General features: G+C 41.4%; 119 protein-coding genes, 7 tRNA genes, 1 other RNA gene, 3 pseudogenes and 1 riboswitch (1 of these 131 running past the window's edge). Of the genes and pseudogenes, 61 read left to right on the forward strand and 69 right to left on the reverse strand.

From position 1 onward, the window contains the following. Positions 1-406 precede the first annotated feature (406 nt). The 8 genes from DPV92_RS04040 (at position 407) to DPV92_RS04075 (ending at position 8727) form a co-directional block, all read left to right on the forward strand. Entirely contained in the window at positions 407-1243 is an 837-nt protein-coding gene (locus DPV92_RS04040) for a DUF5718 family protein (protein ID WP_111353796.1), read from the forward strand. Between the two features lie 114 nt (positions 1244-1357). Further along, entirely contained in the window at positions 1358-2203 is an 846-nt protein-coding gene (locus tag DPV92_RS04045; RefSeq protein ID WP_111353797.1) for a DNA ligase, read from the forward strand. Positions 2204-2338: 135 nt separating this feature from the next. Next, on the forward strand, positions 2339-3613 hold the full coding sequence (locus DPV92_RS04050) for an SLC13 family permease (RefSeq protein WP_111353798.1): 1275 nt from the start codon (positions 2339-2341) through the stop codon (positions 3611-3613). A 187-nt stretch (positions 3614-3800) separates the two neighbouring features. Continuing rightward, complete coding sequence (locus DPV92_RS04055) at positions 3801-4058, forward strand: oxaloacetate decarboxylase subunit gamma (RefSeq protein ID WP_111353799.1); 258 nt, start codon at positions 3801-3803, stop codon at positions 4056-4058. 21 nt (positions 4059-4079) lie between these two features. After that, entirely contained in the window at positions 4080-5897 is a 1818-nt protein-coding gene (gene oadA, locus DPV92_RS04060) for a sodium-extruding oxaloacetate decarboxylase subunit alpha (RefSeq protein WP_111353800.1), read from the forward strand. Positions 5898-6010: 113 nt separating this feature from the next. After that, the gene (locus DPV92_RS04065) at positions 6011-7318 is read left to right on the forward strand and encodes a sodium ion-translocating decarboxylase subunit beta (RefSeq protein WP_111353801.1); all 1308 of its coding nucleotides are present in this window, start codon (positions 6011-6013) and stop codon (positions 7316-7318) included. 149 nt (positions 7319-7467) lie between these two features. Then, entirely contained in the window at positions 7468-7791 is a 324-nt protein-coding gene (locus DPV92_RS04070; RefSeq protein WP_111353802.1) for a zinc ribbon domain-containing protein YjdM, read from the forward strand. A gap of 93 nt (positions 7792-7884) precedes the next feature. Beyond that, entirely contained in the window at positions 7885-8727 is an 843-nt protein-coding gene (locus tag DPV92_RS04075; RefSeq protein WP_111353803.1) for a patatin-like phospholipase family protein, read from the forward strand. A 259-nt stretch (positions 8728-8986) separates the two neighbouring features. Here DPV92_RS04075 and DPV92_RS04085 read toward each other — a convergent pair. The 4 genes from DPV92_RS04085 to DPV92_RS04100 form a co-directional block, all read right to left on the reverse strand. After that, a tRNA-Val gene (locus DPV92_RS04085) sits at positions 8987-9062 on the reverse strand. Between the two features lie 38 nt (positions 9063-9100). Beyond that, a tRNA-Val gene (locus DPV92_RS04090) sits at positions 9101-9176 on the reverse strand. A gap of 54 nt (positions 9177-9230) precedes the next feature. Next, positions 9231-9306, reverse strand: a tRNA-Val gene (locus DPV92_RS04095). A 44-nt stretch (positions 9307-9350) separates the two neighbouring features. Then, positions 9351-9426, reverse strand: a tRNA-Val gene (locus DPV92_RS04100). Positions 9427-9613: 187 nt separating this feature from the next. On the opposite strand from DPV92_RS04100, the gene gltX reads away from it, so the two are divergent. Together gltX and DPV92_RS04110 are read left to right on the forward strand one after the other, a co-directional pair. Next, on the forward strand, positions 9614-11053 hold the full coding sequence (gene gltX, locus DPV92_RS04105; protein ID WP_111353804.1) for a glutamate--tRNA ligase: 1440 nt from the start codon (positions 9614-9616) through the stop codon (positions 11051-11053). Between the two features lie 57 nt (positions 11054-11110). Beyond that, positions 11111-11186, forward strand: a tRNA-Ala gene (locus tag DPV92_RS04110). A gap of 1073 nt (positions 11187-12259) precedes the next feature. Here the strand turns inward: DPV92_RS04110 and DPV92_RS04115 are convergent. The 21 genes and pseudogenes from DPV92_RS04115 to ssrA form a co-directional block, all read right to left on the reverse strand. After that, complete coding sequence (locus DPV92_RS04115) at positions 12260-14011, reverse strand: DNA primase family protein (protein ID WP_111353805.1); 1752 nt, start codon at positions 14009-14011, stop codon at positions 12260-12262. Then, on the reverse strand, positions 14011-14262 hold the full coding sequence (locus DPV92_RS04120) for a hypothetical protein (RefSeq protein WP_111353806.1): 252 nt from the start codon (positions 14260-14262) through the stop codon (positions 14011-14013). Before DPV92_RS04120 ends, DPV92_RS04115 begins: the two co-directional genes overlap by 1 nt. Before the next feature lie 2 nt (positions 14263-14264). After that, positions 14265-14441 (reverse strand): hypothetical protein, encoded by a 177-nt coding sequence (locus tag DPV92_RS09845; RefSeq protein WP_192574179.1) that lies wholly within the window; start codon positions 14439-14441, stop codon positions 14265-14267. Next, positions 14438-14644: a hypothetical protein gene (locus DPV92_RS04125; protein ID WP_111353807.1), complete on the reverse strand. Its 207-nt coding sequence runs from the start codon at positions 14642-14644 to the stop codon at positions 14438-14440. The genes DPV92_RS09845 and DPV92_RS04125 overlap by 4 nt, the downstream gene beginning before the upstream one ends. Then, positions 14637-15434: an ash family protein gene (locus tag DPV92_RS09995; protein WP_318655604.1), complete on the reverse strand. Its 798-nt coding sequence runs from the start codon at positions 15432-15434 to the stop codon at positions 14637-14639. The genes DPV92_RS04125 and DPV92_RS09995 overlap by 8 nt, the downstream gene beginning before the upstream one ends. Next, the gene (locus tag DPV92_RS04135; protein WP_111353808.1) at positions 15428-16312 is read right to left on the reverse strand and encodes a hypothetical protein; all 885 of its coding nucleotides are present in this window, start codon (positions 16310-16312) and stop codon (positions 15428-15430) included. Before DPV92_RS04135 ends, DPV92_RS09995 begins: the two co-directional genes overlap by 7 nt. 469 nt (positions 16313-16781) lie before the next feature. Then, positions 16782-17207, reverse strand: coding sequence for an ArsR family transcriptional regulator (locus DPV92_RS04140; RefSeq protein WP_111353809.1), 426 nt, complete (start codon positions 17205-17207; stop codon positions 16782-16784). Positions 17208-17409: 202 nt separating this feature from the next. Beyond that, positions 17410-17706: a hypothetical protein gene (locus DPV92_RS04145; protein ID WP_111353810.1), complete on the reverse strand. Its 297-nt coding sequence runs from the start codon at positions 17704-17706 to the stop codon at positions 17410-17412. Beyond that, the gene (locus DPV92_RS04150) at positions 17706-17987 is read right to left on the reverse strand and encodes a hypothetical protein (RefSeq protein ID WP_078177633.1); all 282 of its coding nucleotides are present in this window, start codon (positions 17985-17987) and stop codon (positions 17706-17708) included. The genes DPV92_RS04145 and DPV92_RS04150 overlap by 1 nt, the downstream gene beginning before the upstream one ends. Before the next feature lie 3 nt (positions 17988-17990). Continuing rightward, positions 17991-18395 carry a terminase small subunit gene (locus DPV92_RS04155; RefSeq protein ID WP_111353811.1) on the reverse strand — a complete coding sequence of 135 codons (405 nt, stop codon included), beginning with the start codon at positions 18393-18395 and terminating at the stop codon, positions 17991-17993. Between the two features lie 18 nt (positions 18396-18413). After that, positions 18414-18680, reverse strand: a pseudogene (locus DPV92_RS10055) (terminase); the annotation flags it as partial. Between the two features lie 421 nt (positions 18681-19101). Further along, complete coding sequence (locus DPV92_RS04165) at positions 19102-19611, reverse strand: hypothetical protein (protein ID WP_111353812.1); 510 nt, start codon at positions 19609-19611, stop codon at positions 19102-19104. A 128-nt stretch (positions 19612-19739) separates the two neighbouring features. Then, positions 19740-20387 (reverse strand): Rha family transcriptional regulator, encoded by a 648-nt coding sequence (locus DPV92_RS04170; RefSeq protein ID WP_111353813.1) that lies wholly within the window; start codon positions 20385-20387, stop codon positions 19740-19742. Positions 20388-20391: 4 nt separating this feature from the next. Further along, a complete protein-coding gene (locus DPV92_RS04175) occupies positions 20392-20712 on the reverse strand; it encodes a hypothetical protein (protein WP_111353814.1) in 321 nt (106 codons plus the stop codon). 11 nt (positions 20713-20723) lie between these two features. Next, positions 20724-20930 (reverse strand): helix-turn-helix transcriptional regulator, encoded by a 207-nt coding sequence (locus DPV92_RS04180; RefSeq protein WP_111353941.1) that lies wholly within the window; start codon positions 20928-20930, stop codon positions 20724-20726. A 396-nt stretch (positions 20931-21326) separates the two neighbouring features. Further along, positions 21327-21968 carry a hypothetical protein gene (locus tag DPV92_RS04185; RefSeq protein WP_111353815.1) on the reverse strand — a complete coding sequence of 214 codons (642 nt, stop codon included), beginning with the start codon at positions 21966-21968 and terminating at the stop codon, positions 21327-21329. A 624-nt stretch (positions 21969-22592) separates the two neighbouring features. Continuing rightward, entirely contained in the window at positions 22593-23174 is a 582-nt protein-coding gene (locus DPV92_RS04195; RefSeq protein WP_111353817.1) for a Panacea domain-containing protein, read from the reverse strand. A gap of 906 nt (positions 23175-24080) precedes the next feature. Then, on the reverse strand, positions 24081-24473 hold the full coding sequence (locus DPV92_RS04200) for a helix-turn-helix domain-containing protein (protein ID WP_111353818.1): 393 nt from the start codon (positions 24471-24473) through the stop codon (positions 24081-24083). 38 nt (positions 24474-24511) lie between these two features. Then, positions 24512-24775, reverse strand: coding sequence for a type II toxin-antitoxin system RelE family toxin (locus tag DPV92_RS04205; protein WP_111353819.1), 264 nt, complete (start codon positions 24773-24775; stop codon positions 24512-24514). Between the two features lie 332 nt (positions 24776-25107). Next, positions 25108-26358 carry an integrase arm-type DNA-binding domain-containing protein gene (locus tag DPV92_RS04210; RefSeq protein ID WP_111353820.1) on the reverse strand — a complete coding sequence of 417 codons (1251 nt, stop codon included), beginning with the start codon at positions 26356-26358 and terminating at the stop codon, positions 25108-25110. Between the two features lie 237 nt (positions 26359-26595). After that, positions 26596-26962, reverse strand: a transfer-messenger RNA (tmRNA) gene (gene ssrA / locus DPV92_RS04215). A 79-nt stretch (positions 26963-27041) separates the two neighbouring features. Here ssrA and rpoH point away from each other — a divergent pair. Then, positions 27042-28013 carry an RNA polymerase sigma factor RpoH gene (rpoH, locus tag DPV92_RS04220; protein ID WP_111353821.1) on the forward strand — a complete coding sequence of 324 codons (972 nt, stop codon included), beginning with the start codon at positions 27042-27044 and terminating at the stop codon, positions 28011-28013. 51 nt (positions 28014-28064) lie between these two features. Here the strand turns inward: rpoH and crr are convergent, their stop codons facing one another. From crr to DPV92_RS04235, 3 genes are all read right to left on the reverse strand, one after another. Further along, positions 28065-28565, reverse strand: coding sequence for a PTS glucose transporter subunit IIA (crr, locus tag DPV92_RS04225; RefSeq protein ID WP_005707738.1), 501 nt, complete (start codon positions 28563-28565; stop codon positions 28065-28067). Positions 28566-28644: 79 nt separating this feature from the next. After that, positions 28645-30366 carry a phosphoenolpyruvate-protein phosphotransferase PtsI gene (ptsI, locus tag DPV92_RS04230; RefSeq protein ID WP_111353822.1) on the reverse strand — a complete coding sequence of 574 codons (1722 nt, stop codon included), beginning with the start codon at positions 30364-30366 and terminating at the stop codon, positions 28645-28647. 75 nt (positions 30367-30441) lie between these two features. Beyond that, complete coding sequence (locus tag DPV92_RS04235; RefSeq protein WP_005707572.1) at positions 30442-30702, reverse strand: HPr family phosphocarrier protein; 261 nt, start codon at positions 30700-30702, stop codon at positions 30442-30444. 257 nt (positions 30703-30959) lie between these two features. Here DPV92_RS04235 and thiP point away from each other — a divergent pair, with 257 nt between their 5' ends. The 4 genes from thiP to DPV92_RS04255 all read left to right on the forward strand — a co-directional run bounded on the left by thiP (position 30960) and on the right by DPV92_RS04255 (position 36031). Next, the gene (gene thiP, locus DPV92_RS04240; protein WP_111353823.1) at positions 30960-32528 is read left to right on the forward strand and encodes a thiamine/thiamine pyrophosphate ABC transporter permease ThiP; all 1569 of its coding nucleotides are present in this window, start codon (positions 30960-30962) and stop codon (positions 32526-32528) included. 4 nt (positions 32529-32532) lie between these two features. Next, complete coding sequence (gene thiQ, locus DPV92_RS04245) at positions 32533-33165, forward strand: thiamine ABC transporter ATP-binding protein (RefSeq protein ID WP_111353824.1); 633 nt, start codon at positions 32533-32535, stop codon at positions 33163-33165. 120 nt (positions 33166-33285) lie between these two features. Further along, positions 33286-34710: a sucrose-specific PTS transporter subunit IIBC gene (locus DPV92_RS04250; protein WP_111353825.1), complete on the forward strand. Its 1425-nt coding sequence runs from the start codon at positions 33286-33288 to the stop codon at positions 34708-34710. Between the two features lie 64 nt (positions 34711-34774). Continuing rightward, positions 34775-36031, forward strand: a complete 1257-nt coding sequence (locus DPV92_RS04255; protein ID WP_111353826.1) for a paraquat-inducible protein A — start codon at positions 34775-34777, stop codon at positions 36029-36031. Positions 36032-36110: 79 nt separating this feature from the next. On the opposite strand, the gene DPV92_RS04260 is transcribed toward DPV92_RS04255, so the two are convergent. Next, complete coding sequence (locus DPV92_RS04260) at positions 36111-36758, reverse strand: bifunctional 4-hydroxy-2-oxoglutarate aldolase/2-dehydro-3-deoxy-phosphogluconate aldolase (RefSeq protein ID WP_111353827.1); 648 nt, start codon at positions 36756-36758, stop codon at positions 36111-36113. 223 nt (positions 36759-36981) lie between these two features. On the opposite strand from DPV92_RS04260, the gene DPV92_RS04265 reads away from it, so the two are divergent. Continuing rightward, complete coding sequence (locus DPV92_RS04265; protein WP_111353828.1) at positions 36982-38517, forward strand: YifB family Mg chelatase-like AAA ATPase; 1536 nt, start codon at positions 36982-36984, stop codon at positions 38515-38517. Between the two features lie 120 nt (positions 38518-38637). Here DPV92_RS04265 and DPV92_RS04270 read toward each other — a convergent pair whose 3' ends face one another. Continuing rightward, positions 38638-39144 (reverse strand): hypothetical protein, encoded by a 507-nt coding sequence (locus DPV92_RS04270; protein ID WP_111353829.1) that lies wholly within the window; start codon positions 39142-39144, stop codon positions 38638-38640. A 67-nt stretch (positions 39145-39211) separates the two neighbouring features. Beyond that, positions 39212-39529 (reverse strand): DUF2322 family protein, encoded by a 318-nt coding sequence (locus tag DPV92_RS04275; protein WP_111353830.1) that lies wholly within the window; start codon positions 39527-39529, stop codon positions 39212-39214. A gap of 174 nt (positions 39530-39703) precedes the next feature. On the opposite strand from DPV92_RS04275, the gene mqo reads away from it, so the two are divergent. The 11 genes from mqo to DPV92_RS04335 all read left to right on the forward strand — a co-directional run bounded on the left by mqo (position 39704) and on the right by DPV92_RS04335 (position 50838). Continuing rightward, on the forward strand, positions 39704-41164 hold the full coding sequence (mqo, locus tag DPV92_RS04280; RefSeq protein ID WP_111353831.1) for a malate dehydrogenase (quinone): 1461 nt from the start codon (positions 39704-39706) through the stop codon (positions 41162-41164). Positions 41165-41312: 148 nt separating this feature from the next. Then, on the forward strand, positions 41313-43214 hold the full coding sequence (gene gss / locus DPV92_RS04285; protein WP_111353832.1) for a bifunctional glutathionylspermidine amidase/synthase: 1902 nt from the start codon (positions 41313-41315) through the stop codon (positions 43212-43214). A gap of 776 nt (positions 43215-43990) precedes the next feature. Beyond that, on the forward strand, positions 43991-45031 hold the full coding sequence (locus tag DPV92_RS04295; protein WP_111353833.1) for an extracellular solute-binding protein: 1041 nt from the start codon (positions 43991-43993) through the stop codon (positions 45029-45031). 177 nt (positions 45032-45208) lie between these two features. Beyond that, a complete protein-coding gene (locus tag DPV92_RS04300) occupies positions 45209-45778 on the forward strand; it encodes an acetate uptake transporter (RefSeq protein WP_005707679.1) in 570 nt (189 codons plus the stop codon). 264 nt (positions 45779-46042) lie between these two features. Further along, positions 46043-46177, forward strand: coding sequence for a DUF3791 domain-containing protein (locus DPV92_RS10060; RefSeq protein ID WP_225791961.1), 135 nt, complete (start codon positions 46043-46045; stop codon positions 46175-46177). Between the two features lie 8 nt (positions 46178-46185). Then, positions 46186-46497 (forward strand): N(4)-acetylcytidine aminohydrolase, encoded by a 312-nt coding sequence (gene yqfB, locus DPV92_RS04310; protein WP_111353835.1) that lies wholly within the window; start codon positions 46186-46188, stop codon positions 46495-46497. An 11-nt stretch (positions 46498-46508) separates the two neighbouring features. Next, positions 46509-46730 (forward strand): HTH-like domain-containing protein, encoded by a 222-nt coding sequence (locus DPV92_RS04315; protein ID WP_111353836.1) that lies wholly within the window; start codon positions 46509-46511, stop codon positions 46728-46730. A gap of 14 nt (positions 46731-46744) precedes the next feature. Further along, positions 46745-46978 (forward strand): outer membrane protein assembly factor BamE domain-containing protein, encoded by a 234-nt coding sequence (gene bamE / locus DPV92_RS04320; RefSeq protein WP_111353837.1) that lies wholly within the window; start codon positions 46745-46747, stop codon positions 46976-46978. A gap of 2 nt (positions 46979-46980) precedes the next feature. Further along, positions 46981-47304: an outer membrane protein assembly factor BamE domain-containing protein gene (gene bamE, locus DPV92_RS04325; RefSeq protein ID WP_111353838.1), complete on the forward strand. Its 324-nt coding sequence runs from the start codon at positions 46981-46983 to the stop codon at positions 47302-47304. A 9-nt stretch (positions 47305-47313) separates the two neighbouring features. After that, the gene (gene valS, locus DPV92_RS04330; protein WP_111353839.1) at positions 47314-50178 is read left to right on the forward strand and encodes a valine--tRNA ligase; all 2865 of its coding nucleotides are present in this window, start codon (positions 47314-47316) and stop codon (positions 50176-50178) included. 150 nt (positions 50179-50328) lie between these two features. Further along, positions 50329-50838 carry a hypothetical protein gene (locus tag DPV92_RS04335; RefSeq protein ID WP_111353840.1) on the forward strand — a complete coding sequence of 170 codons (510 nt, stop codon included), beginning with the start codon at positions 50329-50331 and terminating at the stop codon, positions 50836-50838. 159 nt (positions 50839-50997) lie between these two features. Here DPV92_RS04335 and rplI read toward each other — a convergent pair whose 3' ends face one another. Genes rplI through rpsF form a run of 4 tightly spaced genes read right to left on the reverse strand, consistent with a single transcriptional unit; the run spans position 50998 to position 52381 of the window. Continuing rightward, positions 50998-51447 (reverse strand): 50S ribosomal protein L9, encoded by a 450-nt coding sequence (gene rplI, locus DPV92_RS04340; RefSeq protein ID WP_005707677.1) that lies wholly within the window; start codon positions 51445-51447, stop codon positions 50998-51000. 16 nt (positions 51448-51463) lie between these two features. Further along, the gene (gene rpsR / locus DPV92_RS04345; protein WP_005705387.1) at positions 51464-51691 is read right to left on the reverse strand and encodes a 30S ribosomal protein S18; all 228 of its coding nucleotides are present in this window, start codon (positions 51689-51691) and stop codon (positions 51464-51466) included. Next, positions 51666-52013: a primosomal replication protein N gene (gene priB, locus DPV92_RS04350; protein ID WP_111353841.1), complete on the reverse strand. Its 348-nt coding sequence runs from the start codon at positions 52011-52013 to the stop codon at positions 51666-51668. The genes rpsR and priB overlap by 26 nt, the downstream gene beginning before the upstream one ends. Positions 52014-52015: 2 nt before the next feature. Beyond that, positions 52016-52381 (reverse strand): 30S ribosomal protein S6, encoded by a 366-nt coding sequence (rpsF, locus tag DPV92_RS04355; protein WP_005707709.1) that lies wholly within the window; start codon positions 52379-52381, stop codon positions 52016-52018. A gap of 243 nt (positions 52382-52624) precedes the next feature. On the opposite strand from rpsF, the gene purD reads away from it, so the two are divergent. The 9 genes and pseudogenes from purD to DPV92_RS04400 all read left to right on the forward strand — a co-directional run bounded on the left by purD (position 52625) and on the right by DPV92_RS04400 (position 58663). Beyond that, the gene (gene purD, locus DPV92_RS04360) at positions 52625-53911 is read left to right on the forward strand and encodes a phosphoribosylamine--glycine ligase (protein WP_111353842.1); all 1287 of its coding nucleotides are present in this window, start codon (positions 52625-52627) and stop codon (positions 53909-53911) included. 112 nt (positions 53912-54023) lie between these two features. Then, positions 54024-54353 carry a YbaB/EbfC family nucleoid-associated protein gene (locus DPV92_RS04365; RefSeq protein ID WP_005705407.1) on the forward strand — a complete coding sequence of 110 codons (330 nt, stop codon included), beginning with the start codon at positions 54024-54026 and terminating at the stop codon, positions 54351-54353. 43 nt (positions 54354-54396) lie between these two features. Beyond that, positions 54397-55002, forward strand: a complete 606-nt coding sequence (gene recR, locus DPV92_RS04370; RefSeq protein ID WP_111353843.1) for a recombination mediator RecR — start codon at positions 54397-54399, stop codon at positions 55000-55002. Between the two features lie 67 nt (positions 55003-55069). After that, positions 55070-55396, forward strand: a complete 327-nt coding sequence (gene grxD, locus DPV92_RS04375) for a Grx4 family monothiol glutaredoxin (RefSeq protein ID WP_111353844.1) — start codon at positions 55070-55072, stop codon at positions 55394-55396. Between the two features lie 125 nt (positions 55397-55521). Further along, the gene (locus tag DPV92_RS04380) at positions 55522-56385 is read left to right on the forward strand and encodes a VirK/YbjX family protein (RefSeq protein ID WP_111353845.1); all 864 of its coding nucleotides are present in this window, start codon (positions 55522-55524) and stop codon (positions 56383-56385) included. Between the two features lie 203 nt (positions 56386-56588). Further along, positions 56589-57224 carry a YkgB family protein gene (locus DPV92_RS04385; protein ID WP_040218117.1) on the forward strand — a complete coding sequence of 212 codons (636 nt, stop codon included), beginning with the start codon at positions 56589-56591 and terminating at the stop codon, positions 57222-57224. Between the two features lie 95 nt (positions 57225-57319). After that, a complete protein-coding gene (locus DPV92_RS04390) occupies positions 57320-57697 on the forward strand; it encodes a hypothetical protein (protein WP_225791959.1) in 378 nt (125 codons plus the stop codon). Positions 57698-57739: 42 nt separating this feature from the next. Then, positions 57740-57868, forward strand: a pseudogene (locus DPV92_RS04395) (WG repeat-containing protein); the annotation flags it as partial. 132 nt (positions 57869-58000) lie between these two features. Continuing rightward, the gene (locus DPV92_RS04400; RefSeq protein WP_111353846.1) at positions 58001-58663 is read left to right on the forward strand and encodes a trimeric intracellular cation channel family protein; all 663 of its coding nucleotides are present in this window, start codon (positions 58001-58003) and stop codon (positions 58661-58663) included. A gap of 64 nt (positions 58664-58727) precedes the next feature. Here the strand turns inward: DPV92_RS04400 and nirK are convergent, their stop codons facing one another. Continuing rightward, the gene (nirK, locus tag DPV92_RS04405) at positions 58728-59813 is read right to left on the reverse strand and encodes a copper-containing nitrite reductase (protein ID WP_111353847.1); all 1086 of its coding nucleotides are present in this window, start codon (positions 59811-59813) and stop codon (positions 58728-58730) included. 136 nt (positions 59814-59949) lie between these two features. Between nirK and DPV92_RS04410 the strand changes: the two genes are divergently transcribed. The 4 genes from DPV92_RS04410 (at position 59950) to DPV92_RS04425 (ending at position 63938) form a co-directional block, all read left to right on the forward strand. Beyond that, the gene (locus DPV92_RS04410) at positions 59950-60873 is read left to right on the forward strand and encodes an aminoimidazole riboside kinase (RefSeq protein ID WP_111353848.1); all 924 of its coding nucleotides are present in this window, start codon (positions 59950-59952) and stop codon (positions 60871-60873) included. Positions 60874-60979: 106 nt separating this feature from the next. Beyond that, on the forward strand, positions 60980-62386 hold the full coding sequence (locus DPV92_RS04415; RefSeq protein ID WP_111353849.1) for a glycoside hydrolase family 32 protein: 1407 nt from the start codon (positions 60980-60982) through the stop codon (positions 62384-62386). 23 nt (positions 62387-62409) lie between these two features. Next, positions 62410-63429 (forward strand): LacI family DNA-binding transcriptional regulator, encoded by a 1020-nt coding sequence (locus tag DPV92_RS04420; RefSeq protein ID WP_111353850.1) that lies wholly within the window; start codon positions 62410-62412, stop codon positions 63427-63429. A 20-nt stretch (positions 63430-63449) separates the two neighbouring features. Then, entirely contained in the window at positions 63450-63938 is a 489-nt protein-coding gene (locus DPV92_RS04425; protein WP_111353851.1) for a thioredoxin family protein, read from the forward strand. A 58-nt stretch (positions 63939-63996) separates the two neighbouring features. Here the strand turns inward: DPV92_RS04425 and DPV92_RS04430 are convergent, their stop codons facing one another. Further along, positions 63997-65238, reverse strand: coding sequence for an O-antigen ligase family protein (locus tag DPV92_RS04430; protein ID WP_111353852.1), 1242 nt, complete (start codon positions 65236-65238; stop codon positions 63997-63999). A gap of 263 nt (positions 65239-65501) precedes the next feature. Between DPV92_RS04430 and rpsU the strand changes: the two genes are divergently transcribed. Further along, entirely contained in the window at positions 65502-65717 is a 216-nt protein-coding gene (gene rpsU / locus DPV92_RS04435) for a 30S ribosomal protein S21 (protein WP_005598703.1), read from the forward strand. 100 nt (positions 65718-65817) lie between these two features. Next, positions 65818-67560 (forward strand): DNA primase, encoded by a 1743-nt coding sequence (gene dnaG / locus DPV92_RS04440; protein ID WP_111353853.1) that lies wholly within the window; start codon positions 65818-65820, stop codon positions 67558-67560. 116 nt (positions 67561-67676) lie between these two features. Here dnaG and gnd read toward each other — a convergent pair whose 3' ends face one another. The 14 genes from gnd to mgsA form a co-directional block, all read right to left on the reverse strand. Further along, positions 67677-69131: a decarboxylating NADP(+)-dependent phosphogluconate dehydrogenase gene (gene gnd / locus DPV92_RS04445; RefSeq protein WP_111353854.1), complete on the reverse strand. Its 1455-nt coding sequence runs from the start codon at positions 69129-69131 to the stop codon at positions 67677-67679. Positions 69132-69313: 182 nt separating this feature from the next. Further along, positions 69314-70621, reverse strand: coding sequence for an MFS transporter (locus DPV92_RS04450; protein ID WP_005707703.1), 1308 nt, complete (start codon positions 70619-70621; stop codon positions 69314-69316). 63 nt (positions 70622-70684) lie between these two features. After that, positions 70685-71017, reverse strand: a complete 333-nt coding sequence (locus DPV92_RS04455) for a hypothetical protein (RefSeq protein ID WP_040218421.1) — start codon at positions 71015-71017, stop codon at positions 70685-70687. 60 nt (positions 71018-71077) lie between these two features. Further along, on the reverse strand, positions 71078-71470 hold the full coding sequence (locus DPV92_RS04460) for a GNAT family N-acetyltransferase (RefSeq protein WP_111353855.1): 393 nt from the start codon (positions 71468-71470) through the stop codon (positions 71078-71080). A gap of 33 nt (positions 71471-71503) precedes the next feature. After that, a complete protein-coding gene (gene pgl / locus DPV92_RS04465) occupies positions 71504-72202 on the reverse strand; it encodes a 6-phosphogluconolactonase (protein WP_111353856.1) in 699 nt (232 codons plus the stop codon). A 163-nt stretch (positions 72203-72365) separates the two neighbouring features. After that, positions 72366-73850 (reverse strand): glucose-6-phosphate dehydrogenase, encoded by a 1485-nt coding sequence (gene zwf / locus DPV92_RS04470; protein ID WP_111353857.1) that lies wholly within the window; start codon positions 73848-73850, stop codon positions 72366-72368. 71 nt (positions 73851-73921) lie between these two features. Further along, on the reverse strand, positions 73922-74752 hold the full coding sequence (gene cysQ, locus DPV92_RS04475) for a 3'(2'),5'-bisphosphate nucleotidase CysQ (protein WP_111353858.1): 831 nt from the start codon (positions 74750-74752) through the stop codon (positions 73922-73924). An 18-nt stretch (positions 74753-74770) separates the two neighbouring features. Continuing rightward, positions 74771-75322: an ADP compounds hydrolase NudE gene (nudE, locus tag DPV92_RS04480; RefSeq protein ID WP_111353859.1), complete on the reverse strand. Its 552-nt coding sequence runs from the start codon at positions 75320-75322 to the stop codon at positions 74771-74773. Positions 75323-75446: 124 nt separating this feature from the next. Next, on the reverse strand, positions 75447-76424 hold the full coding sequence (locus tag DPV92_RS04485; RefSeq protein WP_111353860.1) for a FecCD family ABC transporter permease: 978 nt from the start codon (positions 76422-76424) through the stop codon (positions 75447-75449). A gap of 34 nt (positions 76425-76458) precedes the next feature. Beyond that, positions 76459-77850 (reverse strand): ribosome rescue GTPase HflX, encoded by a 1392-nt coding sequence (hflX, locus tag DPV92_RS04490; RefSeq protein ID WP_455583654.1) that lies wholly within the window; start codon positions 77848-77850, stop codon positions 76459-76461. Between the two features lie 4 nt (positions 77851-77854). Beyond that, positions 77855-78139, reverse strand: coding sequence for an RNA chaperone Hfq (gene hfq / locus DPV92_RS04495; RefSeq protein WP_005707732.1), 285 nt, complete (start codon positions 78137-78139; stop codon positions 77855-77857). A 133-nt stretch (positions 78140-78272) separates the two neighbouring features. Then, positions 78273-78686, reverse strand: a complete 414-nt coding sequence (locus DPV92_RS04500) for a hypothetical protein (protein ID WP_111353862.1) — start codon at positions 78684-78686, stop codon at positions 78273-78275. Between the two features lie 260 nt (positions 78687-78946). Next, on the reverse strand, positions 78947-81187 hold the full coding sequence (yccS, locus tag DPV92_RS04505) for a YccS family putative transporter (protein WP_111353863.1): 2241 nt from the start codon (positions 81185-81187) through the stop codon (positions 78947-78949). A gap of 18 nt (positions 81188-81205) precedes the next feature. Then, positions 81206-81667, reverse strand: a complete 462-nt coding sequence (gene mgsA / locus DPV92_RS04510; RefSeq protein WP_111312857.1) for a methylglyoxal synthase — start codon at positions 81665-81667, stop codon at positions 81206-81208. Positions 81668-81929: 262 nt separating this feature from the next. On the opposite strand from mgsA, the gene thrC reads away from it, so the two are divergent. After that, positions 81930-83204, forward strand: a complete 1275-nt coding sequence (gene thrC, locus DPV92_RS04515; protein WP_111353864.1) for a threonine synthase — start codon at positions 81930-81932, stop codon at positions 83202-83204. Positions 83205-83329: 125 nt separating this feature from the next. Here the strand turns inward: thrC and DPV92_RS04520 are convergent, their stop codons facing one another. Continuing rightward, entirely contained in the window at positions 83330-84316 is a 987-nt protein-coding gene (locus DPV92_RS04520) for an amidohydrolase family protein (RefSeq protein ID WP_111353865.1), read from the reverse strand. 267 nt (positions 84317-84583) lie between these two features. Further along, positions 84584-84692: riboswitch (TPP riboswitch) on the forward strand. Between the two features lie 40 nt (positions 84693-84732). On the opposite strand from DPV92_RS04520, the gene thiB reads away from it, so the two are divergent. The 5 genes from thiB to prlC all read left to right on the forward strand — a co-directional run bounded on the left by thiB (position 84733) and on the right by prlC (position 90505). Further along, on the forward strand, positions 84733-85728 hold the full coding sequence (gene thiB / locus DPV92_RS04525) for a thiamine ABC transporter substrate binding subunit (RefSeq protein WP_111353866.1): 996 nt from the start codon (positions 84733-84735) through the stop codon (positions 85726-85728). A gap of 166 nt (positions 85729-85894) precedes the next feature. Then, positions 85895-86341, forward strand: a complete 447-nt coding sequence (gene dksA, locus DPV92_RS04530) for an RNA polymerase-binding protein DksA (protein ID WP_111353867.1) — start codon at positions 85895-85897, stop codon at positions 86339-86341. 62 nt (positions 86342-86403) lie between these two features. Continuing rightward, positions 86404-87942: a polynucleotide adenylyltransferase PcnB gene (pcnB, locus tag DPV92_RS04535; RefSeq protein WP_404810740.1), complete on the forward strand. Its 1539-nt coding sequence runs from the start codon at positions 86404-86406 to the stop codon at positions 87940-87942. Further along, positions 87942-88415, forward strand: coding sequence for a 2-amino-4-hydroxy-6-hydroxymethyldihydropteridine diphosphokinase (folK, locus tag DPV92_RS04540; RefSeq protein WP_040217060.1), 474 nt, complete (start codon positions 87942-87944; stop codon positions 88413-88415). Before pcnB ends, folK begins: the two co-directional genes overlap by 1 nt. A gap of 59 nt (positions 88416-88474) precedes the next feature. Then, complete coding sequence (gene prlC / locus DPV92_RS04545; RefSeq protein WP_111353869.1) at positions 88475-90505, forward strand: oligopeptidase A; 2031 nt, start codon at positions 88475-88477, stop codon at positions 90503-90505. A gap of 96 nt (positions 90506-90601) precedes the next feature. On the opposite strand, the gene DPV92_RS04550 is transcribed toward prlC, so the two are convergent. Then, positions 90602-90677 (reverse strand) — tRNA-Thr (locus tag DPV92_RS04550). 298 nt (positions 90678-90975) lie between these two features. Here DPV92_RS04550 and DPV92_RS04555 point away from each other — a divergent pair. Next, positions 90976-91065 (forward strand) — tRNA-Ser (locus DPV92_RS04555). A gap of 50 nt (positions 91066-91115) precedes the next feature. Here DPV92_RS04555 and DPV92_RS04560 read toward each other — a convergent pair. The 3 genes from DPV92_RS04560 to DPV92_RS04570 form a co-directional block, all read right to left on the reverse strand. Further along, a complete protein-coding gene (locus DPV92_RS04560; protein ID WP_111353870.1) occupies positions 91116-91655 on the reverse strand; it encodes an RBBP9/YdeN family alpha/beta hydrolase in 540 nt (179 codons plus the stop codon). An 807-nt stretch (positions 91656-92462) separates the two neighbouring features. Then, positions 92463-92789, reverse strand: a complete 327-nt coding sequence (locus DPV92_RS04565) for a DMT family transporter (RefSeq protein WP_111353871.1) — start codon at positions 92787-92789, stop codon at positions 92463-92465. A gap of 107 nt (positions 92790-92896) precedes the next feature. Then, the gene (locus DPV92_RS04570; protein ID WP_111353872.1) at positions 92897-93388 is read right to left on the reverse strand and encodes a hemerythrin domain-containing protein; all 492 of its coding nucleotides are present in this window, start codon (positions 93386-93388) and stop codon (positions 92897-92899) included. A gap of 169 nt (positions 93389-93557) precedes the next feature. Between DPV92_RS04570 and DPV92_RS04575 the strand changes: the two genes are divergently transcribed. From DPV92_RS04575 to DPV92_RS04605, 7 genes are all read left to right on the forward strand, one after another. Beyond that, positions 93558-93896 carry a P-II family nitrogen regulator gene (locus DPV92_RS04575; RefSeq protein WP_111353942.1) on the forward strand — a complete coding sequence of 113 codons (339 nt, stop codon included), beginning with the start codon at positions 93558-93560 and terminating at the stop codon, positions 93894-93896. 3 nt (positions 93897-93899) lie between these two features. Then, positions 93900-94463 (forward strand): signal peptidase II, encoded by a 564-nt coding sequence (gene lspA, locus DPV92_RS04580; RefSeq protein ID WP_111353873.1) that lies wholly within the window; start codon positions 93900-93902, stop codon positions 94461-94463. Then, positions 94464-95408 (forward strand): 4-hydroxy-3-methylbut-2-enyl diphosphate reductase, encoded by a 945-nt coding sequence (gene ispH / locus DPV92_RS04585; RefSeq protein WP_111353874.1) that lies wholly within the window; start codon positions 94464-94466, stop codon positions 95406-95408. A gap of 18 nt (positions 95409-95426) precedes the next feature. Then, a complete protein-coding gene (locus DPV92_RS04590) occupies positions 95427-95675 on the forward strand; it encodes an FAD assembly factor SdhE (protein WP_111353875.1) in 249 nt (82 codons plus the stop codon). Between the two features lie 144 nt (positions 95676-95819). Next, complete coding sequence (gene miaB, locus DPV92_RS04595) at positions 95820-97247, forward strand: tRNA (N6-isopentenyl adenosine(37)-C2)-methylthiotransferase MiaB (protein WP_111353876.1); 1428 nt, start codon at positions 95820-95822, stop codon at positions 97245-97247. A gap of 122 nt (positions 97248-97369) precedes the next feature. Then, on the forward strand, positions 97370-97642 hold the full coding sequence (locus DPV92_RS04600) for an ACT domain-containing protein (protein ID WP_111353877.1): 273 nt from the start codon (positions 97370-97372) through the stop codon (positions 97640-97642). Positions 97643-97650: 8 nt separating this feature from the next. After that, the gene (locus tag DPV92_RS04605; protein WP_111353878.1) at positions 97651-99006 is read left to right on the forward strand and encodes a PFL family protein; all 1356 of its coding nucleotides are present in this window, start codon (positions 97651-97653) and stop codon (positions 99004-99006) included. A gap of 94 nt (positions 99007-99100) precedes the next feature. Here the strand turns inward: DPV92_RS04605 and DPV92_RS04610 are convergent. From DPV92_RS04610 to DPV92_RS04625, 4 genes and pseudogenes are all read right to left on the reverse strand, one after another. Next, positions 99101-99790: pseudogene (locus tag DPV92_RS04610) on the reverse strand (pirin family protein). Positions 99791-100040: 250 nt separating this feature from the next. Then, positions 100041-100952: an N-acetylmuramic acid 6-phosphate etherase gene (murQ, locus tag DPV92_RS04615; RefSeq protein ID WP_111353879.1), complete on the reverse strand. Its 912-nt coding sequence runs from the start codon at positions 100950-100952 to the stop codon at positions 100041-100043. 271 nt (positions 100953-101223) lie between these two features. Further along, complete coding sequence (locus DPV92_RS04620) at positions 101224-102336, reverse strand: anhydro-N-acetylmuramic acid kinase (RefSeq protein ID WP_111353880.1); 1113 nt, start codon at positions 102334-102336, stop codon at positions 101224-101226. Positions 102337-102343: 7 nt separating this feature from the next. Then, entirely contained in the window at positions 102344-103051 is a 708-nt protein-coding gene (locus DPV92_RS04625) for a tRNA1(Val) (adenine(37)-N6)-methyltransferase (protein WP_111353881.1), read from the reverse strand. Between the two features lie 87 nt (positions 103052-103138). Between DPV92_RS04625 and DPV92_RS04630 the strand changes: the two genes are divergently transcribed. The 3 genes from DPV92_RS04630 (at position 103139) to tehA (ending at position 105510) form a co-directional block, all read left to right on the forward strand. Further along, the gene (locus DPV92_RS04630; protein WP_111353882.1) at positions 103139-103885 is read left to right on the forward strand and encodes a M48 family metallopeptidase; all 747 of its coding nucleotides are present in this window, start codon (positions 103139-103141) and stop codon (positions 103883-103885) included. Between the two features lie 44 nt (positions 103886-103929). Then, positions 103930-104499 (forward strand): elongation factor P hydroxylase, encoded by a 570-nt coding sequence (locus DPV92_RS04635; protein WP_111353883.1) that lies wholly within the window; start codon positions 103930-103932, stop codon positions 104497-104499. A 69-nt stretch (positions 104500-104568) separates the two neighbouring features. Next, positions 104569-105510 (forward strand): dicarboxylate transporter/tellurite-resistance protein TehA, encoded by a 942-nt coding sequence (tehA, locus tag DPV92_RS04640; RefSeq protein WP_111353884.1) that lies wholly within the window; start codon positions 104569-104571, stop codon positions 105508-105510. Positions 105511-105565: 55 nt separating this feature from the next. Here tehA and DPV92_RS04645 read toward each other — a convergent pair whose 3' ends face one another. The 9 genes from DPV92_RS04645 to DPV92_RS04685 form a co-directional block, all read right to left on the reverse strand. Then, positions 105566-106060, reverse strand: a complete 495-nt coding sequence (locus tag DPV92_RS04645; RefSeq protein WP_111353885.1) for a transposase — start codon at positions 106058-106060, stop codon at positions 105566-105568. Positions 106061-106325: 265 nt separating this feature from the next. After that, entirely contained in the window at positions 106326-107078 is a 753-nt protein-coding gene (locus DPV92_RS04650; protein WP_111353886.1) for a TOBE domain-containing protein, read from the reverse strand. A gap of 157 nt (positions 107079-107235) precedes the next feature. Continuing rightward, complete coding sequence (gene accC, locus DPV92_RS04655) at positions 107236-108579, reverse strand: acetyl-CoA carboxylase biotin carboxylase subunit (RefSeq protein WP_111353887.1); 1344 nt, start codon at positions 108577-108579, stop codon at positions 107236-107238. A gap of 50 nt (positions 108580-108629) precedes the next feature. Next, complete coding sequence (gene accB / locus DPV92_RS04660) at positions 108630-109097, reverse strand: acetyl-CoA carboxylase biotin carboxyl carrier protein (protein WP_111353888.1); 468 nt, start codon at positions 109095-109097, stop codon at positions 108630-108632. Between the two features lie 235 nt (positions 109098-109332). Beyond that, the gene (gene tuf / locus DPV92_RS04665; RefSeq protein WP_111353889.1) at positions 109333-110517 is read right to left on the reverse strand and encodes an elongation factor Tu; all 1185 of its coding nucleotides are present in this window, start codon (positions 110515-110517) and stop codon (positions 109333-109335) included. A gap of 70 nt (positions 110518-110587) precedes the next feature. Then, positions 110588-112693 carry an elongation factor G gene (gene fusA, locus DPV92_RS04670; RefSeq protein WP_111353890.1) on the reverse strand — a complete coding sequence of 702 codons (2106 nt, stop codon included), beginning with the start codon at positions 112691-112693 and terminating at the stop codon, positions 110588-110590. Positions 112694-112799: 106 nt separating this feature from the next. Then, positions 112800-113270 carry a 30S ribosomal protein S7 gene (gene rpsG / locus DPV92_RS04675; protein WP_005708968.1) on the reverse strand — a complete coding sequence of 157 codons (471 nt, stop codon included), beginning with the start codon at positions 113268-113270 and terminating at the stop codon, positions 112800-112802. A 139-nt stretch (positions 113271-113409) separates the two neighbouring features. Next, the gene (gene rpsL / locus DPV92_RS04680; RefSeq protein ID WP_005543325.1) at positions 113410-113784 is read right to left on the reverse strand and encodes a 30S ribosomal protein S12; all 375 of its coding nucleotides are present in this window, start codon (positions 113782-113784) and stop codon (positions 113410-113412) included. Between the two features lie 122 nt (positions 113785-113906). Then, positions 113907-114287: a helix-turn-helix domain-containing protein gene (locus DPV92_RS04685; RefSeq protein ID WP_111353891.1), complete on the reverse strand. Its 381-nt coding sequence runs from the start codon at positions 114285-114287 to the stop codon at positions 113907-113909. A 128-nt stretch (positions 114288-114415) separates the two neighbouring features. On the opposite strand from DPV92_RS04685, the gene DPV92_RS04690 reads away from it, so the two are divergent. After that, a complete protein-coding gene (locus DPV92_RS04690) occupies positions 114416-114832 on the forward strand; it encodes a hypothetical protein (protein WP_111353892.1) in 417 nt (138 codons plus the stop codon). A 54-nt stretch (positions 114833-114886) separates the two neighbouring features. After that, a protein-coding gene (locus tag DPV92_RS04695) for a hypothetical protein (RefSeq protein WP_111353893.1) crosses the window boundary here: on the forward strand, positions 114887-115052 show its 5' portion. Its footprint extends 149 nt past the window's final position; the window shows 166 of its 315 coding nt (coding positions 1-166); the start codon lies at positions 114887-114889; its stop codon lies beyond the right edge, outside the window.

Here is a 115052-nt window from a genome sequence, read left to right on the forward strand (position 1 = left end):
ATTTAATTTAAAGGTAAAAATGAATTTCTAGTTAGCACTTTTATCAAGACTTCAAAATTAAAATATTTTAACTAAGTCAATCAACAAGTGCCCACACAGATTGTCTGATAAGTTGTTAAAGAACAAAAAGAAACGACGCACTGCATATCAATTTAAATCATTCACAACAGTGCGTCGTTGTGTGGGGTGCATTATAGAGAAAAATAAAACTCGTGCAAGCACTTTTTGCAAAAAATTTTAAAAAATTTACCGCTTGTTGAAGCTTTATGCGAAAAGTATAGATAAATACCATTTTTAGATAATTTTCTATACATTTTAGCAGAAGAATTTTCCAAATAATTGTAATTCGGGGTAAATCTCTTTAAAGTATCTTCACTCTCTAACTCTATTAAGGTACTTTTTATTTATGACATTTAAAGATTTCATCGGCTTTGGTGTAGCCGGCAATTTTGCGGGGCATTTAGAACAAGCGGGCGAAGCAGCGGATTTCATGGCAGTAAAAACCGAAGAGGCAATTCAACCAAAAGCCATTTTCCCATTCTATGTGCCAAGTGAAACGCTTGCACCAACTGAACAATTTCTTTCTACTTATCCTTTAACACACGACACTATCACATTCCCGAACGATGCAGACAATTTGCAAATTGAGCCCGAAGTCGCTTTAATCTGTAACATTGAATATCAAGATGGCAAAGTAGTTGCCTTGATTCCAACCCATTTTGCGGCTTATAACGACTGCTCAATCCGCCGTCCAAACGCACGCAAAATCTGTGAAAAGAAAAACTGGGGTGTAAATTCTAAAGGCATTTCTGCCACCCACATCGCTTTAGATAAATTCGAGCAAGGCGGAAACCTTGACCAATATAACATTGCTTGCTTCCACAAACGCGATGGCAAGCTCAACACTTATGGTGAAGACAGTCCAGCCGTCAGCTACAGCTACTTCCACCAAAAATTGTTGAACTGGATTATCGACAAAATGAACAACCAGCCTAATCAAGGCCCGATGAACCACATTGCGGAATTGATTAAACAAGCAAACTACCCTACTCAAACAATTATCAGCATCGGTGCAACGCGTTACACCCCCTTTGGTGAAACCAACTTCTTACAAGTGGGAGACACCAGCATCGTGGTAGTTTATAACGCCACAAAATATACTCACGAACAAATTGTTGAGATGGCAGAAAAAGAAGAGTTCGTGGAAGAAGGCATTTCCGCTCTTGTTCAAAAAGTGAAATAACCCACTGGCGGTCAAATTTCTGATTATTTTTGCGATCTCGCTCGAAAATTTCATAAAATTTTCTGTTCGCTATTTTCCTTTCTTTTATAGTGCTTCCATTTGGAGGCACTTTTTATGTTCAAACGGCTCATTTGGCAAATTCTTTTCCTTTCCTTACCGCTTGCACCCCTTGCGAAATCCTCTGATTTAATGCTCTTACAAGAATACAAAAATCAAGATATTTCAGGCTGGGTAATGAGCGAAAAATTTGATGGTGTGCGAGCCTATTGGGACGGCAAGCAATTAATCAGCCGCCAAGGCAATCCTTTCAACCCGCCCGATTATTTCCTGAAAAATTTTCCGCCTTTTGCGATTGATGGCGAACTTTTTAGCAAACGAGGCAAGTTTGAAGACATTTCTGGTACAGTTCGTTCCGCAGAACCCAAAGGCTGGTATAAGTTGAAGCTGCATGTTTTCGATGTGCCAAATGCAGCGGGAAACCTGTTTGAACGCTTGGCAACCTTAGAAAATTATCTGCAGGAACATCCAACGCCTTATATTCAGATTATTCCACAAATTCCCATTCAAGATCAGGCACATTTACAGCAATTCTACCAAGCGATTTTGAACCAAGGCGGTGAAGGCGTGGTGGTAAGAAATCCGAATGCACACTATATTCGCGGTCGTTCGGCTCAAATTCTGAAAATGAAACCTGCAACTGATGAAGAGTGCACTGTCGTTGCTCATCATCAAGGAAAAGGCAAACACGCCAATCGTCTTGGTGCCATTACCTGTGAAAATCATCGCGGACGTTTTCGAATTGGTTCTGGCTTTAAAAATAAAGAGCGAGAAAATCCACCAGCGATTGGGAGTCAAATCACTTACCGATATCATGGTTTAACACAACAAGGTAAGCCCCGTTTTGCTACTTACTTACGTGAGCGTAATGAAATCTTACGAAACACAGATCAAACCAGATAGGAAATAAACAAAAATAGTATTTATTTTAATCTATTTCGCTCCAAAATCTGCCTTTTATTGCGTTGGATCAATCCTATCCCACTTAAGTTAGGTATGATAGCAAACTAAATTTCAATCTTTCAGAGGAGCTTATCCATGACTCCAAGTGTAATTACACTCTGTTTTCTCGGCTTTGCCGTTTTGATGTTTGCACTCGAAAAACTACCGCTTGCTGTTACCGCAATGGTGGTAACCGTTGGTTTAGCCGTCACAGGCGTATTGCCTGCGAAAGAGGCATTTTTAGGTTTTGTCGATACCAACGTGATTTTATTCGTCGCAATGTTTGTGATCGGTGGTGCCTTGTTTGAAACAGGTATGGCGAACAAAATTGGTGGCGTAGTCAGCCGTTTTGCTAAAAGTGAACGCCAATTGATGGTTGTTCTAATGGTCATTACTGGCTTGATGTCTGGCGTATTGTCCAACACGGGCACGGCGGCCATTCTCATTCCTGTTATTCTCGGTATTTCTTCTAAATCGGGCTTTGCACGCTCACGTTTGCTGATGCCAATGGCATTTGCATCCACACTAGGAGGCAACCTTTCACTTATCGGCTCACCCAACAACTTGGTAGTGCAAGGTGTATTATCACAAACTGGTTTAAAATTCGCCTTCTTCGAATACGCAAAATTAGGTTTACCAATTTTAGTAGCGGGTATTCTCTACTTTGCTTTTATCGGCTATCGCTTCTTGCCTGCACAACCCAACGTTCACGTGGAAGAAGGGGAATACAATGCGTTCCATAATCACCACAACCCCATCCCACAATGGAAACAATATTTGTCATTATTAATACTTGTCGGTACGCTACTTGCGATGGTGTTTGAAGATGTGATCGGCATCAAACTCTATATTTCGGCTTGCATTGGTGCCTTGATTTTAGTGATTATGCGTGTCATTACCGAAAAACAAGCCTATCAAGCGATTGATAGCCAAGTAGTATTCTTATTTGCAGGAACGCTTGCCCTCGCAGATGCCTTACAACGCACTGGGGCTGGTGCTGACATCGCCCATTTGATTTTAGGTTTACTAGGCGATAATCCCAATCCATCCTTGTTACTGCTCACCATTTTATTATTAAGCTGCTTACTGACTAACTTTATGTCAAACACTGCAACAGCTGCTCTTCTTGCTCCAATTGGGCTTTCCATTGCAGGCTCGCTCGGTGCTGATCCTAGAGCAGTCTTGATGGCGGTAGTAATCGGTTCTTCCTGTGCCTTTGCCACTCCAATAGGCACGCCCGCAAACACGATGGTACTTTCTGTTGGTGACTATCGCTTTATTGATTACACCAAAGCAGGTTTACCGTTAATTGCAATTACGGTTATCATATCAATGATACTGCTCCCTATTTTCTTCCCATTCTTCCCATAACGGAATAATCGGTATCACAAGCGGTTATTTTTTGGAAACATTTGCAAATTTTCCGAAAAAATGAACCGCTTGATTTTTTGATTAAATTTTTTTGTGATCTACTCCACACTTTTCACTTCAACCCTTTGCACTCCAATTCATTCACGATTATTCTTCAATTATTCATCAATCACGATAAGGAAATACTATGACCAATGCAGAACTCTTTAGCGAAGGTGTCAATTTGATGATTTCTGGTATGGGATTTGTGATGCTCTTCTTATTCATCCTGATCTATGCCATCGCTTTGATGTCTAAGCTCATCAATCAATATTTTTCCAAACCTATCCCCGCTCCCGTAAGCAAACCTCAAGTGGCAACGCCACCTATTCAAGATGATCTCGAGCGTTTACGCCCTGTGATTGTTGCCACCATTGCACATCACAGAAGAAAACAAGGTTTATAAATTATCAGAAGGATTTGGATTATGACAACTCAACGAAAAAAAATTGCCATTACTGACGTGGTATTACGCGATGCCCACCAATCACTTTTTGCTACCCGTTTACGTTTAGATGATATGTTGCCGATTGCTGCTGAACTCGACAAAATCGGCTATTGGTCTTTAGAAGCATGGGGCGGCGCAACTTTTGATAGCTGCATTCGTTTTTTAGGCGAAGATCCGTGGGTGCGTTTGCGTGAATTGAAAAAAGCCATTCCAAACACCCCGCTACAAATGCTATTGCGTGGTCAAAACTTGTTAGGTTACCGCCACTATGCGGACGATGTGGTCGATAAATTCGTGGAGCATTCTGTAGCAAATGGTATGGACGTGTTCCGCGTGTTCGATGCGTTAAACGACCCACGCAATATGAAACAAGCCCTACAAGCGGTCAAAAAACAAGGTGCACACGCACAAGGCACCTTGAGCTACACCACCAGCCCTGTGCATACGCTGCAAACGTGGTTAGAGGTAACAGAACAACTGCTTGAAATCGGCATCGACTCGCTTGTCATCAAAGATATGTCAGGCATTCTTACCCCGATGGCAGCACAAGAATTAGTGAGTGCCATCAAAAAACAATTCGATGTAGAGCTTCACTTACACTGCCACTCTACCACAGGGATGGCGGAAATGGCATTGCTGAAAGCGATTGAAGCAGGCGTGGATGGCGTAGATACCTCGATTTCTTCAATGTCTGGCACTTACGGACACCCTGCAACAGAATCTATCGTTGCCACCCTTCAGGGCACACCATACGACACAGGTTTGAACATTCCTGCATTAGAAAAAATCTCCGCTTACTTCCGCAATGTGCGTAAAAAATATGCGAAATTTGAAGGACAACTCCGTGGTATTGACAGCCGTATTTTAGTGGCACAAGTGCCAGGCGGAATGCTCACCAACCTCGAAAACCAACTCCGCCAACAAAACGCCTCTGATAAACTCGATCTTGTGTTGCAAGAAATTCCACGCGTGCGTGAAGAGTTAGGCTACATTCCGTTAGTAACACCAACCTCACAAATTGTTGGTACTCAATCGGTAATGAACGTGTTGATGGGCGAACGCTACAAAACCATCGCCAAAGAAACTGCCGGCATCTTAAAAGGCGAATACGGCAAAACTCCAGCCCCAGTGAATGCGGTATTACAAGCCCGTGTGTTAGAAGGTGCTGCACCATTAACCGACCGCCCAGCGGATCATATTGCCCCAGAATGGGATAAATTAGTCGCCGAAGTAACCGCACAAGCCAAAGAAAAAGGTATCACTCTTTCAGGCAACGTAGTAGACGATGTGTTAATTGTGGCACTCTTCCAACAAGTGGGCTGGAAATTCTTGGAAAACCGCAATAACCCAGCTGCCTTTGAGCCTGCACCAACAGGTCAAGAAGTTGTAAAATCTACGGAAAAACCAACCGCTTCTCAAGCCCCAGCAGCGAAAGCAGACGAACCAGCGGTTTATACTGTGGAACTCGAAGGCAAATCCTTTGTGGTAAAAGTAAGCGAAGGTGGCGATATTACTCATATCACACCGACTGCAACACCAGCAGCTGCACCACAAGCGGTACAATCTGCACCAAATTCTGCAAATGCTGAACCTGTGAAAGCCCCAATGGCGGGAACCATCTTAAAGGTAGAAGTGGCAGAAGGTCAGCAAGTGGCTGAAGGCGATGTGTTGCTCATTCTTGAAGCAATGAAAATGGAAACCCAAATTTGTGCAGCGAAAGCGGGCAGAGTGCAAGATATTAGCATCAAACAAGGCGACGCTGTAGCAGTTGAACAAGTGATGATGAGAATTGCTTAATATTATTGTAGGGGCGTGTTGCACACGCCCTGATATTTCGAATAATGTGAAAGGGCGTGTGCAACACGCCCCTACATAGAAAGCACATATTGCGACAAGAAAAAGGACAAAATATGGACAGCATTATTGCACTTTTCCAAGGTATGGGCATTATGAATATGGAGTGGGGGCAAGCGGTGATGATTATCGTCAGCCTTGTGCTACTCTGGTTGGCGATTGCCCGTGGCTTTGAGCCACTTCTGCTCTTACCGATTGGTTTTGGGGGATTACTCTCGAACATTCCTGAAGCGGGAATGGCGATGACAGCTCTTGATAATCTTTTACACCACGGTACACCTGAACAATTGGCAATTATTGCCGCCAAAGTAAACAGCCCAAGCATCGACGTTCACAGCTTAAAAGAAGCGATTGCTTTAGCGTTGCCGTCTGTGCAAAACGAACTAGAAGTCATCGCAGGCGATATGGGCTATACCGCAGGCGTGTTGGCGTTATTCTATAAAGTGGCAATTGGTTATGGCGTAGCACCATTGGTGATCTTTATGGGCGTAGGCGCAATGACTGACTTTGGTCCGCTACTTTCTAACCCGAAAACTTTGCTTTTAGGGGCTGCAGCACAATTTGGGATCTTCGCCACCGTACTAGGTGCATTAGCCCTTAACTGGATTGGCGTGATTGATTTCACTCTACCACAAGCAGCAGCGATCGGCATTATCGGTGGGGCGGACGGCCCAACTGCGATTTACTTAGCAAGTAAACTCGCCCCTGAATTACTGGGTGCGATTGCGGTAGCCGCTTACTCTTATATGGCGTTAGTACCGCTTATTCAGCCGCCAATTATGAAAGCCTTAACAACCGATGCAGATCGCCGTATTCGTATGGTGCAAGGTCGCCAAGTCAGCAATCGTGAGAAAATCCTCTTCCCAATCGTGTTGTTGGTGTTAGTAGCACTCTTATTGCCCGATGCCGCACCATTGCTTGGTATGTTCTGTTTCGGTAACTTAATGCGTGTAAGTGGCGTGGTGGAACGCTTAAACGACACCGCTCAAAATGCGTTAATCAACATCGTAACCATCTTCTTAGGCTTATCTGTAGGGGCAAAATTAGTAGCGGATAAATTCCTCCAACCGCAAACCCTCGGCATTTTGGTGCTTGGCGTGATTGCCTTTGGCATCGGTACAGCAAGCGGTGTATTAATGGCGAAATTGATGAACAAATTCACCAAAGATAAAATCAATCCACTTATCGGATCCGCAGGCGTTTCTGCCGTGCCAATGGCAGCACGTGTGTCGAATAAAGTTGGCCAAGAATACGACAAACAAAACTTCCTCCTTATGCATGCAATGGGACCAAACGTAGCAGGCGTTATCGGCTCAGCCATTGCTGCTGGGGTAATGTTGAAATATATTTCAGCGATGATGTAATTAGTTGTAGGGTGGGCTTTTAGCCCACCATTCTATAACGCTCTGAACTAATTATTGGTGGGCTAAAAGCCCGCTTACGACATAAGAGAGCTATATTATTAGACGATTTCGTTATAGAATACCAACTTTTACAATATTAAGGACTAAAAATGACATTCCCAGCTTGCTTAAAATGTAACGGCGAGAATACCTACCACGATTCGATCCAATTCGTTTGCCCAGATTGTGCTTATGAATGGACAGGCGAAGAAGTGGCTGAAGACGATGAAGATCAATTGATCGTCAAAGACAGCAACGGCAATTTATTAGCTGATGGCGATGATGTGTTATTGATTAAAGATTTAAAACTCAAAGGCTCATCAGAAGTGTTGAAAAAAGGCACAAAATTCAAAAATATTCGTTTAGTAAACGGCGACCACAACGTAGATTGTGGCAAAATTATGCTGAAATCGGAGTTTTTGAAAAAAGCGTAGTCTTTGATATACAGATGCTAACGGCGGACTTTAGTCCGCCATTTTTTTATAAGCAAACATAACTATTTCAAATAATCATTATAAGGGAAGCAGATGAAAATTGGCTTAGTACTCGAAGGTGGTGCGATGCGAGGTATGTACACCGCAGGCGTGCTTGATACTTTTTTAGATAAAGATTTTTGGGTGGATGGCGTTATCTCAGTTTCAGCAGGGGCATTGTTCGGCGTAAATTACCCCTCTAAACAAAAAGGCCGTGCTATTCGCTACAACAAAAAATTTATGCCAGATGCCAGATATATCAGCCTAAAAAACCTAATTAAAACGGGTAATATTATCAGTAAAGAGTTTGCCTTTTACGAAGTGCCATTTAAACAAGATGTTTTTGATAATGCAACTTTCCAACAAACACAGATGGATTTCTACGCCACTATTACCAATCTGAATACAGCTCAGGCAGAATATGTCAAACTGACTGATCCACTGGCTCAAATGGAAGTGCTGAGAGCCACTTCCGCAATGCCTTATGTCTCAACGCCTGTCGAAATCAATGGTGTACCTTATCTTGACGGTGCAATTGCCGACTCCATCCCACTTGAGCAAATGAAAAAAATGGGCTACGACAAAATCATCGTGGTGCTTACTCGCACGCTTAATTACCGAAAATCCAAGCCTAATCCGCTACTTGCCAAACTTTGGTATCGTAAATATCCCAAATTTGCGGACGCAGTAAACAACCGCTATGCGATGTATAACGAGCAAGTCGAAAATGTGATTGAACAAGCCGAAAAAGGCGAGATTTTTGTGATCCGCCCTTCTGTTGATTTAAACATAAAACGAGTTGAAAAAGCTCCGAATAAACTCCAAGCCATGTATGATTTGGGCGTCAGTGATATGCAACGAGAATGGGAAAATTTGCAGGTGTTTTTGGAGAAATAAAAAGTTACAAGCGGTTGAGTTCTAAAAATATTTGCAAGAATATTAGTTAAAAGTTCAAAAATGAATTTTATCTTCGTTTGCATGATTGGTTTAAAAAACATGAAACTTTTTTAAAAGAACGGAGTGATAAAGCGAATGAAAAGGGCTATTTTACTTATGAGCACAGGAATGTAAGAAGTGCTTATGCAAGTTTGAAGTATTATATGAATTATTTATTCACCTTTGAAAGGTATACTGAAATAAATATCTAAAATAAGACTGGTGGGCGATACCGGTCTCGAACCAGTGACCCCCTCCTTGTAAGGGAGGTGCTCTCCCAACTGAGCTAATCGCCCGAAACTGAAGTTTCGACTAGTTTAAACACTAAAATAAGTGGTGGGCGATACCGGTCTCGAACCAGTGACCCCCTCCTTGTAAGGGAGGTGCTCTCCCAACTGAGCTAATCGCCCACTTAAGATAAGCATTTAAACTAATGGGAATTTGAAAATGAATACACGTTGAAGTGGTGGGCGATACCGGTCTCGAACCAGTGACCCCCTCCTTGTAAGGGAGGTGCTCTCCCAACTGAGCTAATCGCCCATTTTCAAATATATTAGATTGTAACAACGGACCACAAAAGAAAGTGGTGGGCGATACCGGTCTCGAACCAGTGACCCCCTCCTTGTAAGGGAGGTGCTCTCCCAACTGAGCTAATCGCCCGTTGTTGTGTCGTGCATTATAGGGATTTTTCATCGCCCGTCAAACGGATTTTCTCTTTTTATAGTTTATTTGCCGATTTTTTATGCCAATTTGGCATTTTTTCGGATTATTTGCCTTTAACCCATCTCTTAACAATAGTAGAATAGATAAATCTTTTCTTAAATATATCAATTGAATAGGCAATAAAATGAACATTGAAACCCTTTTTCCTTTAGATCCAAACGTAAAAGTTCGCACCCGTTTTGCCCCAAGCCCAACAGGTTATTTACACGTTGGTGGTGCGCGTACGGCACTTTATTCTTGGTTATACGCTAAACATTTCAATGGCGAATTTGTATTACGCATTGAAGATACTGACTTAGAACGCTCAACCCCAGAAGCTACCCAAGCAATCCTTGAAGGTATGGAGTGGCTTAACCTTTCTTGGGAACACGGCCCTTACTTCCAAACAAAACGTTTTGACCGCTACAATCAAGTAATCGACCAAATGATCGAACAAGGTTTAGCATACCGCTGCTACTGCACCAAAGAACGTTTAGAAGAGCTGCGCCACACACAAGAACAAAACAAAGAAAAACCACGGTACGACCGCCATTGTTTACACGATCATAGCCATTCAGTTGATGAGCCACACGTTGTGCGCTTCAAAAACCCAACCGAAGGTTCTGTGGTATTCGATGATGCTGTACGTGGTCGCATTGAAATTAGCAATAGCGAATTAGACGACTTAATTATTCGTCGTACCGATGGTTCTCCAACCTACAACTTCTGCGTGGTAGTGGACGACTGGGATATGGGCATCACGCACGTTGTTCGTGGTGAAGATCACATCAACAACACCCCTCGTCAAATCAATATCTTAAAGGCATTGGGTGCCCCCATTCCGACTTATGCACACGTTTCAATGATTAACGGCGACGACGGTCAAAAACTCTCAAAACGCCACGGTGCAGTAAGCGTAATGCAATACCGTGATGACGGCTACTTACCAGAAGCCCTCATTAATTACCTCGTGCGTTTAGGTTGGGGACACGGCGATCAAGAGATCTTCACCCGTGAAGAGATGATCGAATTATTCGACATTCACTCGGTCAGCAAATCGGCAAGTGCGTTCAACACTGAAAAATTACAATGGTTGAACCAACACTATATGCGTAGCCTACCTGCGGAACACGTTGCAAAATACCTTGAATGGCATATGGCAGATCAAGGTATCAACACCACAAATGGACCAGCTTTAACAGAAATCATTCCTGTGTTAAGTGAACGCGCAAAAACCTTAAAAGAATTAGCTACTGCAAGCCGTTATTTCTATGAAGAGTTTGAAACTTACGATGAAAAAGCTGCAGCGAAAAACTTCAAACCTGAAACGGTTGTACCACTTTCAAAACTATTGGAAAAATTGACCGCTCTAACCGATTGGACAGTTGAAGTAATCCACGATGCAATGAACCAAACTGCCACTGAATTAGAAATCGGTATGGGCAAAGTGGGGATGCCATTCCGTTTAGCCGTAACGGGTTCAGGTCAATCGCCATCTATGGACATCACAGCAAAATTAGTCGGTCGTGAACGCACTCTTGCACGTGTACAAAAAGCAATCGACTTTATTCAAAAACAAGCATAATTTTAAGAATTACGCTTGACAGAATTTGTGGTGGAATTTATTATTTCAACCACTTACGGGGATATAGCTCAGTTGGGAGAGCGCTTGAATGGCATTCAAGAGGTCGTCGGTTCGATCCCGATTATCTCCACCAAATTCAATACCTAAGCGGTTCAAAATGAACCTATAAAGCCTTGAACCACAACGGTTTAAGGCTTTTTTATTGTCCTATTTCACCCTGCCCCTGTCCGATAATCGGGATCGAGCCGACGACCCATTTTTAGTAGGAGCATTTTTTATAGTGTAAGAATGAGCCTACTAAACTTCCGACTAAAAATCTAGGCTTTGGCATATTCATTTAGGTTTGATTAGGTTAATAAAAAAGCCTCAAACCGTTGTGGTTCAAGGCTTTATAGGTTCGTTTTGAACCGCTTAGGTATCTGTTTTGGTGGGCTGGGGTCAGCTGAATTGATAGACTTAAAGCCTTGTGTTGCAACACTTCTTTAAAATTGAAAAATCGTGCGTATAACTAAACGTATAACTAAAATCAAAAGTCATCATTAAAAACGGCTATTTTTTAACAACTGGCAAGCGGTCAGATTTTGCATAGTTCAGCAAAAAAACATCTACCAGAAAATGTTACGCTCCTGATTTTTCAGGAATGCCCAAAGTTAGAGAGTGTTAAACGTTGCCTTGGTAGTGAGCATAGAAATGCGTTGGCGGTGTATTCTGTCAGTATTTAAGGATTATTTAATAACTGCTTCTCGGTTTTTTTTGTTGCTTCATTAAAAAAACATCTACCAGAAAAAATGATGCACTCCTTAATTTTCAGGAATCGGAAAATGATGCTTTAGTTCATCTGGTAGTTTCAACATCTTTCAATCTGCTGAATTGTCAGCGGATTAAATCAAACCAATCTATACCCATCTTCTCTTAGCCGCCAAAACTTCATTATTCACACAACAACACTTCATTTTGAACGAAAAAATCTGTGAAAAAATAGAAATAAAATAAAAAAAGTTTCTGAAAATTAGTCACTTTTGTCACTTATTTTTAGACTAGAACGTTGCTATTACTAGCTTTATTAGCAAGTGAGTAAGCAAGTGACTAAAGTGATTCAGTGGCTAAAACAGTGATTAAAAGTGACTAAAAAAGCCCTGCCGACATTGGCAAGGCTTTTAAGGCTGATTACTCTATGAAGTGTTTTTGATTTAATTTCACTTCATTTTATCCATTTTCCCATTGGGTTATGGTTTTGTGGTAGTCTTTCCAGAATACATTTAAAACACTGTAACCATCTTTGGCTACCGTGATGATTTGCTTTTTCTCCCCACTCTCTTTGAGTGCATCAGGAAAGGCATTTTTGAATGTGGCAAGGTTGATCGGTTTTTGATTCAGGCATTCGCAATAAAGCAAATACGCTCTGTAAAGTGCCTGTTGCTCGCTTTTCTTCGTACGTGTGCTACCCCATATCATTACGGGCGTTTTGTTAGTGTCGATATAAAACGCCCCCGCAAACGCTGTAAGGTGGTTCGCCTCTCGCTTAACCTCTACGCCCTCATCGGTTGCCATAAACTCAATCAGTGTGTTTTTCGCCTGTTCTGGCGTGAATTGATTGAGTAGCTTTCTCACTATGCCATAGATTTCTTTTTGCACCTTTTCCGTGAAGTTTGGGTCACGCTTAGCAACGGGAACGGCTCTATTAAAATGATAGGTAATCCGTCTGCCACTATGCCCGCCATTGCGGTCGGTAAAGCTAATCGGGTGGTTGGTTGAATACACAAAAACAAATTGCGGTCGGTATTCGATTTCATCACGGTAAAGATTCCTTACTGCTATCAATCCACCCCCTGTGGCATTCTTTAAGCCGTCAGCCGTACCTATATAGGGTTTTTGGTCTGGGCTTAATATCAGCGTCTTACCAACGGTTTTAGCTAGTCTTATTGGGTCATCAAATCCCGCAATATCTAAAACTGCAGTATTTTCCCGCCCGTTTAATATGGTAGCTATTTCTTCAAAGACTGACTTGCCCGCCCGTGCTACGCCTGTAACCTCAAGATAGTACTGCCATTTGTGCTGATTCGTAAGTACCATATATAAGCCCGCCAGAAATGCCCGCTTTTTGAGTTCGTTACCATTGGCAGAATATTCTAACCAATCATCAAAAAAAGGCGTTTCCGTGCTTTCTAGATTGATTTCATAGTGTTCTATTCCTCTTAAATAGTCATCGGGTCTATGCTCCCTAAATTCGCCCGTGAGCTTATTCAGTACGCCATTGTTAAAGCCTATCAAGGCATTGTTTACTTCTGGCAAGCGATCAGATTTTAATTTTACCAAGTCAGCGATATTGGTTATTTTGGTGCTTGTGTAATCTGCGTTTAAGTTGTCTAGAAATTTCAATATTTGGCTTTTTAAATCCTCATCTTCTAGCCGTTCCCAATAAATGCCCGTAAATTCAAAACATCTTCCCGTTAATCGGTCATAGGCTAGCGGTCTATGATGATAAGCGATAAAGGCTTTCATTATTTCTTTTTGGGTCGGTTTTTCAGAAAGTATCACGCTGTCTGTATCCGTCATCGGTTCTTTTCCACTCTCTGCCTCTGCCCGCAATCTTGATAGATATTCGCTCGCATTCTCTACCATTTGGCAAGCCTCATCATAGAAAGCAACGTTACAAGCGGTGGAATATTTGGCAAGGTTTGCAATGATGGCGGATTTCTCCGCCTCTTTGAGTTGGCCAGATTGGTAAATGCTTACCGTGCCAATATCTACCGCAATTTTAAGCCCGCCCGCTTTCAGCTCTTGCAACTGCTCGCCCCCTAAAATGATAGGCTGATAATCGCTTTCGGCTCTCGTCCATTCTTTCACAGCTTGCCATCGGGTTTTATTCCAGGCATCAGCCCCCGCAATAATTTGAACCTCGTAGGCTTTGCCTGTTGGTTGCTTATTCGCAAAAGGTGCATTTTTGAGTTTTGCCATCACGATACCCCTCCCACCAATACTAAGCCATATTTTAACGTTTTAACGGCTAATTTATCCATCTGGTAACGGATATGCTTTTTCGATATGCTTAGCTCTTCAGATACTAAGCTCATCATCTCTTCTTTTGTGAGCGTTTTGCCCTTGCCGTTGGTGGCTATACCGCAACCGCTTACTGCAATTTCTAGCAAGGTTTCCGCATTCTCTAACCGCTTGTAGATAGCGGTAAGAGGTTTAATTAAAGCATTCATCTCTAAACCTCCTCCAACTCTTCCAATCCGCTGAACATCAAGGACTTAATGCCTAATAATGCAGTGAATGCATTGCTTAATTCATTGGCTTGAGATTCGGCAATGATAACGGCCTCTAGTAAGCAATATACCTGCCATAGTGTCGCTTTTGCTTCTGCTAAGTTATCGTTTTTCATCATTTCGCCCCTTGCCCTTGCATTCTTGCTTGTAATTCTTGTAGTTTTTCGTAACCGTCAGAGAGTAGTAGAGATATTCCGCTTAATGCTGTGGCGTGACTTTCATCGTATCTATTCGCGTGTTCGATTAGCTCGCCTAATAAATGATAAGCCGTGTTTAATCTGAATAGTGGTTCGTCAAAATCTAGGTAATGTACGTTACGCATAGATCCCCCCTAAATCGCTCATAGAACGGGTTAAGTTAAGGGTATAGGATTGGTTGCCTGTGTAGGCTTTGAGTGTGTAAGGGTTCATTTTGATAGATTCCTTTGTGATATTTTCAGAATCTACCGCTAGACTTTCCACGGTTTGGCGGTAGAACGTAACGGGGTGGAAAACTGCCCACAAAGGATAGCAGCCAATCAATAAAGATTGCCCGCTACGCTCTACCATTGAGAGAAATACCGCCAGGCGGTTTTCTTTAGGTGTGCGAATACTACAAACAAAAAAAGCACGGTTATTTTTGGGCGTGCTAGTGTTCGCCTCTGTGGTGTTCAGCTTTCCACGGCTGGCGGTAGATTTTGCTACCACGTTCGCCATACTACGCCCATTTTTAACCGCTTGCAATCTGTTCATTTTTTCAGGGTTAAGGGTGTAGGATTGGTTGCCTATGTAGGCGTTGAGTGTGTAAGGGTTCATTTTGAAGGTTTCCGTAAGTTTGTGATTAAAACTTATCGCTTGAACCTTTGAAAGGTGCGATAAGGGTTCAACTACTGCCTTCAAACAGTCCGCATTATTCGCACGGTTGCCCGTCTTATTTCTGCGTGTCGCCCTTACCGCCAATTCGATAGATAAACGGATAAAGCCCAGTAAGCCAGATCCATTTGTGAAAGGAATTTTGGGTAAAAAAATACCGCTTGTGTAACGGTTGCGGTTACCGTTGAAGGTTGTAGTGTTCGCCATACTACGCCCATTTTTAACCGCTTGCAATCTGTTCATTTTTTCAGGGGTTAGCATAATTTGCCTCCCTCTAAAATCACATAAAACGGTGCAAAGAACGCACGAGCTTGTTGCTCGCTTTCTGCCTGTTTGCGTAAGGTGTAAGTTGGTAATTCGGTAATCGCTTTGCGGGTGTTGCAAAGGTCTCTTCTTGCAATGCCTTTGAATAGAAAGGTGTAAAGCATAGAAATGCCCTCTAGTAGTTTAGTTAGTAAAAGGACTTGTAACACGCTTTTGAAAAGGTGTAACAAGGGGTCAACTCTAGCTACTAGACTAGCCGTGTTATTCGTGCTTAAAGCCTTATTTCCACGTGTCGCCCTTGTTACCAATTTGAGAGAATGGATCACGCCCATAGTGTCAGCGTGCCATTGTTTGAAATGGTAAACTTTAGGTAAAAAAATACCGCTTGAATTTCGGTAGCGGATTCCGCTAGTAGCTTTAGTAGTAAGTTCATCATAAACCACACCAGCAACTTCGTCAATAGATTTGCGGGTATTGCTTAAATCTCTTCTTGCAATGCCTTTGAATAGATAGGTGTAAAGCATAGAAATGCCCTCTTTTCGTTTAGTTAGTAAGGCTTGTAACACGCTTTTGAATAGAATTCTGTAAAGGTGTAACAAGGGTTCAACTACCGCGAAAAGACGGCTCGGGTTATTCGTGCTTAAAGCCTTATTTCCCCGTATCGCCCTTGTTACCAATTTGAGAGAATGGATCACGCCTGTAGTAAAGCCGTGCCATTGTTTGAAATGGTAAAATTCAGATAAAAAAATACCGCTTGTATAAGGACTGCGGTTGCCCCTTTTCGTTGTAGTAAATTCAGAATAAACCACGCTTGCAACTTTGCATAGTGATTTATATTCATTTGAAATAGATTGATTATGAAATAGGTTCATCATAAAATAACCTCGTTAATTTGTTTAAATTAGCCTTATGTGTGAGTTTGGAAGTTCAGCCCGTACCGTTTTTTGGTACGGGTTTTTTATTGCCTGTGATTATTGGGTAAATCTCCCAATTAAATTGGGATTCCCTCGCGCGCACGCGTACTGGTCAAAAAACTCTACAAAATTGGGGTCTCCTAAATTTTAGGCAGCCCCGATTTTTCGGGTCAGTGTGCTTTTGGGGTAATTTCGATTTTTTGATGGCTACCTAGTAGCCCAGTCAGCCCATTTTTACCTCTTTAATTGGGCTACTAGGTAGCCACCTATATATATATATATGCCATAGGCATATTATTTTTATCTTGTTTTTTATCTGTGTGTTTATGCCAAAAATAGAGATGTTTTATGTGGGCGGTTTAATTTTGGGCAAAAACCACCAGTACCAAAATTTAGTCGCTCAAATTGAGCCACTAAAATTTGAGTGGTGTTAGCTAGTATCTTTCCATTTATCACTGGGTTCTCTCGTTGCTTTGAGGAAAATACCTTCCTTGTTTACTTCGTTGAGTGGAAAGCACGTTAAAGCATACAGTGAACATTGATTCTTTCCGCCAACTCGTGTCACTTCCAGAAAATGATGCTCGTTCAACTCTTCAATTGCTTTCTGTAAGCTTCTTTTTGAAAGGTTAAACTCTTCCTTTGCCCGATTGAGTGGTGCAGAGAGATCGCCATTATTCAAACGGTTGTATTTGCCTAGTAAGTGGAAGAATACCGATTTAGCGGCTAAGCTCAGATTTTTGAATTGCTCACTGTTGATTAAATCGTGTCGTAACGGTGTAAACGTGCTACGGCTTAAAGCTTGCTTTAACTTACCTACATCTTCCGCTCTGCCTTTGCTTTTCGCATAACTTGCCATAATGTACCTAGTGAGTTTAGTGCCCACCACGTGGGCATTTGTTTAAATCGTTGCATATTGCTGAATGCGTTGTTTTGTAATACCTATAATTAGTTGTCTGGAACAGTCTTTTTATTGCCTAAATTGGGCAATTCGTACATTTCATACGATTAAATTCGTATATTTCATACGATAACGCCCCAATTATTCCGCCAGTCAGAAATCAGTTTTTAAACATTAAAATCGTTTCGGCTATCGCTTTGATAAAGTCAGGCACTAACCACAAAAACAAGGCAGTAGCTATTCCAATTCCACAAGCGATAAAGAAGAATTTAATGCCCATAGATATTTCTAAACCTGCTTTGTCAGCCCCTTGTTCGCTCATATTTCCCACGATACTTAAATTTGAATATAGATTACTGATAAATTTCTCTATGCTATAATTCGGTTCATCTGGTATCAAAAGCCTTGATTGCTCCCGCTTACTCTCTTGCAGTCTAGGCTTTTTCTTTTTGCTCATCACCCACCCCGTTGTTTCTGTAACGCCTGCAGTCTTTGCAAAGTCAATTCCTCACTTCTGATTAAGCTCTGAATGTATTCAGGCTCTTTCAGGTTTTTCGCATCTGCCTTGAGTTCGTCCACGAAAAACAATTGAGCGATAATCAATTCATTCAGCGGGTAAGGCTCTTCATCATTCCATAAGCTCATAAACGTAAATACATCAGCCCGCTTGTCGTGTAAGTAGTGTTTGATTGCTTGCCGTCTGATTAAGTGATTTGTTTTAGCTCTAATACATTGCATTTTTTAAACCTCGCCAGGCTGTGCGAACAATTCCGCAAGCGTTGGTAATTCTTTTTCTATTTGAATTCTTACGGGCTCTGGTTTATCTAGCCCCAATAGCTTCGCTTTGCCCATTATTGCCGCAATCATTGCGTTAGCGTTGCCGTTAGTTTTGGCAAGCTGTAAAGCTTCTTCTAATTGGTCTACGAGGTTGTCTACTGTAATTTTGTGTCTCTCCTGATGTTCTTTTTGCATCTCTTCAATCCTTGCCGTAATCTTGCCGTTACTTATTAACTCGTTGGCTTTACGGTGTATAGTTTCCGCTTTCATCTTGCCAGCATCGTAGGCTATGCGATAAGCCTCTGATGCATTGCCTGTCTCTATGTAGGCTTTTACAAAATGCTCCTGTTTTAGTGTTAACTCCGCCATTGTTTACCCTTATTGGCTCTTTTCTGCCATCAAGTCCGTTCTGTACGCTCTTCTCCGATATTTCGGCAAGGATTGCCCACGTTCTCGCATAGCTCTTTTTTCTTGCTCAATAAGTACAACGGTTCGATAGTCATTCAGCAGTTCACTAGCTCGTGCCCGCAACGTGTGTGGGTTCATTTTGCCCGCTCTCTCTTTGCCTAGTACTTCAACTAAAGCCAGCTTTGCAATGCCTTTTCGTGCGTAAGCCTTCGCAAATTGTGCTCGTATTTCTTGCCAGCCTTTCATTCGCTTTTCAGTGAATAACAAATCTACCTTTTCACGGTTCGCCCTTGTCATCATTTCAAGCGTGATTTCTGTACCTGTGCGATGTTCTACAAAAGGGTTCACACCATCGCCATATTGTGAATGCTCATAGAAATAGCTAACTGATTGCTCTAGCTCGTCATCAATTAAAAGCGGGGTTGAAGTCATCTGTTGGTGGTAAGCGATGATGGCCAAAGATTCCTTGAAGTAATTCGCCCCTGCCATCTCGATAATAATTTCATTCCCTAGCTCTAACACTAGAACGCCTAAATAAAAGTCTTTGCCATTGTTGGCCACTTCTTTCTGCAGTCTGATATACGGGAAATCTAGGCAACTCAATGTAGCTCTGATTGGTGCTTTCATCAGTTCGCCTATGCCTTGTGGAGATAGGTCATATTTGATTTTATTTGTTATTTTGCTTTACCTCATCTTTAACAAATCGCTCTCTATAACATTTCGTAGCCGTGCCATCTTCTACCGCTTTCACGTGCTTAGCGGTAGCTCTGAAATTGCCTGTGAGGTAGTTTTTAACCGCTTTGAAGTTTGCTAGAACGGTTTTTTGTTCAGCCGTTAAGGTTTGATAGCCCACCAACTGAACCAGTTGAGCAAGTAGCAAACCGCCATCATCTAGCATTTGAGCGACTTTCTCGCATTCTTTCGCTAAATGGTGCTTGTGATGGTAGCAGTCAGGGAAATTCAGCTTACAGTGTTCAATGCTTGCGTTGGTTTGGTCGAACATTCGACTAATTTGTGCCACTGCTAAAAATCGTTGCTCATTCGCTTTCTGAGCGTTTTTCTCGCTTGCCTTAGCGTTTGCCTTGCCTTTCGGTTTTGGCGTGCTTTCTGTGCGTTTTTGTGCTTGCATTTGTGCCTTTAACGCTTTTAATTGTGTGATAGGGTTGTTTCGGGTCATTGTTTAGTTTCCTTTGTGATTGTCGTTTTATACAATTTCGATTGTCGTTTTGTACAATCTGGATTGTCGTTTCATTTGCGTTCCCCTGTTTTGGGGGAGTTAAATCCCCTGTTTTTGGGGATCAGCGTTTAGTTTCCTTTGCGTTCAAAATGTAATGCCGTTTCTAGTAATCGGGTTTTTCGGTCGGTGTAATTCATTCCCAATTTGATGAATACTGCGTTTTCTATCGTCAGTAGTTCAACTAGTTGCAACTGTTTAGCATTCAAGCATTCGCGGATTTCTACATCATTCGGGTAAAGGTTATCAGCAAGCCATTTCTTGCGGGTTGCTCCTAGTGCAACGATATAAACCAGATTGTTCTCTCGGCTGTAAGCAAAGTGCTCCCCATCAAATCGCATCTGTATCGCATCGTTTAAAATGTGTTGGTTCGTGCTTAGGTGTTCCCGCTTGCTTATCCAATCACGCATTTCATTGAATTGTTTAATGTATGCCTCTTTGAATGCGGCCGCTTTCTTGCCTCTAAAGCCCATAACCAAAAATGTAAAGCCGTCTTGCGTCATATTGAATTTTGGCTGTCTTTTATTCTGCTCATTGAGGTAATAGGACGCCTGAAAATTCAGGAGTCGGAATTCATCAGAACAATCAAGATTTTTTACAGTCTGAATAATGTTATCGTGTCGTTTTCCAAAAACTTCTGCGACTTTCAGCGTGTCAGTCATTGCTGTGGTTTCTTCGTGAAAGAGTTTGGGAAATACTGTAGTGGTTGGTGTTGTCATTGTGTTAGCCCTCGAAATGTTTCCAATAGTGATAAATTTCTGATCCTGTAAGCGGTGGTAATTTGCATCTTTCCCGCTCTGTATTGAGGATTTTTACAACCTTCAAAGCATTTTGGCGGTTTGCGATTTGATAGATTGTAAAATAGCCCCCTCGATTGCCTTTCTCGTCAGATTTCAGAATATTCACGCCCTCGTGTATAAAGTGATTGACTTCATTACGTCCGCAATTAAGAAAGTATTTAAAATCAATCTCCCGCCCGCTTATGCCTTGTGGGTGTTCAAGTAATGCAATAGCAACGGATGCCCTACGTGTTGGAAATGCCATTGTTTAATCCTCTATGCTTTGCGATTGCTTGCTAGGCGTTGGATAAAAGCGTTAATCTCGCTTTCTAGGTATCCAACTGCATTTGTGCCGAGAGGGATTTTTTTCGGGAAATCGGGACGATAGCGGGCAGATTTCGGATTCTGCCAATCTGCTAAAGTGGTTCGCCCAATGCCTAGCATTTTCAAAGCCTCATTACGTCTAACAATGCGATCTGCCATTACTTGAGCCGTTGGCGGTGTAGTGGTTGTGATTGTGGTTGCTGTTACTGTTGTCATTTACGCACCTCAAAAGTTATGTTTTGTTATGGTTAAAAAGGAAGTAGAAAGCCGTTTTAGGTTGCCTTCGGTTTCGGTGGGTATTGTGATTTGTAAATGCGGTAGGTTTTGGGAAGTTGCCAAAGGTTTTTGGGAAGGTGTTTTAAAAAAAGGTAGATTCTAGTAATACCAACGGTTTAACGCTATTTCATTTCCGAAAATATAGCGTGTTTTAGTGGTTTTTATATCTCTTTATATCTCTTTGTAGCTCTTTATATCTCTTTGTAGCTCTTTGCAGTTTAGTTCTTTGTAGTTCTTTGTAGTTCTTTGTAGTTTATTGAGGCAATAAAAAAGGCGTTATTAAACGCCTTTGTAAAATTTACTGATTTCAGTTAATCGACTGCGGTATGTTTCAGGACTTTTAGCGGTTAAAGCCTCTATCTCAATTTCTTTTGCTAATACCCCCAATAATTCTGATAGTTGCAAATTATTGGGAAATCCGCTTGCTTTCAAATATTTACCAGATTTAGCTCTTGCTAATTCCTCCGCTAAAATTGCGATCATTTGCAGGTGTGTAGTTCGCTCTGTGGGGTTGTATTTAGGCTGTTCTTGCTGCTCTATTTCTTTTTGCTCTTCTTCGTTTATCTCTTGAATGGAATTTAATATTTCTTTCAGTACTTCAATGTATAAGCCGCATTTTTTCGCCTTTTTGTCAGATCTAAATCTCCCATTATTTATAATAAAATTCAGCATTTCTTTAACGCTGTATATATCATAAGCATCAAGAGAATATTTTAAATATGGTGGGTCTACCAGTTCAAAAGCAAATTTTTTTGTATTTTCCTTTTGTAAATAATGGTTAATACGTGTTAATAAATATAAACCGCTTTCATTGATAGATATACTTTGTTCATTCGTTATTTTTTGAATTAAATCAAATAATGAAATAAATTCTTTTTCTACCCATTTTTTAAATGTGTCTTGTTCTTCTTGTACATTCATCACGCCCCCTATGCGTTCGCCCCTATCTGTGTGAAAGGCGTGTAGAAAGGATAAATAGGGGTTATCCCTTTCGATGCGGTAGCTACTCCGCCATCTATCTACACTTATTCGGTTAAAGATTTTCTCTTGTTTGTGTTTGTTCGTATTTGTTTATAAAAACTGGATTAGCAATAAAAAAGAGTTTCCAGGGCGGTATTTAAGACTTTTTCTCTGAACTTTTTACCTACCTCCGTACAATGAAAACGATGTGGATTAAACGAAAGACTAAAAAGAAAAAACCGTAGAATAGTTTGATGCGTAATTCCTAGTATTTAACTCGCACCCGCTTACGCCCGAAACGTTCCCAAACTCATTCTACAGTTAATTCATTCTAGCGTTTCTATTCTCGCTTGCTTGTAAACGATATAGCTTCTGTGTTTTATAAATTCGTGTTCACCTTGCTCAATATAACAAGCGTTATCGTGTGGTTTATCTGGCTTTACGCTTGAGCAGTTAACAAGCAAAATTGCATTTTCTTGATTTAGTTCCCCATCAAAACACGGATCTGTAAGTAGAAAAAATAAATGCTTGAGGTCGTCATTATCCCCTGTGAAAGTAGGTAGCAATAGCGTGATTTTTCGCATACTAAAGCCCCGCAAATAAGCGGTCTATTTCCTCTTGCTCTTTGTGCTCTTGCAATATCTCCGCTATGTGTGCCTTGCTTTTGCCTAAGTGTGCTAACAAATCGGGTAACTTGATCTTCTTGCTACTGCCTTTCGGGTCTTGCCATTCTGGTACGTGTCTTTTGTTGTGCGTATATTCCACTAACTCGAACGTTTTAAAATGCCCAAAATCAGCAAAAACTCTATTTAAAATTTGCTCATCATTAAGAGATAAACAATCCCAAAAATATTCGTCATTTTCGTCAATTTCTTTTGCTAGGCTTACACAATAATTTGCATCGTCTTTGATCCAATTATCCCACACGGTCGCACTCCCGCTTAATTGTGGTAGCGTTTCCCCGTGAATAAGGTTCAATGTTTTAGAAAGTACGGGGCCATAAGGCAAAGAGTAATACTCATCGCCAGTAATTGATTTGTCGTATTCTTTCCAACTCAAACGGTCAGCAAGGTAAAGCAATTTCATCAATTTTAAATGCTCCATTGTTCCCCCCGCTTTATGCAATAAATAAGCGGACGCTTGAGCAGTTTTTAATTCGTTGAACATTGTTCCCCTCTTTTGCTTTTTTGGTTCTCTAAGGTTCGATTAGGTTTATTTTACTGATTTTTTAAACAGTTTCAAGCGGTCGGATTTGGCGGATTTTTTGTAAGGTTGAAAATTTTAACTTTGCGGTTGGTTCATATTGTTCCTATATTTTCTGAAAAATTGTCGTGCGTAAAAAATTGATTGGGCGGGCGGTTCTTTAGGCTTGCTACTTTCTTTTAAAAACTCCCCCCACCTTGTGTGTGAGAGGGTATCAGGAAATGGCTGATACCCCACTAAAAACAGTTATTTTGGCTTGAATGATGATGATTTTGCAAGGTTTTAATGGATGTGAGTGGGTGTGCCCAGTTTTGGGCATACCCCACTAAAAAGCGGTTATTTTGGCTTGAATGATGATGATGCCCTAGAGGTCAAAAAACTGCGGTTTACCGCGCGTACCTTACCCCGTGGCAAGGCATAGCCCTCTGGGAGTACCTTTTACATCTGTTGGATTCGTTCAACATCTATCAACATCTATTAACCTACTGAATTTTCAGGTGGTTGCGGGGTATGCACCAACGGTGTATACCAATCCGCACAAATTTGTGCTGATTAAAACCTCCCGAATTTTCGGGAGATTAAGATTGAAATCTCCCCATTTTTGGGGGGATTAAAATAGATAAAAATGTAAGGTTTTGGCAGGTTTATACCTTAAGTTTTACTAAGTCGGCAAAGATTGTAGATTTATTGGATTTCTTCCGATAATTACCCTTTGGGGGGAAGCTAGATTTCCCTTTTTGGGTAATAAGGACCGTAAAAGTACCGTTCATAACTGCGATCACACTCTTTATGTGATAAACATCACACTCTTTATGTGATTGGTTGGGGTAATAAAAAAGGGTACGCCCATTTCTGGTAGTACCCTAAAAATTAAATAGAAAGTTGTTCAGGTAAGCAGTTATAGATTTTTGCTAGTTTTTCCCGTGTTTTCTTCTGTGGCTTGCTCTCTTTTCGTTCAGCCTGTGAAATAGCGGATTGTGTCAGCCCCGCCATCTCCGCTACTTCTTGTTGCGATAAATTACGGTAGATTCTCCACGCCCCTAAGCTGTTTACATTTTTTTCCGCCATAATCCATACCACTTCGTTAGGAATGGTTACATCATCAAATTCATCTTTTTCTACTGGGATTTCCTCCCAATCCTCTTCGTTGTCATCATCGTAAGGGATTGCGTTGACTAGGAGAGATTCATACTCCGCAATAGGCAAAATAATAAACTCTGGCTTGCCTTGCTTGTTGTTAATGTATTTATGGGTTAAGTTCATTTTGTTTTCTCCATAAGCGGGGAATAAATCCCCACGTTTTAGTTATAAGTTCGTTCACTGCGTTTCATCACTGCTTTGATCTCTATCACAACGGGAACGCCATCAATTACATCAAAAAGCACTCGATAATTTCCAACTCTTAACCTATACCCGCTTTTTGTGCCTTTGAGTTTTTTCAGGTCTAACACAACATCAGGAAAGTTTGCTAACTCTTCCGTCTTCTCTTTGATCATAGCGTGGTAACGTGAATCTATTTTCAATAGGTTCTTAGCCGCTTTTGTCGTCCAGATAACCGTATTCATTTTTGTAAATACCTTATATTTTTGAATGCCTTTATTATACTTTCTAATATTTATCTAATCAATAAAATATTAAATAATTATTAGATTTTTTTCTATTGGAAGTGAAGATAAAAGTTGAAATAGTCACTTTTAGTCACTTATTTTACCCCCTTAATCACTTTAGTCACTTGTCAGTCACTTGCCTTTAAACCGTTGGTATATCTATATTTCTTTCCAAAATAAGTGACAAAAGTGACTAATTTTCAAAAAGTTTCGTTGAGTTTTTGGGAATAAGAAAAATATAAGAAAAAAAGCCTAGTAAAAACTAGGCTCTGAATTAGAAAGTGTGGAATTTATGCGGCAAGCTGTAAATGATATTTAGGCAACGCTCCTTGTGAACATTGCTCAATAAAATCGCCCCACGCTTGCAACAATTTAAAACGCTGCTCTAAGCGTTCGCCCCTATCGTAAGCTGCTTTGATGCGGTCGCTATTCATATGCGATAAAGCAACCTCTATCAGGTCGCTATTAAAGCCTTGCTCATTCAAATAGGTGCTTGCAATGCTACGCAAACCGTGTGCTACTAGCTTTCCTTTGTAGCCCATACGTTTTATCGCCCCATTCGCTGTCTGTGTGTTTACGTGGGTTTGTGGGTTCTTCACGCTAGGGAATAGATAAACTTTACCACCACTCAATTTCTTAATCTCTCGCAATAATGCCATCGCCTGCCGTGATAGGGTAATTTTATGTTCACGCCCCCGCTCATCTTGTTTAATGCCTTTCTGAATGTAAACCGTCCATATTCTCGAACGCTCATCAATATCTTCATATTTGGCGGTAGCTGCCTCATTTGGACGGGTCATTGTCAGTAATTGCCATAGAATTAAATAGCGGGTCTGTAAATGAATTTGAGCATTGTTCAGCGTGTAGATAAATTCGCCTAAATCTTCAGGCTTAATCGTTTTAAAGTGTTCTACGGTTGGACTATCAAACTCTTTTGAAATGTTGGCAGTAGGATTGAACGGGATTAGTTCACGATGTAATGCGTAAGTCATTATCTCATTATGCTTTTGAATCGTCCGCTTTAACTTCTCTAGTTTTCCCTCATCTTGATATTGCTTGAACGCTTTTAACGCCATCGGTGCAGTAATCTGTGAAATTGGCAAGTGTCCAAAATGTGGCAAGAGGTTTCTTCTTATTAGGCTTTCAACATCTTTCTGATAGCCCTCTGAAAAGTTACGTTTACTTTTGCGATACTCAAACCACGCCCACGCTACCGCCTCGTAAGTGTTCAATAGTTCCGCCTGTTGTGCCTGCTGCTGTTGTTCTCGATGGTCTTGTGGGTCGATATTCTGAGAAAGCAACAAGCTGAAATCATCTCTCATCTTCCTTGCTTGTTGCAAAGAAGTATCAGGATAAACGCCTAAGCTAATTAAAGCCCTTTTTCTAGTGAAAGGCTTGTAATAATTGAACCTCCATAGCTTTGAGCCGCTAGGTTTAATCAACAAGTAAAGCCCTTTTCCGTCCGACAAGGTAAATTCTTTATCTTGTGGTTTAGCCCGTTCTATTTCGGTGTTCGTGAGTGGTTTAGTTATACGTGCCATTTTTTAGTTATACGGTTTATACAGTTTAAGAAAACGCCCTAAGCCTTGATATTAAAGGCTCTAGCAAAGTTTTAGTTATACGGCTATTGCGATAACCTCATCAGTATAACTAAACGTATAACTAAAACTCAAGGATTTGGTAGGCTCTAATAGGTACGCTTAGGACAATAAAAAAGCCTCAAACCGTTGTGGTTCAAGGCTTTATAGGTTCTTTTCGAACCGCTTAGGTATCCGATTTGGTGGAGCTGGGGGGATTTGAACCCCCGTCCGAAATTACTCCATCTTCAGTACTACACGTTTAGTCTCGTCTTTAATTTCACTTACCTCCAGCGGACAGACACGCAAGAAATAAGCTAGTTTGATTTAATTTAGTGTTTCGATCCTCAAACGGTGGCGTCCACACGATCTCGTTTTGGGTGACTTATCGAACTCCTCGTCTTACGAGCGGAAGCTGAGGCGATAAGGCTTTAAGGCAGGTTATTAAGCTGCTAAAGCGAATTGTTCGTCGTTTGCGACTATTTTTTTGCGGTTTGTTTACGAGGCCTACCGCACCTCGACGTGCACCTTGGACTTTGCTAATCCCGTCGAATCCAGAATCAGCCCCAAAAAGTTTGGTAATTTTAGCAGAAAGCGGTATGATCTGTAAACTTTTTTGCAAAACAACGCAAATTACAAGGAAGAAGATGAAGAAATTTGACGATATTGAAGACGCTGAAGTAATTGAACCTGAAGCAGTTGAGCCTGAAGAGATTGATGAGGCAGAATTAGCCGCTGAAAGTGGGGAGAAAACCGAAGCAATGCATCCAGCCTTGCTTTCGGGAGGAATACCTGTCACAACGGGCAATTTGGATAGCTACATCCGTATGGCAAATCAATATCCGATTTTATCTGCCGAACAAGAAAAGGAGCTGACGGAGCGTTATTATTATGATGAAGATGTTGAAGCGGCAAAGCAGCTGATTTTATCGCATATGCGCTTTGTGATTCATATCGCTCGTGGTTATTTGGGTTATGGCTTGCCTTTAGCAGATTTGATCCAAGAGGGCAATATTGGCTTAATGAAAGCGGTAAAACGCTTCGATCCAAATGTAGGCGTACGCTTGGTTTCTTTTGCCGTGCACTGGGTTAAAGCAGAAATTCACGAATATGTGTTGAAAAACTGGCGTATTGTGAAAGTAGCGACGACCAAAGCACAGCGTAAACTCTTTTTCAATTTACGTAAAAATAAAAACCGCTTGGCGTGGTTTAATGAGGAAGAAATCAAAAAAGTCGCCGCAGATCTTGGGGTATCGGAAGATGAAGTACGTGAGATGGAATCCCGAATGACTGGGCAAGATCTCGGTTTTGATCTACCTGTTGGTGAAGATGATGACGAGGCTTACACGCCTTCAATGTATTTGGAAGACAATAGTTCAAACTTTGCTGATGATTTAGAAAATGCCGAATATACAGGTGAGGCGACCGCGAAATTAGTCTATGCACTATCTACGCTAGATGAACGCAGCCAAGATATTATCAAAACTCGTTGGTTAGATGAGAATAAGCTCACACTACACGATTTAGCCGCGAAATATGGTATTTCAGCAGAGCGTGTGCGTCAGTTAGAAAATGCAGCGTTGAAGAAAATCAAAGATGCGATTAGTTTGGAAGTGTAAGCATTAAGCGAAAACATAAAAAAGCCCGCTACAAGCGGGCATTTTTTATGATTATTTTGTTAAGGTTAAAACAACTGTTTCACCTTCAACTACAGAACCTGAACGTTTTTCAAGGTTCGCAATTTCATCCATATTAGAAATCACAACAGGGGTTAATACAGATTTTGCTTTCGCTTCTAAAGTCGCTAAGTCAAATTTGATGATTGGCTCACCCACTTTAACGGTTTGACCTTCTTCCGCGATACGAGTGAAACCTTCACCTTTTAATTCAACGGTATCGATACCAAAGTGAACGAATAACTCAACGCCATCTTCAGATTCAATTGAGAATGCGTGGTTAGTTTCGAAAATTTTACCGATAGTACCATTTACTGGTGCCACGATAGTATCGCCTGCTGGACGGATTGCTACGCCATCACCTACGATTTTCTCAGAGAAAACCACATCTGGCACATCTTCAATGTTCACAATTTCACCTGAAAGTGGGGCGATAATTTGAATTTCTTTTGCTTCTTTTTGTTTAGAACCAAATAACTTACTTAAAAAACTCATAGGGAATCTCCGTTGTATGAAACAAAATTTTCATATATTTTATACGAGAATTTTGTTTTTGTATGCTTTTTAATTAAAACTAGCTTAATTTAGCGTAGAAATCGTTTACTAAACGTTCGATGTCTGCGGCAGTTGGTTGAGCTAATGCTGTATCTGCTAATGCTTTTGCATCTGCGTAGTTGATTGAACGAGCTAATTTTTTCACATGTGGTACAGAAATACCACTCATACTGAACTCATCTAAGCCCATACCGAGCAATAATGCAGTTGCACGTACATCACCCGCTAATTCACCACACATACCAGTCCATTTACCTTCAGCGTGTGAAGCATCAATCACTTGTTTGATTAAGTTTAACACAGATGGGGTTAATGGGTTGTATAAGTGCGCAATGATTTCGTTACCGCGGTCTACAGCTAAAGTATATTGAGTTAAGTCGTTGGTACCGATACTAAAGAAATCGACTTCCTTCGCAAGGTGACGTGCATTTACCGCTGCTGATGGCGTTTCGACCATCACGCCTAATTGTAAGTTTTCATCAAATGCTTTGCCTTCTGAACGAAGCTGCTCTTTTAAGCTTGCTACGATAGATTTTAACTCACGGATCTCTTCAACAGAGATAATCATCGGGAACATTACCGCTAATTTACCAAATGCTGAAGCACGTAATACCGCACGTAATTGCGTATCTAAAATCTCACGACGAGTTAAACCGATACGCACTGCACGCCAACCTAAGAATGGGTTCATCTCTTTTGGTAAATCTAAGTATGGTAACTCTTTGTCACCACCGATGTCCATAGTACGAAGGACAACTTGTTTGCCGCCCATTGCTTCCACAATCTCTTTATAAGCTTGGAACTGCTCTTCTTCGCCAGGCAATTCGCTACGATCCATAAAAAGGAATTCGGTACGGTATAAGCCTACAGACTCACCGCCGTTGCGTAATACGCCATCGACATCCCGGATAGTACCGATATTACCCGCAACTTCAACGCGATGACCATCTAAAGTTTCTGCTGGTAAATCTTTTAATTTCGCTAATTCTGCTTTTTCTGCAGCAATACGAGCTTGTGTTGTTTTGAACTCATTGATTTGCGCTTCAGATGGGTTGATGTGGATTTGATTATTTTCCGCATCTAAAATCAATAAATCACCTGTGTTTACGCGTGCTGTGATATCGTTTGTTCCTACGATTGCAGGCAGTTCTAATGAACGTGCCATAATTGAGGTATGAGAGGTACGGCCGCCAATATCCGTTACGAAACCCAATACTTTCTCAAGGTTTAATTGAGCCGTTTCAGATGGCGTTAAATCATAAGCAACAAGAATCGCTTCTTCTTGAATATCGCCTAAATCCACGATGTGCATACCTAAAATATTGCGTAATAAACGGTTACCAATATCACGCATATCTCCTGCACGCTCTTTTAAATACTCATCATCAATTTCTGAAAGTACTGCAACTTGCTGATCGATTACTTTGCTTGCAGCTACACCTGCTGTTGATAAGTTATCGTTAATATAGCCTACGATCTCTTCTTCTAACTCTTCATCTTCTAAAAGCATTAAATGCCCTTCAAAGATCGCTGCTTTCTCTTCGCCTAATGTGCGTAAGGCTTTCTCGTGAATCGCGGTTAATTGTGCCGCAGCTTTTGCCCGCCCATCAAAGAATTTCGCTACTTCAGCATCAACCTGATCTGCAGTGATCTTGTGAGTGTTAAGAACAATCGGTTCTTCTTTTAAAACTAATGCCTTACCAAAAACAATACCAGGAGAGGCTGCAATACCTGAAATCATAATGTCATCCTTTTAAAAAGTAGTGTAAAAACAATGGCAAGCCGAAACTTGCCATAGGAACAATAAAGGGAGTGATTATTCTAAAGTAGGGATTAAATCTACTAAGAAATCCACCGCTTTTTGCTCATCTTCCCCTTCTGCGGTAATCGTAATGTTAGTGCCTTGGGTTAAACCTAAAGTTTGAAGTTTAAATAAGCTTTTTGCACTTGCAGATTTACCGCTTGAAGTGACAGTAATGTCTGAAACGAAACCTTTTGCTGCTTTCACAAATTCAGCCGCTGGGCGAGTATGTAAACCACTTGGAGCTGTAATAACAACATCTTTAGAATACGCCATAATTTTTTCCTCTCTACGTAAAGAATATAAGTTTTTAAACTGAACCAACTTTACTATAAAATGTATATAAATTCACGATAAAAAATAAAAAAACGTGATAGAGTTCACATTTCTCAGCGAATTTTGTATAGAGGACAAACTAATTTAACGATTTTTTGACATTTATATTACAAATTTTAGCTGATTTTCAACCAACAAGCGGTCAAAAAATGCTAGAATTTTGCAAATTTATCTTTCAAAACAAATAAGTCTTCCAAATGCTCAAAAACCTCACTCGAACCACCGCTTGGCTACTTTATAGCACCATTGTGCTACTTTATGCTTTTAGCTTATGGGCATTGATGGATAACCGCCAAGAAGAAACGCTCTTTTCAATTACAGAAATTTTGCCTATCCTTAAATATAGCCTTCTGCAAGCGGTGCTTTCTGCCATTATTTCTACTATTCTCGGCATTTTGCTTGCTAAAGCCTTTTTTTATCTTGAATTCAAAGGCAAAGCCTTACTCTATAAAAGCATCTTATTCGTTTGGTCATTACCTTCGCTGGTGATTATTTTTGCCGTCATTGGTATCTGGGGGAATTCTGGTTGGCTTGCTCAAAGCATGAAATGGCTAGGGATAGATTGGCACTTCAATATCTACGGCTTACAAGGCATTCTAATTGCACATGCCTTACTCAACATCCCGCTCGTAACAAAGTATTGCACGGAAGCCCTCGCTCTCATTCCTTCCAGCCAATATCATCTTTCTGCACAGCTTAATTTAACGGATTGGAGCTACTTCCGAATCGTCGAACTACCGATGCTCAAACGTATTTTACCTTATGTATTTATGACCATTTTTATGATCTGCTTTACCAGTTTCCCAATCGTCTTGATGCTAGGAGGCGGTCCTAAATACAGCACGCTAGAAGTAGCGATTTACCAAGCGGTCAGTTTTGAATTTGATTTTGCAAAAGCCGTGATGCTGATTATGGTGCAACTTGCCATCGGCATTGTGCTACAAGCCTTGCTCTTTTTCTTCTCTCAACAAGCATTGAAACAAAATAACCAAACGACTAACGTAGAACTTTGGAAACCACGTTTAACAGGTAGCCGCAAACTTGGATTACACAGCATTCTGATTTTGCAGAGTTTGTTGATTTTACTACCGCTTATCAGCGTCGTTTGGGCGGGTATTTCTGTTTCAGAGTTTTGGCAACGCCTTGCAAAAGCAGAACTTTGGGAAGCGACACTCTTTTCATTACTGATTAGCCTCATTGCGTCCATCACCGCCATTGGAACGACTTACCTTATCGCCCTTGAAGCCCGCCAATTACTTTATCGCAACCAGCGTTTTCTACATGCGATGTTAAGTAGTATTTCCACTTATCCACTGATATTGCCCGTGTTTTTACTCGCAGTTGGATTATTTTTATTGCTGATGAACATCACACTCTCTACTGCTCAACTGCTCATTTTGGTTGGAGTAATGAACGGTATTATCCTGATTCCATTTGTTTACCCAACCATTTTCTCTGCCATGTGGGAAATTTTTAACGCTCAAGATAAACTTGCTCAAAGCCTCGGGCTATCAGGCTTTCAACGTTGGTGGATTGTGGAAAAGTATTACCTTATTCGACCGCTTGCAAATGCTTTTATTCTTGCAATGTCTTCAAGCCTTGGTAGCTTTGCGGTAATTGCTTTTTTCGGCAGCCCAGATTTCAGCACACTTCCATATTTACTCTACCAGCAACTCGGCAGCTACCGCACCGAAGATGCCTCCGTCACCGCCTTGATGCTGATGTTATTTGCACTATTGCCGTTTTTGTTTTCAAAAAAAGAATAAAAATATGATAAACCTTAATATCACTTTTAATTACGAACAAATGCCGATGCAGTTCACGCTGTCCGTTCAAAAAGGCGAGCGTGTGGCAATTATTGGCGAAAGCGGGGCAGGCAAAAGCACACTGCTTAACCTCATCGCAGGCTTTGATTTGCCGACAAGCGGTGAGATTTGGCTGAATAATTGCAATCACACTCAAACGGAGGTGGCAAGCCGTCCTGTTTCGATGTTATTCCAAGATAACAACCTTTTTCCGCATTTAACGGTAGAGCAAAATATCGGCTTGGCATTAGTCCCGAGCTTAAAACTGAACGTAGGACAAAAAGCACAAGTGGCGGAAATTGCAGATAAAATGGGGATTGCTGAATTTTTAGCACGTCGAGCCGATCAGCTTTCAGGCGGGCAAAAACAGCGGGTTGCACTGGCTCGTACACTGCTACGCGATAAACCAATTTTGTTACTGGACGAACCTTTCTCCGCCCTCGATCCCAAACGCCGAGAAGAGCTTCAGCAACTGGTTGCCAAACTTTGCCAAGAGAGGAATTTAACGCTGTTGATGGTCACCCATCAAATCGAAGAGAGCAGGGCGTTGTTTGATCGCATCCTCTGTGTAGAAAATGGACGCATTGTAAGCGGTTAAATTTTCCAGATTTCTTGCAAAATTTGTGAACTAAGTCACATTTACAACACTTTTTTCTTTTTTAGCTAAACCGTTTTAGTTAGAATAGCCACGTTTTATTTTTCATCAAAAGAGGTCGTTATGAACTTCCCTAAAATTGCGGAACAAACCATCGCAAAATTGGGTGGTAAAGAGAACATTACCACTCTCGCACACTGTGCAACTCGCTTGCGTTTAACGATTGCCGATGAGTCTAAAGTTGATAAAGAAGCTATCGAAAATATCGAGGGCGTGAAAGGTCAATTTTCTACCAGCGGTCAATACCAAATTATTTTTGGCTCTGGCACAGTAAACAAAGTCCACGCAGAAATGCAAAAACAGATGGGCATTGGCGATATGTCTACTTCCGAAGTAGCTGCAGCAGGGGCTGCAAACCAACCATTATTACAACGTTTAGTAAAAGGTTTAGCGGATATTTTCGTGCCAATCATTCCTGCTATCGTGGCAGGCGGTTTGCTGATGGGTATTCATTCAATGCTAACCTCGGTCGGCTTCTTCTGGGAAGGGCATTCAGTTGTCACCAAATACCCTGAAGTGTCGGACTTAGTGGATTTCATTAACACCATCGCAAACGCACCTTTCGTCTTCTTACCTGTATTACTTGGTTTCTCGGCGACCCGTAAATTTGGCGGTAATCCATTCTTAGGGGCAGCACTTGGTATGCTTTTAGTTCACCCTGCATTAGCAGATGGTTGGAACTATGCGAAAACCTTAATGGAAGGCAACATCAAATACTGGAACGTACTGGGTTTAGAAATCGAAAAAGTGGGCTATCAAGGCACAGTAATCCCAACAATCATTTCAGCTTGGGTGCTTGCAACCCTTGAAAAAGGCTTCCGCAAATTTGTGCCTTCATATTTAGATAACCTCGTCACCCCGATGTTCTCATTGTTCATCGCGGGTTTCTTGGCGTTCACCGTAATCGGTCCATTCGGCCGTGAAGCAGGTAGCTTAATCTCTACAGGATTAACTTGGTTATACAATACCTTAGGCTTTGTGGGCGGTGCTATTTTCGGTACCTTCTATGCACCAATTGTTATCACAGGTATGCACCAAACCTTCATAGCGGTAGAAACTCAATTATTAGCGGAAATGGCACAAACAGGTGGTACATTCATCTTCCCAATCGCAGCCATGTCTAACATTGCACAAGGTGCGGCATGTTTAGGGGTGGCATTCACCATGAAAGATGCGAAAGTACGCGGCTTAGCAATTCCATCAGGCGTGTCAGCCTTATTAGGTATCACAGAGCCGGCAATGTTCGGTGTGAACTTACGTTACCGCCACGCATTCATCTCTGCGATGATTGGCTCTGGCTTAGCAAGTGCCTTTATCGCAGCGTTTAACGTGAAAGCGATTGCATTAGGTGCAGCGGGTTTCTTAGGTGTGGCGTCAATCAAACCAGATAGCCTTGCAATGTACTCAATCGGTATGGTAATTTCATTCGTGGTTGCATTTGGTTTATCTGTGATTTTAGGTAAACGTGCACAAGCGAAAAAAGCTTAATCTTTAAGCAATAATTTCACGCCCTAAGCGAATGTTTAGGGCGTTTTTGTTTTATAATAACGGAATGAAAATACAGAAATTAACCCTTGAACAATGTGCTGAATGTGAAACTTTGGTGAAAATTCCACATCGGCTCTATAACCATATTGCAAACTGCCCGAATTGCCATCACACGCTCGAAAAGGGCAATGCGTGGAATTTACGCCGCTGTGCCGTTATTGCACTTGCGGTGCTGATTTTGCTCCCTTTTGCACTTACCTTTCCTCTAATGAGCATCGACTTGCTCGGTATGCCTGTGCACGCAACCATTTGGGGCGGTGTTTGGAAAATGGCAGTAGAAGGCTACGCTTACACCGCATTTATGATTTTGCTCTGTTCGGTTGTCGCCCCGATCGCCTTTGTATTGCTGATTTTAACCATCACAGCCCAGCATTTAATCGGACAGCGCCCTCGTTATACGCTGATTTTTCTCGGCAAAATCCAAGAGTGGGTAATGTTTGATGTCTATTTTGTAGCACTTGCCGTAGCCGCATTTAAAATCAAGGACTACGCCAGCATTGAGTTTAGCATCCATCTTTCTGCTTTTGTGCTTGCAACGCTACTCATTACCTTGTTATTTAGTAAAATCGATCTCAAACAAGCGTGGGCGTATTTTTATCCAGAATATCGACCGCTTGCATCGGACTATCCACATCCGCCTTCGCTATGCCCAGTGTGTGATTTTACATTTGATGAGAACATTATAGATTTAAAAGGTCGCCATCGCTGCCCTCGTTGTGAAAGTAATTTAGATGTGCCGGATAAAATCAAATTACAACGTGTTTGGGCGGCACTGATTGCAGGCGCGATTATGATGATTCCTGCCAACCTGCTGCCGATTTCAGCCACAGGGCTTGCTGGCTCGGTGTCTGCCGATACGTTAATGTCAGGCGTAATTACCTTTATGAAAATGGGTAGTTATGCAGTTGCGGCAATTGTCTTTATTGCAAGTATCGCTGTGCCATTTAGCAAAGTGGCGATTTTGTTTTACTTACTGTTAGCCATTCATTATAAATGGAAACATTCCATTCATCTTCAAATAAAATTGCTCCATTACGTTCACTTTGTCGGGCGTTGGTCAATGCTCGATCTGTTTGTATTGGCGTTGATGATGTCGCTATTGGAACGGGGAAATATTTTGAGTTTCTCAGTTGGTGATGCCGCATTCTTCTTCGGCTCAGCCGTCTTTCTGACTATGATTGCATCTAGTAATTTAGATGCCCGAATGTTATGGCGGGTTCATTACCAATATGAGAAAGAAAAAGAAGAAACCAAGGCTTAACAAGCGGTCAGGTTTTTCTTATAAAATACAAAAGGCTAAACCAAAATTGAGCTAACCTAAAAAGTTTAGCCTTTTATGATTATCTTGCTTTTCTTGTTGCCAAATCTACCGCTTGTTTTGTTAAAGCGGTTATTTTTGCCCAATCTTTTGCAACAATCGCATCATTCGGTAGCATCCAAGATCCCCCAACGGTAGCAACACAATCTACGGCTAAATAATGAGAAACATTCTTCTCAGAAATGCCACCCGTTGGACAAAATCTCAGTTGTGGTAGTGGTGCTGAAATCGCTTTCAATGCAGCTGCTCCGCCATTAACTTCCGCAGGAAAGAATTTCAGATGATCATAGCCTAACTCTAGTGCTTTCATCATATCCGATGGCGTTGCCGTTCCAGGAATGAGGGCAATTTTGCCTTTTGCTGCATACGCCAACAATTTTTCTGTTGCCCCTGGCGAGATAGCAAATTTAGCTCCCGCTTCAACTACCGCATCATACTGTTCGGTATTGATAACTGTGCCCGCTCCCACAATCGCTTCGGGAAAAGCCTTGCTGATTCGCTTAATCGCTTCTAATGCCGCATCGGTACGAAGCGTAATTTCAAACACACGAATTCCGCCCTCAAGTAATGCTTGAGCGATTGGCACCGCATCTTCAATCTGCTTAATCACCATCACAGGCACAACAGGTGATACACTAAAAATCTCTTTTGGAGATAAAATCCACGGCATATTGTTTCCCTCCTAACCAAATAGAATGCCACCTTTTTACATAACAATGATTTTAACGCTTATTTTTCGAACAATGAATCATAATATTACAATTTAAATTGAATATGTTACTTAGACTAGTTACAAGCAACTATTTTTGTGATCTTGCTCGAAAATCTCAATATTTCTACTTGGTGATTTCGCTCTCCCTTTTTATGCTGTTGCGATTAGAAATGGAGAGATTATGTCTTTAGCAATAGTTTATAGCCGTGCTTCCATTGGCGTGGAAGCCCCTTTAGTCACGATTGAAGTGCACATTAGCAACGGCAACCCGAAAATGACCATCGTCGGCTTACCTGAAACCACTGTGAAAGAAGCAGCAGATCGCGTGCGAAGTGCCTTAATTAACGCCAATTTTTTCTATCCACCTCAACGCATTACCATCAACCTTGCACCTGCTGATTTACCGAAAGAGGGCGGGCGTTTCGATTTGCCGATTGCCATTGGTATTCTTGCTGCATCAGGGCAGATTGATTCAGACTTACTTAAACGCTTTGAATTTTTAGGTGAGTTAGCTCTGACAGGCTCTTTGCGAGGCGTGCAAGGGGCAATTCCCGCAGTGATTTCCGCAGAGAAAGCAAAACGCCAGATGATTTTAGCCAAGCAGAATGCAAATGAAGCTTCGCTTGTTTCGAATGCTAAAACGCATTTTGCCCATTCGCTGTTGCAAGTGGTCAATTTCCTTAACCGCCGAGATATACTCCCTATCGCACAAGAAATTCCGCAAAATACAGAAGAAAATACACCGCTTGTTAAGAGAGATTTGACCGATATTATCGGACAACAACATGCCAAACGCGCTTTAACCATTGCCGCCGCAGGGCAGCACAATCTGCTTTTTCTTGGACCACCAGGCACGGGCAAAACGATGCTTGCCAGCCGTTTGGCAGATCTTCTGCCAGAAATGTCGGATGAAGAAGCGATTGAAACGGCGTCCATTACAAGCCTTGTCCAAAATGAACTGAATTTTACTAATTGGAAAGATCGCCCATTTCGTGCTCCGCACCACAGTGCTTCAATGGTGGCATTAGTTGGTGGGGGATCGATCCCAAAACCTGGAGAGATTTCACTCGCACATAATGGTGTTTTATTCTTGGATGAGCTTCCGGAGTTTGAGCGTAAAGTGTTAGATGCGTTACGCCAGCCGCTGGAGTCAGGCGAAATCATTATTTCTCGAGCCAATGCAAAGGTGCAATTTCCCGCTCGTTTTCAGCTGATTGCTGCGATGAATCCAAGCCCAACAGGACATTATCAAGGTACGCACAACCGTACTTCACCACAGCAGGTCATCCGTTATTTGAATCGTTTATCAGGACCATTTTTAGACCGTTTTGATCTCTCTATTGAAGTGCCACTTTTACCACAGGGCGCACTACAAAGTGGTAATGAAAATCGCGGCGAAACCACTGCTCAAGTGCGGGAACGTGTGTTAAAGGCAAGGGAAATCCAGTTCAAACGTGCAGGCAAAATCAATTCTCAGCTCAATACACGTGAGATCGAGCGAGATTGTGCATTATCGCCGCAAGATGCGTTATTTTTAGAAAGCGCTCTAACGAAATTAGGCTTATCGGTGCGGGCTTACCACCGCATTTTAAAAGTTTCCCGAACCATTGCCGATTTAGCAGGCGAAGAGCAGATTAAACAAGTGCATTTAGCAGAGGCCTTGGGGTATCGGGCAATGGATAGATTGTTACAACGATTGCATGGAGAGGTCGTTTAATACTTAAGACTATACTAGGTAACGACTAAAAAATATGCACCTTAATCAGTCGGCTATTTAGCCAAACCTTTGGGGTGCTATTAACATTTTTTATTCTTTAATCGCTAATATACTTTTATATTATTTTGCTACAACAATTCTTTTTCCATTTGTAAAGGTTACATTTTTTGCACCATTAACCGAAATAATATTTGCATTTTTGCTGGTAAAGAATTGTTGTGCTTGTTGTGGCAATTCAACTAAAGGAACATTAACCGTTACTTTTATTGACTGTCCAGTAGGTAAAGATGGTTCAAAATTAATTGGAATATCACGTAAATACACAGCTTGATTATTTACCTGATAAGAGGAAATCCAATGAACAGATTTAATATCATTTTTTCCTTTATTTTCAATAGAATAAGTTAATGTCACCACGGGTTGATTATTTTGGCTCTGTAAGCCTCGTTCTGTAAAACGAATACCTACACTTTTATTAAATCTTTCAAGTCGCACATCTTTTTTCTGTGATTCTGCTTGTTTTGCAACGGGCTGTTTTGACGGTGTCGTTTTCTCAACAGCCTGCACTGTGTTCGTTGCAATAAATGCAGAAAAACCTAAAAGAGAGATTAATTTAAATAATTTCATAATACACACTCCTAAAACAGAAATTAAAGTTATTTTATACCTAATTTCTTTTCTTGTTTATAATTTTTTATTGCTCAACTGGACACAACTCAAACGTTAAATCTTGGTCAATGACCTTGAAAAGCAAATCAATATTAGGATGCTTACCTTGATATAATTTTGCATCTTCCACATGTTCTGCAAACCATTCTAAACCTTGCTGTGCAGCGGTAGCGGTTAATTTTCCATTAAATTTTGCAAAAAGTGCGTGGTAAAGTTTTAATGAGCCCAACTTACCTTCAATAGCAGGGATAGTATGAATAACTTCACCCATGCTATTTTTTACTTCTAAACCTGCTAGATGTTCAATGGTAGGAAAAGTCGCTAAATAATCTTTAAACTGCATAATAGATAACCTCAAAAAACAATAATATTGGCTGATTATATCAGTCTATAAACCAAAACAAAAACGCTAAAACGATTTAGTAAAATATCTTTTCGCAACCGTTTGCAAAGCCGAATGTTCCCGATTATTATTAAATTATAAAGCTATTAAAAAAAAGTAAATAAGAAGGAAATTATGGCAAACCAATCTGATGTTGTTTTAATCGGTGCAGGTATTATGAGCGGCACGCTTGGCACGCTGATTAAAGAAATTCTGCCCGAGCAGAGTATCACTATTTTTGAAGCTCAAAACGCTGTGGCAACAGAAAGTTCGAATGAATGGCACAATGCAGGTACAGGGCATGCTGCATTATGTGAACTAAATTACACAGCAGAAAAAGCAGACAGTTCGATTGATATTACAAAAGCCTTGAACATCAACGAAAAATATCAACTTTCGCTTGAAATGTGGTCCTATTTGGTTGCAAAAGGTGATATTGAAAATCCTGCCGAATTTATTCGTAAGCTGCCACATATGAGCTTTGTGCAAGGCGAAAAAGACGTGAATTTCTTACGCAAACGTTTTAAGGCTCTTGCTCAACATCCTTTGTTTGAGGGGATGCAATTTGCTGATGATCGCGAAACATTAGCGAAATGGATTCCGTTGATGATGAAAAATCGTCAAGGAAACGAACCGCTTGCAGCCACACTCATTGAACACGGAACAGACGTGAATTTCGGCGAATTAACGCGAAAACTGTTCAAAAATCTGCAAAAACAGGGTTGTGAGTTAAAGCTGAACCATCGCGTGCAAGATATTCAGAAAACTGCTGAAGGTTGGACACTAACCGTAAAAGATGCAAGCGGTCAAATTTTACAACACGCTTGCAAATTCCTCTTTATCGGCTGCGGTGGAGGCACTTTGCCCTTACTGCAAAAAACAGGCATCAAAGAGGGTAAACATATTGGTGGCTTCCCTGTGAGCGGGATTTTTATGGTCTGCCGTAATCCTGAAGTGGTGGAAAAACATTACGCGAAAGTATATGGCAAAGCAAAAATCGGTGCACCACCAATGTCTGTGCCACATTTAGACACCCGCTTTATTGAAGGAAAAAAATCGCTTTTATTTGGACCATTCGCGGGTTTTACAATGAAATATCTCAAACAAGGCTCGCAACTTGATTTCCCGCTTTCATTCAAACCAGATAATTTTGCAACGATGATGATTGCAGGAATGAAAAATATTCCGCTCACGAATTATCTGATTAAGCAAGCAATGTTGAGCAAAGCGCAACGAATGGCAGATTTACGAGAGTTCTACCCAGAAGCAAAAAGCGAAGATTGGGATGTGATTGTCGCAGGGCAACGAGTGCAGATCATCAAAGATTTACCTAATGAAAGAGGCTCACTCTGCTTTGGAACAGAAGTGATTACGTCTGAAGATAAAAGCGTGGCCGCATTGCTTGGCGCATCACCTGGGGCTTCTACTTCAGTTGATGCGATGTTGAGTGTGTTCTCAAAATGCTTTGTGGAAAAACAGCCTGAATTACAAACAAAGCTAAAACAACTTGTGCCTTCTTATGGCGAGAAACTTCGGGATGAACCTGAGTTGATTCGTGAAATCAGAGAGAAAGCGGCAAAATGGCTTAACGTATAAGTTTAAGTAAGCGGTAGAATTTGTAAAACAATTTGCAAAATCTATCGCTTTTATTTTTAAATAGAAGTCGATTTAAAACAAATCCTCTGTCGCCATTCATCCAAAAGATCTATACTGACTCCAATCATTTCTATTATTTGGAGTTTTTATGTCAGACCGTTCCCCTAACATTACTACCAATGATCCCTTCGGTAGCCTACTCGGTTATGCCCCTGGTGGCGTAGCGATTTATTCGTCGGATTACAACACTGCTGATGAAAAAGAGTTTCCCAATGATGCGGCGTTTCGTAGCTATGTCGGGCGGGAATATATGGGCTACAAATGGCAGTGCGTCGAGTTTGCCCGACGTTATTTGTATCTTAATCACGGTATGGTGTTTGCCGATGTGGGAATGGCGTATGAGATTTTCTCGTTACGTTTTCTTCGCCAAGTGGTGAATGATGCCTTGTTGCCGTTGCAGGCGTTCGCCAATGGCTGCAAACGCAAACCGCAAGCGGGCTCGCTCTTAATTTGGCAGGAAGGGGGCGAGTTCAAGCACACGGGGCACGTGGCAATTATTACCGATGTGCTGGAAGATCGGGTGCGCATTGTGGAGCAAAATGTGATTCACTCCCGTCTGCCAAGCGGTCAGCAATGGACGCGTGAATTGCCGATGACCATTTCCGAACAAGGCTATTTTCTGCATGATACCTTCAAGGACACCCAGATTCTCGGCTGGATGATTCAAACCGACGACACCGAATTTGCCGAATCGCAACCTTTCCCAAAACCAGCCGCACTTGCTATTCAAGCTCGCCACGTCGAAAATCACGGACAATTTGATACCAAATGGCTCAACGAAAATGTCCATTTTGATGCCGCTTATATCAAAGCGATGGGCGGGCACAAAGTGAGCCATTCCGACCAATATCGCTATTTTGCAATGTCGGAAAGTGCACAACAAGAGCTGATTCACGCCACCAACGAACTGCATTTGATGTATCTGCACGCTACCGATAAAGTGCTGAAAGATGATAATCTGTTGCAATATTTCAACATCCCGAAATTGCTCTGGCCACGTTTGCGTCTCTCTTGGCAAAATCGTCGATACCAAACCATCACGGGGCGTTTGGATTTTTGTATGAGCGAACGCGGGCTAAAAGTCTATGAATACAATGCCGATTCCGCTTCTTGCCACGCCGAAGCAGGCGATATTATGAGCCGTTGGGCTAAACAAGCGGTTGGAAATTCGGGAAAATTTGCAGGTGAAAACCCAGCGGATGGCTTGCGCAACGCCTTAGCCGATTGCTGGCAGCACAGCCAAGCCAGTCCACTTGTGCATATTCTGCAAGATCACGATGATGAAGAAGATTACCACGCGATGTTTATGCGCCAAGCCTTGTTGCAAGCCGGGTTCAAGGCGAAAATCATTCACGGCACGGAAGGACTGCATTGGGACAACCGCGGTCAGTTGATTGATGATGAAAACAATTTAGTGCAAACCGTCTGGAAAACGTGGGCGTGGGAAACAATGCTTGAACAGCTCCGCGAAGATGCTAAAGGCATGGAAGTTGCCCCGCCAATTCGCACGGGTTACCCTGAAGATCAAGTTCGGTTAATTGATGTGCTACTTCGCCCAGAAGTGTTGGTGTATGAGCCGCTTTGGACAGCAATTCCGAGCAACAAAGCGATTTTGCCTGTGCTCTGGTCGCTCTTCCCAAATCACCGTTATTTGCTAGAGGCGAGTTTTGAACTCACGCCGAACCTAATTCAAAACGGCTACGCCCAAAAACCGATTGCAGGCCGCCGTGGCGATAATGTGACTCTCATCGGTGAAAACAACGCAACACTCGACACGACAAGCGGTCAATTCGGTAAACAGGAAAATATCTACCAACAACTCTGGTGCTTGCCAAAAGTGGAAGATCAATATCTGCAAATCTGTACCTTCACCGTCGGCGGTCACTACGGCGGCACTTGCCTGCGTTCCGATCCAAGCCGCGTGATTATGGGCAATAGCGATATGCAGCCGTTGAGAGTGATGAAGGATAGGGAGTTTTTTGAAAAATAGGAAAGAGAAGAGCGGTAATATTTGATGAGAATTTTACCGCTTAATTGTTTATCCCGTTGAAATAATATTTTTCAAAACAAGATTTTTATCATTATAAATCCTAGATCTTCGCTTCTTGCCCTTTTAACTGAGGTAACCACGCTTATATGCCGCTCATCGTAAAGTTCCAAAGTAAGCATGGGAAACTATGATGATCTGAGCATTCTAGATCGACTGCAGGTTGAATACCGTCTTCGCCACCCTTTTGCCTAACGCGATAAATTTCGACCGACCTTTATTGAATGCTTCTAAGATCTCGCTAGGCGTGTAAAGATTACCTACGCCAATTATTAATGGCAATTTGCCACTAATACGCTCGTGAACCATAGTCAGGATACGGCAATGAACATCAACACACCTTTGCTGTGCAATGATCCTAAAATCATCGCAGAGCCCCCTCTAAGGCTTAGGCATCGGGCGAATTTTCGAGCCAAATATGCAAGCGTTTGAAGACCAAGACGATTTCGTCCCGATTCTGCAAAACATTGACGACAATATCCGCTCATTTATTTGTATTATTTACAACACAGCCAAAAAGCAGGCAAAGTGCAGGTGGTGATTAAGTTTTTATTGGAGAAGACAGGGGAATAATCGTGCCTATGGCTAGCTAAAGCGAGGAAATATAGCTATAATTGCACGCTTTTTGGGCATAGAGGATGGGCGTAGAACAACCTAGGTTCGTTTTCTTATTTCTCACTTTACTTCTTATCTCACATTACTTCTGAGAGGACAAAAAATTGAAAAAATTTTTCGCAAAATTAGCTGTAACAGCAATGGCGTTTTCTTCTGTGATGGCGAATGCCGCAGAAAAACTTTATGTGTATAACTGGACGGAATACGTGCCATCTTCATTGTTGGAACAATTCACCAAAGAGACAGGCATTGAAGTAATTTATTCCACTTTTGAAAGTAATGAGGAGATGTATTCCAAATTAAAACTTTCAAATTCAACAGGTTATGACATCGTTTTCCCATCAAGCTACTATGTAGGCAAAATGGCGAAAGAAGGAATGTTGGCAGAATTAGATAAATCTAAGCTAACCAATTTAAAAAATATTACCCCTGATTTAATGGGTAAGCCATTTGATCCAGAGAATAAATACTCTCTTCCTTATGTTTATGGCTTAACAGGGATTGGTGTGAATGCTGCAGATATTGATCCGAAAACAATCAGCAGCTGGGGCGATTTATGGCGTGATGAATACAAAGGCAAGTTGTTGCTAATGAACGATCCGCGTGAAGTGTTCCATATAGCATTGCTGTTAGACGGCAAGTCACCAAACACTGGAAATGAAGAAGAAATCAAGGCGGCTTATGAACGTTTAAAAACGATTGTGCCGAATGTGTTAGTGTTCAATTCAGACTCGCCTGAAATGCCTTATTTGCAAGGCGAGGTAGCGGTAGGTATGCAGTGGTCTGGTTCTGCTCACCGTGCGAAAAGCGAAAACCCAGACTTACAATTTATCTTCCCGAAAGAAGGTGCTGTGCTTTGGATGGATAACTATGTGATTCCAAACGGTGCAGCCAATAAAGAAGCGGCACATAAATTTATCAACTTCTTACTTCGCCCAGAAAGTGCAAAAGAAGTGATTGAAACAATGGGCTTCTCAATGCCAAACGAAGGTGTTAAAGCATTACTTTCTCCAGAATTAGCGAGCGATCCGTTGATTTTCCCTCCAAGTGAGGAGATTAACAAAGGCGTTTTACAAGCGGATGTAGGTCCAGCTGTAGAAATCTACGAAAAATACTGGAACTTGCTAAAAACAGGCGGAAAATAACCGCTTGTTAAATAATAAAGCATATAGCTGTAGGGGCTCGTTGAACTCTTCCCTACATTAAGCACTATGGTTGCAAGCCATTATTTTGTGGCACAAATAATTGTGCCGCTTTTCCCGACATTGGCACAGGTTGAAACTTGAGCCAATGTTTTTTACTCGACATAATAGAGGTCTTTCATGTCAAATCAACACTCTTTAACGGCAAACCCAGCACCACTTGGTTTATGCGGTTTTGCATTAACAACTTGGTTATTAAGCCTTATCAATAACGGCACTTTCGGCGGCGAAAATGTGGGTTTAGTACTGGCAATGGGCTTTGCATTTGGTGGCTTAGCACAAATGTTAGCGGGTCTTTTTGAATTCTCAAAAGGGAACACATTTGGTTTTACCGCTTTTACTAGCTATGGTGCATTCTGGATTTCATTTGCATTATTCAAAGTATTCTTCTCTGAAGGCGTGAGCCACGATTTCGTGGGTTGGTACTTAATCGCATGGGGAACATTCACACTGATGATGTTTATCGGCACACTCGCTAAAGCACGTGCATTACAAGCGATTTTTGCAGCATTAACTATCACATTCTACTTATTAGCAGCTGGTGATTTCACGCACAACACCACATTAACCAACATTGGTGGTAACTTCGGTTTATTAACTGCGTTATTGGCATTCTACTTAGCTGCGGCAGACATCATCAACGACAGCTTTGGTCGTGAAGTATTACCAGTAGGTAATCCGAAAAAATAATGCCTAAAATGAACGAAAGGCTAGTTGCAAAACTAGCCTTTTTTCATCGGCAAGCGGTGGGAATTTCAGGATTTTTTACGGATTTTCTGGTAGAATCTTTTGCTTGATAAATTTGGTGATTTTTGGATTTAAACAATAATGAATTTATCTCACGGCAGTAATGTAGCGGTTCAAATACCTAAAATTGCCCAAATTTAAGACCGTTAGATTTTGGCTGTGGTTTCTATTTGATCTCAAATTAACCCAAGCAGCTCGGCAGATAAAATTCTAAATCAATGGGAAGAATTAGGATTAACGCAGTTTATTTACGATATGTATAAGGTTTATCATATTGAGCGATTGCAGAATGCGTTTGAGGATATTGATAAACTTATTAAAGAAAAAACAACTGCTTTTTAAGGAAAACTATGCAATCCAACGACATCACCTTCTATCAACGCTTTGAAGCCGATATTCTCGCAGGGCGTAAAACCATTACCATTCGGGATAAATCCGAAAGCCACTTTAAAGCAGGTGATATTTTGCGTGTTGGGCGGTTTGAAGATAACCAATATTTTTGCACTATTGAAGTGTTAAGTGTGTCTTCGATTACTCTTGATGAACTGACGGAACAACATGCCAAGCAGGAGAATATGGGGTTGGAAGAATTGAAAGAGGTGATTCGGGGGATTTATCCGAACGAAGAACAGTTTTTTTGTATTCAGTTCAAAATTAAATAAAAGGAAGTGCTATGGATAATGAACTTTTTAAAGAAATGAAAGAAGCTATTGATATTGCTTCACAGAAGCATAGTAAAAAAACAGAAGTGCATTATCAAATTTTGAAAAATGCTCAAAAACTAGAAGGTATTTCTAGTGAAGACTTTTGCAAAAGACTAGGGCTTTCAAAAGGATATAATATTGAATTTAAAAATATGATGCGTTTAGCGAAACGTATCGAAAACCAACTTTAATTTAGGAGAACCAAATGAAAAAATTTAGTATTTTAGCTTTAGTTATTTTTCTTTCTGCTTGTGTTAATTACAGCAAAATGACTAATGCTTTAGCACCAGGGATGACAAAACAAGAAGTAGTTAATATTATGGGTAGTCCGTACAAAAAAAGTATTGACGATAAAAAAGAAACATATATTTATAGAGCATACAGAGGTGATGCATATGTACACTTTGATGAGAATGGTTTATTAGAAAGAGCTTATTAATAATGTATAAATATTTAGCATGTCTGATTCTATGTGGCTGTTCAATTCAACAAGTAACAAATGTTCCAGTTAATATTCCTGATAGAAATAAACCTATTAATGACTATGAAAAAGTAATTAACGATATTTCTATTGGTATGAGTAAATCGAAGGTTATATCTATACTTGGTCAGCCAATTTCAACAGAAGCTGATATGAATAAAGAATGTTTAACTTATCCATTAACAACTGCAAATAGAGAACGTTTTACTCTGCTATTTAATGCTGGAAAGTTAATTAAATATAATAAAATACAAAATTGTGTTGAGATATTTCAAGAAAAATAGAGAGCAACAATGACACAAAAATTCGAAATGGCAGACCGTTTTAATCCGTCTGCGGTAGAGCAAGCCCTTTATCAACATTGGGAAGAGAGCGGTTATTTTAAACCGTCTGAAAATGAAAACGCACCGAGCTATTGCATTGCGATTCCGCCACCGAATGTAACGGGTTCCCTACACATGGGGCATGCTTTCCAACAAACTTTAATGGATACCTTAATCCGTTTTAACCGTATGGAAGGGCATAACACCTTATGGCAAGCAGGGACAGACCACGCGGGTATTGCGACCCAAATGGTGGTGGAGCGTAAAATTGCCGCAGAAGAAGGCAAAACTCGCCATGATTATGGTCGTGAAGCTTTCATCAATAAAATTTGGGATTGGAAAGCCTATTCTGGTGGCACAATCAGCCAACAAATGCGCCGCTTAGGTAACTCAATCGACTGGGAACGTGAGCGTTTCACGATGGACGATGGTTTATCTAATGCAGTAAAAGAAGTGTTCGTTCGCTTGCACGAGGAAGGTTTGATTTACCGTGGCAAACGCTTGGTAAACTGGGATCCAAAACTGCACACCGCAATTTCCGATTTAGAAGTGGAAAACAAAGAGAGCAAAGGCTCCCTTTGGCATTTCCGTTATCCGTTAGCCAACGGTGCAAAAACAGCAGACGGTAAAGATTATTTAGTGGTGGCAACCACGCGTCCAGAAACCATGTTGGGTGATACGGCGGTGGCGGTGCATCCTGAAGATGAGCGTTACCAATCTTTAATCGGTAAAACAGTGGTTCTGCCATTGGCTAATCGCGAAATTCCGATTATTGCCGATGAATATGTGGATCGTGAGTTCGGTACTGGTGTAGTGAAAATCACCCCTGCGCACGACTTTAACGACTACGAAGTGGGGAAACGTCACAGCTTGCCGATGGTTAACATATTAACTTTAAATGCGGATATTCGTGATGAAGCGGAGATTATAGGCACTGATGGCAAACCGCTTGCGGGTTATGAAGCGACTATCCCTACTGATTACCGTGGCTTAGAGCGTTTCGCTGCACGTAAGAAAATCGTGGCAGATTTTGAAGCACTAGGTTTATTAGATGAAATCAAACCACACGATCTCAAAGTGCCTTATGGCGACCGTGGTGGTGTGCCAATCGAGCCGATGCTAACTGACCAATGGTATGTGAGCGTGAAACCGCTTGCTGATGTAGCAATTAAAGCGGTGGAAGATGGCGAAATCCAATTCGTGCCGAAACAATACGAAAACCTTTACTTCTCTTGGATGCGTGATATTCAAGATTGGTGTATTTCTCGCCAACTTTGGTGGGGACACCGTATTCCTGCGTGGTATGACGCAGAAGGTAACGTGTATGTTGCGCGCAACGAAGAAGAAGTGCGGTCAAAATATAACTTAGATTCTGCGGTTGAACTCAAACAAGATGAAGACGTATTAGACACGTGGTTCTCATCAGGTTTATGGACCTTCTCCACTTTAGGTTGGCCAGAGCAAACCAAAGAACTCAAAATGTTCCACCCAACGGATGTGTTAATCACGGGCTTTGACATCATCTTCTTCTGGGTTGCACGTATGATTATGTTTACGATGCACTTTGTGAAAGATGAAAACGGCAAACCACAAGTGCCATTCAAAACGGTGTACGTAACAGGCTTGATCCGTGATGAGCAAGGTCAAAAAATGTCGAAATCGAAAGGTAACGTACTTGACCCAATCGATATGATTGACGGTATCAGCCTTGAAGATTTACTTGAAAAACGCACTGGCAACATGATGCAGCCGCAATTAGCAGAGAAAATTGCTAAAGCGACCCGCAAAGAGTTTGCAGAGGGTATTGCGGCTCATGGTACAGACGCATTGCGTTTCACATTAGCGGCATTGGCTTCAAACGGTCGCGATATTAACTGGGATATGAAACGCCTAGAAGGCTACCGCAACTTCTGTAACAAATTGTGGAATGCAAGCCGTTTCGTCTTAACGAATGACAAATTAGATTTAAGCGAAGGCGAGATCGAATTCTCATTAGCGGATCGTTGGATTCAATCGGAATTCAATCGCACAGTCGAAACTTTCCGTAACTCATTAAGCCAATACCGCTTCGACCTTTGCGCTAATGCAATTTATGAGTTTACTTGGAACCAATTCTGTGACTGGTATTTAGAATTGACTAAACCTGTATTTGCAAACGGCAATACAGCACAAATCCGTGCGGCAAGTCAAACCTTGGTTCACGTGTTAGAGAAATTATTACGTTTAGCACATCCGCTGATTCCATTTATTACCGAAGAAATTTGGCAAAAAGTGAAAGGATTCGTAGACATTACTGCTGACAGCATTATGTTACAACCTTTCCCACAAGTGGAAGAAAACGGCTTTGATCCAGAAGCAGAAGCTGAAATTGAGTGGTTAAAAGAAGTAATCGTTGCGGTGCGTAATATTCGTGCAGAAAGCAACATCGCACCAAGCAAAGGTTTAGATCTGTTATTCCGCAATTTAAACGCAGAAAATGCAAAAATTCTCGAAAAACAGACCGCTCTTTTAAAAGCGATGGCGAAGTTAGACAACGTTCAAGTGTTAGCCGCAAACGAAACAGCACCACTTGCGGTAGCGAAACTCGTCGGCAATGCAGAATTACTCGTGCCAATGGCTGGCTTTATCAATAAAGAAGCAGAGCTTGCCCGTTTAACTAAAGAGATTGAAAAATATCAAAATGAAGTTAAACGTATCGAGAATAAACTCAGCAACGAAGCTTTTGTGGCTAAAGCACCTGAAGCGGTGATTGCGAAAGAACGCGAAAAACAAGCAGAATACCAATCTGGATTAGAAAAAATCCAAGAGCAGTATAAAGCGATTGAGGCGTTGTAATGAAATAATAAAAGTCAGTGGATCGTTTGATTTACTGACTTTTTTCTTCTGAATATAATTTGATAGTGAGCTATCATAATGATTAGAAAACTACTTTTTTCTTTCTTCCTCTTTATGCTAATAGGCTGTTCCATTAATGGTGGAATATCAATGTTTGAAACTCCAAATTTTCAAGAAGGAGGCGTGCTTCTTTTACCTGTTACCGATCGCGCTCTTTTTACCGCTACAGGTGTTGCCTTCACTGTAGTGGATTCTAATGGTGTAGAACACAATTTAAGGGTGAATGACTGGGGCGAGAAAATCGAAGAGGGAAAAGTACGTGGAGAAAAATTCTTTAGAGGATTCACATTGCCAGAAGAAAACTATAAATTTACTTCTTGGAGATTAATTAGAACGGAAGGTGGTGATGCTAAAGAACCAACAGAGCCACTTACTTTTAAAATTAATAAAGGTGAAGTGCTTTATGTAGGTAACTTTAATGCAATACGTTTTCTAGGAAATGGCCAATTTCGTGACAATTTTGCTGAGGATAGTGAGAAATTCCGCTCACATTATTCTTGGTTAGCTAGTAGAGAGATTAAAAAAGAACTTGTTAAGTCTTCTTGGTGGCCTTTACCTTATGGAAAAGATCCTAAGGATTTAATGAAGAATTCAAAATAATATAAGCGGATTTAGCTTCATCAATGTCTCATAATGTCTGAACTATTTTGTCCTATATGCCGTTCTATAGCTAGATACAACATGGCATAACGCATAAAAGGGGCATAGCAGACCTACAAAAAACCCAGCCTAAGCTGGGTTTTTCTATAATCTTTTAGATTATTCAGCAACTACGTTTACAGTAACTACTGCGTTCACTTCAGGGTGTAAGTGAACTTTAACTTGATGTTCGCCAGTTGCACGAAGCGGACCTTCACCTAAACGAACTTCAGATTTAGCTACTTCAACACCTGCAGCTGTTAATGCTTCAGCGATGTCTCTTGCAGAGATTGAGCCGAATAAACGACCATCATCACCTGCTGTTGCAGCGATAGCAACTGCTGCGATTTCAGCGATTTGAGCTGCACGAGCTTGTGCTGCTGCTAATGCTTCAGCTGCTTTTGCTTCTAATTCTGCACGACGAGCTTCGAAGTGAGCAATGTTTGCTGCTGTTGCCATAACTGCTTTACCTTGTGGGATTAAGTAGTTACGTGCAAAGCCTGATTTAACTTCAACTTGTGTGCCAACACCACCAAGGTGAGCAACTTTGTCTAATAAAATAACTTGCATTGTACTCGCTCCTTAATTACTGATGGTTGTCAGTGTATGGAAGTAACGCTAAGTAGCGTGCACGTTTAATTGCACGAGCTAATTGACGTTGATACTTCGCACGAGTACCAGTGATACGGCTAGGAACAATCTTGCCGTTTTCAGAAATGTAGTTCTTTAATGTAGCGATATCTTTGTAATCGATTTCAACAACATTTTCCGCTGTGAAACGGCAGAACTTACGACGACGGAAATAACGTGCCATTTGGCTTCTCCTGATCTATAAATTCAATATGTTCGGTATGTAAAACTAATTGGCTGTTGCCGTTGTAGTCTTTGTGTGTATTAAGAAATCCTTGTACACAAACTTTACAACCGAGCTTAATTTGTTGGGTTATTAAACTAAATTGATTACCGTTTAAAACCACTTGGATTTTGCACCAAGCTTGGCGTTCTAAATTCACTTCTGTTTGCGTTGAACGATGTTCTAACCAAAATCGGTAATTTGGAATGCCTAAAGGGCTCTGTTTTTGTTTGACTAAACTGACGACTTCACCCGTTAAACTTAAACGATTTTCAATCGGCAAAATTATTCGCCTGCTTCTACTTCAGCTGCTACTTCAACCGCTTTGCTTTCTTTTGCTTTAGCCATTGGTGAAGCTTCAGTTACTGCAGCTTTAGTGTGAACGATTAAGTTGCGAAGAACTGCATCGTTGTAACGGAAGTTAGTTTCTAACTCATCGATTACACTTTGTGGTGCTTCTACATTCATTAACACGTAGTGTGCTTTGTGAAGTTTGTTGATTGGGTATGCTAATTGACGACGACCCCAATCTTCTAAGCGATGAATTTGACCGCCAGCTTCTTTGATAGATGCTGTGTAACGCTCAATCATTGCTGGTACTTGTTCGCTTTGGTCCGGGTGAACCATAAAAACGATTTCGTAGTGACGCATTGACTATCCTTACGGGTTAGCAGCCTCCAACTTTAGCCAGTCACCAACTTGTGGAAGCAAGGATTAAAAACAAATGTGACTGAACGGGCAAATTATACAGATTTCAATCGATTGTTCAAGCAAAAGCATAAAATTCAAGCGGTAAAATTTAAAAAAGACTTGCAAATTTTATTGCTAGGCGTTTTTTAAAAAATAGCGTAAACTTACGCAATCGTTTGCTTTATTTAATTTTAAGGATTTTAAATGAATATTCTCATTATTGGTAACGGTGGTCGTGAACACGCTTTAGCTTGGAAAGTGCGTCAATCGCCTTTGGCAGATAAAGTCTTTGTTGCACCAGGTAATGCAGGCACAGCATTAGAAGAAGGTATTGAAAATGTCGACATTTCTGGCACCGATTTGACCGCTTTGGTACTATTTGCCAAAGAAAATCAAATTGGCTTAACCATTGTAGGCCCTGAAGCATCACTTGTAGCAGGCGTAGTAGATGCTTTCCGTGCAAATGGCTTAAAAATCTTCGGCCCAACGCAAACCGCTGCCCAATTAGAGGGTTCAAAATCCTTTGCTAAAGATTTCTTGGCTCGCCACGACATTCCAACCGCAGAATACCAAAACTTCACTGAGGTTGAACCTGCACTTGCTTACTTACACAAAAAAGGCGTGCCAATTGTAATTAAAGCTGATGGCTTGGCAGCTGGCAAAGGCGTCATTGTTGCAACTACAATGGAACAAGCTGAAGAGACCGTAAAAGATATGCTCTCTGGCAATGCTTTTGGCGATGCAGGTAGCCGAGTGGTTATCGAAGAATTTTTAGATGGCGAAGAAGCAAGCTTTATCGTGATGGTAGATGGTAAAAATGTCGAGCCAATGGCAACTAGTCAAGACCATAAACGTGTTGGAGAGGGTGATAAAGGCTTGAATACCGGCGGAATGGGGGCGTACTCTCCAGCACCCGTGGTAACTCCAGAAATCCACCAACGCGTGATGGATCAAATTATCTACCCAACCGTGCGTGGGATGGCAGCAGAGAACAATGTTTACACAGGTTTCCTTTATGCTGGTTTAATGATTATGCCAAACGGTCAGCCAAAAGTAATCGAATTTAACTGTCGTTTTGGCGATCCTGAAACCCAGCCAATTATGATGCGTTTAGAGTCTGACTTAGTTGAGCTCTGCTTAAAAGCCTGCGACAGCGAATTAGATCAAATTCAATCAAAATGGCGTGAACAAGCCGCACTTGGCATTGTTCTGGCAGCAGAAGGCTATCCGAATGATTACCGCAAAGGCGATGAAATTTCAGGTATTGCAGCTGAAACCACAACACAAAAAGTTTTCCTCGCAGGCGTTAAAAAACAAGGCGAAAAATTGCTGACCAATGGTGGTCGCGTGCTTTGTGCAACTGCATTAGGTAATTCGGTGTATGAAGCGCAACAATCGGCGTTGCAACTAGCTGAACAAATCCAATGGCAAGGGTGTTTTTATCGCCGTGATATTGGCTACCGAGCAGTGGCTCGCGAACAAGCGGTTTAATTCTCCCAATATTTTGCAAAAGCAGAAACAAATTTCACTGCTTGCCTAAATTTAGACGGTTCAGTAAAATGAACCGTTTATTTTTTATCTCTATTTATATAAGGAACCTATTATGTTTGGAAAAGGCGGTTTAGGCGGCTTAATGAAGCAAGCTCAACAAATGCAAGAAAAAATGCAAAAGATGCAAGAAGAGATTGCTCAACTTGAAGTAACAGGTGAGTCTGGTGCAGGCTTGGTAAAAGTAACCATTAACGGTGCTCATAACTGCCGCCGCATCGAAATCGATCCATCATTGATGGAAGACGATAAAGAGATGGTAGAAGATTTAGTCGCTGCTGCATTTAACGATGCCGTTCGCCGTGCGGAAGAGTTACAAAAAGAGAAAATGGCAAGTGTAACCGCAGGGTTAAATTTACCTGCGGGAATGAAGTTACCATTTTAATCGTAGTGTGGGATAAATCCCCCTTCAAACAAAATCTGACTCTATGCAAACAAGCCCTTTACTTGAAAATTTAATGGAAGCCCTACGAGCACTCCCTGGCGTTGGTCCTAAATCGGCTCAACGTATGGCATTCCATCTTCTGCAACGCAATCGTGCGGGCGGACTTCATCTTTCTAAAGCCTTAAATGAAGCGATGACGCATATCGGGCATTGCCAATCGTGCCGTACTTTTACCGAAGAAGAACAATGTACGATTTGTAGCAATCCGCGCCGCCAAATAAGTGGGCAGCTTTGCATTGTGGAAATGCCAGAAGATATTCAAGCAATTGAGCAAACAGGGCAATTTTCGGGTAGATATTTTGTATTGATGGGGCATCTTTCCCCTATTGATGGCATTGGTCCACGTGAAATCGGCTTAGATTTATTGCAACAACGGTTGGAAAATGAATCCTTCCACGAAGTAATTTTAGCCACCAACCCAAATGTCGAAAGCGAGGCAACTACGCATTACATCGCTGATATGTGCAAAATATACAACGTAAAAGCCACGCGAATCGCTTATGGCGTACCAATGGGCGGTTCGCTTGAAATGGTCGATGGCAGTACACTTTCGCATTCCATTATTGGGCGTCGGGATATCACCCTTTAGTTATTTTTTATTCATATAAAAGCTGATATAATTAGTCAACTTTTACCGACAATTCTTTGAGGATACAATGGAAACTATCGACAAAATCAAAAAACAAATCAGCGAAAACCCAATTCTTCTTTATATGAAAGGTTCGCCAAAATTCCCATCATGCGGTTTCTCTGCACGTGCAGTGGAAGCGGTAATCAACTGCCAAGTACCTTTTGGTTATGTAGATATTTTAACCAACCCAGACATTCGTGCAGAATTACCAAAATTCGCAAACTGGCCAACGTTCCCACAATTATGGGTGGAAGGTGAGTTAATCGGTGGTTGCGACATCGTATTAGAAATGGCACAAAAAGGTGAATTACAAGCGTTATTAAAAGAAGTGGCAGCTCGTAATCCTGCTTAAAAAACTTCTCATTTAGGGCAGATATCATATCTGCCCTTTATATTTTAGACTAAACGTAAATAAGTCCAAAGTTCGCCAAACTGTCCAGATTATGCGAAAATAACCATCAATTTTAAGGAGCTACAATGAATTTATCGCAATATCACTGGACAAAAGCAAACGATATTTACCCCAACCGAGGCAAAAAATCTTATGCGGGCAAGCGATTACGCTACCGCCTACGCTCACTTTTACACGCGCAAGCGGTCAAAAAATTTGAGCAATTTGTCAATCAACACCCTTTGCTTGTTTCTCTACTTAACGAGCGAACAAACTACAGCTATCCATTAGTGCATCGCTTTTTAGATAAACGTTTTAGCAGCCAACAACGTTTTAATGCCATCTGCGAGAACTTACTTTTTCTCCCGCAACAACTTGCTCATCTCAACCCACCATTGTGGCAGCAGCCATTAAGTTTTGGCGAAGTTATCCCTGATTTTGAGATTTTGCTTAACATCAACGAACACCAGCCGATGGAAGGTTATTGGGCATTGGAACTTCGTTATAAACCTGAGAATCAACTAATTTACTTGCTGACTTTTGGCAAATTAGATGATGCGTTATTGATTGCTGTGGTACAAGGTCCAAATTTTGAAGGCTCAAAAGAGATGGTAAAACAGCTCACTAAAGCTTGCCACGGCTTGCGCCCAGCGTATTTGATGGTAGAAGCAATGAAAAGCCTTACTAAAATTTTAGGCTACGATAAATTATTGGGGATTCCGCAAAAATATCAGAACAAATCACGCCTTGTGCAAAGTAAACGCTATGTGGTGGATTATGATGCGATCTTCTCTGAAGCAGGCGGAGAACGTGAAGATTATTGGATACTCCCACTTGAAGATGACCGCAATTTAGACGAGATCCCAAGCAAAAAACGTTCAATGTACCGCAAACGCTTTGCGATGTTGGATGAGTTGTTTGAGACGATGAAACAAGCGGTAAAAATGTAAGAAAAGTTTGCGAGAAGAAAATAAGCCCTGAATCCAATTTAGGGTCTACTCTAAAACGTCAAAAAAATTATTCAAACTCAGTTCGAAATTGTGCAATCAAGATAGTCAAAATCTTACGAATAAATAGTTTTTACCGTTCATATTTTTAACAAATAAATATGCTAAACTTCTACCTCTTTTTTACTACTCTCAATGAGGTATCTATGAGTGCATTTAATGCGTTTGTTGAATTTGTTGCTAAAATCGTTGCTCCAATGCAACGGCAGTTTATCAACTTTATTCGTATTGCTATTTTTATCGTTATGGTTTGGATTGGCGGCTTAAAAGTTTGCCAATATGAAGCAGACGGTATCGCCCACTTTGTATCAAACAGCCCATTCTTTAGCTATATGTATAAAAAAGGTCCAAATTTAGTTGAAAATGACAAAGGCGAAATGGTGATGGAATACACCCTTCACAAAAATCCTGAAGGCAAAATGGTAGCGAAAAACATCGAATGGCATAAAGAAAACGGTACTTACACCACTTCTTATATCATCGGTGCGATTATCGTGACTGTGGGCATCCTCACTTTAGCAGGTATCTGGAATGCAACAGCAGGCTTGGCAGGCGGATTGCTCACCTTCGGAATGTCGATTGTCACGCTCTCCTTCCTGATAACCACGCCTGAGGCTTGGGTGCCTAATCTGGGCGGTGATTTACCAACACCAGCCTATGGCTTCCCTTATCTCTCTGGTGTTGGTCGCTTAGTCATCAAAGATGTGATTATGATGGCAGGTGGCTTAACTGCTGCGGCTGAATGTGCTAATCGCATTTTAGCGAGAAAACGTGCAGCTTAATTGCAAAACAGTCTAAATTTCTGACCGCTTGTAACATTTTCTACAAGCGGTTTTTTTCTATATAAAATTTACAATTTGAAGTCGGAGTTGTTTTTTTGCCCGTTATTGGCTTTTTAATTGCCTATTTTTTCTTCTCACTTTTCTCTTTTGCTGGTAACTTCAACGCAATCTATACTAGCTATCAAAAAGAGCAACTTTTCCGTGATGAACTTCTTAAACATAAGCAGCAGCTTAATGATGTCGTTAGTGCGACAAATAAAGCATTAAATAATTTTAACCCTGAATTAACAGAAAAACGCAATCGCGTAGAAGCATTAACAGAACAGCTTGTGAGCCAAATTTCAGATCCAGCTCGACCTGGTTTAAGCAAACGTGCATTAGAGCTTATTTGTGAAATTGAAGGAGTACTCGGTGAACGCCTAACTGAATTTGGTACGAGAGGTATTGCACCAAAAGAATTAGCATTACGTTAATATCAAGATGGTGCACTGTGAGGGCATACCAATCAGAATGGCGAGATCATAATTAAACCGCAATGGACTTACGCTCCTGATTTCTATGATGGTTTAACCACAGTAAAAACAATGGATTGGAAATGGGGATTTATTGATAACAAGGGAAATGGGCAATTCCTACTATTTTAGATAGTACTGAAACCGTCTTTAAAAATGGTACAAGTTGCGATGTAAAACGCGTTTTTAAATAGCTAATTTCTCTTAAAATCTCACCGCTTGTAGGTATAATACAAGCGGTGAGATTTTAGGGAAACTTTGCAAATGTTACTTTTAACGCTTTATATTATCGGGATTACTGCCGAATCGATCACAGGTGCACTTGCCGCAGGGCGGGAAAAAATGGATATGTTTGGGATGATTATTATCTCATCGGTAACCGCCATTGGCGGTGGTTCGATTCGCGATATGTTGCTTGGGCATTATCCACTTGGTTGGGTAAAGCACCCTGAATATTTGGTGATTGTGGTTGCCGCCTCAATTTTTACGATGTTTATCGCCCAATTTTTAGGCTATTTTCGCACCATTTTCTTGGTATTGGACGCACTTGGCTTAATCGTTTTTTCCATCATCGGGGCACAAGTTGCATTGGATATGGGGCATGGTTTCGTAATTGCAGCGGTGGCGGCAGTAATTACAGGAGCATTTGGTGGCGTGTTACGGGATCTGTTATGTAACCGCATTCCACTCGTATTCCGCAAAGAGCTTTACGCCAGCATTTCGTTTCTTTCCTGCTGTATTTATGTTGGCTTACTCGAATTAGGTGTTAATCATAACACGGTGGTGATTGCGACCTTGATTTTAGGTTTTGGGCTACGTTTGCTCGCGATTCGTTTTAAATTAGGATTGCCAATTTTTGAGTTTGATGAATCCCAATATTTAGGCAAAGGAGATTTGGTGGATAGATTGGCGAAGCGGAAGAAATAATTATGTGTGATCCTATGGCTTTCGCCATAGGTTACGCATAAATCAGCCCCGCTGGAGCTATAAATCAATGCACAAAGCCCGCATCGATATCCGCGCTGGGGTTCTGTTTTTCGTATTTTTCTTCTTTGAGTTTGCCCGTATAAAGTTCCTTATTCGGCTCGCCTTCCACCACAATTTGCCCTTTTGCACCTTTTTCAGCTCGGAAAATGCTGTGATCAACGAAGGTATATTTGCCAGGTACGTTCATTTGCATTTCTAACGTTGTTGTTCCTCCTGAAGGAATCAGCGTGGTTTGTACGTGGTGATTTTGAAGCGTGCCTCCTTCCACATAAACGGTGTCAAAGGTGCGTCCAATCAAGTGGAACGAGGAGATTTTATTCGGACCAGCATTGCCCACGAAGAAGCGAACTTTATCGCCCACTTTCGCTTTTAATACATTCTCGCCTGTAAGCGATCCAACTTTACCGTTGAACACCACATAATCGGGCAGTTCATATTCCGCTTTCGCCATATCAAACACTTTCAACTCTGGGTTCGCTCCATCTTTCACGTAAAATTCATTCTGCATAATGTAGAACTCTTTATCCACTTTTGGTAAGCCTTCTTTTGGCTCAACCAACATCAAGCCGAACATTCCCTTGCCGATGTGAATCCCAACGGGCATTGTGCCGCAATGGTAGAGATACAGCCCTGGTGTAGTCGCTCGGAACGCAAAAGTGGTACTTTTTCCGGGCGCGGTGAGGCTTGCCATTGCCCCACCTTCGGGCGCTGCCGCTGAGTGGAAATCGAGCGAATGAGGCATTTTGCCGTTCACAGGATTGGCAAGTTGCACCTCAACCATATCGCCCTCTCGCACTCGGATAAATGGGGCTGGCGTTGATCCGTTGAATGTCCAATATTTGAACTTCACACCGCTCTCAATTTCCATTACTTTTTCCAACGCTTCAAGTTTAACCACCACCTTCGCAGGTGTAGTACGTTCAATGGGTTTGGGTACGTTCGGGGCAAAGGCTAATTCCGCTTCAACGGTGGGTAATTGAGCCATCGGCACAAAAATTGAATTTGCATTTTGTTGTTGATTTTCGACCGCTTGCACATTCGGCAAGGTAAAATTGAAAGCCAATATCATGGCTAACGTTGTTTTTTTCATCTCGTAATCCTTTCTATCATCATATGAGTATTTGCATTATAATAAAGTCGTTGAACAAGCGATATGATTTAGATTAAATTTTGCAAAGCTAAATCGTTACAGCTAAGATTTTTTATTTTTACATGAAGAGAAAATTATGAGCAAAATTTGGGTAACAGGCGATGCCGTGGTGGATTTAATTCCAGATGGCGAAAACCACTATTTAAAATGTGCAGGTGGTGCGCCAGCGAATGTGGCGGTGGGCGTGGCACGCTTAGGCTGTGAGGCAGGCTTTATTGGTCGCGTGGGGTTAGATCCGCTCGGCAAATTTATGCAAGAAACCTTGAATTCAGAAAAGGTTTGCACCGACCATATGATTTTAGACCCGACCCAGCGCACCTCAACGGTAATTGTCGGCTTGGACAACGGCGAGCGTAGTTTCACTTTTATGGTGAATCCAAGTGCCGACCAGTTCTTAGAAGTAGGCGATTTACCAAATTTCCAAGCAGGCGATTTTTTACACTGTTGTTCAATTGCGTTAATCAACGACCCATCGCGTTCCACCACCATTGAGGCGATTCGCCGTGTCAAACAAGCGGGCGGATTCTTCTCGTTCGATCCAAACTTACGCGATTCGCTTTGGGCAAGCCTTGAAGAGATGAAAACCGTGGTGAATGACGTAGTGGCTATGGCGGATATTTTAAAATTCTCCGAAGAAGAATTGACGCTGCTCACCAACACCACTACTTTGGACGAAGCGACCAAAGTGATTACGACACAATATCCAGAGAAACTTATCATCATCACGCTGGGTAAAGATGGTGCAATTTACCACTTCCACGGCAAGAGCCAAATTGTCGCAGGCAAAGCGTTAAAACCAGTCGATACCACAGGCGCAGGCGATGCGTTCGTGAGCGGTTTATTAGCAGGGCTTTCTGAAGTGGCAGATTGGAAAGATGAAGCAACGTTAGTGAACGTCATCCGCAAAGCGAATGCTTCAGGTGCGTTAGCCACTACCGCAAAAGGTGCGATGGCAGCACTGCCGAATAAAGCACAGTTAGAGGCATTTTTATCTGCATAATCCGTAGGGTGTGTGAATTGTTTGCAATTCACGCACCATTTTTTATCGCTTGCGTGCGTGAACTTCATTCACACCCTACCCAAATATCCACTTTCGAGAAAATCCTATGCACATTTTCAACAACGGTAAATACAAAAGCCTGCACGCACAAGCCGAAGGCGAGCTGAACGCAATCCATGAAACCGTGCTTTCAGACCACGATTTCTACCCGACTTACCACCTTGCACCCAAAACAGGCTTGTTTAATGACCCTAACGGCTTGATTTTTGATGGCGAGAAATACCACATTTTTGCCCAATGGTTCCCTTACGATGCAATGCACGGTATGAAGCACTGGGAACACTTTATTACCCGTGATTTCCAAACTTTTGAAAAAGGCGATTTACTGATTCCAGATGAATTGTTCGAATCACACGGCTGCTATTCAGGTGGGGCGATTTTATGGAAAGACCATATCGTGGCGTTTTACACAGGCAATACTCGCCGTCCATCTGATAACGAACGCGTGCCACACCAAAACATTGCCATTTTCGACAAAGCGGGCAAGTTATTGGAAAAACGTTGCATTATCGACCAAGCACCAAAAGGCTACACCGAACACGTTCGCGATCCAAAACCATTCGTGACTCAAGAAGGCAAAATCCGCTTCGTGCTAGGTGCACAACATGAAAATCTCACTGGCACTTGCTTAGTCTATGAAATGGACGATTTAAACAGCACCCCACGTTTGTTGGGCGAGTTAGCGGTACAAGATTTCAACAACAGCCACGTCTTCATGTGGGAGTGTCCAGACTTGTTCCAGTTGGGCGGAAAAGATGTTTTCGTTTGGTCGCCGCAAGGTAAATTGCGTGAAGAGACGCAGTTCCAAAACAACTACCACGCTACTTACGCATTAGGCAAATTAGACGGCAATTGCTTAAAAGCGGAACACATTGAAGAACTCGATTACGGCTTTGATTTCTACGCCCCGCAAACTGTGCAAAATTCCGACCGTATTCTATTCGGCTGGATTGGATTGCCAGATTTAACCTACCCGACCGATAAATATAAATGGCATTCCACACTGACAATACCGCGCCAAATTTCGGTAGAAAACGGTGTCATTAAACAACGCCCTATTGTGAAAACAGGCGAATTGCAAGCGGTCGAATTACAAGGCGAAATTGCAAATCTCGACACTAGCTATTTGCAAATCAACGTGAGAAATCAACCGCTTGAATTAACGTTCTTTGGTAAATTGAAATTCTGTTATCAAAATGATATGGTAACGCTCGATCGTAGTGCAACCGAGCAGACGGATTTAATGAAACAGTTTAACGGCATTCGCCACGTAAAAGTAGGAAAATTAGACAAAGTTGAGATTTTCTTCGACCGCTCAATTATCGAAATCTTCCTCAATGATGGCGAAAAAGTGATGACTTCTCGCTTCTTTATCTCAAATCGCGAAAATGTCGTGGCAAGCTCACGCCCTATTGTGGCACAGGTTGCACCCGTCAAACCGATTATTTTTTAATGGACTAACAAAAAGGTTTACACGTGAAAGCTGAGCAACAAAAACGCCTTACGCTGAGTGATATCGCTCTTCTTGCAGGCGTATCGAAAACGACCGCAAGCATTATTTTAAACAACCGCGGAGACGATTTCCGTATTAAAGCTGAAACTCGCCAGAGAGTGCGTGAAGTTGCCCAGCAATACGGTTATCGGGCAAATGCTTATGCTAAAGCGTTGCAGGCTCGCAAAACCAATGTGATTGGAATGGTCATTCCTGATCTTACCAACTACGGCTTTGCTCAAACCGCTAAAACGCTTGAGCGTCTTTGTCGTGAAAATGGGCTCTACTTAGTGATTACCTGTTCGGATGATAACCCAGCCCAAGAAAAGGTGGCGATTGAGCGATTGCTTGATCGCCAAGTCGATCTCTTAATTACTGCCCCAACCCATACAATCGCTGATTATTATCAGGATATTTTGCAACACACTCCGCTGCTTTTGCTTGACCGTTATATTCCCAACTCTGGCATTCCCTCCATTACCAGCAAGGATATTCCAAGCGTAGCAATGTTGGTAGAAAATATTGTACGAGCTTATCAGCTAGATGAATTTTTCTATTTTGGGGGGCAACTTTCGCTTACACCAAGTGAAAACCGCTTGAAAGGCTTCCGTGAAGGGCTGGCACAATCTCATTTGGTAGAGCAAAGCGGTTGGATTTTACATAAAGATTACCAACCAGAATCGGGCTACCAAATGCTGGCAGAAACAGTGAAGAATCTCGGGCGTTTGCCCAAGGCAATTTTTACGGCTTCTTACACCTTGCTTGAAGGCGTGATGCGTTATTTAACGGAGCACAAATTGATGGATAAGTTGATGAGCCAAGAATTGCACTTGGCGACTTTCGATGATCATCATTTGCTGAACGCCTTACCATTTCATATTCATTCGATTAAGCAAGATCATGAAATCATTGCTCAGCAAACTTTTGCAATATTAAAAGAGAAATTAAACCACCAAGAGAGCCAAAGTGCACAAGTAGATTGTGAAATTATTTGGCGGAGGTAATGAAACTAAAAGGAAATCTTATGGCACATTTTTACGAATATTTGGAATTTAGCAGCGATGAAGATCGCGAAAATCAGTTAGATGTTTACGTTGGCATTGAGCTTTCGCCTGAAACTGAATCGAAGGTTAAAGCCCTCAATGTCACGGGCGATTGGCTAGTGATGGCAGAACCTTACTGCCCAGATTGCGTAGAGATTGTGGCATATTTCCAACGTATCACTAAGCTGAATCCGAACATCAAAGTGAAATATGTTTCTCGTAAAGATAACAAAGAACGTAAGCATTTCGACAGCGACGAGCAACAACAAGCGGTAATCGCTGCTCAAAAAATCCCAAGCATTTTTGATATTCACAACAAAACCGAGCTGGTTTTAAATGAATTTCCTGCATTTTTAAAAGCCAAAATGGAAGCCAATCCAGAAAAATTTGATGAGCTAAAAGCAGATTTCCGAATGGGTAAATTCGGTAAAGAAGTGGAAGCAGAATTAGTTGAGATTTTAACTAAATAACATTATTTAAAAAAATTGCTAATATTTGAAATAAATATTAGCAACTTTTATTACTCTATTACTTTTTAGAAGAAATATATAACAAAATCAATACAAAAAAATAAAATATCGAACCTGAATTATGTGCCAAGAAAGATTGACTCGTGAAATAAAACAGATGCGATAAAATATGAGTTACACCTAAAATTGCAATACATTTTATTTCTAAACTCGGTTCTTTTAGATTACGTATAAAATAAAATAATGGTATTAAAGTAACTAACATTAATCCAATAAATCCAACAAAACCACGTTTTACCCAAGATTCTAAATATTGATTGTGTAAACTATTAAATTGCAATGTGGTTTGTGCCATTTGCTTAGACTTAATTTGCTGATCTTTAAATGATTCATATCCTTTACTACCATGACCAAATAAAGGGGCTCGTTTAATCGCAATCAATGCATTTTCCCACATATCAAATCGAGCACCAAGCGAGCTGTTCTTATTATTTTTTTCAAGGTAAAGCATAATATCTGATTTTGCAGCATTATAACGTTGCTCAATGCCAAATTTAGGATTGGTGATAAGTGTTGTAATGCCAATACCTATAACCGCAATCAATGAGAAAATTAATTTTTTGCTAATGTATTGGCGATAAAGAAACAAAATCATTAGTAAAACAATGGGCAACCCTACCCAACCACCGCGTGCACCAGATAATGCACTAGTGCTCATTGCTAACATTATTCCGATAAAACTAAATAATGCAGATTTATATTCTCTCTTTACCGTAAAATAAATAGCAATCACAAGGCTAAATGTTGCAAGTGAAATCGCAATATTACCAACTTGAATATGCATAATCTCAGGAAATGGCTTCAAATACCCTAATTGAAATTTTTGAAATAATGCAGTTAGACCAGTAATCATTGCACCTACTGGGACCGAATATAAAATGGTTTTTATTTTAATAGGGAATTGGCTAAATAAAAGTAACAATGGAATAAATAATAAGATTCGGCTTGGATTATCTATTTCTCTAAAGCTATCTTTATTGATGATAATAGAAAGTAGAAAGGTAATAAAATAGAATAAAAAAGAGGAAATAAGCCATTTATCTGATTTTGAGAATTGCCATTTTTGCTTAAATCTTAAGAAATATACTAGAGTGTAAATAATGCTAATACTACCTAATGCCATCGGTACATAGCTATAACCTTTTTTGAGCACTAAAACACTTACAAAAAATAAAGCGACAAGTAGATTAAGCATCAAAGCAAAATGTTTAGTCTGAATAAAGTTTGAACGAATCAACATAAAAATTCCTTAAATGAGAAGTCGTACACATTTTACCCGAAATCAGGATGCAAAAGTAGGACGTTTTTGCACCGCTTGATGAAATCAATGTTTAGTGAGAACTAACTTAGACCAAATTTTGTATAACGGATAATCTACAAAGAACCTAAATCATCTCTTTACTTCCTTGCTAACCTGCGTTAAAATTGGCTACCTTTTTTAGTTCTATGCCGCCAAAAATGTGTGCGGTTTAATTTAATCATATTTTTCTGAGGTGATGGCATATGCCAGTAATTAAAGTTCGTGAAAATGAATCATTTGACGTTGCATTACGTCGTTTCAAACGCTCTTGCGAAAAAGCAGGTTTATTAGCAGAAGTTCGTGCTCGTGAATTCTACGAAAAACCAACAACTATTCGTAAACGTGAGAAAGCGTCTTTAGCAAAACGTCACGCTAAACGCAATGCTCGTGAAAACGCACGTAACACTCGTTTATACTAATTCATTTGCTTTTTAAGCACTGAATCTTTACTGAAACCGTGAAACCGCGAGGAATCACGGTTTTAGTTTATTTATCCACTCTTTTAGCAATGGAGGACCAATGAAAGGCACTATTCCACGTTCGTTTATTGATGATCTCATTGCTCGCACTGATATTGTCGATCTGATCAATCAACGCGTTAAGCTCAAAAAAGCAGGTCGAGATTATCAAGCCTGTTGCCCATTTCATCACGAAAAAACACCTTCTTTTTCCGTTAGCCAATCCAAACAGTTCTATCACTGTTTCGGCTGTGGGGCGCACGGCAATGTAATTAGCTTTTTGATGGAATATGACAAGCTCGAATTTCCTGAAGCGATTGAAGAACTTGCTGCAATGCAAGGGCTAGAAGTCCCACGAGAGAATGTACGTCAATCGGGCAACTTTCGCCCTATTAGTTATAAAACGAAACGCGATCTTTACGGTTTACTTGAAGAAATCACTCGCTTCTATCAACACAATTTACAACACGATATTCCAAGCCAAAGTTACTTGCAAGGTCGTGGCTTATCATCCGAAATCATCGCTAAATTTGAACTCGGTTTTGCACCGAATAACTATGATGCCGTACTCAAACGCTTTGGCGTGAACCCTGAAGAAACTCAGAAATTACGCGATACAGGGATGGTTTCTGAAAATGAAAGCGGTCGAATTTATGATAAGTTTCGCAATCGCGTGATGTTCCCGATTCGGGATAAACGTGGTCGTGTGATTGCCTTTGGTGGTCGTGTAATGGGCGATGAACGCCCGAAATACCTCAACTCGCCTGAATCTGCTACTTATCACAAAGGCAACGAACTTTACGGCTTATATCAAGCGCTACGAGCTAATGAAAATCCTGAATATTTGTTTGTGGTGGAAGGCTATATGGACGTGGTGGCACTCGCTCAATTTGATGTATTGAATGCGGTTGCCTCACTTGGCACGGCAACTACAGGCGAACAAATCCAACAGATGTTCCGTGTAACAGAGCAGATTGTCTGTTGCTACGATGGTGACCGTGCGGGGCGTGATGCAGCTTGGCGTGCCTTTGAGAATGCCTTACCATATTTGTATGATGGTCGTCAGCTCAAATTTATCTTTTTGCCAGATGGCGAAGACCCCGATACTTTCGTACGAAGCCAAGGCAAAGAGGGTTTTGAACAATATTTGGCGGAACATTCCAAATCATTAAGCGATTTTCTGTTTGATAGCTTACTGATTCAAGTTGATTTATCTAGCCCAGAAGGAAAATCCAAACTTGCTTCGCTTGCCATTCCGCTCATTAATCGCATTCCAGGCGAAATGTTGCGGGTTTACCTTCGCAATATCTTAGGGCAAAAATTAGGCATCCTAGACTCTGCTCAGCTCGAAGCAATGTTGCCAAATCACCAACAAAAAGAGGTCGCTAAATCACGAGTAAACCAAATTAAACGCACACCAATGCGCTTGTTAATTGCTTTATTATTGCAAAATCCAGAGTTGGCAAAACACGTGCCAGACCTCACACCGCTAAGCGAATTGAACGAACCTGGCTTTGCCTTATTCTTTGAATTAGCCCAAGTTTGCCAAGCTAATGTTGGCATTTCGATGGGCGCTTTGCTAGAACATTGGAGAGACCACGAACAATTTCGCACGCTTGAATTACTGGCAAGTTGGGATCATATGGTCGCTCCAGAAAACCTAGAAAAAGAGTTTATCGAAACCCTCGCTTTTCTCTACGATAAATTAGTCGAAAAAAGGGTAGAAATACTGATCGCTAAAGAGCGAACTTCAGGCTTGAGTGCAGAAGAAAAACAAGAATTGGTTTTGTTAATTTCGAAGTAAATTTGACCGCTTGTTTCCATTAGAATAGCTAAGAAAACCACAATATACATCAACCAAAAGGGATAGCATTCTTCAAACGCTATCCCTTTTTAATAGTACGCTATGGCATCTTATTTTTACACATCATAAGTAGTCGATGCCGTATTACCACCGCGACCTGTCCAGTTGGTGTGGAAGAATTCACCGCGTGGTTTATCTGTACGCTCATAAGTATGTGCACCAAAGTAGTCACGTTGAGCTTGTAATAAGTTTGCTGGTAAACGTGCTGAGGTGTAGCCATCTAAGAAAGTGATCGCCGATGCCATACAAGGCATTGGGATGCCCACTTCAATGGATTTCGCCACCACTTTACGCCAGTCACTTAACGCATTTTCTAAAATACCTTTGAAGTAGCTGTCTGAACCTAAGAAGATTAAATCTGGGTTCGCTTCATACGCATCGCGGATGTTGCCTAAGAAACGGCTGCGGATGATACAACCTTCACGCCATAACAACGCGGTTGCACCGTAGTTGATATTCCAGCCGAATTGTTCTGATGCTTCACGAATGAGCATAAAGCCTTGTGCGTAAGAGATGATTTTTGAAGCCAATAATGCTTTGCGCACCGCTTCAATCCATACTTTTTTGTCACCTTCAACTGGAGTAATAGTTTTGTTGAAGAGCTGGCTTGCCGCTAAACGTTGTTCTTTGAATGAAGACACGCAACGTGCAAACACAGATTCAGTGATTAAGGTTAATGGAATACCGAAATCTAAGGCGTTGATACCCGTCCATTTACCTGTCCCTTTTTGACCAGCAGTGTCTAGAATTTTTTCTACTAACGGCTCACCGTCCGCATCTTTATAGCCAAGAATGTCGGTGGTAATGTCGATTAAATAGCTGTCTAGCTCGGTTTTTTTCCATTCTGCAAAGATAGATTGCATCTCTTCGTAGCTTAAGCCTAAACCTTCTTTTAAGAATTGGTACGCTTCGCAGATTAATTGCATATCACCATATTCGATGCCGTTGTGAACCATTTTCACGAAATGACCAGCCCCTTCGCCGCCCACCCAGTCACAGCAAGGCTCGCCTTGTTCAGTTTTCGCCGAGATCGCTTGGAAGATTGGTTTCACATATTGCCACGCTTCTGCATTACCGCCAGGCATAATGGAAGGCCCGTGACGTGCACCCTCTTCACCGCCTGACACACCAGAACCGATAAAGCGAATACCTTTCTCCGCTAAGGCTTTCACACGACGGTTAGTGTCTGGATAGTTTGAGTTACCGCCATCAATAATGATGTCGCCTTCTTCCAAGTGCGGTAATAATGCATCAATAAATTGATCCACCACATCACCCGCACGCACCATTAACATCACTTTGCGTGGACGCTCTAATTTAGACGCCAAGTCTTCCAAAGAATACGCACCAATAATGTTTGTACCTTTCGCAGCCCCTTCCAAGAACTCATCCACTTTTGAAGTTGTGCGGTTATATGCCACTACTTTAAAGCCATGATCATTCATATTTAAAATAAGGTTCTGCCCCATTACGGCTAAGCCGATAACACCGATGTCGCCTTTTACTGACATTGTTTTCTCCTGTTGGTAGGGTAGGCTTTAGCCTACCGTGATTTTTGATTTTATCCTAAGTTACACATAAGGGCGTAAACGATTAAATTTAAGTGAAAATTTACATTTCTAACGAATTTCCCTACTTTGGCAAAGAGGAGGCTTTCGAGCATTTTTACGAAATGCTCTTAAAATTCGACCGCTTATGCTCTTCTAATCTCTATGTGCGATTTCTTAAACGCTAATGCCACGGTTGCAATTAACATTACACCTGCGACCGCGATATAAAGCGTTTGTTTTTCCCATCCTGAGTCAAGCAATATTCCCGCAACCGTTGGAGCCAGCACTGAACCGGCGCGACCAGCGCCGATTGCCCAACCCACGCCAGTGTTTCGAATATCGGCATCATAAGTGGCTGGGTTGATGGTATATAAACCACTGATACAACCGTTAATTAACGCACCGACTACCACGCCAAGTACCATTGCAATCGCAAGGTTCGCACTTGAAAGAATAAAGACCACAATTGCAATTGAAGACGCCACAGTAAACAGCATCAACACACTACGCGCAGACCAGCGGCTGGCGATTAAGCCATAAACCAATGAGCCTACTGCACCGCCAAGCGAGATCATCATTCCCACATTGATACTCTCTTCCATGGTCATTCCTGCTTCTTTTAATAACGCAGGTGTCCACGAGCTGATGAAGTAGAAGCAGAACATAATCGCAAAAAATGAGAGCCATAGTAACAAGGTAGAACGTAAGTATTTTTGGCTAAATAGAGCCGTAATCGGCAATTTTACCGCTTTTTCAGCATGTTTTTCGGTGAGTTCCCATTCGCCAGCAAAGCCTAATTTGTGGGCAATCTTATTCAAACATGCTTTCGCATTTTGCGGTTGTTTAGCGTTTAAATAGTCGATCGATTCTGGTAACCAGATGAATAAAACGACAAACACCACTGCGGTCATTGCAGCACCAGCGAAGTAAACTGCATGCCAAGAGTAAGCGGCTTGTAACGATTTTGCCATCATACCGCCAATCATCGCCCCGATACCAAAGCCTGCTGCATAAACACTAATTGCAAAGCTACGCCATTTTTTCGATGAATATTCACTAGTGATTACGTTAGTTCCTACCAAAATACCGCCTACGCCTAAGCCTGTGAGAATACGTGAGAACGCAAGGATTTCAGACGTAGTAGAAAAGCCAGACCCCCCCAAACCCACTGCAGAAAATGCCACAGAAAGTAATAAAATTGGGCGACGACCGAATTTATCAGCAAGTGGTGCCAGCACCATTGAGCCAACTACCATACCAATTAACCCTGCACTGACGAGCATCCCAAATTCAGTTTTGCTCAAGCCAAAATCTTTGCTGATATTGGTAGCGGTAAAGGCAATGGCAAGCACGTCAAAGCCGTCTAAAAAGTTCATTACGGCAGCCATTAACACAATTGCCCACTGGTAAACGCCCATTGGGCTATTATCGATTTTTTCTCTTAAATTCATTAAGACCTCAAGTTGTATGTTGATTTTATTGGTTAATCCTCTCCCACAAGGGGAGAGAAGATATTAAACCTCTTTAATTAAAGAGCATCCTTCTTCAAAAGTATCTAACCATTGCCATTGTTCATTGCCAATTAATTTTCCACTTTCAATTGAAAATGTTGTTAAGCAACTCCCTAAACGATTTTCTAATGCTTGATTTAAATGCTGATAAGTGAACTCAATTTGTGTGTCGTTTATCCATTTCCCAATTAAAAAACCTTTTAAAATTTCACCACCACCATATTCAGCCCAAATCATTTTACCTTGTTGATGGTAATGAAATTCTGTTTGGCTACTCACTTCACCATTTGAGGTGTTTTCAACGGCAACAAATTTTTTATTATCTAAATTCAACATTAAAGTCACTCCGCATCTAATGTATCTATATCTTATTTTAGTCCGTACAATGCTAATAAATTAACTCTTCGTCCATGCACTCATATGCTGTGTAAATCCAATATGCGGATAATAATCCACGGCTTGTGGTGCCGATAACAGCACAATTTTGGCTTGTGGATGTAAGGCTTGTTTAGTGTGTTCAATCAATTGCAAACCGATACCTTGTTTTTGATATTGTTCATCAATCGCTAAATCAGATAAATAACAGCAATAGGCAAAATCCGTCACGGAACGTGCCACTCCCACTAATCGTTCACCATCCCAAGCGGTGATTAATAAATCCGCATGGTGCAACATTGCCGCGACACGTTTTTCATCCTCTAACGGACGGCGTGCCCCGAGCGTTGTTTTATTTAGCAATTCAATAAATTGTTTAACTGAAATTGGTTCATTCACTTTGTAGTCTATCATTTTGCAAGCCTGTGATATTTGATACTCAACTTGCTATAGCAATTTAGCTGCCGTTTTATCCAAGTACCATTCCGTCACCCCATTTTTTGCTTTAATTTTTGCGGCAGGATAAGGTAGATTTTCAGCAAGAGTGGTTTGGATTTCTTTTAAAATATCCGCTTTGCTTTCGCCCGTTACTAAGTAGGTAATGCGTTTGGCTTGTTCAATGAGTTTTGCTGTTTTAGAAATGCGAATTTGCCCTGTTTCAGGGTGTTTGGCAATCACGGCAACATTCGGATCATTAAAATTGGTTTGATATGGGAAAAGCGAAGCGGTGTGCCCATCGTTGCCCATTCCAAGAATAATCCAATCGAAGGCTAAATCTGGCACGCAAGCGGTCAATTCTTGCGAAAATCTTACCAATTCTTGCTCGACATTTTCTTCACCACGAATACGGTGAATGTTCTCGGCAGGAATTTGGATGTGATCGAAGAGCAGTTTTTGTACTTCACCATAATTGCTTTCAGGATCTTGTGGTGGGACCATGCGATCATCTCCCCACCAGAAATGGAGGTTTTGCCATTGAATTTCGTTGGCAAACGGAGCTTGAGCTAAGGTTTTAAATAATAATTTTGGAGTTGAACCGCCAGACAGGGAAATATGCACAGGGCGATGTTGTTCGCTATATGCTTTCAATTCCTGAGCGATTTTTTCGACCGCTTGTTGGGCGGTCGGGAAGATAACTTTTTTCATTTTAGATTCTCTATAATACTCTATCTTCTTGTGAGAGAGAGGCTGATGAAAATTACGTAAGGCAATTTTCATCTGAAAAAAGGGGCTACGATATTAATTTTGTAAAAGAGTGATAAAAATGCATCGCTTACCCCTCCCCCATAAAGGACGAGGGGAAAATTGATTACACTTTTTTCTTCATCATACCTGAAGGCTTACGCCACACTCTGCCGTGTTTAGCGATCAGCTTATCCGCTTCTTTTGGCCCCCAAGCGCCTGCTTCATATTCATACACGCGACCATTTTGGGCTTTATAATCCAAAATAGGCTGCACAAATTTCCAACAAGCGTGCACTGCATCAGTGCGGGCAAATAGGGTGGCATCGCCTTTCATTGCGTCTAACAATAAACGTTCGTAGGCAGTGAGAAGGCTTGGAGAAGCTAAATCAGCATAACGGAAGTCCATTGACACTTCTTTTGCTTCAAAGCCTGCACCTGGTTTTTTCAAACCGAAACGCATTGAGATGCCTTCATCAGGTTGCACGCGAATAATCAATTTATTTTCAGGCGCATTTTGGCTAAACACGGGGTGCGGTGTAGTTTTGAAATGGATAACCACTTCCGTTACGCGGGTTGGTAATCGTTTGCCTGTGCGAACATAAAAAGGAACACCCGCCCAACGCCAGTTATCGATTTCACATTTTAATGCCATAAAAGTTTCCGTGTTGGAATCTTCTGGTACACCTTTCTCTTCCAAATAACCTTTTACCATTTCGCCATCAATTTCTGTGGCAGTGTATTGTCCAAGCACAAGGTTATTTTTCAAATCTTCGTCAGAAAGCGGGTGCAAGCAGTAAAGCACTTTTGCCACTTCATCACGCATTGCATCTGCGTTGATAATCGCTGGCGGCTCCATCGCAATCATGGCAAGCACTTGCAATAAGTGGTTTTGGAACATATCGCGCATGGCACCCGAGCCATCGTAATAGCCACCACGTTCTTCCACGCCAATCGATTCTGCTCCTGTAATTTCCACATAATCAATGTAATTGCGGTTCCAAAGCGGTTCGAATAAGCCGTTTGAGAAGCGCAACACGAGCAAGTTTTGTACAGTTTCTTTGCCTAAATAGTGGTCGATACGGTAGATTTGATGCTCTTCGAAGAAACGGTGAATTTGCACGTCCAACGCTTTTGCCGTTTGGATATCATAGCCGAATGGTTTTTCCACGATAATGCGTTTCCAGCCGAACTCTTCGGTAGTTAAGCCGTGTGCTGCCAAGCATTCTGGGATGACACCATATAAACTTGGTGGGGTTGAAAGATAGTAAAGTGTATTACCAGCACTGCCGTATTTGTCGTGTAAATTATCAAGGCGGGGCAAGAGTTTTACGTAATCTAATGCGTCTGAAGTGTTTACCGCTTGATAATAAAGATGGCTGCAAAATTCATCTAAAGTTTCACCGCTTGCGTTCTCAAATTTAATTAACGCATCGCGCATTTTTTCGCGGAATTGTTCATCGCTAAACTCCGTACGAGCCACACCTAATACGGAAAAATGCTCGCCTAGTCTGCCGACTTTATGTAAGTTATAAAGTGCAGGGATGAGCTTACGGAAGGTTAAATCCCCCGATGCCCCAAAAATAACAATACAACAATTTTCTACGTTCATATTTTGTCCTAATGTTCTTATATTTTATAAATTTTACAATAATGCAACATTTCAAATCGTTTTGCTAATCGCTACGACTTATTAAATTGAAAGATAGTCTGCCAATCGCGCGTTTTATCACGAACCATAATGAAATAAGGGTTAATCAGGGTTTCTCGTTCGTTGTAGCTGAGAGGATTAAAATGCAAATCAAAAATCTCGCCACCCAACTCACTTAATAAAATTTCAGATGCTGCCGTGTCCCACTCCCCCGTATCGCCAAAACGAATATAGCAATCGGTGATATTTTCTGCTACCAAGCCTGATTTCAAGCTACTTGATCCATATTCCATAAAGGTGGCTTGATAAGGTGGAATAAGATTATCTTCGATATGTTCTGGGTGCACAAATCCAATCGCGATATGTAAATTGTGTTCGCCGTGATCGGCTTGTTTGATGGTGTGAAGCGGTTGAATTTCGCCCTCTTTTTGCACAAAGCATCCGTGATGCTGCATTGCGAAATAGGTTTTTTCAATAATAGGGGCGTGAATTACGCCAAGCACTGGACGATTTTTCTGCTCTTGTTTTTGAATGAGGGCTATTATCACCGCAAATTGATCAGTACGATTGATAAATTGTTGCGTGCCATCGAGCGGGTCGATAATCCAATATTCATCCCATTTTTGACGCTGTTCAAAGGCTATATCGCAATTTTCTTCCGAAAGCACAGGCACATCTGGCGTAAGCTGTTTTAACTGTTCCGTGATAAATTGGCTCAAAAAAAGATCCGCCTCGGTGACAGGCGTTTTGTCCGATTTAATATGCACCTCCACCGATTTCGCATAAAAATCTTTGAGATGATTGCCTGCTTGTTGAGCAATTTGCACGATTTTATCCAGCAAGTATTGATTAAGTGTTTGCATAGTTCCGTCCTTTTTTCTCTATTTTTCCGTATTCTTATTTAAATATGCTTTTAATAAAAAGAGGGCGGATAAATTTCTGGCTTCGGCAAAATCGGGAGAGGCGAGTAATTCGTCGATTTTCGCCAACGGATAATAAACCAGCTCAAGCGGTTCAGGCTCATCGCCCTCAAGTTTGGATGGGTAAAGGTCTTCTGCCACAAAAACGTGCATTAAGCCAAACATATGACTTGGACTGCTGTATAAACTCCGCAACGGCTCAATTTTACGTGCACCAAAACCAATCTCTTCTTGCAATTCTCGGTTGGCACTTTCAATCGGTTCTTCGCCCGCATCTACAATTCCTTTCGGAAAGGTGAGTTCATAACGCTCAGATCCCACCGCATATTCTCGCACGAAAATCAAATTGCCCTCGTGAATTGGCAACACCATCACCGAAGAGCGGCGTTGTGGCATAAGGCGCTCATATGTACGCTCTTCACCATTAGAAAAGCGTAAATCGACCGCTTGCACTTCAAAAATCGCGGTTTTTGCAATCACAGAAACAAATTTAATTTCGGGCAGTCTTTTCATCTTATTCTAAAAAATGCGTTATTTTGACTTCAACATTGTAGCAACTGTGTTTCTTAAAGCAACCTAAAATCCTGTTAATTGCAAACAAGCATACAAGCGGTCAAATTTGGCCATATTTTTACAATTAGCGTGCAAGTTTTCTTTGCTCTGTCAGTAAAATCCAAATCAAACACGGTGCACCGATAATCGCCGTGAGCGTGCCGATGTAGATGTGTGAAAAAAGCGGGATATATTGCACGCAGAGATCTGCCACGAGCAGCAATAATGCGCCAAGCAAACCGCTGGTAAGGTAAAGTTGCGATGGGCGTTGTTTCAACAAAATGCGGGCAAAATGCGGGGCTATTAAGCCGATAAAACCTATCGTGCCTGTTTGCGGAATGGTCGCACCGACCAATAAAGCAACGCCAAATGTGGTGATAAAAAAGCTGCGTTTAGGGTCGATGCCCATAGTCGAGGCGGTTTCTTCGCCGAAGGTGAGTAAGTCGATGTAGCGGCGTTCTCGGTATAAACAAACTAAGCCGAGCAACACAATCGGCAAGGAAATCAAGAGCGTGTCGATCTTCGCCCACACGAGCGAGCCTTGCAACCAGCGGTAAAGTTCTGCTAACGCCCACGGGCTTTTAGCGTTGGAAAGTAGCAAAGCTATCGCTGCCGAAAGCAACATATTTACCGCCAATCCGCTCAAGATCATTGCTGTTGTGCCATGATTCTTAGCAATCAAATAAACAATCAAAAAGCTCAATAACGCCCCAGCAATACCGCCGAAAAGTAGCACGGTAAAAGGTGCAGAGAAATAATAGAGAATCATCACGCTCGCGGTGGTTGCCCCTGAACTGCTTCCAAGTAACCCAGGACTTGCCAGCGGATTTTGGAAAATCCCTTGCATCGCATTGCCCGCCAACGCAAGGCTTCCCCCCGTGAGGATAGCTAAGCCAATACGTGGCAGGCGAATATCAAGCAGCACTAGCGAACGCATATCGGTAAGAATGCCATCCGCGTTTTTGAGTGCAATGAAGCTATCAAGTTGATGGTAAACCGCAAAGCCAATAATTAGCAGCAAAAGCGAAAAAAGAGCGGTGTTGAGTTTTTGTGTTTGGGTCATTTTTAATGATGGAAACTAATCTTGGAGGTCTATTTTACTCCCACTGTGCCAACTCCACACATTCTATCAACTCAGGATATTGTTTCGCCCATTTATTCCACTGCACTTTATCGATCTCAATATCGATAATGCGATCTCCAAACTCATTGAAATGCTCGGCTTTAATGCCATTTTGTTGTTTGAAAAGCGTGTAAAGATTGCCTATAGTTGGCGGAAGAAGCAGCGTTTCTTGTACTAATTCGTTGCGTAACCGTTCGCAGATTGCTTCCAAAAGCAGATCGATACCGTCGCCAGATTGAGCAGAAAGGTAAACCGCCGTTACTTTTCCTTCATCATCACGTTCGACAAAAGGTTGAATGTCATCTAGTTTATCTACTTTGTTATAAACCAAGAGAGTCGGAATATCCGCAGCACCAATCTCTTCCAATACTTGATTTACCGCTTGGATATTCTCATTTTTGCGTTCATCTGCAACATCAATCACGTGCAATAAGAGGCTAGCTTCAACTGTTTCTTGCAAGGTAGATTTAAATGCAGAGACCAAATCGTGTGGCAAAAAGCGAATAAAACCTACGGTATCAGCAAGAATAGTTGTGCCCACATCTTGAATTTGCATTCTTCTTAGCGTTGGATCAAGTGTTGCAAAAAGCTGATCAGCAGCATAAACGCCGGCTTGGGTAATCGCATTAAACAAGCTAGATTTTCCTGCATTGGTATAGCCCACAAGCGAGATGGTCGGAATATCTGCTTTCTGGCGAGTTTTGCGATTTTGCTCGCGTTGCTTGCTCACTTTCGCCAAACGATTTTGCAGCTGCTGAATGCGTACTTTAATCAAACGGCGATCGGTTTCCAGTTGTGTTTCCCCAGGTCCACGCAAGCCAACAGCACCACCTTTCTGCTGGTCTTGATTGCCCAAACGACGCACTAAGCGAGTAGCAAGATGTTTAAGCTGAGCCAATTCCACCTGCAATTTCCCTTCGTGGCTACGAGCACGCTGAGCGAAAATATCTAAAATCAAGCCTGTTCGGTCTACCACGCGACAATTGCAGAGAGACTGCAAATTCCGTGTTTGTGAAGGGCTTAATTCGTGATTAACCAGCACGAGGGTTGCTCCTAAATCTTCGACCGCTTGTTTAATCTCTTCCGCCTTGCCTTTACCGACAAAATAGGTAATATGCGGGCTAGAACGAGAAGTGGTTAGCGTGCTTAAAATTTCTACGCCTGCCGATTCAGCAAGAGTGTGAAATTCAACCAGATTTTCGGTGTCTTTTTGTTGGGAAAGATAGAGATGAACCAAAATTGCTTTATCAGCTTGATGCGACTGTTCAAGAGATGAATTTTTTTGGTCTTTAGAAAAAGAGAAACCAAGCGGCTGATTTTCATCATCACTTGGTAAATCATTTTGAGTAAGATTTGAAGTGTTAATAATCTTATTCCGTTACGTTTTCAACAATTTCAACGGTTTGTGTCACTTGCACTGGAGCGTGTGAATTGTGGTTATTGCCGTGAGAAATCGCTCGAGCAGGCACCACAGTTGAAATCGCGTGTTTGTAAACCATTTGGCTTACCGTGTTTTTCAATAAAATAACGAATTGGTCGAATGATTCGATCTGTCCTTGTAGTTTGATTCCATTAACTAAATAAATTGAAACTGGAATACGTTCACGACGTAGTGCATTTAAGTAAGGGTCTTGTAATGATTGACCTTTTGCCATATTCATTTCCTCTTTGCTTTTTATTGTTATGTGGAATTCCATTTTTTCGAGCGTAGAACATCAAATTCTACGCTTGAAATATTATCACGTTTCGATTTGGTTCGCTATCATTTTCAGAGTCCGATGAGTTGCGTCAAATCTCAAACTTCCCCCTCATACTCCCCATCGCTACTCTTGCAAAGAAAATCGCAAAGAGGAAATCGCCAAAGCCGTAACTCGCGAAAAAGCAGAAATAGACCATCGATTGCCCTGCTAGCACATCCAGTTTTTCTGGTGTAGTCAGCAACCAATGTAGCCAAGTACCGAAATAAACCAATTTTCCTACGCAGAAAATCCAAAGTAACACAGGCACTTGCCAGAAACGTTTAGCGACCGACCAATACGCCAATCCCCAAAGCAAAATCAAAATTTGCCCGAGCCACGAGAAAACAATCGGATCGTTATCCATTAAAGTCGTATCAGTAAAAAATTGGGTAAAGCCTAAAACACCAATAAAGTTATAAAGCCCCGCTAAAAAGAAACCTTCTCTTGCACTCTTGAGTTGCACGTTTTTCCTCCTTTTTTCTTTTATTATACAAAAAAAGTGTGATGAAATTCACCGCACTTTTTCTCAATTCTAGGCTTATTATGCCACTTTCACTAAAATCTTGCCCGCTTGTGGTTGGAGAATTTCTTTTTCTTCGATAAATAGCTCTTTATTGAGCATGATTATACGTGGCTTTTTTGACTGAAAAATCAATAAAATGGGAATAAACTATTCTGAAAAGCAGAATAAAAAATGGCTAGAAAATCTAGCCATTAGCATATTTATTCTTCTGTTTCTCTTTCCAATTCGCCTAGTGCATTCTCTTGCATTAAATGCTGTAATTGTGGAAGGAGTTGTACTATCAGGCGTAATTGTTGGATGAGCACTAAACTCAATTCGTCTTGTTTTTCGTGGTGGGTTTGCTCAAATTGGGCAAGATCGCTATCAATAGCGGTCAAATTTGCTTCCAATTTTGCAGGAGATCGTTTGCCCTCTGCCATTTGCTCGATGATAGTTGCGACTTCTCGCCCGTGTGAGAAGAAAATCGCGGAAAAATCCACCTGTTGATTCAGCATTGGGCTGGCTATGCGATAGGCACCCAGTGCAGAAATATAGCCAAGCAAAGTATAATTTATACCTAGTAAATTCGGGGCAACTGCTGAAATTGCTTGGTATTTTTTCGGTTCGCTGTCTAGGTTTGACACCGCAGAACTCAAAGCAGAAATGTAGTTGTGCACTTCGCGACGAGCGGTGCGGTATGGCAACTGTTCGTTATAGCCAAACTGCAGCTGTGCGATGATGTGGCGTAGGTAGTTACTGCTTGCCAGCACGGTCGATTTCAAGTTCTGTTTGAGGTTGATGTACTTCCAATCGGGGAAAATAAAAGAGACGGCAAACCACGCAATCGACGTGCCAACCAACGTATCAATCACCCGCGGTAAAATGCCCTCATCTGCACCAATGCCAATAATATCAAGGCTTACTAACACCAACAGCGTAATGTAGAAGGTTGAGAAACTGTAATGACGGAAACGGAAATAGGTGTAAAGGCTGGCGGTAATCACAATCAAGCCCAGCTCGGCTTCCAACGTGGAAGTGAGGTAATATTCCCGCAACAGCATCCCAACCAACACGCCTAAGATAGTGCCGATAACCCGCTGTCCTAAGCGTTTTTTGGTGGCGGAATAGTTTGGTTGGCAGACAAAAATCGCCGTGAGTAGCACCCAGTAGCCTTTGCCGTCTAGATGGAAAATCGGCACAATAGCACTACACAAGCCCACCACTACAGACAAGCGAATGGCGTGGCGAAAGAGTTGTGATGAGAGGTTGCAGTGGCTCTGAATGGTTTGCCACATATTGCGAAAACCTGACACATTTTCTGCCAACAAGCGGTTAGAAAGGTGCTGCGATTTGCTAGATGCAAATTTATTGTTCATTTTAACCGCTTGTTCCATGCCCTCTTCTTGTTCGCTTTGGCTGTGCTCAATCTGGCAAAGTTGGCTTTCAATATTGCGTAAATTTTCCGCAATCGACTGCCAGCGATACGCACTTTTTAACCCCTGTTCTTGATGATAATTGAGAGAATTAAATAAGCCTTGCATTGCTTTTTCCCCGCGAGAGCTATGCTGATAACGTTCCGCATAACGCAACGCCACCGCGACTTTTTGGCACGCCATAGCTTGCAGCTCCAAGACACGTTGGAAGCGAAAAATCAAATCGCTATTTTTAAGCTGTTGGAAGAATTCGTGATATTGATAATGGCTTGAACTGGCTCGTTCCAGAATATCTTGGGCGGTGTAGTAATAACGCAACATTTTTTGCGTCCGAGTTTGGCGATTATGGCGACGCAAGCGATAGAAGAGCGACACGCGAGTTTGTTCAAATGCCTGAATAACTTCACTATTCGTGCGTGCTAAAGCACGCTGCTTAGCTACTACATCGTCATCATCGGGATCAAAATAGGCAGCTTTCGCTTGTAAATATCTGCCCAATGCCTCGTAAGATTTCGCCAAATTCTCTTGTACCGTGCGGTTTGGAAAGACGATATACACTAACATTGCAACCAAACCATAAAGCAACGCCCCCGCTAAAATCAGCAATGTATTGGTGTACCAAGTAGTTTCGGGCATGTAGGTAAGCGAGGCATAAACAGATACAACGAGCGTACCAAAAGCGATGGTGCTATAACGCTGCCCAATGCTGCCGAGCATGACCAAAATAAAGGTGCTGAGCACCGCAAGCGGTACAAAAAGCCAGCCAAATTCCAAAGAAAGCGTTGCCCCTGCGGATGAAATCGCAAAGGCAATCAGGGTAATGATAAGGTTTTTAAATCGCCCAGAAAGGTTGTTGTCTAAATCTACCAAACCGCCTGCAATAATGCCCAAAATCAATGGCATACTGTGCTCAGAAATATTAAGCAACCAGATACCAATAGCGGCAAGGTTGGTGGTAATAAAAATTGGCAAAGTGCTCAACACGTGAGCACTCAACCAATGAGATGGCATTTTTGTTGCAATTTTCATTGTTTAATTTTTAGTCCATTAATGCTGTAAACGTTCCGTCAAATAGCGATCGTAATCAGGCACTTCAATCTCTACTTCGTGGTTAAAACAGCTAGAGTGTAATAAGAAATCAGCGGTTGCTTCATTGATTGCTACGGGAATATTCCAGACAGTCGCAATACGCATTAAGGCTTTTACATCAGGATCGTGAGGAGCAGCATTCATCGGATCCCAGAAGAAAATCATCAAGTCGATTTTTTTTTCGGCAATCAATCCTCCCAGCTGTTGATCTCCGCCCATTGGACCGCTCAATAAAGCGTGAATTTCCAAGCCTGTTTCACGAGAAAGTAAATTGCCCGTTGTACCAGTGGCGTATAAAGTATGCGGCTTCAAGGCTTCAGCGTGTTTTTTTGTCCACGCCAGTAAGCTCTGTTTGCAGCTGTCGTGTGCCACTAAGGCAATACGTTTGTGTAATTCAATTTTGCGAGTGGTTTTGTACATTTTTTTCTCCTTTTGGCTTTTTTGCAAGATGGCAAAATCATACCCCTATTTAGAAAAGGTTAGCAAGCCCAAAGCCAAGAATGGGGAATAATTCCTGCAATTTGCAAAAAATTTTAAGATCTGACTGCTTGCGATTGACTAAGCTCGCATAATAGTTAAAAATCCAGATAGTTTGTAGCAACAATGTTGCTCTTTAATCTATTTGGGCGGGAATAAACCCCACCCCTACGCATAACTCCATAAATAATAAAGGATCTCCCGAATGAATTTATACAACATCAAACACCCAGAAGAACAAGTGAATTTCGCGCAAGGAGTGCGTCAAGGTTTAGGTAAAGATCAGGGGCTTTTCTTCCCTGAAGTCTTGCCAAAATTTGATGATATTGATGCACTTTTAGCCCTACCATTAGTTGAACGTAGCCAAAAAATCTTAGGTGCGTTAATTGGTGATGAATTACCAAAAGAAACGCTAGACAAAATGGTAGAGAATGCGTTTACTTTCCCTGCACCACTTGCTTATGTGAATGATGATATTTATGCGTTAGAGCTTTTCCACGGTCCAACGCTCGCATTTAAAGATTTCGGCGGTCGCTTTATGGCACAAGCCTTAAGTGCCGTGCGTGGTGAGGGCAAAATTACCATTTTAACCGCAACTTCTGGCGACACAGGTGCGGCAGTGGCACACGCTTTCTATGGTTTAGAGAACATCAATGTGGTGATTTTGTATCCAAAAGGCAAAATCAGCCCGCTTCAAGAAAAATTATTCTGTACCCTTGGCGGCAATATCCGTACTGTAGCGATTGAGTCTGACTTTGATGCTTGCCAAGCGTTAGTAAAACAAGCCTTTGATGATGCAGAACTTCGCCAAGCGATTGGCTTAAACTCAGCAAACTCAATTAATATCAGCCGCCTGCTTGCTCAAGTGTGCTACTACTTTGAAGCCGTGGCACAATTACCGAAAGAAAAACGTTCAGAAGTGGTTGTTTCTGTGCCAAGTGGCAACTTCGGCAACTTAACCGCAGGTTTAATTGCAAAAACTTTAGGTTTGCCAATCAAGCGTTTCATCGCTTCAACCAATGCAAATGACACCGTTCCACGCTACTTAAAATCAGGCAAATGGGAGCCGAATACAACGGTGGCAACTCTTTCAAATGCAATGGATGTGAGCCGTCCAAACAACTGGCCACGTGTGGAAGAACTTTTCAAACGCAATGGCTGGCGCTTGTCTGATTTAGGTTCAGATGCGTTAAACGATGCAGAAACCGAAGCCGCATTAAAAGCACAATATGCAGAAGGCTACCTCTGCGAACCACATGGTGCTATCGCTTACCAAGTGTTGCAAGACCAACTCCAAGCAGGCGAAACAGGTATTTTCCTCTGTACCGCTCATCCAGCAAAATTTAAAGAGTCGGTAGAACGCATTTTAGACATTGAGTTACCATTGCCAGAAGCATTGGATAAACACAATAAAATGGAATTGTTATCCGACACAATGCCAGCAGATTTCGCCACATTGCGTGAATATTTGTTGAAATAGTTTGGTAGATTTTTGAGAGAAAAAGACCGCTTGCAACATAAGCTACAAGCGGTCTTTTTATGAGATTTGTTTGCTACTTTAGAAAAGCTGCCCGTTTAAGTACAGTTACTGCCCCAAATATCTAATTAGAGTAACCCCAACACCTTACGTCCATTAATTGACGCAATATTCGACATCTCTTCAAGGTTGGTAAAGCGACAGCCTGCCGAAAGGAGACTGAGTTCTTGCCACATATCGCCCTCACAAAGTGGCACCATATAGTCACAGATATTATCTGTGCCAATTGCAACGGTAATGCCTTCAGGAATCAGCTCATCGGCTGGCGTTAAGGCGTTGTGGAAAGGTTGTAAGTCTTCTTTACGACCACTGTCGATCCACGCCATTGGGCAAGCAATCACCATCATTTGGCTATCACGCATTTTTTGGTACAGCATTTTGCGGTATTCTTTTGGGTGTGCACCGATTGAAATCCCGTGAATTGCCACCACGCGACCTTGCATTCCGTGTTCAATCGCTTTATCGCAAAGTTGCTCTGTCTCTTTCTCTTTTGGTGTGTTAAATTGGTCTACGTGTACATGTAGCATTTTGCCGAGCGATTTTGCTTTATCCATCAAAATATCCATCGCTTCTAAACCTTTGCCGTAATCCAATTCATCGCGATAAGGTAAGCCGCCAATCATATCCACCATTTCCGAACCAATATCGAACCATTTCTTCGCGGTTGGCTCAATCACGCCTTTTAAAGTTTGGTTGGCGAATTTCAAAATAATGTCGCTTTTATACACTTCGCGCGCTTTGTGAGCAGCGATAATCGCACGATCTTCACATACGCCATCAATATCTACGAAAGTACCGAATGCGGTTACCCCTTGAGAAATCATCAGCTCAATGGCTTGCGAGAAACGGCGGTAATAGTCGTCTACGCTGGATTGACGTTTTATTTCATCCACCAAGTCCCATTTTTGTTGTAGGTTAGCATTTTGATAGATGGTAATTTTTTCTGGAGTCATCGTGAATGCACGGTCAGCATGAGCGTGAGAGTTTACCCAACCGCCTTTTTTGATGATTTCATCACGAATATGACCTTTCAGTGTGCGAATTAATTGGCTCATGTTTGCTATCCTTTATATAAATTTCAGGCGAAAAAAAACCGCTTGTGAAAAAGCGATTTGATCAAATTAGGGAGAAATGAATAAAAAAACAGCTACGCCTCGAAGAACGATGCGTAGCTGAAAAAATAATGTATAAGGAGTTAATATATGAAGATTCATTTCTAGTTTCTACGTTTAAAACTAGGGGCGTAGTATAGCGATGTTTTTTGCAAAAAGCAAACGATTGCAAGCGGTTGAATTTCTCTCTTTTTTTGCATAGAATTCGTTCTGTTCTCATCGGAGTGCAAGGATTAACAATCTATGCTGAGAGGCGTAAGCCAATCCGTAGAACCTGAACTGAATAATTTCAGCGTAGGGATTTGAGACGAGTGTTCGACTTAAATCCTTTGATTTAAAATTTAAACAAAGGAAAAATTATGAAAACTGTATCTTTTACTTTATCTGTCATTGGCTTAGCCGTTGCTACTTCTGCTTTTGCTACTGAAAAACCTGTACTCAATGTTTACACTTATGATTCGTTCGCTTCAAAATATGGCCCTGCTTCGCAATTAGAAGCCAATTTTGAAAAAGTGTGTCACTGCGATCTGCGTTTTTTACCATTTGATAATGGTGTAACAATGTTGAATCGTGTTCGTTTAGAAGGTAAAAAAACAAAAGCTGATGTTGTGGTTGGCATTGATAATTTTACTCAAGCTGAAGCAGAAAAAAGCGGGTTGTTTGCGGAAAATGAATTAACCTTGCAAGATACTGCACTACCGATTACTTGGCAAAGCCATACTTTTTACCCATATGACTACAGCGAATACGCGTTCATTTATAATAAAGAGAAATTAGCAAATCCACCGAAATCGTTAAAAGAGTTATTTGAACGCCAAAATTTACGTGTGATTTATCAAGACCCTCGCACCAGCACGGTAGGGCGCGGCTTGTTAGTCTGGGCAAACCAAGTGCTTGCCTCCGAAGGCAAGATGAGCAAATGGTGGGAAAGCTTAGCGAAACACACCGTAACCGTCGGTAAAGGCTGGTCTGAAACTTATGGCGCTTATTTAAAAGGCGAGGCGGATATGGTGTTGAGCTACACTACTTCACCGCTTTATCATCAATGGTATGAAAATGATGATAAAAATGTGGCAGCCATTTTTGAAGAAGGGCATTTGATGCAAGTCGAGCTTGCCGCGATTTTAAAAAGCAGCCAACAAAAACCACTTGCTCAGCAATTCTTGCGTTTCTTACACGAGCCTGAATCGCAAAAAATTATCGCAAAATCGAATATTATGAAGCCTGTTGTAGCAGGTGAGATTGATCCGCTTTTGACCTCTTTGCCGAAAATTAAAGTGTTAGATGCTCAACAACCAAACGCTGATTTAGTACGCCAATGGCTGGCTGATTGGCAAAAAGCGGTGAGTAAATAGACAAAATAAAAACAGAAAGGAATGCTGTTTTTTTTTGCAAAAAGATTTGCCAAACGTATTAACTTCTGTTATCAATAGCGTCCTTAAAAATCCCTATAATTTTTTCTACCCCTTTTTTACTACTTTTAAGGTAGGTGAGGGGCAACTTAACCAACAGGAGTATAATATGGCAGTGGGCAATACCACGTCTTTAAGTTTATTATCTCTCGCAGGGGTAAAACCTTACGAACTGAAAAAGAATGAAGAATATATGAATGATGCTCAAAAAGAGCACTTCACTAAAATTCTGAAAGCGTGGCATTCTCAAATCATGGATGAAGCCGCTCGCACGAAAAACCAAATGCAGGAAGATGTGACTAACTTCGCAGACCCTGCAGACCGTGCAACTCAGGAAGAAGAGTTTAGTTTAGAATTACGCAACCGTGATCGTGAGCGTAAATTATTGAAAAAAATTGAACAAACTTTACACAAGATTTCTGATGATGATTACGGTTATTGTGAAACCTGTGGCGTAGAAATCGGCTTAAAACGCCTTGAAGCACGCCCAACTGCGGATTTATGTATTGACTGTAAAACCCTTGCTGAAATCCGTGAAAAACAACTTGGTTTATAAGATAAACAACGGAGAATGGTCGCATTCTCCGTTATTACTTTTAGCCTAATTTAAAGAGGTGAATTATTTTTAATTACATTAAATCATTTTTTTCTCGTCCTAAAAAAGCAAAAAAATCGGCAGAAGAGATCGCTATTTATACAGAGAAAAAAACTGATAATCGCCCAACGCGTTCTGCTGTTGAGCTAAAACGAACAGAACGAGCGACATCGAAAGGCAAAAAAGCCCAAGATGGCGTACCCTCCCATATTTTGCATAAAAAACATACCACCCACGCTGGGCAATATGACATTAGCCCGAAAGATTTCCCAAAAAATGCGTTATCCATTGTTGAAAAACTACACCGTGCAGGCTATGAAGCCTATATTGTAGGCGGTTGCGTTCGCGATTTATTGCTCGGTAAAAAACCAAAAGATTTTGATATTTCAACCAATGCTCGCCCTGAAGAGGTGCAGAAAATTTTTGGACGCCAATGTCGCTTAGTGGGACGCCGTTTCCGCTTAGCACATATTATGTATGGCCGCGAAATTTTTGAAGTTGCCACTTTCCGTGCGGGTCATGAAAATCACACTAACGATAAAATCTCTAAAGTCAGTGATGAAGGAATGCTGTTGCGAGATAACGTTTACGGCACATTGTTTGAAGATGCAGGGCGTCGAGATTTCTCCGTCAATGCGTTCTATTACGATCCTCGCCACAATTTAATTTACGATTTCTTCAACGGGATTGAAGATCTGCGTGCAGGTAAATTGCGTTTATTAGGTGCTCCAACACAACGTTATCAAGAAGATCCTGTGCGAATGTTGCGTGCAATTCGCTTTATGGCGAAATTGGATATGTTCTTGGACAAAGAGACCGAAGCACCAATCAAAACTCTTGCACCGTTGTTAGGCAACATTCCAGCTGCACGGCTCTTCGATGAGTCATTGAAACTCTTGCAATCGGGAGCGGGTTTTAAAACATACGAATTGTTGCGTGAGTATCATTTATTTGAGCAACTTTTCCCTGTGCTCACGCCGTTTTTCACCGAGCATCAAGACTCAAATGCGGAGCAAATGATCAAGCGAGCCTTGATGTCTACCGATGACCGCATTCGCGATAAATTGCCGGTGAACCCCGCATTTTTATTTGCAGCGTTATTCTGGTATCCATTGCGTGAAAAAATTGATGAGTTGAAAAATGAAGGCGGATTAAACACGCACGATTCAATGATGCTTGCAGCAAATGAAATTTTAGACGAAAGCTGTAAAGCCGTGGCGTTGCATCGCCGTCATACGGGCATTATCCGCGAGATTTGGGCGTTACAATTCCAAATGACTAAACGCACCGCAAAACGTGCTCTGCAAACTTTGGAAGTACAAAAATTCCGTGCGGGTTTTGATTTACTCGTGATGCGTGCCGAAACCGAAGGTGGCGATCTAGTTGAGCTTTCTGCTTGGTGGCATGAGTTCCAATTCAGTAACGATAAACAACGTCATGAAATGTTGCAAGCGGTGAAAAAATTACCGAATTTTGCGAACGAAGAGGCCAAGAAAAAACGCCGTCACAAAACATTTCGTCGTAAAAAACCTGCGAATAAAAAAGCGGAGGTAAATGCCTAATGAAAACCGTTTATGTTGCCTTAGGTTCGAACCTGAACGATCCGCTTAATCAACTTAAACAAGCGGTGCAATCGTTGCAAGCATTTGCAATTAACTTTGAAGTCAGCCCATTTTACGGCTCAAAACCTGTTGGCCCGCAAGATCAGCCTGATTATGTGAATGCGGTCGCAAAATTTGAGACAAATCTGACTGCTCTTGAATTATTGGACAAGCTACAACATATAGAGAATTCGCAAGGGCGTGTCCGACTTCGTCGCTGGGGCGAACGCACGCTAGATTTAGATCTCATTTTATATAGTGATGAACAGATTCAAAATGAGCGTTTAACCGTACCACATATTGAAATGCAAAACCGCGAATTTGTGATCGTGCCAATGTATGATCTTTCGCCAGATTTAGTGCTCCCAAGCGGTCAAAAATTGGCAGAAATTTACCAACGGTTTAAAGATCATCAAATGGTGGTTTTTGAATAATAAAAAATGTTTGCTCTCTCCGTTCGCGGAGGGAGGGAAGTTAAATATAAGGAATAACAATGTCAAACCCATTACTCAACTACACAGGCTTGCCACCATTCTCGCAAATTAAACCTGAACATATCCAACCTGCGGTAGAGGCTGTGATTAAAGAGTGCCGTGAAACTATTGAACGCGTTTCACAAATCGACAATCCAACCTGGGAAAATTTCTATCTGCCACAAGTGATGGCGAGCGATAAATTTAACCGTGCGTGGTCACCCATCGGGCATTTAAATGGCGTGAAGAACTCGCCTGAATTGCGCGAAGCCTATCAAGCCTGCTTGCCGTTATTATCCGATTACAGCACTTGGGCAGGGCAACACCAAGGTTTGTATCAAGGTTATGTGAAGCTCAAAAACTCTCCAGAATTTGCGACTTATTCTGTCGCACAGAAAAAAGCAGTCGAAAATAGCCTACGTGATTTTGAGCTGTCTGGCATTTCATTACCCGCAGACAAACAAAAACGCTACGGCGAAGTTTCCGCTCGTTTATCAGAACTCGGCTCACAATTTAGTAATAACGTGTTAGATGCAACAATGGGTTGGGATATTGTTGTGACAGACGAGGCACAGCTTAAAGGTTTGCCAGAATCAGCATTAGAAGCGGCAAAATTGTCTGCCCAAAGCAAAGGCAAAGAGGGCTATCGTTTCACCCTTGAATTCCCAAGCTATTACCCTGTGTTAGTCTATTGTGAAAACCGAGAATTGCGTGCAATGATCTACAAAGAGTACGCCACCCGTGCTTCCGATCAAGGTTCAAATGCAGGCAAATGGGACAACTCAGCGAACGTTGAGGAGAAATTAAAACTTCGTCTTGAAATGGCACAATTGCTTGGTTTTGAAACCTATGCTCATCTTTCATTAGCGACCAAAATGGCGGAAAACCCGCAACAAGTGGTCAATTTCTTGGAAGATCTTGCAAAACGTTCAAAAGAGCAAGGCAAAAACGAAATTTGCGAATTGAAAAAATTTGTGAAAGCAAATTACGGTGTGGAAACTCTAGAACCTTGGGATATTGCTTTCTATAGTGAGAAACAAAAACAAGCGTTATATGCTATCAACGACGAAGAACTTCGTCCGTATTTCCCAGAAAATCGCGTACTTTCAGGCTTATTTGAGCTTATGAAACGCATTTTTGGCTTACGTATTGAAGAGAAATTTGGCATTGATACTTGGCACGAAGATGTGCGTTTCTTCCAAATTTATGACGAAAAAGGCGAAGAGCGCGGCTCGTTCTACTTAGACTTATACGCTCGTGAAAATAAACGTGGTGGGGCGTGGATGGATGATTGCATCAACCAAAAACGTTTGGCAGATGGTTCATTACAAAAGCCCGTGGCGTATTTAACCTGTAACTTCAACAAACCTATCGGCGATAAACCTGCGTTGTTCACTCATGATGAAGTGACCACGCTTTTCCACGAATTCGGACACGGTATTCACCATATGCTGACTCAAATTGATGTGGGCGATGTAGCGGGTATCAACGGTGTGCCGTGGGATGCGGTGGAATTGCCAAGCCAATTTTTAGAAAATTGGTGCTGGGAAGAGGAAGCTTTGCAGTTTATTTCAGGGCATTATGAAACGGGCGAACCGTTGCCGAAAGAGAAACTCACGCAGTTACTGAAAGCGAAAAACTTCCAAGCAGCAATGTTTGTGCTTCGTCAGTTAGAATTCGGTTTATTCGACTTCCGCTTACACTTAGCTCAACCGCGTGAAGGCTTGGTGTTAGAGACCTTACAAGCGGTCAAAAAAGATGTTGCTGTTGTAAAAACGCCTGAATGGGTGCGCACTCCGCACAGCTTTAGCCATATTTTCGCAGGCGGTTATGCGGCAGGTTATTACAGCTACTTATGGGCAGAAGTGCTTTCTGCTGATGCATTCTCAAAATTTGAAGAAGAAGGCATTTTCAACCGTCAAACAGGGCAACAATTCTTAGATTGCATCTTAACCCGTGGCGGCTCCGAAGAACCGATGGTGTTATTCGAACGTTTCCGAGGTCGCAAACCAACCCTTGATGCACTGCTAAGACACAAAGGGATTGCGTAATGCTTAAGCGGTCAATTTTTGCAGAATTTTTGCAAAATGAGACCGCTTATTACTTATTATGAAATTAGGATGTTTTCTTGATTATATGATTGAAGATGGTGCCGACTACCGGAATCGAACTGGTGACCTACTGATTACAAGTCAGTTGCTCTACCTACTGAGCTAAGTCGGCTTAGAATGTATAAATTGGGAACGTTGTGATTAAAACGGGAACGAATTATAAGGATTTTAAAATTGCTTTCAAGCCTTTTAGAGTCAAATGATGAAAAAATGACTCTTTTGGTTAAAAAGCAACATCCTCTTAAATATTTTTATAAATCTTCGAACTCTAGTGCATCCTTTTATAAAATAAGAAAAATTTCAGAATAAATAAACATCAAACTGAACAAAAAGAATGCTTTTAATTAAAAAGTTAAAAAATTCTATTTACTCACTATCGAAATTCAATTATTATCTTGCACGTTTTCAACGGAGGAATGGTCGAGTGGTTGAAGGCACCGGTCTTGAAAACCGGCGAGGGTTTACGCCCTCCGTGAGTTCGAATCTCACTTCCTCCGCCATCAAATTTAGAAACCCTGCAACGAATGTTGCAGGGTTTCGTTTTTCTGCATTACAGTAATTTCTCAATTAAATCCAACACAATCGGTAGTTCTGTGATACCTTCACGCTCTAAAAAATGCCCGCCTTTTGGTAATCTAATATAGTCTGCATCGAGAAATTGAGCTAAATGATCGCTGTATTTATGTGGCACGATATGATCGTCCAGTGATGCCACTACAAAAGATTTTTCTAGCTTGTAAGTGGTTAAATTTGCGTAGAAATCGGCAAAAATATCAAGTTCGGGCAGATTCGGTAATTTTTCATAAAAGCCTGAAACAAAAATTGCCCCTTTGATTTTTTGCTGCTGCGTTGAAAGGAAGTTTAGCGTTGCAATGCAACCTAAACTATGTCCAATTAAAATCGTATTTTCATCCAGTGTAATTTTTTCTTGATGGTATTTTAACCATGCTTCAGGTGTCGGACTCTCCGAATTTGGCATCGTTAAACGCTCACATTCGAGCCCTTTTTCTGACAATTTTTGTTCTAACCACGGAAACCAATGTTTGTTGCCGTTTGCCGTATAGCCGTGAGTGATGTAGATCTTGATCATTGTTTTTCCTGTAAAAATTTAAGTAAATTAACGTTATAATAGCAGTTCATTAAAGATTTTCAGCTATGTATTCTAATTTTAGAATAAATAATCAAGTTTATGATTTGACACATTTAAACGCCTCCAATTTTTATATCAAAATTGATGGTGGTGAGTTTTCCGTAACACTTCAATTTGGCAATCATTGCCTTACGGACGAAAAAGAAAATGGATCATTGTTTAGCAGAAGATTAAGAAAGAATGTCAGCTTATGAAGAACGATTTTTTTCTGTTGTGAGGTATGAAGACACAAAAGTTTTGCCCAATCTCTTAAGAAATATGCTAATAGAAAATCGCTCATATTATGTTGTACCTTTTAGACCAAAACGTAGTAATGATGAGTAATATCACTATTTAGATAATGGTTATTATGTGATTTTCTTTTATATTAATAAGATTGATCCAATAAATAAGAGCCTTAATATCTATATAATTTCTGAGTATGATAAAACAACATATTCCAGCAATTTACCAAAGGGTAAAGCATTTAACTTTCGTGGGTGCTTTCAAAGAGAGTAAAGTGAGAGAAAGTCATTTAAGACTTGAAAAATGCAATAATAGATCATACTGTATTGCCACTGATACAGACTGGGATCACGTAAGTGGGATATCAGGTTGAGTGATTAAACCACTTCCTAGTCTGTAAGTAGGATAAAAGCAAATTTGCTATAAAAACAAATGTCTTCAAACTTTTTATAAAAGACAAAACGGCATTAGATAAATTTCCTAGTGCCGTTTTTGTTTTTCTTCTCCGATAGCATAATTCAATCAAGAATGATTAGAAAATAAGTTAATCACCAATACCCCGCTGATAATTAACGCCATTCCAATAATGCTAGGTAAATCGGGTTTTTGCCCGGATACAAACATTGCTACCAATGTAGTAAGCACAATGCCCACGCCAGACCAAACCGAATACACAATCCCAAGCGGTAGCGTTTTGGTGATGATAGAAAGCAGATACAAGGCAATCACAAATGCGCCGATCGCAATCACGGTTGGAAGCGGTTTGGAAAAGCCGTTGCTGGCTTTAATACAATTTGATCCGATCACTTCGATCACAATTGCAAAGCCTAATAAAACCCAAGGGTTCATAAAGGGTTTATAGATTCCTCATAAAATGAGGCTATTCTAGCGAGAAATGAGAGAAAGGTAAATTTGGGAATAGATGAGGGTGAGCAACGCCCACCCAACAAAAGATATTATGGTTGATCGCCTCTCAAAGCTCTAACAAACAACACGTCATTTTCTAATTCGGTGTGGTTAGTTAAATCAGTCGCGAAGGTTTTTAAGCCGTTGTAGAGATTCGTCCAGCTGGTGCAAGCACCTTCTGGTAGCGTGAAATTGTGCGTTAAAGCAGCAATATCTTCCAAGTCGTTGTGTGCTTCCGCGTGTTCGGCTTCCATCACTGAAATTGGCGCAGCTGCCATTGGTCCACGACCAGAGTTGATGAGTGGGAAAAGCACTTGCTCTTCTTTCATCATATGCATCGTGAGGTCGTCATACACTTTTCGGATGACTTCTGCCAAGCCTTTCGGACAAGCGGGGTGATCAGCATGGCGATTTTCCACTTTTTCTGCTAATTCAATTAACACAGGCAATTCTAAGCGGTGTTTTTGGTGGAAATTAGGCAGAATGTAGTCAATGATTTCGCCTAAAGGACGGGTACTAAAAGCAGTAATTTCAAAAGACATAGGTAATCCTCTTAAATAAAAAACAGACAATAACCAACTAAATTACTCAGGATTTTACCCCTATCATCAAGGAATACCATAATCAGAAGTGGGTAGCGAAGTGATTTATATCAAAGATTCGCCAAAATTTTGCTACAATACGCCAATTTATAACCAAAAAGGGCAAAAGATGAAAAAAATTGAGGCAATTATTAAGCCGTTTAAATTGGATGATGTGCGTGAAGCTTTGACTGATGCGGGCATTACAGGGATGACAGTAACGGAAGTAAAAGGTTTTGGCAGACAAAAAGGGCACACCGAGCTGTATCGTGGGGCAGAATATGCGATTGATTTCTTGCCAAAAGTGAAGGTAGAAGTGGTTATTCTGGATGAGCAAGTCGATGAGTGCATTGAGGCGATTATGGATGTGGCTCAAACAGGCAAAATTGGCGATGGCAAAATTTTTGTCTATGAGGTGGAGCGTGCAATCCGTATTCGCACAGGCGAAGAAAATGAAGAGGCACTATAAAGCATGAAGCATAAAACAGGATTAGTTTGGCTCTGGCTGAGTTTAGTCGTTATCTTGGGCGATTTATGGTCAAAATATGTGGTGGTAACGAATTTCCGCCTTTATGAAAGCGTGAATGTATTGCCAATTTTTAACCTGACTTATGCCCGTAATTATGGAGCGGCATTTAGCTTTTTAGCTGATCATGATGGCTGGCAAACCTACTTTTTCTTAGGCTTGGCGGTTGTGATTTCTGCAGCGTTGAGCGTGATGCTTTATCGTAATAAAGAGACACAAGCGGTCAAAAAATGGGAAAATATTGCGTATTCGCTGATTATTGGCGGGGCATTAGGGAATGCGATTGATCGCGCGGTGGATAAGTGTAGCCTGCTTGGTTTTACACCTGATGAACCTTACAATCGCTTAAATGTTTGCCAAGGCTATGTAGTTGATTTTTTTGATTTTTATTGGAATTGGGGCGGCTATCATTTCGCCACTTTTAATGTGGCGGACATTGCGATTTCGGTGGGAGCAGGCTTGTTGGTATTAGCCGCATTTTTTGAAAGCAAGAAGAAAAAGAGTGATTAAATGAGGATTTTATTAGCCAACCCGCGAGGGTTTTGTGCAGGTGTAGATCGAGCAATTTCGATTGTAGAACTTGCCCTTGAAATTCACGGTGCGCCAATTTATGTGCGTCACGAAGTGGTACATAACCGCTTTGTGGTGGACGGCTTGAAAGAGAAAGGGGCAATTTTTGTTGAAGAGTTGGATGAAGTACCTGATGATGCGATTGTGATTTTCTCGGCTCACGGGGTTTCGCAAGCGGTTCGCCAGGAGGCAAAACGTCGAGGCTTGAAAGTGTTTGACGCCACTTGTCCATTGGTAACAAAAGTGCATATGCAGGTGGCTCGTGCGAGCCGTAAAGGCACAAAAGCGATTTTAATCGGGCACGAAGGGCACCCAGAAGTGCTTGGCACAATGGGGCAGTACGATAACGAAGAGGGCGGTATTTACTTAGTGGAATCGGTGGAAGATATTGCGAACTTGCCAGTTTCTAACCAAGATGAGCTGACTTTTATGACGCAAACCACGCTGTCTATTGATGATACAAGCGGTGTGATTGAAGCCTTGAAAGAGAAATACCCAGCGATTCAAGGCCCACGTAAAAACGATATTTGTTATGCGACCACAAATCGCCAGCAAGCGGTTCGAGAGCTAGCGAAACAGTCGCAATTGGTGTTGGTGATTGGTTCCAAAAATTCTTCTAATTCCAACCGTTTGGCGGAACTTGCAAGCCGTATGGGTGTGAAGTCGCAACTGATTGATGGGCCCGAAGATATCGATCCAAGTTGGTTAGAGGGTGTGCAAACTATTGGCATTACCGCAGGGGCTTCTGCACCTGAAGTGTTGGTGCAATCAGTCATTTCACACCTAAAAGAATTAGGCGCAACAGAGGTCGCAAACCTTGAAGGCTTGGAAGAGAATATGTTCTTTGAAGTGCCAAAAGAATTACGCATTAATGAAGTGCAGTAGAGGATAAGGAGTAAAATAGTGGCAGAAATTAACCGCTTTAAACTGGAATGGGCGTGTCGCCGCGGGATGCGTGAATTGGATAAAATGATTATGCCGTTCTACCAAAATCATTTTGACAGCCTCACAGAAGCTGAGCAACAAGCCTTTGCGGAAATGCTCACTTACCCTGATCCAGAGCTTTTTCGCTGGGTAATGCATCAACTTCCAGCACCTACGCAAGCAATTACGGATATAATTGAGTTGATGAGAAGTAAGATTCATCGTTAAAGCGAAATAACCTTAACAACTATTTAGTTATAGCCAAAAAATAGCCAATCGGGTAAAATAGCCCAGACTTTTTAGCGTGGAGCCAGTTTAAACTTAGCTCTACGCTTTTCTTTTCTTACTCTTGATAACCTATTATTTGACACTATGGCAAAATTACATATTACAACTTGGGGCTGTCAGATGAATGAATACGATTCATCTAAAATGGCGGATCTCTTAAATTCAACTCACGGTTTAGAATTGACCGACAAACCTGAAGAAGCGGACGTGTTATTGCTCAACACCTGTTCAATTCGTGAAAAAGCACAAGAAAAAGTATTCTCACAATTAGGTCGTTGGAAAAACTGGAAGAAAGACAAGCCTGATCTCATCATCGGCGTGGGCGGTTGCGTAGCTTCACAAGAAGGCGAGCATATTCGCGAACGTGCACCGTTCGTAGACATCGTGTTCGGGCCGCAAACCTTACACCGCTTGCCAGAAATGATTAACAAAATCCGTGGCGGTGACCGTGCGATTGTGGATATTTCTTTCCCTGAAATCGAAAAATTTGACCGCTTGCCAGAGCCAAAAGCCGAAGGTCCAACCGCATTCGTGTCGATTATGGAAGGCTGTAACAAATACTGCTCATTCTGCGTGGTGCCTTATACCCGTGGCGAAGAAGTTTCTCGCCCTGTGGACGATGTTTTATTCGAAATTGCCCAACTCGCTGAACAAGGCGTGCGTGAGGTGAACTTGCTCGGTCAGAACGTAAACGCTTACCGTGGAGAAACCTTTGACGGCGGCATTTGCTCCTTCGCAGAATTACTCCGCTTGGTGGCAGCGATAGATGGCATCGACCGTGTGCGCTACACCACCAGCCACCCAATTGAATTTACCGATGACATCATCGAGGTTTATCGCGACACGCCAGAGCTAGTGAGCTTCCTGCACTTGCCAATCCAAAGTGGCGCAGACCGTATTTTAACGATGATGAAACGTAACCACACAGCACTCGAATATAAAGCGATTATTCGCAAATTGCGTGAAGTGCGTCCGAACATTCAAATTAGCTCAGACTTCATCGTGGGCTTTCCTGGCGAAACTGCGGAAGATTTCGAGCAAACCATGAAAGTGATCGAGCAAGTAAACTTTGATATGAGCTTTAGCTTCATCTATTCTGCTCGTCCTGGTACGCCCGCGGCGGATATTCCTGATGATGTCAGCGAAGACGAGAAAAAAGAGCGTTTGGCTCGTTTGCAACAACGCATTAACCATCAAGCAATGCAGTTCAGCCGTGCAATGCTTGGTACAGAACAACGCATTTTGGTGGAAGGCCCATCGAAAAAAGACATTATGGAATTAACAGGCAGAACCGAAACCAACCGCGTGGTGAACTTCGTGGGAACACCAGATATGATCGGCAAATTCGTCGATGTGAAAATCACTGATGTTTACACCAACTCTCTGCGTGGCGAAGTAGTTCGCACTGAAGATGAAATGGGCTTACGCGTGGTGGAATCTGCAGCAAGCGTGATTGCCCGCACCCGCAAAGAAGATGAGCTTGGCGTAGGACAATACGTAGTAAATCTTTAACTAAAGTTGACCGCTTACTCTATAGTAAGCGGTCTTTTTTTATAAAAACTGAAATTTAAACCGCTTAGTTTTTAGGCGTATTATACTTCTCTCCATTTAAAAAGACAGAAAAGGAATTAAAAATGAGCCATTCAGTAATTACCGTTATTGGTCAAGATCGTGTTGGGATTGTTTACGATGTTGCAAAGATCTTAGCAGAAAACAACATTAACATTCTCAACATTAGCCAACAGTTGATGGAAAATTATTTCACGATGATTATTCTTGTGGACACTGCACAATGTTCGCTCTCTTCCCCTGAATTAGCAACACTTTTCATTGAACAGAGCAAAGTCTTGCAGTTGGACATTCGCTTGCAAAATGAACAAATTTTCAAAGCAATGCACCGCATTTAGGGGGCAAAATGAGCATTCAATCTAATGAAATTTTAGAAACGATCCGAATGGTATCAGACCAACATTTTGACGTGCGCACCATTACCATCGGAATTGATTTGCACGACTGTATCAGCAGCGATATTGATGAACTGAACCGAAACATCTTCAACAAAATTACCCGTGTGGGCAAAAATTTGGTGGAAACCGCCAAAATTCTCTCTGCCAAATATGGCGTGCCGATTGTGAACCAACGCATTTCTGTTACCCCTATCGCACAAATTGCCGCAGCGACCAAAGCGGATTCTTACGTTTCTATTGCCCAAACTCTAGACCATGCAGCAAAAGCGATTGGCGTTTCTTTTATCGGTGGTTTTTCCGCATTAGTACAAAAAGGAATGTCGCCGTCTGACGAGGTATTGATTCGTTCTATCCCCGAAGCGATGAAAACTACGGACATTGTCTGTAGCTCAATCAATATTGGCTCCACTCGTGCGGGCATCAATATGGATGCAGTAAAACTAGCGGGTGAAATGATTAAGCAGACAGCTGAAATCACCCCTGAAGGCTTTGGCTGTGCCAAAATTGTGGTGTTCTGTAATGCGGTGGAAGATAACCCATTTATGGCAGGCGCATTCCACGGTTCGGGCGAAGCCGATGCAGTAATTAACGTCGGTGTCTCAGGTCCAGGCGTAGTAAAAGAGGCGTTAGAAAATTCTCACGCAACCACACTTACCGAAGTGGCTGAGGTGGTGAAGAAAACGGCCTTTAAAATTACTCGTGTAGGTGAATTAATTGGGCAAGAAGCCTCTAAAATGCTCAATATTCCATTTGGTATTTTGGATCTCTCGCTCGCACCAACTCCAGCAGTAGGCGATTCTGTAGCGCGTATTTTAGAAGCGATGGGCTTAAGTGTATGTGGCACACACGGCACAACAGCCGCCCTTGCGCTATTGAACGATGCCGTGAAAAAAGGCGGAATGATGGCGTCCAGCGCCGTGGGTGGCTTAAGCGGTGCATTTATTCCTGTTTCGGAAGATGAAGGTATGATTGCCGCGGCGGAAAGTGGCGTGCTCACATTAGATAAATTAGAAGCAATGACTGCAGTTTGTTCAGTGGGATTAGATATGATTGCTGTTCCAGGCGACACACCTGCACACACTATTTCTGGCATTATTGCTGATGAAGCCGCAATTGGTATGATCAACAGCAAAACCACTGCAGTACGTATTATTCCTGTCACAGGTAAAACCGTGGGCGAAAGCGTGGAATTTGGTGGCTTACTTGGTTATGCACCGATTATGCCAGTCAAAGAAGGCTCTTGCGAAGTATTCGTCAACCGTGGCGGACACATTCCAGCCCCAGTGCAGTCAATGAAGAACTAATATAGGTCAAATCCTTTACAAACTGTAAACTAAATATTTTTTGTTTAAGGCAAACAAGCGGTCAAATTTGACCGCTTGTTTGCTAATTTGCAACTTATTTTAAATCAAATAACAAAAATTCTACCTCTCTTTGGGTTTGTAGTTCAAGCAAAGTTTCTGCACTCACCGCTAACGCATCACTACCATTTAATTCAACGCCATTGACAGTTAAACTGCCATTGACCACTTGCAACCAATAATTGCGATGAGCCTCTAATTTGATTTCCGCTGTTTGGTTCACTCCATATTGATAACGCCATAATTTCATATCTTGATAGACTTTAAATGACCCATCATCCGCATTTGGCGAAAGAATCAATGTTGCCCCCTCTTTATCGGCAAACTACTTTTGCCCATAGCGAGGAGTAATGCCATATTCATTCGGCATAATCCAGATTTGCAACAAGTGCAACGTTTCCGTTTCAGACGGATTAAATTCCGAATGATACACGCCCGAACCCGCCGACATAATCTGAAATTCGCCTGCATTAAATTCCTTCACATTGCCCATACTGTCTTTGTGAGCAATTTTTCCTTCCAGCACATAAGTGAGAATTTCCATATCTTTATGCGGATGCATTCCAAAGCCCATTGTCGGCTGGACAAAATTTTCGTTAATCACCCGTAAATCGGAAAAATGCATATGATTACGGTCGAAATAATCCGCAAAAGAGAAGCTGTGATAAGCATTTAACCAACCGTGATTTGCATGACCTCGTTCATTTGCACGTCTAATTTTTAACATACTCTATTCCTTACTTTAAGTTAATAATTTGCATTTAAAATGCGTTTGGTTTTGATGGAGTACATTATAAAACGTTTAAAAATAGGATAAAGAGAGATTTTATGAAGAGATTATTTAGTAAAAATGAATAAATAATACCGAAATCAATTTGGAAATCAGTGTTTTCCAAATCTTTATGTTTCTAATAAAAAGCGGTCAAATTCTCTTTCATTTTTGCAAAACAGAACAGAAATTTGACCGCTTGAAATCATTAACTTTGAAGTGCTTGCCTTAACTTGCCTTGATTCTCAGCAAGCATTTTTTCAGCTTGGATTTTATCCACATTGGCTAAAATCATAAGAATGGCGAGTTTGGCATGGTTGCCTGCTTGGAGCAAGGTAGTTTCAGCAGTTTCTTTGGTGCAGTCGGTGGCTTCCATCACGATTTTCACCGCTCTTGCTTTGAGTTTTTTGTTGCTGGCTTGCACGTCTACCATCAAGTTTTGGTAGCATTTACCGATGCGAATCATTGAAGCTGTGGTCAGCATATTCAGTACCAATTTTTGTGCCGTACCCGATTTCATTCGGCTCGAACCTGTGAGAACCTCTGCACCGACGACGGTTTCAATTGCAATATCGGCAATTTGCGACATCGTACACCCCGTGTTGCTGGCAATTGATACCGTAATCGCACCTAATGATTTGGCATATTCCAACGCACCGATCACATAAGGCGTACGCCCGCTAGCTGCGATGCCAACTAAGACATCTTTTTCGCAAAAATCGATCGCTTGTAAATCGGCTTTACCTTGCTCGCAGTCGTCTTCTGCCCCTTCGATGGGGTGGCGTAAAGCTCGCTCACCGCCTGCGATAATTCCCACCACCATTTCAGAAGGAACACCGTAAGTAGGAGGGCATTCAGACGCGTCTAATACGCCTAATCGTCCGCTCGTACCAGCACCAATATAGACAAGTCGTCCGCCGTTTGTGAATACGTGTTCGATTTTTTCGACTGCTTCGGCTATGTGAGGTAAGCATTTTTCTACCGCCTTAGCAACTAACTGATCTTCTTGATTGATAAGTTGCACGATATTGATTGCTGTCATGCAATCGATGTTAAGAGAACGGGGGTTGCGTTGCTCAGTCATCATCTGAGAGAGAGAATTGAGTAGCGTTTGATTCATATTACACTCGTTTCACAACTATACATTTAATTTGGCGTTTATCTTTGTTTCGGCTCATTTTAATCGCAGTGTAACTTGATTACCAACGCACTCAAACCAAATAATACCGCCACAACAGTTTGCTCCATTTTTTTCATCTTGATTTTTGCTGTCAATTTTCGGTTATATTATAGGCTATTTAGCTAAAAGCACAGAATAGAATTTATAGAACAGAATGAAAGAAAAACTGTCTTTTCAGACATCAGACAGTTTTTTCTTTTTTATCTATTAATTATTTTGGAAAAACCACTCCTAAACTGACCGCTTGCGATGCCCCCGTTACGCTTGGCATATTACTTGGCAGGTTTTCCATTCTTTGAAATGCCAACCACGCAAAAGCAGCTGCTTCAACGTAATCAATATCCACACCGTAATCATTGGTTGTGCCAACATGCCAATCGGCTAACAAGGCATTGAAACGCTCCATCAATAGCGGATTCCTCGCCCCACCACCGCACACCAACAGCACTTTATTTGGCTCATTTTCCCACTGCGATAATTCACGAGCAACACTTTGAGCGGTAAATTCCACCAATGTGCGTTGTACATCTTCTACTTTGTAAGCGGTCGATTTTACCGTTAAATTTGCAAATTGCTTTTCTAACCACGCAAGGTTAAACAGTTCACGCCCTGTGCTTTTCGGTGGTGGTAACTGTAAAAATGGTTCGTTCAACATTTCCGCCAAGAGTTCGAAGATCACCTCACCCGTTTTTGCCCATTCAGCATTTTTGTCGTAACGCTTACCGAGATGTTTTTCAATCCAACTATCCATCAGTGCATTACCCACGCTCACATCATAGCCGATGGTTTGTGCATTCGGCTTAAGCACGGAAATATTGCTAATTCCACCAATATTGAGCACCACGGTAAATTGATTCGAACGAGCAAAAATCGCTTCATGAAAAGCAGGCACGAGCGGTGCACCTTGTCCGCCAAACGCCATATCCTTACGGCGAAAATCTGCGATGGTAGTAATCCCCGTTCGGGCGGAAACAATATTCATATCGCCAATTTGCATCGTAAATGGGAAGTTACCTTGCGGAGCGTGCCAAACCGTCTGCCCGTGGCAACCAATCGCTTCAATTTGGCTTGGTTTAAGCTGATTTTTCACCAAAAATTCGTTTACACAATCAGCATATAACACGCCCAAGCAATGGTCGATTTCACCCAATTTTTGTAACGAAGTTTCGCCCGACTTCAATAAAACAGACAAATCCGCTCGCAGCACTTCGAGCATTGGAACAAAATAACTTGCCACTAATTTAGCTCCGTTCTCAAAATCCACTAACGCTAAATCCACGCCGTCTAGGCTCGTGCCCGACATAATGCCTAAATATAATTTCATTTTTTCTCTACATCTTTAAATAAAAATCTTGGGTTAATGCTACAAATGCTGGTGTGTATTGATTTTGTTCATCATACACAATCAGCACTTTTTCCTCTCTCTGCTGATGTTGTAAAGCAAAGGTGATGACCCAACGTTTTGGCTCTTGCCCCATTTTGGTGATGATTTTGCAAATTTCTATGCAAAATAGTCCGCTTGTTAAGCTCCGTTCAAGCAGTATCTCAGCCTCTTGAGTGGGCAAAATCAAGCTGATTTTCCCTGTTTCGGCAAGCCATTTTTTCGCTTGCATTAACCAATCGTAATGGCTTGTTTGAAGGCTGCGGGCAAGATCTCGTTCCACAGTTCGGCTAGCAAGACTGTCACGAAAATAGGGTGGATTAGAGACAATCAGGTCGAACTTTTGTGGAAAATTTACCTCAAAAATATCGCCTTGCTGAATAGTAATGCGGTTCGCCCATGTAGAACATTGGGCATTTTCGACCGCTTGTTGGTAGGCATTTGGCTCTAACTCAAGAGCAGTAATTTGGCAATCTTCAGCGGTTCGCTGCGCAAGCATTATCGCAATCAAGCCTGTACCTGTGCCAAGGTCAAGAATACGCTTGGCATTTTTTGCCTCCGCCATTGCACCAAGTAAAATACCATCAGTATTGACTTTCATCGCACATTTATCATGGGCAAGAAAAAATTGTTTAAATTGAAATCCTGATTTTTTCATTTTTGGGTTATTTTGTCGAAAGATGGGCTATAATCGCATTGTTTTTCGTCTTCGACAACCGAAGACAGGGATTTAAATGAGGACACAATGAAACCATTAAAAAAGATTGCATTAGTAGCAATATTAAGTACTTTTTTGACCGCTTGTATGAGCACGCAACAAATTAACGCAGAGGCTTCGCAAGGTTATATGCAAATGAAGCAGCAAAATGCCAAAGCGATTGATACAAACTCTGTGACGGCTCAACGGATACATAAAATATTTAATAAAATGAAACCTTATGCAGAGCAAGAAAATAAAACAGGCGTGCCATTTCAATGGGAAATTACCGTTTTCCGCACCAATGAGTTAAATGCTTGGGCAATGCCGGGCGGCAAAATGGGCTTCTACACAGGTTTGGTTGAAAAGCTCAATATGAATGATGATGAAATTGCTACTGTAATGGGACACGAAATGGCTCACGCTTTGCAAGAACACGGAAAGTCTTCGCGTAATGTTGGATTGGTCACGGGTATTGTTGGGCAAATGGCGGATATTGCTGTTGCTGCGACAACAGGTGTCGATACAGGTGGTTTATTAAGCGTTGGAACAGATTTAATTGCAAATAAACCTTTCTCTCGTAGTCAAGAAACCGAGGCTGATGAAGTAGGGCTAATGTTGATGGCAAAATCGGGTTATAACCCATCATCAGCTCCCAATGTGTGGGTAAAAATGAGCAAAGCCAGCGGTGGCGGCGGTGGCATTTTCTCGACTCACCCTTCAAATGAAGATCGCCAGAAAAACTTGGAACGTTTAATTCCAGAGGCAATGAAACTTTATAAAGCTACACACTAATCTATTTTTTGATTATGTTGTCATAAAAACGAGAAGAAAACAAAATGAACCAAGATAACCACAAGACCGAAGATATTATCCGCATTTTCGACGAATGTTTTGCCACAGAATACAACACCCGACTAGAAAAAGGCGGCGATTATCCTATCTATTTGCCCGCATTTTTAGAGGAAGATGGCGTGAAATCAACACGTCCATATCACGTGATTTTACTCGCCCACGGCTATTACAGCAGTGCCTTGCACGAAATTTCGCATTGGCTTGTAGCAGGTGAAGCGCGCCGCCAATTAGAAGATTTTGGTTATTGGTATGAACCTGATGGTCGCTCGGCAGAACGCCAACGTGAGTTTGAATCGGTGGAAGTAAAACCTCAAGCGATTGAGTGGGTTTTAGCTACTGCGGCAGGTTTCCGCTATTTTGCCAGTGCGGATAACCTTTCAGGCAATCCTGGCGATAATTCAGCCTTCAAAAAAGCGGTCTATAATCAGGTAAAAGTTTACGCAGAGCGAGGCTATTTACCAAAACGTGCGGAAATACTTCGCAAAGCATTGGCAAAATTCTACGGCACGCCAGATGTGATTGATTTGGGAATGTTTGATCTTGCAAAAATTTAAAAAATTTCATCTATTTCCTCTTGACACAAGTGCTATACTCAAACTGTTCTTAACTTTTTAGGAGGAAATATGAACACAAACAAACCCTTCCCATTGCCAACGGGCTATTTCGGTATCCCACTTGGCTTGGCTGCACTCTCCCTTGCTTGGACACATCTTGTCCATTTTCCACTGACTGAAACAATCAGCAATATTTTAGGTATTAGTGCTATTATTGTATGGCTTCTGTTTATCGGGCTTTACCTGTATAAACTCCGCTATTTTAAACACGAAGTTTTAGAAGAATATCGTTGCCCTGTACGGTTCTCATTTCTGGCATTAATTCCGATTACCACGATGTTGGTCGCAGACATTCTCTATCGTTGGCAACCGCTGTTGGCTGAAGTGATGATCTGGATTGGCACGGTTGGGCAGTTGCTCTTTTCATCCATTCGTATTAGTGAATTGTGGAAAGGCGGTATTTTTGAACAGAAATCTACCCGTCCCCCCTTCTATTTACCTGCGGTAGCGGCAAACTTTACCAGTGCCAGCTCGCTTGCGTTAATTGGCTATCATGACTTGGGCTATTTGTTTTTCGGGGCAGGTTTAATTGCTTGGATTATTTTCGAACCAGTATTGTTGCAACATTTACGCATTTCATCGGTTGAGCCCCCTTTCCGAGCAACAATGGGGATTATCCTCGCGCCCGCTTTTGTTGGAGCATCGGCTTACTTGGCGGTAAATCACGGTGAAATCGACACTTTCGTGAAAATTCTGTGGGGCTATGGCTTCTTACAACTCTTTTTCTTAATTCGCTTACTGCCGTGGATTGCAGAAAAAGGCTTAAACATCGGCTTTTGGGGCTTCTCATTCGGTCTGGCATCTATGGCAAATAGTGCTATTGCATTTTACAACGCCAATGTGCTCACAGGCGTTGCTATTTTCGCCTTTGTATTTGCGAATTTGATGATTTTAGGCTTGATCGGTTTAACGATTTATAAATTAGTCAAAGGGCAGTTTTGGGCGAAATAGTATCAGCTTACAAGCGGTAAAATTTTGACATATAGGACAAAATAGTTGGTAAGAATTAAATTTGATAATCCTTACCAGCTTTTTTATTAAAAAAATCCTGTATAAACAATATCTTATACTTTCTCGTTAAACCACTGTGAGTGCGTAATTTATCCTTAAGTTCCTCAAATAAACCTTCAATCCTATTTGTGGTTTTTTCAATATTTAATTCAGGATATTTTCCTTTTTCATTTGGTATCTCTGAACGTTCATTTAAAAATATATGATGCTTTTTCTTCCATTCATATATTTTTAAATAAAATTCATTCTTAGCACTTGTTTTTAATGTTTTAATAATACTTTTTAATCCTCTTCCTGCATATGATTGATGTTTTTTTCTTAATTCTCTCATTACAATCGCAACAAGATGGAATTGACACATTTGAGTAGGCTTATTAAAAAGATCTTTTAGTAATCTTCTACGCCAATCGCAGGTAATAGATTGAATTACATAGCCTTTTTCTCTTAGATGATAAACCACTTTTGTTGAAAGGATATCAATAAGGACCATTATAAATTTGGGCAGGATCTAATTTAGATTTAAACGTAAATGTTTTATTACAATGAGTGTATTTATAGCGTTGAAGATTATTTTATTTGCTATGCTTCTGAATAGAAGAGTATAAACAAAAAGGACCGTTTTTTTTTGTTCATATTTCAAAAAGGGGGCTTAAAGCCTTACACTATAAGGCTTTAAGCACATTTTTACCAACTATTTTGTCCTATATGCCAAATTTTTTAGCAAATCTTACCGCTTGCTAAATTAAACTAAAGAGCTAAAGTGTCGCTAAAATGATCTGTTCAGGATCGATATGTAACTGAATTGATTCTCCCACTTTTTCTGAAATAGGCTCTTCTATGATGGCACATAATACAGTGTGACCAATTTTCACAAGAACTTCATTTTGTTCAATTGCTATAATCTCCCCTGTAAAATCATTTACACCTATTCGTTTCAAATTCAGCTTAATCCAAGGAGCTTTAATCAGTAACATCACATCTCTGCCAAGCATAAGATCAAGTCGCTTACTACTTTTTTCAGTGATTACAGCACAAATTGGCTCATTTATACCATCAATATTTACATCAACCCAAACTAGTGAATCTTTCTGTTTTAAACCAGATACCTTACCAAAAAGCTGATTTCGTGCACTGGTTTGGAGTGATGATTTTGCCGTTGCAAATAACGCATTATCAAGAGGGATATTTTCTTCATGTAAAATCTCAAAAGCTCTTTTTTGCGTTTGTTGCAATAGATCATAAAGCTGTAATAGGCGATCTGCATAACTCGTTAGTTGTGTTCCGCCACCTTGCTTACCACCTGTACTACGCTCTAACAAAGGCTTAGGGCTGATTTTAGTCATTGCATCAATGTTATCCCAAGCAGTTTTATAGCTTACCCCTGCTAATTTTGCAGCTTGGTTGATAGAACCAATCTGTTTAATTTGGCGCAATAATTCGATACGTCGAGGATCGGCAAATAGTGTGTTGTGTAATTTGATAGTCAGTAGAATTTCGGTATCTATCATTGTTGAGTTTCCAATAACAAAGGTTAGGTATTATAACTTATCTATTGTCTTAATTTTAACCCGATATTAATAATAAAAAACGATTAAATTTCTGAGATATTTTATAAATTATCTTTTAAAATTTAATCGTTTTATATTAATGCTGATTATAGTAAGACTATTTTAAACCTAACTTATGCTCTAAGTAGTGAATATTCGTTCCACCTTGACGGAAGTTTGCATCTTCCATAATTTTTTCGTGGAGTGGAATATTAGTTTTAATGCCTTCGATAATGGTTTCAGAAAGTGCTTGTTCCATACGACGGATCGCAATATCACGATTTTCAGCGAAAGTAATCAATTTACCAATCATTGAATCATAGTGTGGAGGCACTGCATAGCCTGAATAAATGTGTGAATCCCAACGTACACCTAAACCACCTGGCACGTGTAAACGTGTGATTTTACCTGGTGATGGTAAGAAGGTATTTGGATCTTCCGCATTGATACGGCATTCCATTGCATGACCTTTTACTTTGATGTCATCTTGCGTGATAGAAAGCGGCAAACCTGCAGCAACGCGAAGTTGCTCTTTCACTAAATCTACGCCTGTAATCATCTCGGTAACTGGGTGTTCAACCTGTAAACGGGTATTCATTTCGATGAAATAGAATTCGCCATTTTCGAATAAAAATTCGAATGTACCTGCACCGCGGTAGCCGATCTCACGGCACGCATTTGCACAACGCTCGCCAATGAATTTACGTAATTCAGGAGTAATACCTGGTGCGGGAGCTTCTTCAACCACTTTTTGGTGGCGACGTTGCATTGAGCAATCACGCTCTGCAAGATAAACCGCATTGCCGTGCGTATCTGCCATTACTTGAATTTCGATGTGGCGTGGATTTTCAAGGTATTTTTCCATATACACCATATCGTTATTAAATGCCGCCTTCGCTTCTGCTTTGGTCATAGCGATCGATTCTTCCAAATCTTTTTCTTGGTAAACCACGCGCATACCACGACCGCCACCGCCACCAGATGCTTTAATAATCACTGGATAGCCGATACGTTTTGCAATCTCTTTATTTTTCGCAGGATCATTACCGATAGGACCATCGGAACCTGGTACGCAAGGCACACCCGCTTTTTTCATTGCATTGATAGCAGATACTTTGTCGCCCATTAAGCGAATCACATCTGCCGTTGGACCAATAAAGATAAAACCAGAATTTTCAACCTGTTCTGCAAAATCTGCGTTTTCAGATAAGAAACCGTAACCAGGATGGATCGCATCAGCGTCCGTTACTTCTGCGGCCGCAATAATAGCAGGAATATTTAAATAGCTTTTTACAGAAGGTGCTGGACCGATACATACGGTTTCATCCGCTAATAATACGTGTTTAAGCTCTCGGTCTGCTGTTGAGTGAACGGCAACGGTTTTAATGCCTAACTCTTTACACGCACGTAAAACGCGTAAAGCAATTTCGCCGCGGTTGGCAATGACAACTTTTTTTAACATTGCTTATTCCTTTTGGGTAATGAAAATGCCCCTCTTGAGAAGGGATTAAATTATTCGATAATTACTAATTTTTGGTCGAATTCAACCGCTTCACCGTCATTGACAAGGATTGCTTTTACAACACCTGCTTTATCAGATTCAATACGGTTCATCATTTTCATTGCTTCAACGATACAAAGTGCATCGCCAACTTTTACTTGTTGCCCTACTTCGATAAATGGTTTCGCTTCTGGACTTGGGCTACGATAGAAAGTCCCAACCATCGGAGAAAGTACTGCGTGACCTGAAACTTCAGAAGAAACTGGAGCGTCTTGAGCTGGAGCAGAAGTTGTTGGTGCAGCCGCAGGTGCAGAAACTGGGACTTGTTGAGGTGCTGCCACATATTGTACTGCTGCTGGGGCAACAGCTGGTGCTGCACGGCTAATACGTACTGTACCTTCTTCTTCAGAAACCTCTAATTCGGTAATGCCTGATTCTTCTACTAATTCGATTAATTTCTTGATTTTGCGAATATCCATAGTGAAATTCCATTAGGTTAAATAAAATTGACCGCTTATTTTGATCTTCAAGAAGAATGAACAAACGGATAAAAAGACGTGCGTAGATTACATGATTTTCGTGAATTTTGCGACTAAAATCTGTGAAATTTAGTGAAAATGTCAGGAACTTAGACCACTTGGAGAGGAAATAAAAACACAAAAAGGCGTACCTTTCGATACGCCTTTTCTTGTGAAGCTTTGACTAAACCATCAATTATTTGATGATTTTAGCAACAACGCCCGCACCTACTGTACGGCCACCTTCACGAATCGCGAAACGTAAACCTTCATCCATCGCGATTGGGTGAATTAATGATACTGTCATTTTGATGTTATCGCCTGGCATTACCATTTCTACGCCTTCTGGTAACTCAATAGTACCAGTTACGTCAGTTGTACGGAAGTAGAATTGTGGACGGTAACCTTTGAAGAATGGAGTGTGACGACCACCTTCTTCTTTTGATAATACGTACACTTCTGATTCGAAGTCTGTGTGTGGTGTAATTGTACCTGGTTTCGCTAATACTTGACCACGTTCGATTTCTTCACGTTTTGTACCACGTAATAATGCACCAACGTTTTCACCCGCACGACCTTCGTCTAATAATTTACGGAACATTTCCACGCCAGTTACTGTTGTTTTCGTAGTGTCTTTGATACCTACGATTTCAACTTCTTCACCCGCTTTGATGATACCACGCTCAACACGACCTGTTACTACTGTACCACGACCTGAGATTGAGAATACGTCTTCGATTGGTAATAAGAATGGTTTATCAATCGCACGCTCTGGCTCTGGGATATAAGTATCTAAGTGGTTTGCTAATTCAAGAATTTTTTCTTCCCACTCTGCTACGCCGTTTAACGCTTGTAACGCTGAACCACGTACTACTGGTGTGTCATCACCTGGGAAGTCGTATTGTGAAAGAAGTTCACGAACTTCCATCTCAACTAATTCTAATAATTCTTCATCGTCAACCATATCGCATTTGTTTAAGAATACGATGATGTATGGAACACCTACTTGGCGACCTAATAAGATGTGCTCACGAGTTTGTGGCATTGGACCATCTGTTGCTGCTACTACTAAGATAGCGCCGTCCATTTGTGCCGCACCAGTGATCATGTTTTTAACGTAGTCCGCGTGTCCTGGACAGTCAACGTGTGCGTAGTGACGAGTTGCTGTATCATACTCAACGTGTGAAGTGTTGATGGTGATACCACGCGCTTTTTCTTCTGGCGCGTTATCGATTTGGTCGAATGCACGAGCTGCACCACCGAAATGTTTTGATAATACAGTTGTGATTGCAGCTGTTAAAGTTGTTTTACCATGGTCAACGTGACCGATTGTACCCACGTTTACATGGGGTTTTGTACGTTCAAATTTTTCTTTAGACACTTTGATAGTTTCCTAAAATATGAGCCATAACCTTATGCTATGGCTCGGGTTGAAATAACGATTTATCTAATTATTTAGATTTACGTGCTTCAATGATTGCATCAGCAACGTTTTTCGGAGCTTCAGCATATTTTAATGGTTCCATTGAGTATGATGCACGACCTTGAGTTTGTGAACGAAGGTCTGTTGCATAACCAAACATTTCTGATAATGGAACTTCAGCATTGATCTTAACAACGAATTCTGTTGCTTCTTGACCATTTACCATTGCACGACGACGGCTTAAGTCACCGATTACATCACCCACGTAGTCTGGTGGAGTTTCCACTTCAACTTTCATAATTGGCTCAAGTAATACAGGGTTTGCTTTTGCAAACGCTGCTTTAAATGCTAATGACGCTGCAAGTTTAAACGCTAGCTCAGATGAGTCCACATCGTGGTATGAACCGAAGTGTAAACGTACACCAATATCTTCTACTGGGTAACCCGCTAATGGACCAGATTTAAGTTGCTCTTGGATACCTTTGTCAACTGCAGGGATGTATTCACCAGGGATTACACCACCTTTGATTTCGTTCACGAATTCGTAACCAGGACCTTCTGGATCTAATGGGTATAAGTCGATCACAACGTGACCATATTGACCGCGACCACCAGATTGTTTTGCGTGTTTACCTTCCACATCGTTAACACGAGTACGGATAGTTTCACGGTAAGATACTTGTGGTTTACCGATATTTGCTTCCACTTTGAACTCACGTTTCATACGGTCAACAATGATGTCTAAGTGTAACTCACCCATACCAGAGATGATGGTTTCGCCAGATTCTTCATCAGTGTGAACACGGAATGAAGGGTCTTCTTGTGCTAAACGACCTAATGCTAAGCCCATTTTTTCTTGGTCAGCTTTAGTTTTTGGTTCTACCGCAACAGAGATTACTGGTTCTGGGAATTCCATACGCTCAAGAATGATTGGTGCGTCTAATGCACATAATGTATCACCTGTACCAACATCTTTTAAGCCGATTGCTGCAGCGATGTCACCCGCACGAACTTCTTTGATCTCTTCACGTTTGTTAGCGTGCATCTGTACGATACGACCGAAACGTTCACGTTTTTGTTTTACAGAGTTGTAAACTGTGTCACCAGAGTTAATTACACCTGAGTACACACGGAAGAATGTTAAGTTACCTACGAATGGGTCAGTTGCAATTTTAAATGCTAATGATGCAAATGGTTCATCATCACTTGCGTGACGCTCACCTTCAGTTTCGTCTTCGTTGATACCTTTAATTGCTGGGATATCAGTTGGTGCTGGTAAGTAGTCGATTACCGCATCAAGCATTGCTTGAACACCTTTGTTTTTGAATGCAGAACCACAGCAAACTGGAATTACTTCACCCGCTAATACACGTTGACGTAACGCAGTTTTGATTTCTTCTTCAGTTAATTCTTCACCAGAGAAGAATTTATCCATTAACTCTTCAGATGCTTCAGCTGCTGCTTCAACAAGGTTGTTACGCCATTCTTCACACGCTTCTAACATATCCGCTGGGATATCTTCGTATGTGAATGTCATACCTTGGTCAGCTTCGTTCCAGTTGATTGCTTTCATTTTGATTAAGTCAACCACACCTTTGAAGTTTTCTTCTGAACCAATTGGAAGTTGAAGAGGAACTGAGTTACCACCTAAACGCGTTTTGATTTGCTCAACAACACGTAGGAAGTTTGCACCTGTACGGTCCATTTTGTTTACGAACGCAATACGTGGTACAGAATATTTATTCGCTTGACGCCATACTGTTTCTGATTGAGGTTGAACACCACCTACCGCACAGTAAACCATTACCGCACCATCAAGAACACGCATTGAACGTTCTACTTCGATAGTGAAGTCAACGTGTCCTGGAGTATCAATAACGTTGATACGGTGTTGTGGATATTGTTGTGACATACCAGACCAGAATGCTGTTGTTGCAGCAGAAGTGATGGTAATACCACGTTCTTGTTCTTGCTCCATCCAGTCCATGGTTGCAGCACCATCGTGAACTTCACCGATTTTGTGACTTACACCTGTATAGAATAGAATACGCTCAGAGGTAGTTGTTTTACCTGCATCGATATGAGCACTAATACCAATATTACGGTAGCGCTCAATAGGAGTTTGACGAGCCATTTTGATTTATTACCTTGTTTGGATTTAAATTAAAATTCTTAATAAGGGGAAGGCTTCATCTAAGAAATTTGAGATGAAGCCTAATAGTTTCGTTTTAAAGCAACGATTACCAACGGAAGTGTGCAAACGCTTTGTTTGCTTCAGCCATACGGTGAACATCTTCACGTTTTTTCACTGCTGAACCTTTGTTATCAGCTGCATCAGTTAATTCGTTTGCTAAACGTAATGCCATTGATTTATCACCACGTTTACGAGCTGCTTCGATAACCCAACGCATTGCTAATGCATTACGACGAGTTGGACGAACTTCAACTGGTACTTGGTAAGTTGAACCACCTACACGGCGTGATTTAACTTCAACAGTTGGACGTACGTTTTCAAGTGCAGCATCGAAAGCTTCTAAAGCATCTTTACCTGTACGTTGTGCAAGAGTTTCTAAAGCACCGTAAACGATAGCTTCAGCTGTAGATTTTTTACCATCAACCATTAAAACGTTGATAAATTTTGCAAGTAATTCAGAACCGAACTTTGGATCTGGAAGAATTTTGCGAGGTTCAATACGACGACGACGTGGCATTGTAAATACTCCGTTTATATATATTCAGGATATTCCAAAACTCATCTATTGTAGCTAAACATTGGTTTAGCACGATTGACTGGAGTTTATGGTATAAATTTAAAAATTTAGACGTTTGGCCTTACTTAACGGAGATCCATTAAGCTTTAGGACGTTTAACGCCGTATTTAGAACGACCTTGTTTACGGTCTTTAACGCCAGCACAGTCTAATGCACCGCGTACAGTGTGGTAACGCACACCTGGTAAGTCTTTAACACGACCACCACGAATTAACACAACACTGTGTTCTTGAAGGTTGTGACCTTCACCACCGATGTATGAAGTTACTTCAAAACCGTTAGTTAAACGAATACGGCAAACTTTACGTAATGCAGAGTTTGGTTTTTTAGGTGTAGTAGTGTATACACGAGTACACACGCCACGTTTCTGCGGGCAAGCCTCTAATGCAGGAACGTTGCTTTTTACAACCTTTTTCACACGCGGTTTGCGTACTAATTGGTTGATAGTTGCCATTTAAAAGCTCCAGTTAAAATTATTAAAAATAAAATTAAAAAATCCTTCCCCTATGGAAAGGACGGTAAATTTTAGTGCGTTGCTGGCTAAATGTCAAGCATTGTAAGAAGTCTACGAGCGGTCTATTTTTCTGGTTGTTTTGCATTTTCTAACAGGGCAATCACTTTCTTTAATGCTTCAATTTCGCTTTCTTTTGCACTCAGTAGCTGCTTTAATTTCTCATTTTCAAGCGAAAGTTTTTCGTTTGTACCGAAATAGTTGTTGTAATTGGAATGGTTGTCAACATTCGTAAATAATACAAATCGTTCGTTATCATCTAATAGCTGAGCCACGTTCACATTAAAAACCTGAGCAATTTGTTTTAATTTTTCTACGCTCACATTAGTTTGCCCACGTTCAATCTTCGCATAACCTGTCGTGGACATACCTAATTTCTCCGCCACTTCTTCCTGTGTCCATTGGTTCATTTCACGCATAATTTTGATCTTTTCTGATGATTCCATAATCTACCCTATTAGTCATTTTTTAGCTCTCCGAGCGTATCAAATTGCTCTTTGAGTAACTGGATTAAATTTGTACTAAATATAACATAGCAAACCTCTACAGACTAACTTTAATGGGGAAATTTTCCATGAAAAAACTATATGCGGTTATCACGTCTATTGCATTACTTTCGGCTTGTAGTGTAACTCAAGAAGGAAGCTCCAAATTAAGGGAGCAAAGCCTAAACTCAATTGAGAATAAAATTTTAGCTAATGTAACAACCAAAAATGAAGTCCGTGAGTTTATGGGAGAACCAACGAAAATCACTCAACAGCAAGGCGACTTAAGTGAAATTTGGTTTTATGAATCTTACGAAAAACACACTAATTATACTCCTTTAGCGATGTTCCCGATCACGTTGCCATTAAGTATTGTTTTTGGACATAACTTTATGGATCCAATAGTAGAAAAGAAAAATGAAAAACAACTAAGAGTAAAAGTTGATACTGGGACAAACAAAGTAACTAACGTATCTACTGCTGTTACTCAAAAAGAGTGGTATTAAATTTACACTAGATATAAATATAACATACTTAACTAAATTAGCAGGAGCAACATAATGAGAATCTCTAAATTAATTATTTTAGCAAGCATTTGCACAACTTTAGCGGGCTGTGCAAATATGCAGCCAATGCCAACAAAACCCATCGATAGATGGTTCAAAGATGGCGTAAGTACTGATATAGCAAAAAGTAAATATGCAAAATGTACCTATGATGTTGGCA

The sequence above is a fragment of the Pseudohaemophilus paraphrohaemolyticus genome (genome assembly GCF_003253115.1).
GTDB classification, from domain to species: domain Bacteria; phylum Pseudomonadota; class Gammaproteobacteria; order Enterobacterales; family Pasteurellaceae; genus Haemophilus_A; species Haemophilus_A paraphrohaemolyticus_A.

Bases quoted from the DNA above. Each gene is read 5' to 3' on its own strand.
- DPV92_RS04040 (WP_111353796.1), top strand. From the start codon at position 407: ATGACATTTAAAGATTTCATCGGCTTTGGTGTAGCCGGCAATTTTGCG.
- DPV92_RS04045 (WP_111353797.1), top strand. From the start codon at position 1,358: ATGTTCAAACGGCTCATTTGGCAAATTCTTTTCCTTTCCTTACCGCTT.
- DPV92_RS04050 (WP_111353798.1), top strand. From the start codon at position 2,339: ATGACTCCAAGTGTAATTACACTCTGTTTTCTCGGCTTTGCCGTTTTG.
- DPV92_RS04055 (WP_111353799.1), top strand. From the start codon at position 3,801: ATGACCAATGCAGAACTCTTTAGCGAAGGTGTCAATTTGATGATTTCT.
- oadA (WP_111353800.1), top strand. From the start codon at position 4,080: ATGACAACTCAACGAAAAAAAATTGCCATTACTGACGTGGTATTACGC.
- DPV92_RS04065 (WP_111353801.1), top strand. From the start codon at position 6,011: ATGGACAGCATTATTGCACTTTTCCAAGGTATGGGCATTATGAATATG.
- DPV92_RS04070 (WP_111353802.1), top strand. From the start codon at position 7,468: ATGACATTCCCAGCTTGCTTAAAATGTAACGGCGAGAATACCTACCAC.
- DPV92_RS04075 (WP_111353803.1), top strand. From the start codon at position 7,885: ATGAAAATTGGCTTAGTACTCGAAGGTGGTGCGATGCGAGGTATGTAC.
- gltX (WP_111353804.1), top strand. From the start codon at position 9,614: ATGAACATTGAAACCCTTTTTCCTTTAGATCCAAACGTAAAAGTTCGC.
- DPV92_RS04115 (WP_111353805.1), bottom strand. From the start codon at position 14,011: ATGGCAAAACTCAAAAATGCACCTTTTGCGAATAAGCAACCAACAGGC.
- DPV92_RS04120 (WP_111353806.1), bottom strand. From the start codon at position 14,262: ATGAATGCTTTAATTAAACCTCTTACCGCTATCTACAAGCGGTTAGAG.
- DPV92_RS09845 (WP_192574179.1), bottom strand. From the start codon at position 14,441: ATGATGAAAAACGATAACTTAGCAGAAGCAAAAGCGACACTATGGCAG.
- DPV92_RS04125 (WP_111353807.1), bottom strand. From the start codon at position 14,644: ATGCGTAACGTACATTACCTAGATTTTGACGAACCACTATTCAGATTA.
- DPV92_RS09995 (WP_318655604.1), bottom strand. From the start codon at position 15,434: ATGCTAACCCCTGAAAAAATGAACAGATTGCAAGCGGTTAAAAATGGG.
- DPV92_RS04135 (WP_111353808.1), bottom strand. From the start codon at position 16,312: ATGATGAACCTATTTCATAATCAATCTATTTCAAATGAATATAAATCA.
- DPV92_RS04140 (WP_111353809.1), bottom strand. From the start codon at position 17,207: ATGGCAAGTTATGCGAAAAGCAAAGGCAGAGCGGAAGATGTAGGTAAG.
- DPV92_RS04145 (WP_111353810.1), bottom strand. From the start codon at position 17,706: ATGAGCAAAAAGAAAAAGCCTAGACTGCAAGAGAGTAAGCGGGAGCAA.
- DPV92_RS04150 (WP_078177633.1), bottom strand. From the start codon at position 17,987: ATGCAATGTATTAGAGCTAAAACAAATCACTTAATCAGACGGCAAGCA.
- DPV92_RS04155 (WP_111353811.1), bottom strand. From the start codon at position 18,395: ATGGCGGAGTTAACACTAAAACAGGAGCATTTTGTAAAAGCCTACATA.
- DPV92_RS04165 (WP_111353812.1), bottom strand. From the start codon at position 19,611: ATGACCCGAAACAACCCTATCACACAATTAAAAGCGTTAAAGGCACAA.
- DPV92_RS04170 (WP_111353813.1), bottom strand. From the start codon at position 20,387: ATGACAACACCAACCACTACAGTATTTCCCAAACTCTTTCACGAAGAA.
- DPV92_RS04175 (WP_111353814.1), bottom strand. From the start codon at position 20,712: ATGGCATTTCCAACACGTAGGGCATCCGTTGCTATTGCATTACTTGAA.
- DPV92_RS04180 (WP_111353941.1), bottom strand. From the start codon at position 20,930: ATGGCAGATCGCATTGTTAGACGTAATGAGGCTTTGAAAATGCTAGGC.
- DPV92_RS04185 (WP_111353815.1), bottom strand. From the start codon at position 21,968: ATGAATGTACAAGAAGAACAAGACACATTTAAAAAATGGGTAGAAAAA.
- DPV92_RS04195 (WP_111353817.1), bottom strand. From the start codon at position 23,174: ATGTTCAACGAATTAAAAACTGCTCAAGCGTCCGCTTATTTATTGCAT.
- DPV92_RS04200 (WP_111353818.1), bottom strand. From the start codon at position 24,473: ATGAACTTAACCCATAAATACATTAACAACAAGCAAGGCAAGCCAGAG.
- DPV92_RS04205 (WP_111353819.1), bottom strand. From the start codon at position 24,775: ATGAATACGGTTATCTGGACGACAAAAGCGGCTAAGAACCTATTGAAA.
- DPV92_RS04210 (WP_111353820.1), bottom strand. From the start codon at position 26,358: ATGGCACGTATAACTAAACCACTCACGAACACCGAAATAGAACGGGCT.
- rpoH (WP_111353821.1), top strand. From the start codon at position 27,042: ATGAAGAAATTTGACGATATTGAAGACGCTGAAGTAATTGAACCTGAA.
- crr (WP_005707738.1), bottom strand. From the start codon at position 28,565: ATGAGTTTTTTAAGTAAGTTATTTGGTTCTAAACAAAAAGAAGCAAAA.
- ptsI (WP_111353822.1), bottom strand. From the start codon at position 30,366: ATGATTTCAGGTATTGCAGCCTCTCCTGGTATTGTTTTTGGTAAGGCA.
- DPV92_RS04235 (WP_005707572.1), bottom strand. From the start codon at position 30,702: ATGGCGTATTCTAAAGATGTTGTTATTACAGCTCCAAGTGGTTTACAT.
- thiP (WP_111353823.1), top strand. From the start codon at position 30,960: ATGCTCAAAAACCTCACTCGAACCACCGCTTGGCTACTTTATAGCACC.
- thiQ (WP_111353824.1), top strand. From the start codon at position 32,533: ATGATAAACCTTAATATCACTTTTAATTACGAACAAATGCCGATGCAG.
- DPV92_RS04250 (WP_111353825.1), top strand. From the start codon at position 33,286: ATGAACTTCCCTAAAATTGCGGAACAAACCATCGCAAAATTGGGTGGT.
- DPV92_RS04255 (WP_111353826.1), top strand. From the start codon at position 34,775: ATGAAAATACAGAAATTAACCCTTGAACAATGTGCTGAATGTGAAACT.
- DPV92_RS04260 (WP_111353827.1), bottom strand. From the start codon at position 36,758: ATGCCGTGGATTTTATCTCCAAAAGAGATTTTTAGTGTATCACCTGTT.
- DPV92_RS04265 (WP_111353828.1), top strand. From the start codon at position 36,982: ATGTCTTTAGCAATAGTTTATAGCCGTGCTTCCATTGGCGTGGAAGCC.
- DPV92_RS04270 (WP_111353829.1), bottom strand. From the start codon at position 39,144: ATGAAATTATTTAAATTAATCTCTCTTTTAGGTTTTTCTGCATTTATT.
- DPV92_RS04275 (WP_111353830.1), bottom strand. From the start codon at position 39,529: ATGCAGTTTAAAGATTATTTAGCGACTTTTCCTACCATTGAACATCTA.
- mqo (WP_111353831.1), top strand. From the start codon at position 39,704: ATGGCAAACCAATCTGATGTTGTTTTAATCGGTGCAGGTATTATGAGC.
- gss (WP_111353832.1), top strand. From the start codon at position 41,313: ATGTCAGACCGTTCCCCTAACATTACTACCAATGATCCCTTCGGTAGC.
- DPV92_RS04300 (WP_005707679.1), top strand. From the start codon at position 45,209: ATGTCAAATCAACACTCTTTAACGGCAAACCCAGCACCACTTGGTTTA.
- yqfB (WP_111353835.1), top strand. From the start codon at position 46,186: ATGCAATCCAACGACATCACCTTCTATCAACGCTTTGAAGCCGATATT.
- DPV92_RS04315 (WP_111353836.1), top strand. From the start codon at position 46,509: ATGGATAATGAACTTTTTAAAGAAATGAAAGAAGCTATTGATATTGCT.
- bamE (WP_111353837.1), top strand. From the start codon at position 46,745: ATGAAAAAATTTAGTATTTTAGCTTTAGTTATTTTTCTTTCTGCTTGT.
- bamE (WP_111353838.1), top strand. From the start codon at position 46,981: ATGTATAAATATTTAGCATGTCTGATTCTATGTGGCTGTTCAATTCAA.
- valS (WP_111353839.1), top strand. From the start codon at position 47,314: ATGACACAAAAATTCGAAATGGCAGACCGTTTTAATCCGTCTGCGGTA.
- DPV92_RS04335 (WP_111353840.1), top strand. From the start codon at position 50,329: ATGTTTGAAACTCCAAATTTTCAAGAAGGAGGCGTGCTTCTTTTACCT.
- rplI (WP_005707677.1), bottom strand. From the start codon at position 51,447: ATGCAAGTTATTTTATTAGACAAAGTTGCTCACCTTGGTGGTGTTGGC.
- rpsR (WP_005705387.1), bottom strand. From the start codon at position 51,691: ATGGCACGTTATTTCCGTCGTCGTAAGTTCTGCCGTTTCACAGCGGAA.
- rpsF (WP_005707709.1), bottom strand. From the start codon at position 52,381: ATGCGTCACTACGAAATCGTTTTTATGGTTCACCCGGACCAAAGCGAA.
- purD (WP_111353842.1), top strand. From the start codon at position 52,625: ATGAATATTCTCATTATTGGTAACGGTGGTCGTGAACACGCTTTAGCT.
- DPV92_RS04365 (WP_005705407.1), top strand. From the start codon at position 54,024: ATGTTTGGAAAAGGCGGTTTAGGCGGCTTAATGAAGCAAGCTCAACAA.
- recR (WP_111353843.1), top strand. From the start codon at position 54,397: ATGCAAACAAGCCCTTTACTTGAAAATTTAATGGAAGCCCTACGAGCA.
- grxD (WP_111353844.1), top strand. From the start codon at position 55,070: ATGGAAACTATCGACAAAATCAAAAAACAAATCAGCGAAAACCCAATT.
- DPV92_RS04380 (WP_111353845.1), top strand. From the start codon at position 55,522: ATGAATTTATCGCAATATCACTGGACAAAAGCAAACGATATTTACCCC.
- DPV92_RS04385 (WP_040218117.1), top strand. From the start codon at position 56,589: ATGAGTGCATTTAATGCGTTTGTTGAATTTGTTGCTAAAATCGTTGCT.
- DPV92_RS04400 (WP_111353846.1), top strand. From the start codon at position 58,001: ATGTTACTTTTAACGCTTTATATTATCGGGATTACTGCCGAATCGATC.
- nirK (WP_111353847.1), bottom strand. From the start codon at position 59,813: ATGAAAAAAACAACGTTAGCCATGATATTGGCTTTCAATTTTACCTTG.
- DPV92_RS04410 (WP_111353848.1), top strand. From the start codon at position 59,950: ATGAGCAAAATTTGGGTAACAGGCGATGCCGTGGTGGATTTAATTCCA.
- DPV92_RS04415 (WP_111353849.1), top strand. From the start codon at position 60,980: ATGCACATTTTCAACAACGGTAAATACAAAAGCCTGCACGCACAAGCC.
- DPV92_RS04425 (WP_111353851.1), top strand. From the start codon at position 63,450: ATGGCACATTTTTACGAATATTTGGAATTTAGCAGCGATGAAGATCGC.
- DPV92_RS04430 (WP_111353852.1), bottom strand. From the start codon at position 65,238: ATGTTGATTCGTTCAAACTTTATTCAGACTAAACATTTTGCTTTGATG.
- rpsU (WP_005598703.1), top strand. From the start codon at position 65,502: ATGCCAGTAATTAAAGTTCGTGAAAATGAATCATTTGACGTTGCATTA.
- dnaG (WP_111353853.1), top strand. From the start codon at position 65,818: ATGAAAGGCACTATTCCACGTTCGTTTATTGATGATCTCATTGCTCGC.
- gnd (WP_111353854.1), bottom strand. From the start codon at position 69,131: ATGTCAGTAAAAGGCGACATCGGTGTTATCGGCTTAGCCGTAATGGGG.
- DPV92_RS04450 (WP_005707703.1), bottom strand. From the start codon at position 70,621: ATGAATTTAAGAGAAAAAATCGATAATAGCCCAATGGGCGTTTACCAG.
- DPV92_RS04455 (WP_040218421.1), bottom strand. From the start codon at position 71,017: ATGTTGAATTTAGATAATAAAAAATTTGTTGCCGTTGAAAACACCTCA.
- DPV92_RS04460 (WP_111353855.1), bottom strand. From the start codon at position 71,470: ATGATAGACTACAAAGTGAATGAACCAATTTCAGTTAAACAATTTATT.
- pgl (WP_111353856.1), bottom strand. From the start codon at position 72,202: ATGAAAAAAGTTATCTTCCCGACCGCCCAACAAGCGGTCGAAAAAATC.
- zwf (WP_111353857.1), bottom strand. From the start codon at position 73,850: ATGAACGTAGAAAATTGTTGTATTGTTATTTTTGGGGCATCGGGGGAT.
- cysQ (WP_111353858.1), bottom strand. From the start codon at position 74,752: ATGCAAACACTTAATCAATACTTGCTGGATAAAATCGTGCAAATTGCT.
- nudE (WP_111353859.1), bottom strand. From the start codon at position 75,322: ATGAAAAGACTGCCCGAAATTAAATTTGTTTCTGTGATTGCAAAAACC.
- DPV92_RS04485 (WP_111353860.1), bottom strand. From the start codon at position 76,424: ATGACCCAAACACAAAAACTCAACACCGCTCTTTTTTCGCTTTTGCTG.
- hfq (WP_005707732.1), bottom strand. From the start codon at position 78,139: ATGGCAAAAGGTCAATCATTACAAGACCCTTACTTAAATGCACTACGT.
- yccS (WP_111353863.1), bottom strand. From the start codon at position 81,187: ATGAAAATTGCAACAAAAATGCCATCTCATTGGTTGAGTGCTCACGTG.
- mgsA (WP_111312857.1), bottom strand. From the start codon at position 81,667: ATGTACAAAACCACTCGCAAAATTGAATTACACAAACGTATTGCCTTA.
- thrC (WP_111353864.1), top strand. From the start codon at position 81,930: ATGAATTTATACAACATCAAACACCCAGAAGAACAAGTGAATTTCGCG.
- DPV92_RS04520 (WP_111353865.1), bottom strand. From the start codon at position 84,316: ATGAGCCAATTAATTCGCACACTGAAAGGTCATATTCGTGATGAAATC.
- thiB (WP_111353866.1), top strand. From the start codon at position 84,733: ATGAAAACTGTATCTTTTACTTTATCTGTCATTGGCTTAGCCGTTGCT.
- dksA (WP_111353867.1), top strand. From the start codon at position 85,895: ATGGCAGTGGGCAATACCACGTCTTTAAGTTTATTATCTCTCGCAGGG.
- folK (WP_040217060.1), top strand. From the start codon at position 87,942: ATGAAAACCGTTTATGTTGCCTTAGGTTCGAACCTGAACGATCCGCTT.
- prlC (WP_111353869.1), top strand. From the start codon at position 88,475: ATGTCAAACCCATTACTCAACTACACAGGCTTGCCACCATTCTCGCAA.
- DPV92_RS04560 (WP_111353870.1), bottom strand. From the start codon at position 91,655: ATGATCAAGATCTACATCACTCACGGCTATACGGCAAACGGCAACAAA.
- DPV92_RS04565 (WP_111353871.1), bottom strand. From the start codon at position 92,789: ATGAACCCTTGGGTTTTATTAGGCTTTGCAATTGTGATCGAAGTGATC.
- DPV92_RS04570 (WP_111353872.1), bottom strand. From the start codon at position 93,388: ATGTCTTTTGAAATTACTGCTTTTAGTACCCGTCCTTTAGGCGAAATC.
- DPV92_RS04575 (WP_111353942.1), top strand. From the start codon at position 93,558: ATGAAAAAAATTGAGGCAATTATTAAGCCGTTTAAATTGGATGATGTG.
- lspA (WP_111353873.1), top strand. From the start codon at position 93,900: ATGAAGCATAAAACAGGATTAGTTTGGCTCTGGCTGAGTTTAGTCGTT.
- ispH (WP_111353874.1), top strand. From the start codon at position 94,464: ATGAGGATTTTATTAGCCAACCCGCGAGGGTTTTGTGCAGGTGTAGAT.
- miaB (WP_111353876.1), top strand. From the start codon at position 95,820: ATGGCAAAATTACATATTACAACTTGGGGCTGTCAGATGAATGAATAC.
- DPV92_RS04600 (WP_111353877.1), top strand. From the start codon at position 97,370: ATGAGCCATTCAGTAATTACCGTTATTGGTCAAGATCGTGTTGGGATT.
- DPV92_RS04605 (WP_111353878.1), top strand. From the start codon at position 97,651: ATGAGCATTCAATCTAATGAAATTTTAGAAACGATCCGAATGGTATCA.
- murQ (WP_111353879.1), bottom strand. From the start codon at position 100,952: ATGAATCAAACGCTACTCAATTCTCTCTCTCAGATGATGACTGAGCAA.
- DPV92_RS04620 (WP_111353880.1), bottom strand. From the start codon at position 102,336: ATGAAATTATATTTAGGCATTATGTCGGGCACGAGCCTAGACGGCGTG.
- DPV92_RS04625 (WP_111353881.1), bottom strand. From the start codon at position 103,051: ATGAAAAAATCAGGATTTCAATTTAAACAATTTTTTCTTGCCCATGAT.
- DPV92_RS04630 (WP_111353882.1), top strand. From the start codon at position 103,139: ATGAAACCATTAAAAAAGATTGCATTAGTAGCAATATTAAGTACTTTT.
- DPV92_RS04635 (WP_111353883.1), top strand. From the start codon at position 103,930: ATGAACCAAGATAACCACAAGACCGAAGATATTATCCGCATTTTCGAC.
- tehA (WP_111353884.1), top strand. From the start codon at position 104,569: ATGAACACAAACAAACCCTTCCCATTGCCAACGGGCTATTTCGGTATC.
- DPV92_RS04645 (WP_111353885.1), bottom strand. From the start codon at position 106,060: ATGGTCCTTATTGATATCCTTTCAACAAAAGTGGTTTATCATCTAAGA.
- DPV92_RS04650 (WP_111353886.1), bottom strand. From the start codon at position 107,078: ATGATAGATACCGAAATTCTACTGACTATCAAATTACACAACACACTA.
- accC (WP_111353887.1), bottom strand. From the start codon at position 108,579: ATGTTAAAAAAAGTTGTCATTGCCAACCGCGGCGAAATTGCTTTACGC.
- accB (WP_111353888.1), bottom strand. From the start codon at position 109,097: ATGGATATTCGCAAAATCAAGAAATTAATCGAATTAGTAGAAGAATCA.
- fusA (WP_111353890.1), bottom strand. From the start codon at position 112,693: ATGGCTCGTCAAACTCCTATTGAGCGCTACCGTAATATTGGTATTAGT.
- rpsG (WP_005708968.1), bottom strand. From the start codon at position 113,270: ATGCCACGTCGTCGTCGTATTGAACCTCGCAAAATTCTTCCAGATCCA.
- rpsL (WP_005543325.1), bottom strand. From the start codon at position 113,784: ATGGCAACTATCAACCAATTAGTACGCAAACCGCGTGTGAAAAAGGTT.
- DPV92_RS04685 (WP_111353891.1), bottom strand. From the start codon at position 114,287: ATGGAATCATCAGAAAAGATCAAAATTATGCGTGAAATGAACCAATGG.
- DPV92_RS04690 (WP_111353892.1), top strand. From the start codon at position 114,416: ATGAAAAAACTATATGCGGTTATCACGTCTATTGCATTACTTTCGGCT.